This is a genomic window from Mesorhizobium sp. WSM4846 (assembly GCF_055811415.1).
The window spans coordinates 1-115,343 of record NZ_JBVVPZ010000006.1 but is presented as its reverse complement, the minus strand read 5'-3'; the positions used below and the strand labels follow the sequence as shown (position 1 = coordinate 115,343).

The window sequence follows — 115,343 nt, the reverse complement described above, 5'->3', positions numbered from 1 at the left end:
TGAACCGTTGCGGATCAGGGCGCGCGCGATGGCGATCGCCAGGTGCGACTTGCCGGTTCCGGTGCCGCCGATGAGCACGGCATTGCGCTGGTCGGCGACGAAGGTGCCGTTGGCGAGCCCGCAGACGAGGGCCTCGCTGACCGGCGTGTCGGTGAAGTCGACGTCCTCGGTCTCCTTGGCGAGCGGCAGCTTGGCGACGGTCAGCTGGTATTTGATGGGGCGCGCCTGCCGCGTTCCTCCTCGAACACCTCCCAATTCGTGCGGTCCGGCTGATCGACATGGCGGTGGGCCTTAGCCCAGGCGACGCACTTGTCGAGCAGCAAGTCGTTCAGCTCCTCGTAGCTCCTGAAGCGCAGCCGTGGTGTGAAGAAGCGCTCGCGCATCAGCCCGACGTGGTTCTCGACCTGCCCCTTCTCCCAGCCGGAGGCCGGGGTGAGGCGACCGGCTGCACCAGGTAATGGCTGCACATCTGCAGGAAGCGGCGATTGTAATGCCGGTCCTTGCCCAAAAGACCGTCTCCACCGCCGTCTTCATTTTGTCGTAGATGCCGCGCGTGCAGGCCCCGCCGAAGAAAGCGAAGGCCCGGTCGTGGGCATCCAACACCATCTCCTGCGTCTTGCGTGGATAGGCCCGCACGAACATCATACGGCTGTGGCAGAGCCGGACATGTGCCACCTTCACACGTGTTATGTTTTCCGGCGCTTCGTTCGCCTTCGACACGAAGCAACCCGCGTGCCGTGCGCTGCGATCGACTACCATTGCCGGGAGAACCGAAACTGCATTCCCCTGGCGTTAGAACGATGAGAATGCCGTCGCCTTCGACCATACCAGCCAACCCTGACCTCAATAATCAAACTTGAACAAAGTGATGAATCTGAGCTCTGATCTTGGTACGGCGCATCAAGGGAGGAGCAGCAATATGCCGAGCGTTTGATTGCGCTGGGGCACGTCTTGAGGTTCATTCCTATGCTCATCATCGTCGCGCGACTGGTACCGAACTTCCTGGGACCTATCGAAAAGCTCAGCCCCTTGCCTGGCTTTGCCAGCGCAGCTGGATCGCCAAATCAGAAAGAGCACACTTGCGAAATAGCCCAGCTGAAGAAGTAGCGAACAGCCCAGCGTCGTGATGACTGCTAGACGGAACGAATGCGAAGCAATGTAAATCGTCACAGCGTTGCCGCACAGGACCAGCCCGAGGAGCCAACAAAAGTTGATGAAGCGCAATGCCGTTCTCCTGATTTTGTCTCGTCAAATCATGCAACTCATGCTGCGATCTGGTCGGCTGCGACATGGGTCTGGCAGTTCTTTGGGCAGACGCGGCCGCAGGCTCCGCAGCCAATGCAGCGGCCGGCATGGTCGACAACCATGATCATGCGATTGAGCTCACCATCGAAATCGTCGTCACCGCCGTCGCAGGCGCCGAGGATTTCGCCCGCGTCATCGACGCCATGAAGGTGCATGACCTCGCGCGAGCAGACATTGAAGCAGCGGCCGCAGCCGATGCAGGTCGCGCCATCTATAGCGGTCAGATATTCCGGCACCCATATGGAGCCGTCGCGGCTAATGAACGTGCTCCTCATCGTACAGTCTTCATTTTGGCGAGCTCTCTCCTGGCACCATCCAACTCGGCATAAACGGCATGCGTTTTCTCGGCGACTTCCTCTATCTCAATCCATTTGACCGGGAGACCCTCGGCAAGGTCGCGCAAGTTCGTCTTGGCAATTGCCGCGCGCAGTTGAAGCTTTCGGACTTTCTTCGCCATCTCATCCAGGTTTGACATGTTCCTTCCTCGAAAATCGGTTTCTTCACGCCCGCGCCACGTCGGGATAGGCAATAGCTGCAGTCGCATCGCCGACCAGCTTCGCGCCGGTGTCCGCGAATTTCCGGAACGTCTCGAAGCCGAACCGGTGATGCCTTCGACAGACCGGCGAACTGCCCGACCGTGAAAAGCACGCGCCCGAAGCACCGGTCGTCTAAACATGTCGAGCCTCCACAGCGCGTCCGAATCCGGACTGCCAATGATTGGATATTCCGGCGCAGTTCCTTGGTGATGATGAAATCGGCCAGCCGCCCGCTGTCCGATTTCCATTGGCATGAGCCGTGGATGTCCTGAGCACGGATCAGCCGCAGGAGGCATTTGATGAACGGGCGGGCAAGGGCCTCTCCGTCCTTGTTGACGGCCGGGCCAAGCGCTGCGTGAGACATTTCGTTTCCTCAATTTCAGGTCTCGTCCTCCGGGCGCGCCGCAGAAAGTGGGCGAATTGACCAGGTTTCCATTCCACTTGTCATCCCTACACCTTGCCGGGCTGAAAGTTCGTAAGGGTTCGCCACGCAGCCAGTCGTCCACTTTGATCGGAGGAGCCGGGGACTCACTACGCAACATGTTGCTCCCATTCCCACACCTTTCCTGACGTTTATGCGCGAGCTTGTTCTTCTCTCAGAAACGGAACACACCGGTTAGGAGACCCATCAATGTCTTGCGTGTTCTCACGCGATCATCCCTCACTCAGTATTGCCGATCTCAAACAGCAAACGTCGTGCCAGCGCGCTTAGCCCCGCAGTAAATGGCTGATTCGGCCTCGAAACCTCACAAGCCCAAGACGGCCGGTTGTTTTGAACCCGACATGTTTTCTGCCGCTGTCAGCTTTTGGACACGCATCATGCGTCAGACGCTTGAGGGCGAGAACCGCTTGGCTGTCTGCCCTGCGGTAATGTCGGCGTCGGCTCATCTAGCATCATTCGGCGCCGGCCATGCGCGGGCGATCTCCACAACTGACGCCCGTATGCAGCGCCTGGCTGCTGGCTCATGCCTGATCTTTTCTCCTAGAGCCGGGCCGACGAGGCCCAGCGCGTCGAGTGCCGTCGAGTGCTTCCACCAGATCCTGCGTCGCTAGACGCCGGATGCAGCTTGCCGCATGCACCTCCCATATCTTCGTCACAAAGGTTGGGAAGCGTTGCAGGTTCCTGTACACCACCGCAGTGCTCAGGATTTCGCGTCTGCTTCCGCTGCGAGGCGAAGCGGGTAAGCCCGACGATGCCGTTGAAAGGTCGTGGATCTCACCCGGCCCCCTGCGGAACGTGACATCGCGCAGGACACGGGGTCACGACGTAAGTCTTTTCGATTTGGTGGCCTGGATCAAATGTAGCTGAGCTTATCGCTTCTGCCCATGGGGCGCCGCATCACTGCCACCGAGGGCGGTATTCGAGTCACAAATGACCATGCCCCGCGATGAAACCCCGAAACCGGGATCGACAGCTCAACCGGGAACACACCCTGGCATCCGATCATTCCAAAGGCCCCACGCTTGCCCAATCGTCGACCAGTGGCGTGATCTGTCGCCGAGGTCCAGCTGTCTAGAAGCGCGGCCACCGCCCCATGTGATGATTGCTTGGCAGCGTATACTCAATTCACCACCCGATTGGCATGGCGGCGGGCATTGCGTTCGATCCGCGCGGCGTTGAGCGCCGACAACACGCAATGCTGTACCAAAGTACGGTTGTTCTGCGCTGGCTCCCCTTCTCCAGCCAGGGATCGAGCGACACGATCGGCTCACGTTCGAGCGCGACCATACTTATCTGCGCCGCAGATGGCCCGTCGTCCTAGAAGCTCGATTGGCTCGAATCGGCATTCGGCCAGCAAATAGGGGCCGGTCATTCCTATAGACGAGAGGCGTTGTCCCGCCATTGGGCACTATCCAGGGCGCGCTAGGCTGACCCAGCGCCCCGAACCGCATGACCTTCTCGACCGGCTAGCTATAGGTCCTGCGATTCCGAAAAAGTTGGTCAGCGCAGTTGAGCCCGCTCGGCATTGCCGCACGAATGGCAATCGCTCGAAAGCTGTCAACCTAGCGATCCTCCAAGGCGCGGGCCAGCGTCTCGACGATAAGTTGGTTAAGGCCGGCCAGTGTTTGTGTCTATGGTCTGGGGGTGGCCTTCGGCAACCAGTGGTAGCGAGTAAAGCTTCGGCATCATCGGCTTTGTTTGCCGCCCAAATCTGTTCGAAATTACGATAGGCTATTATGCCTCCTCCTCATTGAGAACAGGAGTCTCTGCTCTGGCATAGAAGGCCAGCACGGGTTCGAGATCAAAGGTCATTGCGGGCGCAAGCCTCTGGACCGACCGCGGCCATGTTTCGGTTGAGATGCCGTCGATGCCTCGCGCCAACGTGCTGGCAAATCGGGGCATCAGCGGTGCGAGTGTCTGCGCCAGGATTGCAGTGGCCGTCGTCTGAAGGGCGAGCGAAGTGCGGGTGCGGGCGGGATAGAGACGTCGCGCCGCTTCATAGTCTTGTGCCTGTCGGTAGACTACACAATCGCTCACGAAATCGCAGGCCTGCGCGGCCGCGCGCCGGACCGAGAAGCCATCGTCCGAATAGGCGCGTTCCATCGCCGCGCGATGGATCTCTATCCGAGCAAAGAAGGCGCGGTCGGCCGGAGCCCAGTCGCCTGCGTCGGGCACACGGCCACCAAAGTCTTGCTTGATTTCCTGGTCCAGCCCATCAAGCCAATTCAGCCATATCCGTTGGAATATCTCGTTCTCGGTGCGGCGTAGCGCGTCTCGCATGAAGTTCGTCCGCTCACCTTCCGGGCGTGTCAGGCCCAAATGAAGACGGACGACATCGACTGTCTTTGGGCTAAGAACCTCCTTGCCCCAGACCGCATGACCGCGGCTGGTCGAGAACTTCTGGCCGTCGAGCAGGTAAAACTCGTTCACATGATAGCGGATGCGCGGCGTCCAGTGGGAGAACACCTCGGCATAAAGAGCGGGGTAGAGTAGCGCGTGGTAGAAGGAATTGTCGAAACCGAAGAAATGGACGATCTGCCAGTCATTGCTGGGCCTCGCCGTATTCCAATCGCGACCAAAGGCCGTGTGCATGCCTCGTTTGCCACCGTGAGCTCAATATCGATAAAAAATGCCGTTTGGGGGCTTGAGTCTGTCGAGATCGGCCACTTTGCCCTCGGGCGGATTAAGAGCGCGCTTAAGCACGTTGTATTCAGCGCGTGTCGGTCCACCAGCTGAAGCACGCTGGAACACCAAGTAGAGTGTCCGCCTGGAACGATTGCTTTTGTTCGGTTTTGAGTAATGCGGTGCGTAATCATCGACGATGAAGATGTCGCCCGCCTTCCATACTACCGGTTCCCAGGAAAACATTTTGGCGACTTCAGGATCCATCACCCCGCCGGCATACATGGGAAGTACTCCCTTCTTGTGGTTGCCAGGGCTGAAGAAAAGTCCGCCGTTATCCGGGTCGGAGTCGTCAATGCCGATGGCAACGACCGCATGGACCATCCGGTCGGGCACTCTGTGTGGAATGTGATAAATGTCTTGATGCGGGCGATAGCCGCCGCTGTCGGCATAGTGGAAGATCAGCAATTCCTTGAGCCTGCGCGAGCCTTCGCCGAGCAATTCCTCGACCGCAGACTTTATGCGCTGTTATAGTAGCAAATGACGCAAGGGATCATGGAATTCGAGAAAATTCTCGACCTTAGAGGTGATCTTTCGATTGTCCGTCGTTTTCTCGAACCACATGAGCCATTTATCATCGCTGACATCCCAGCGTGATACATCTTCAACAAAGCTGGAGATGCGTTCCAAGCTGCGGGATCGAAGAATCTTTCGAGCCTGACATATCCGTCTTTCTGCCACTTTCTCTTTGTGCATCAGTCAACATGCGAAAAAGCCTCCTGTTGGAAAGACTGGTTGGTCGAATATTTCGGTTAGGGCAATCGGGCGCTGGTCAGGTTATGGGTCGACGGAAACAGTACTCCACGGCATATGGGCGACGCTAAGTGCGTCTCGCTCTCCAGCCTCCGCTGCAGTGAAGGCGGAATCATTCCTTGGATGCCACCGCCAATGATCCGCAGTCGGCCGGTCATATCCCGCTGCCCATTTCTTCTGCGACGGTGTCGGACCAGCTCTCGACAGAGGTAGGGCTGATGAAGCCGGGATACTCGGGGTTGGCTCGCGGCGCGCGCCCCAGAAGGCTGTCGAGGATGCGACGCGCTCGCCAGGCCAGCAGGCTTAGATTCGGATCAGCCAGCCCACGCTGTCCTAGGCTCGCGTTTTGTACGAAGATGCGTTTGTCACGCGGTCCTTCCCAGCACACCGAAAAATCTTCGCGAATAGCCAATTCGTTGTCGATCTTTTCCAGCCGGTTCGCCATCGGTTCCAAGAAGCCTGGCACCGCGTTCTCGTAACCGGTGGCCAGGAGGACGATGTCGGCCGTGACTTCTTCGACCTCCTCCATGCCGTGCTGCAGGGTGAGTCTGTGGCCCGCGCCGGCGTTGATGCAGTGCGAGACAGTGCAGCCCGGCCGCAGTGTGATATCGCATCGGTTTGGCTCTAGAAACGCGTGGCGGTATAGCGCCTGATAGATCGCGCGCAACATGCTTTCCGAAATGCCGTCCGAAGCAAGCACGAAGCGCCGCAGGAACAGCTTGCGCTGCGGCTCGCTCATTGCCGCGAAACGATCCGAAAAGCAGGGCATGAACAACTCGTTTGTGAACGGGCTGTTGTCGATGGGCAGGTAGTTTTCGCGCTGCGAGACCCAGGTTATCGAGACAGGCCGCCGTTCTTTTGGCAGACCAACAAGGTGCAACAGCACCTCGGCTCCGGACTGTCCCCCGCCGACCACGCAGACATGCTTTTTGTGCACCTCAGGATGAATGTGCAGCAATTCAGATGAGTGGAACAGGTTGCGTCCAGTCCAGCCCTGAAACTGAGGCGGAATATGCGCCTGCTTGCCAATGCCGACCACGACGTTTCTGGCGCCGAGAATCGCCTTATCGGTGCGCACCCGAAACTCGCCGTCAAAGCGGATTTCGCGCACCGTCTCGCCGCCGCGGACAAGTGGGTTCCTGTAGAAGGCCCAGTTCAGGTATTGCTCGAACTCAGCTCTGAGCACGGCTTCAAACTGTGCATTGAGGAAGTGGTACAGACGCCCGTTCTCATGCAGGTAGTTCACGAAAGTGTAGGCTGATCGCGGGTTTACCAGCGTGACCAAATCCTTGAAGTGGCTGACCTGGAGCTCCGAGGAATCGAATGCGCTGCCTGGGTGCCAGCGGAAGTCGACTTGCCGATCCAGGAACAGTGCCCCTTGCCCGATTTGCTCGTGTATCTGACACGCAAGGCTCAAATTAGAAGGCCCAGCACCCACTCCAACGCAAGAGAGTTCCACTTGCCTTGCTCCTATAGGTGTTTCCCAATTAGGTGATCTTCGCGGCGAATACCGGCCATGCCCATTGGGCTTACTGTCCATGCGGGCATTCTCGACCTCGGTGCTGCTGGATTTGCTAGAGTTTGAGTCGCGCTTTCGTATTGTCGGGTATGAAGCCCATGGATCCCGGCCAGTGATGAGATCGACACTCATGTCCACGACTTGTGTGCGTGGACGGGATCGACGTATCTCCGCCCGCTTCGATGATCGCGTCTCGGTCACCGAGATGCTTTCCAATCTTATTCCGTGTTTTAATCGGGCGAAGTCGCCCGCCTCCACCATGATGCGCCGACCTTTGACCGACTTGGCTGTCAGCGAGGGCGCGATCTCGAATGCGGCGACAGCATTTTTCCCTGAGCCTGCTCATAGGAGGGCATCCGCTGATGTGTTCGGAATATCCTCTGCATCAAACGTGCCAGAAGGAAACTTTCATGAAAGCAACGGTTAGCGGTTTGTGATCCTGTCGGGTATCCGACAATGAGGGGGAAAACCTTGCGCCGGTGGCATATTTGCCGCGTCGCCGTCCTCTTGCCAGGAGCCGGTAGCTAATAGGGCAGCTCCGCATCGGAATTTTCTCTTAGGACGGCCAGCAACCCAGGTTCATGGACTGTGGCGCGAAGGCTCTTGCCACTTCTCGCGGCGGGAATCTAAAAAGTCGCCTTCGGAAGCCGGGGGCCCCAGGAGGTCTCTCCCGTCTTGCGGAAGATGGAGGCGAGATCTGGATTTTGAGACGCAGAATCCAGCTAAAGACGGTCACACAGCTATGTCGAGGCCGTGTGCCCCATCCTGCATCACCACGAGCCTGACGGTGCTCGCGACTAGCGAGACGCATTCGGTCCGCAGCTTTGTCGAGGCTGCCTCCAGGCGGGTCGGGAAGGAGATATTCTGGGAAGGCGAAGGTGTTGACGATTTGGGCCGCGAAACGCAGGAATAACTAGGCGCTGATCCAAATAGACAAACGTTGTTTCGGGCCAATCGAGGTTGACTTGCTGATCGGTGATGCCTCCAAGGCGGCCATCAAGCTCGATTGGAAGCCGACGACTCCTTTCGATGAGCTCGCCTCGTAAATGATCGCGGCCGACTCCCGCGCGTACGGGATCACGCTCGCGTGACGCGAAAAACGCAATGATTTCGCCGGGCATTTGAAGTCCAAAGCAGCATTCGCCGGCCCGCCTCTCTCAGGCGGTCGGCCGGCACCCAGTCAGCACCCGGTCGTTTGGATCGGCAAATTCACACATCCTACAGAGCAGAAAACCATCCGCTCCGTTCATGCGATCGACGATTTCGCAAAAAACTGGGCTTTTAAAGAGATCGCCGTATTCGTCGCATAGAAGGTTGCCCAGTACGTGACGCCGCTCAAAATCCATGGAGCAGAGAGTAACCTCGCCGTTTGGAAGGAGAACATTCCGATACTGTCGTTCGTCCACGCATATCAGCGCTCCGATTACTGGCTGCCGTGGTTCTACGATCTTAGGATCTACGCTTCCACCCCTGCTGCTCACCGGTCGCGCGCGAACTAGGGCTTCGGCAGGGATAATGTCGGCGATATCGGGATGGGCCTCGCCCAAAACCACGAATCGAATTGATGGGATGTCGGCGTCGACGAGTTGACCAACCAAATCGCGATACTTGTCTCCGACAAGGCGGCTATTCATGTGGGCGCCATCATCAAAAACATGAACCACGAATACCCCCAACCGCAGCGCCTGCAAGCGTTGTAGATCCCGCCCCTTCATTCCCACAAGCGTCGTGAAAATCCTGATGCCGTGGCCTTTGGCGGAAGCGTGCTCGACCATTTCGGTGCAATCCGGATTGAGCCCTGGCTCAGAATACCTGGCAAAACTAATGTCGACACCGACGGTCAAGACACTCCGAATGAACCAGCCGTCTCCGCCTGGGCAGCAGTCAACAGCCGGCTTCCTCAATCTGCCGAGCGAACTATCAACGAACTTTGGGCGCATCGGCGCGGCAGGGCGGCGCAACCGCAATGTCGCGCGTCAGCCATTGCCAAAGGTGTAGCCGTGACCGTTGAGCGGGCGCGCCGCCGAGATGGCGTAGCAGACCATCAAACGTCTCGCGCGTTCTCATGCGGACAGTCCCCACTCAATATTGCCGCATCTCCAGCAAAGGCCGTGCCAGCGCGCTTAGCCGCAGCAACTGCATAGTAGGCTTCGAGAAACCTCTCGCCCAAGGCGGCCGGTTGTTTTGGACCAGACATGTTTTTTTGTCGCTGTCAGCTTTTGAAAATGCGTCACTCATCGTCAGACGCTTGAGGACAGACTTGGCTGTCTCCCCTGCGGTAATGTTGGCGTCGGCTCATCATCTAGCACTCATTTCGGCGCCGGCTGTGTGCGCGGAAAATCTACACGACCTGACCGCCGCGTGCAGCGATTACCTGCCGGCTCATAGCTGATCTTTTCTCCTGAAGCCGGCGATGAGGCCAGGCCGTCGAGTGCCTGCCGCCGGATGCTGCGTATGCTGTTTCGCTAGACGGCGGATACCGCGTCACCTCCATATTTTCGCGACAGGGGTTTGGTGGCGTCGCAGGCATTCCTGCTACATCACCGCAGTGCTCGGGAATTCGTATCTGATCCGCGTGAGGCGAAGACCTTCTCTCTCGACTGGCTCGCCGAGGCCGTCTGTCCTGCGGGCCTCGAACGAGTTCTCATTTGGCATGGCGCATGCGCGTCGATCCGCAAACCCCGTCATAAGGAGAAATCGGAGCTGGCCGCCACTCCACCTCCTCCTACCACGAGGGCAGACGTTAAGCAGCGCCTTCAAATGAGGAACAAAATCAGTGTCGTGCGTGCGCCAGGACTTGGCCGCAAGCACGGCTTTGCCGGCCTCGCGGCCATCGGCGAAGTCAAGCGCACGCGTGTGATCGACGGCAAACGGCAGGAAGAGCGCTGCCTCTATGTGCTCTCGCGACCGATGTCCGCCAACGACCTCCTCGCCGTCGTGCGCCGTCACCGGGATGTCGAGAATGGCCTGCGCTGGCAGCTCGACATGATCTTCCGCGAGGACGACTACCGGACCAGAAAGGATCACGGCCCCGAAAACCTCGCTCTGCTTCGGCGCTTCTGCCTCAATACCTTTCGAGCCGACAGCAAAAAGGACACCATGCGCGGCAAAATGATGCGTGCAGGCTGGAACGATGCTTATCTCTTCCAACTCATGACTCAAGTGCGATAGCCCTGGCCGCAAGGGGGGAGATTGGCCGTCATCGCTGCTTTCGCCAATCTCCAAGGCTAGAAGTTTGGAGCCGCCAGTGAAGCTGCCATCTCCCCCGGGGGAGATGGCCGGCAGGACAGAGGGGCTGTCCCGCCAGCGTTAGATCACATTCAATTCCCTGAACGCCCGCCCTTCGGCGACACGGCTGTACCCGAACGCCGAGCAGTCCACCGTGCGATAAACGCCATGCACGATCAGCTCGGCCAGCGCCTTGCCGACCGCCGGCGCCTGCTGCAGACCGTGGCCGGAAAAACCGTTGGCGAAGAGGAAATTTTCCACTTGCGGATGCGGGCCGATCACCGCGTTCTGGTCGAGCGTGTTGTAATCGTAATGGCCGGCCCAGGCGCGCGTCGGCTTGATCGCCTCGAAGGCGGGAATGCGGGTCGCCAGCACCGGCCAGATCACCTCTTCGAACAGCGGCCAGTCGGGCTCGAAATCGCTGGGGTCGGCGGGGCCGTCGCCCTCTTCGGGTTCGGCCCCGCCGGTGATGTAGACCGAGCCTTCGGGTCGGACATAGATGCCTGAGGGATCGACCAGCATCGGCATGTCGTCATGTTTCTCGCGCGCCTCGAAGATGAAGACATTGCGCTTGCGCGGTTCCACCGGCAGCACCAGTCCGGCCATTGCCGAGACTTTTCCGGCATTCGGCCCGGCGGCGTTGACGACGATACCGGCGTCGAGCCTTTCGCCATTGTCGAGGCTGACGCCGGTGACACGATCGCCCTGCCGTTCGATGCCGGTCACGTCGGCGGTGATGAAATCGATCTTTTTGTCGCGCAGCGCCTTGCGGAACAGCATCAGCATGGCATGCGCGTCGAACCAGCCCTCGCCGCTGCGGCCATAGGCGCCGGCGGTGATGCCCTCGGCCGACAGCCATGCAAACCGGCGGACGAGCGCCTCCGCATCCTCAAGCACGATGTCGGCGCCCTCGGCCAACTGCGTCTGGTGGTTGGCCTTGAGGATCGGCAACCCGTTCTCGCCGGCAAGGATGAGATAGCCGCCTTCGCGAAAGCCGATATCGGCGTCGGCCCCGAATTCTTCCGTCAGTCGCCGGAACAGTTTCAGCGTGAACTGCGACAGGCGGATGTTTTTGGGAATCGAAAACTGCTGGCGGATCGAAGCGCAGGACAGCGTCGTCGCCGCATGGGCGAATTGCGGGTCGCGCTCGACCAGCGCGATCGAGCCCGAAAAGCCTTCCTCGCGCAGATAATAGGCGATCGAGGAGCCGACGATGGCTCCACCGATGATGACGACGTCGTAGCGCACTTTTTCGCCTCTCCAGTTCCGGAGCATGATCCCGAAAGCCGGTTTTCGGATCAGGTTCCAATTCATGCAGCCGGCAAGATGATCTCGAAGCGCGTGCCGCGCTCGGAGTCAACCAGCCGGATCGTGCCATCATGCGCTTTCAGCAGTGCCAGCACGATGCCGAGGCCCATTCCGGTGCCGCCTGAATCGCGGCGCGTGGTGAAGAATGGCTCGAAGATGCGCGCCCGATTGCTGGGCGAAATGCCGGCTGCCATCGTCGCTCACCAGGACAATGGCCTTGCCGTCCGTGGTCGCGACTGCGAGGAAGGCAAATCCTGTCCTCGTTGGGCTCAAGGTCGGCGACATCGACAGCGGGCGCCAAACCCACGCCAAGGGCGAGAAGGACGCGTGTGATGCTGTCGCGCAGCTTTTCCGGATGTTAGGGCGGCTTCTAGCGGCCGCCTCCACCACAGGATTTGGCTTTTTCAAACTGGCGCGGCTCGTTCCTCGAGGGGCTAGCATGGGATGACATCTCACAAATGCGTTCGAAAACTCCCATGCATGAAGCGTGCCGGAAAAGAAGTCTGCCCAAGCAATGAGTTCTCGAATTCCAGCTCGTCCGGAACCCGACATTGTCGGATAATCGACGATGCGGGCAGATGGATGCTCGCGGCAGTGACCCTTCCACACCGCAGGCCGGGCAGGGTCAGGTCTGGCATCCACGGGTTGGCCCTTCGCGGCAGCATGGTAGGCCAGATAGTTTCACTGCGTCGAAATACAGTCGGCCACGTGTTTGGCATCATGTCAGACGCCCCAGAAGAAGCTGGACCCTCTTTGCGACTGCCAAGGTAAACCCAGGAAATTGAGCCGGGCTCGCTCGAGACGCCACGGTGGTGCCTTGGCCGGCCCTTCTCGTCGAAGGCGTCGACCTTCAGCCAGCTGTAGTCGACAGCAAACCTGTCGCCCAGACGATCGCCGCTATCCCGGCCTCGGCCAGGTCGAGCTCGCGGATCGGATTGGGCCACGCATTCCGGATCCTAGTCGATGCAACGGTCCGCGGGCTCTTCCGAGTGGTCGAGACGGTTGCGAGCTACATAGGCGTCGGCTTCATCCAGCAGCGACATCAAGCTTGCGTCGCCGCGGGCAATGTTGTTCGCCAGATCGGGCGCGAAGCTCATCACGCCGTCCTGGTACTTGCTTGTCATACCGAGGAGCGTAAGCCCCTGCGCGGCCAGACGACCGAAGTCGATCGTCTCGCTGCCGCGCGCGCCGCTCACCGCAACCGTGACGTGTTCGGTGCCGGGTCTCGGGGTCTCGGCGTCCCACTTGCCGAGGGCGCCCAGCCACCATTAGAAGTCGCGCCCGCAATAGGCCCGCGGCGGGCGATCGTGACGGGGATCTGGAAAGGTCCGGTCGCGGCGATGATGCTGTTGGCTTCGATCACGCCGTCCGGCGTCTCGACGCGGAATCCGGGCCGCCCGACATTTCTTTGCCCGAGCTTGACCTCCACGCCGCAGCGGATCGCGCATTGATTTGCTTTGCATAAGCGACAAAATAGTCGGCGACCTCCTCCTTTGCAGGCAAAGTCATCGGGACCGGTCCCCGGAAACTCCATGTCCGGGAACCGGTCATGCCAGGCCCGGCCATCGGCAACGAGGGAGGTCCCACCGCTCCAAGCTCCAAGCTCCAAGCTCCAAGCGCCCAGCGTTCGGCAATCCGGCCGCGTTCAAGAATTAGATGAGGCACCCCGCACTTGCTCAGGTGCTCGCTCATAGCCACTCCCCCTTGGCCGCCGCCAACGACAAGCGTGTCCACCTTAGAGACGTCGACACGGCCGCACAGCAGCTGGCGCACACACGACCGCGAATTGATCCTATCCCCATGCTCACAAATTGCTCTGGGAACGAGATGCTTGCGCGGACAGCGCGTCTGGAACGGGCAGCCGCTCGGCGGATCCATCGCCGAGGAAATGTCGCTTTCGAGCACAATGTGTTTCTAGACGACACAGGTGTGGGCGATCGGGATGGCCGATAAAAGTGCATCGGTATAGGGGTGGTAGGGCGGCGACACTATCTGGTCTGTGGTGTTCTGCTCGACGATGTGGCCGAGATACGTGACCACCCCACGATCGGCGGTTTGGCATCTCGAATGTTCAGATGATTGGCCACCCAGTGGGGCCGCCGCAGTGCCATGCGCACTGCTCGGCGGAAAGGCGAAATGCACGAGGGAACATTCATCGTGCAAATGAGAGCATAATGGGAATCGATTAGAGCGATGACTCGACGAGCGATATATGGAGGCGCTTCGTCGCGTGGTGGGCTGCATCTGTGAGAATTGAAATCAAAAAACTCATCGTACAGCTGAAACGGTTTCTTAGCGGTCAACCAGCTTCCGAAGCCTTCGGCAACGAGCGTCACGATGTTAGCTTAGGTTCTAGTGGCATCGACCGGATCGCCGATTGCGGAGGCGACGACCAATCTTTGACCCGGGAAAGAGATCACGGATCCTGCGGCGAGAAGGCATGGGACGAACTCTCCGGTGACAATGGCCGCGACGAACCGCGCATTTTCGGGAGGGACAATGACAAGCTCTGCGGATCCGGCGCAGATGTTCTCTACGCTGGAAGCAGCAAGGATTATCTGACCGCGGGCGTTGACTCACGGCTCCAGGATCGGATGAACGGCTTCGACCCGAGGTTCGGGTGGAAGCCGCACATCATCGTTCTCGTCGATATCGAACGAGATACCTTCATCTTTCATACGGTGGGGTTCTACAGAGACGGTTTTGGCCCGAACTCCGTTGACAACGCCAGCGTAGTCTCCGGCTATCCGGCGAGCTGGCCACGTAGGGCCTTTGCCTCGGGCGCGCCGGACAGCGGCGCACCACTGCGCACCCCAACCATGCCGGCCGTGGCCGGAGACCAGACGCGTTTGCCCTCCAGCGAGATCATTATCTTTCCCTTTAAACGAGCGTGATTCCGAAGCGTGACAATCGATCTCGACCATTAGACGAGCTCATCAAAAGTCGTCTTTGGCTTCCAACCGTGCTTGGTGGCCGCCTTAGCAGGCCCCGCCAATCGGCAGGTCCACCTCGGCCGGGACCGAAATAGCCGCTTCTATCCGGATCAGCGCCTAGTTACTCCTGTGTTCGCGGCCTACCTCGTCAATGCCTTCCCCTTCCAGACGATCTCCCTCCCGACACGCCTGAAGGCAGCCTCGACAAAGCTGCGGACGGAAAGCGTCTCGCGTTCGCGAGCGCAATCGTCAGGCTCGTGTCCGCAGGATTGCGCCATGAAAGCGAGCGATTAAATTGCGTGGTGTACCCTGGGCATCAGAATTGGGAGGACTCCGTTCCACCTTCCGCCTTGCGCATGACCGGAGAGATTTCCGGCGGGCGTCGCCTCCTGAGCAAAGCTTTTTCATGTTCGTTACTCTCCGTAAACTCGATTGTTTCGATGGAGCGCATCTAAGGTATGAATCCACGCATCACCGTAGAGCTTCGAACAGCATCGATGCGGCTCCGCAACCAGTCAGCGAGCCAAAAACAGCGGCAAAGTCGGCTTCTCAAAGATCCATCTCGTCACGCCGCCAAAGAGCTGCTCACGCAGCCGACGGCTGCCATAAGCGCCCATGACTATCATGTCGGCAGACGTCTCGATTGCGTGCTGCGCAAGCACCGTGGCCGCCGGTTTGCCGGCACTTGGCAACAGGTCAACCGACACCCGAGCACCGTGCCGAGTGAGATAGGCAGCGATGTCGGCTCCAGGCTCCGCGCCGTTCCCGTTATAGTTCGCCTTCGGATCGACCAGGGCAACACGAACTTCCTCAGCAGCGCATAAGACACCCAGCGCTTCCCGAACCGCACGGGACGCCTCGACTCGCGAATCCCAACCGACCAGGACGCGCCGTGGCCACAAGGTCGCCTCAGTGCCCTTCGGCACAACGAGCACCGGCCTTCCCGTATCGAACAAGCAGCCGTTGACAACAGGAGGTCCGAGATTCTCGTCATTGAGGAGACACGGTCCGATGATCGTGAGGTCGGCGCAGAGCGCCCGCTGTCGTGCCACTTCGCCGAGGCTTGCCGGATTGCAATAGTCGGTATCAACGTCATAGGCGAGCGACATAGCTCTCAGCAGTCTCTGGATATCTTTGGAGCGTCTTTCCATTCTGGCCACGTCCTGTGTAAATCGGTCGATTTGTCGAAACCGGTCATTCAATCTGGCAATTGCCTGTCCACGTCCTCCAGGCCACTCGGGGACACCATCTCCGATCGACGGATACGACATAAGGAGCATCGGAGGCGGTATAACCAGTACGGAAAGATGCGCGCCGACTTCGGCACACAAGCCGGCGGCAGTTCTGACGTCCTGATCGGAATTGTCAGCGCCGGTCGCACAGAGTACGCTTTTAAAAGCCATTTGCCTGCTTCTCCTGAGTGTTCGTTCAGGGCGTTTCAGGCCGCAGGACCCGCTCACCGCGCGCGGGAGGGGAGTGGCACCACACCCAGCACTTAATTCAGTCGTCCGGCTTCTCGAGCGAATAGCCAGCCGACCTGACGGTGCGAATGACGCTGCCGGGCGAAGCCGTTTTCAGGGCTTTTCTGATGCGACTGATATGCACATCGACGGTGCGTGCACCGACATGGATGTTGGGCGGCCAGGCCGCGCCGATAAGTTCGTCCCGGCTGAAGACCTTCCCGGGCGCTTCAATCATAAGCCGCAGCACGTTGAACTCGATGGGTCCGAGGTGGATATCGTGGCCGTTACCGCGAACCCGGTGGGCGTCGAGCTTTATCTCGAGGCCGCCACAGGAGAGCCAACCGCCACTTTCAAGACCATTTGCACCCCGCTTGGTCAGCGCCAGCCTCGCGCGTAGACAGTCGAGCAGCTTGGCCGGGGCGATCGGCCGCACAAAGCTCTCGTCAATGCCAGCCTTCAGGAGATCGAGGTGCTGGTTCGCCGCGCCCGGCGCGATCAGGGCAATGATGGGCAGGTCGGCGGTCCGCGGCTCCCCCTTGAGCCGGGCGCAGATTGCAGACCCGGTTATGCTCGCTGGCCCGCAGTCCAGCACCACAGCTTTGAAGTCCCGCTGGTCGGCCAATGCAAATGCATCCTTCACGCAGCCTGCCGGCTCACTGGCGAAGCCGTCCGCCTCCAGAACGTGGCTATACATCAGATAGAACTCCGCATCGTCCGAACAGATCAGCACCAGCGGCTTCATCGGCACTACCCCAAGAGCCCCATCGGCCCGGACCGGGTCGGCGGCGTAAGGTGGCCATCGACGCCTGCTTCCATCACGCGCGTGCTACCTCGGGATAGGTTTCGATGGCTGCGATTGCGTCGCCGACCAGTTTCGTGCCGGTCTCGGCGAGCTTGCGGAGGGTCTCGAAGCCGAACCGATGCACGTCGCGCAGGGTCTTGGACAGAACGACCAGACGCCCGGCGGTGAAAAGCACGCGCCCGAAGCCCTCATAGCTCATTTCGATCATCGGCGATGCCATCAGGCCGGAGCGCTCTTCGATCGCAAGGGCGACGGCAGTGTAAAACTTGTCGAGCCTCCACAGCACGTCCGGATCGGGATCGCCGATTATTGGAATCGTACGGCGCTGTTCCTTGCTGACGATGAAGTCGGCCAGCAACTCGGCGTCCGCTTTGCCGTCCCATGACCCGTGGGAATCTTGAGCACGGATCAACCGCACGAGGCATTTGACGAACGGGCTGGCAAGGGCCGCCTCGTCCTCGTTGACAGCAGGGCTAACCGCGACTTCAAACATTTCGCTCTTCCTCGTTTCAGTCCTCGTCCTCGAAGGACGGTTTCTCTCCGGCGACACCAGCTTCGGCCAGCACCTTGCGCAGCCAGGGCGGAGGACATGTCCTCAGCATCGTCTGCGTGCGCAACAGCACCTCTTGGATGGGTTGTGGCTGCGGCACCTTGATTGGATGGATTTTTGCCGAGACAAGCTTGGCTGCCGAAGGTCCGCCGATCGCGAGACAAAACAGGAGGTGGCAGCCCTTCAGCGCTTCCACCTTCGGTGCGATGCGGTCATCCCCCTCGGTCCGATGTTTCCCCCTTTCGTCGGAGACGTCGTCGAAGGCAAGAGCTTCCAGGAGGTTCCATTCCTCGCGCGTCACATCGTAGATGACAAAGCGCTTGGCGGACCCGAAATGTGCATTGAGCTCCTTCATGTCCTGGGTTGCGATTGCCACGCGCAAAGCGCCTGCTTGTCGTTCACGCATCGGACCTTGAACCTCGTCAGTGACGAGTGAGAGGCGACGAACGGGGCCCACCTGGCGTTTCCCGCTTGCGGAATGGATCAAGTTCCTCAGGCGTCGGCGCATGCCGGTCGGCTTGGAACATGTTGGCAACCTCGAAAACCAGATCACGGGTCCCTTGATAGAGGATTGAGAGCTTGTGCTGGCTGCCGAGCCGGTCGAACACGGGGAAGCCGACGCGCATGAGCGGAATGCCAAGGCGCTGCGACGCCTGGCGTCCATGTGAATGGGTGACCAGAAGATCAGCGCCGCCGGCAAGCGTTTCCAAATCGCCGAGATCGCCGATCTGAATCGACTCCGCCGGTACCTTTTCCAGAATTTCCGACATATCGGTCGTCGTGACCGCCGCCGCGATTTTGGAGCCCATGCCCGTGAAGAAGGTTGCGAATTGATAGAGTTGGTCTGGTTCAGCAGCGATAGCAATTTTCTTGCCTCCGAAATGGAAATGTCCGTCGAGCAACGCATCCTGCAATTGCGCCCGCCCACGGCACACGCCTGCCGGCACAGGCTCGCCAGAAATCGTGGACAGCAGGGAAACGAACTGATCGGCGCGCTCCAGTCCGCTCAGTGACTCGAACAGCACGTAAGGGACGCCGGTCACCTTGTGCAGCACCTCGGCCGGCCGGCGCATATGCTCGCCGATCGCAATGCAGTGCTCGGCCGTGCCGAGCTCGCGGATGTCCTCGACGCTCGTACCGCCATAGGTGGTCGGGACCCAGTGGTCTGGTACAGTACCGTCAAGCGAGCCTGAGAGGTCCGGCAAAATCACCGGGTGCAGCCCAAAGCTTTCAACCATCTCGCGCAAATGCTCGATGTCAGCCACAGTGAGGTTCCAGCCGGGCAGGATTGCGATCTTCTTTGACTGGCGCGCCCGCTCGCCAGGCCGCGTAATGCCTTCGATCATCGCGGTGACAGCCTTGGCCCAGCCCTCTTCGAGGGCGCCGCTGAAATCCGGCGTGTTGGCCAGCACGATCTCCGTACCCGCGAGTTCTTCTTCCCGTTTCAGCCTGATGTCGGCGATGTCGCCTGCAGAATCTTCGCCACGGGTTTCCACCAGGGCCGTCGTGCAGACGCCGATCAGCTTTGGCTTCGTGCGGGTCTTGAGATTGAGGATCGCCTCTTCCAGATTGTCCGACCCGCCTAGGATGGTTGTTACTTCATCCATCGCGGTGGTTTGCAGGGGGATCGTTTCCTTGAAATGCCGCACTAAGAGCACGAGCGCGAAGCTGGTGCAGCCTTGGCTGCCGTGGAGCAGCGGCATTGCGCCCTCGACCCCGAGAAAGGCCAGGGCGGCACCCAGCGGCTGTGATGATTTCAGTGGGTTGACCGAAGCTGATTTGGTCTGGGAAAGGATGCGGGTCATCGGATTTCCTTACCACCAGCCGAAATCGTCGGCGTCGTGCCGGCGAATTCCTGGACAGCGCGCATGGTCGCCGTGTCATTCTTGGTGCTCGGCAATTCGTCCTTCCCATTGGGCTGGCACTCCCACGGGGCCCGCTCGCGCACCTGGCACCAGATCGGGTTGTGAATGGCGAGGTCGATCTGGCGTACGAGTTCCACCATGCCGTCGTAACCGGCGTAAGGGTGTTGGCGCTCCTGGTTGATGTCGAGCCAGGGCGTCTTGGCCTTGAGCGCGACGAATTGCGTGCGCCCGCCCGACAGCATGATATCGGCCTTGCCTTCGGAGAGCATGGCGTAAAGGTCGCGCGCTGCCATCTGCTCGAACATGTGGTTCTCGTCCTTGAGGATCTGTTTGATGCGTTGCTTGTCTTCGACTGTGGATTTCTTGACCGAGGTGCCCACGATTTCCATGCCGATCTCCATCAGCGCATGGACCACGGACCAAGACTTCACACCACCCGTGTTGAGCAGCACGCGCTTGCCTCGCAGCCCCCGCCGGTAGGCCTCGAGCTTCTCCCATGCAATCGCCTCCTGCTCAGCGATCAGCGTCTCTGTGCGGTCGAGGATCTCCGGATCGGCGCCCTTCCTCACCAGCAGCTTAGCAATTTTGCGAAGTGCTTCCGAAGTGTCTGAAATCCCGTAGAAGGAGCCTTCGAAGAAAGGGATGTCCCAGCGCTCGTCCATCTTGCGGGCTAGGTTGATGAGGGCCGTCGAGCACACCACCATAGCCGCCCGGGCGCGGTGCGCAGAGGCAATGTCGAGATAGCGAGCGTCGCCCGGAATGCAGGCGCGAACCCGGATCCCGAGCCGATCGAGGAGCGGCTTTATCAGCCAGAATTCGCCGGAAAGGTTGAATTCACCAAGGATGTTGATGTCGTACGGCCCGGCGTCGTCGGGTTCCACCGTGCCGATGACATGGTCGAGCAACGCCTCGGCGGCGAGCTTGTTGCCGAGGTTCTTGGAGCCGGCCAATCCGGGCGCATTGATCGGGACTACGGCCAAGCCGAATTTTTCGGCGGCGCGTTTGCAGACTGCCCCGATATCGTCGCCGATGAGCGCCGTCACGCAGGTCGAATAGACAAAGACTGCGGGCGGCGCATACGCTTCCTTGATTTCGCGGATCGCCTTGAAGAGCTTCCGCTCGCCTTGCCCCATCACCACCTCGAGTTCGGTAAGGTCGGTGGTGAAGCTTGTGCGCCATAAGCTGGGCCCAGAGGAAGCTGCACCGCGGTTGTCCCAGGAATTGCCCTCGCAGGCGAGCGGCGCATGGACCAGGTGCGCAACGTCAGTGATCGGCTGCAGGACGATCTTGGCCCCGTCAAACGCGCAACCACCCGCTGCCGCTCCTGGCGTCAGCGGGCTTGTGCAGCCCTCCTTGCGCGCCTTGGCACCCTTTCCACGGTTCTTGTCGCAGGCGGGCTCGTCGAAAACGTCCTGGATCTTGGCACTGAGCGAGGTCATCGCGTCAGTCCCCAAAGCCAATTCGGCAACGAACCGCCTGTGCGAAAAGCCGGCCGTGTGTTCTAGCGGGTGAGGTCATAGGAATAGTCCGTCACGCCCGTCTGGCTCGTCTCGCGATCGAGCTTGTCGAAGATCTTGTCGAGGATCGTCGTCAGCACGCGTAACCCGCCCTGGTAGCCCATGAGCGCAAAGCGATGGTGGTGGTGCCGGTCGAAGATCGGAAACGTCAGCCTGATCAGCGGCGTGCCGGTGTCGCGCTCCAGATACTTGCCATAGGAATTGCCGATCAGCAGGTCCACTGGCTCGGTGAAGAGCAGCGACCGCATAGCCCAAAGGTCTTTGCCCGCCCAGACCTGAGCGTCCTTGCCGAAGGGCGAGGATGCAAGCAGTTCCTTCAACTCGGCTTCCCACGCCGAAGTGCCGTTGGTGGCGAGGCAATGTGTCGGCTCGCCGCCCGTTTCCATGACGAAGCGGGCCATTGCGTACACGAAGTCCGGGTCGCCGTAGATCGCGTATTTCTTGCCGTGCAGCCAGGACTGGCTGTCCGCCATGGCATCAATCAGTCGGCCGCGCTCCAGCCGGATTGCCTCGGGGATTTCCTTCCCGGAAAGCGCCGAGATCTTCATCAGGAATTCGTCAGTCGCCTGGACGCCGAGCGGATAATGGAATGAAGCCGTGGCCTGCCCGACTTGCCCGCAGTAGTCGAGGGTTTTTCGGGTGTTGTAGTACTGCAGTGAAACCGTCGCCTCGGCGTCGAGTGCCCCCTTCACCTCTTCGATCTTCGTGCCGCCGTCATACATGCGGTATTCCCCGTCCGATGGTGTGTCGAACTGGTCAGATGCGTCCTGGATGAAGGTGTAGGACACACCCATCACATCGAGCAGGCGTTTGACTTCCCGGTTGTTGCCAACGCAGAAGCCGTCGAAGCCCGGAATGACGTTGATGGTTCCCTTGGCTTCCGTGCGCTCCTGGCCTTTCCAGAAGTGCTCCAGAATGCCCTTCAGCATGCCGTCATAGCCGTCGACATGGCTACCGACGAAGGCGGGCGTGTGGGCAAAGGGCACGTCAAAGTCGCGCGGGACCGAATTTTCGTCTTTGGCGTTCTCGATGAAACTGTGCAAGTCGTCGCCAATGACCTCCGCCATACAGGTCGTCGAAACTGCGATCATCTTCGGGTCGTAAAGCTGGTAGGTGTTGGCGAGCCCGTCGACCAGGTTCTTCAGGCCGCCGAATACTGCCGCGTCCTCGGTCATCGAGGAGGAAACCGCCGAAGCAGGCTCCTTGAAGTGGCGCGACAGGTGCGAGCGGTAATAGGCTACGCAGCCCTGGCTGCCATGGACGAAGGACATGGTCCGCTCGAAGCCCGCAGCCGCGAATACCGCGCCGAGGGGCTGACAGGCCTTGGCGGGATTTATCACAAGCGCTTCTCGGGCGAGGTTCTTCTCGCGGTATTCCCAGGTCTTGGTGAATTCGCCTTGATCGGTAACGATCTGATCCGGGTGCGGACATTCGAAATTCAGCTTCTTCTCGGCGAGCATTTGCCTGTATTCCGGCTCGCGGAACAGGGGAGCGTGGTCGAGAATCTTTTCGGCCGACTGCGGCATTGGTATTCCTCTGTTTAATCTGGCCGCGCCATTCGGCAGCTCAGTACGTCAAGACGTTTCCGGTTTCCCGGGGCTCACAAGCCCGCGGGGTTCGTGGTCTCTCTGGGAGACCAGGCCAGGACAGGGCGTCTATTCGGCAGCTATCGCCCGCCCACTGGGCGGGCTTTCTTTCCAAGGGGCCTGGTAGAGATCCCAGACCGGATTGTTGATGGCAAGATCCACGTCGCGTGCGAAAATGGCAAAGCCGTCATAGCCGTGATAAGGTCCCGAATAGTCCCAGGAGTGCATCTGACGGAACGGAATGCCCATCTTCTGTACCGGGTATTTTTCCTTGATGCCGGAGCCCACGAGGTTGGGGCGAACTCCCTCGATGAACTTCTCCAACTCGTAACCGGTAACGTCGTCATAGATCAGCGTGCCGTTCTTTACGTAGTGGCCCGTGCGCTGATAGTCATCGTTGTGGGCGAACTCGTAGCCGGTGCCGACGATGACCATGCCGAGGTCCTCGTAAGCTGTGATGACGTGGCGGGGGCGCAGGCCACCGACGTATAGCATGACGGTATTGCCTTCGAGACGCGGCCGGTACTTGGAGATGACGGCGTCAACAAGCGGTCTGTACTTGGCGATCACCTTCTCGGTTTTCTCCTCGATTTCCGGCCCGAAATGCTTGGCTATGTTGCGCAGGGAGGTCTCGATCTGGGACGGTCCGAAGAAATTGTACTCCATCCAGGCGACGCCATACTTTTCCTCCATATGCCGGCAGATGTAGTTCATCGAGCGATAGCAGTGGATGAGATTGAGCTTGGCCTTTGGCGCGCGTTCAATCTCGGCGAGTGTTGCGTCGCCCGACCAGTTGCCGACCACGCGCAATCCTATCTCCTCAAGCAAGATGCGCGAGGCCCAGGCGTCGCCGCCAATATTGTAGTCGCCGATCACGTTGACGTCGTAAGCACCGACCTCGAACTCGACGTCCTTCTTGTCGAAGACCCAGTCGCGGATCGCGTCATTGGCGATGTGGTGGCCGAGTGATTGCGAGACGCCGCGAAAGCCCTCGCAGCGCACCGGCACGATGGTCTTTTCGTACTCCTTGGCCTTCTTGCGAGAAACTGCCTCGGTGTCATCGCCAATGAGACCGATCGGGCATTCGGACTGCACGGTGATGCCGTTGTTCAGCGGAAACAGTCGCTCGATCTCGTCGATGATCTGTTCCAGTTTCTTGTCACCCCCGAAGACAATGTCTTTCTCCTGGAAATCGGAGGTGAACTGCATTGTCCCGAACGTGTCGATGCCCGTTGTGCCCACATAGTAATTGCGTCGCTGTGACCAGGAATATTGGCCGCAACCGACGGGGCCGTGCGAGATATGGACCATATCCTTGACTGGGCCCCAGACCACGCCCTTTGAGCCGGCATAGGCGCAGCCGCGGATTGTCATCACCCCGGGGATGGACTTGATGTTCGATTTGACGTCGCATTCGGAAAGGATGTCACTTTCCCCGCCAGCCTCATCCCCGCTCTTTGCGATGCTCAGGTGTTTTTTGCGGCGCTTCGCCGCCTTGTCGGGATATTGCGATAGCACCTCCTCGATAAGCTTCGCATGGAGAGCACCATCATTCTCGTATTCCAGGCTCATGGGACCCCTTTCAAGGTGTCTGATGACGCCTCACCGATGAGGCGCCGTTCTTTGCAAGGCGCCCCAACTCGAGAGGCGACCAATATCGGTCGTTACTGGGCGGCCGCCTTGGCCGCTTCCTTGGCCTGAAGCTCGGCAAGCATCTGCTCGTCGGTTTTCATGATGCCGAAGTCGAGCAGCATGTCCTCGAGCTCCTCCATGGTGATCGGCGTCGGGATGGTACCCTGGCCAGAATTGGCATGGATCTTCTCGGCCAGCGCGCGGTACTCTCCGGCCTGCTTGGAATCCGGCGCATACTGGATAACTGACATCTTCCTGAGCTCGGCGTGCTGGACGATGTTGTCGCGCGGCACGAAATGGATGAGCTTGGAATTGAGCCTGGAAGCCAGGGCTTCAGCGAGGTCGAGCTCACGGTCGGTTTGACGTTCGTTGCAGATCAGGCCTCCGAGCCGCACGCCGCCCGAATGGGCATATTTCAGGATGCCCTTGGCGATGTTGTTGGCGGCATAGAGCGCCATCATTTCCCCGGACATAACGATGTAGATTTCCTGCGCCTTCCCCTCGCGAATTGGCATCGCGAAACCGCCGCAAACCACGTCGCCGAGCACGTCGTAGGAGACATAGTCGACATCGTCGTAGGCGCCGTTCTCTTCGAGGAAGTTAATTGATGTGATGACGCCTCGGCCGGCGCAGCCAACACCCGGCTCCGGGCCGCCGGATTCCACGCATTTGATGCCTCTGTAACCAATCTTGAGCACGTCCTGCAGCTCGAGATCTTCCACCGAACCTTCCTGTGCCGCCAGATGCAGGACAGTATCCTGAGCCTTCGAGTTCAGGATCAGGCGGGTGGAGTCGGCTTTGGGATCGCAGCCAACGATGAGGATTCTCTGCCCGAGGTCGACCAGGGCGGCGAGCGTGTTTTGGGAGGTGGTGGACTTGCCGATGCCGCCCTTTCCGTAAAAGGCGATCTGACGCAGACCTGACATTATAGATTTCCTTCCTTCGTTCCATCCGTCGCGGCTGGCCGCAATATGAATGCCGATGGGCAGCTTTTGCCGCCTCACACCGAAAGGGTCTCAAGACTCGTGCCAAGTAGACTGGCTTATAACCAACAGGGATTTTTCGTTTATATCCTGCGAATTAGCCTGAGCTCCCACAAGTGTTTGCTGCCAAACAAGTGATTGTCGGGACAAGCCCTGTAGCGGACCCGACAAAGCCCGACAAAAGGCGTCAGCTTCGAGACCGCTAGGGAGGAAGCTGGGCCTTCGAGCCAGAGCCGCCTTTGGCCGCATACAGGCGCGGCAAAGCGACCGGCTGCGTTTCCCGCTGCGGGACATCAGCCGTCCGTGCTCGGTAGCTGGTTGCGCATGGCTGGTTCGAGACTGGCCCGCGAAGTCGGCATGGAACATGACTGATGCGACGCCTGCCGACGATCACATCCTCGTCCGGCTGGGACAAACCGGCACTGATGTTGCACGCGGCGCTGTCAAAACATGTCGGGCAGCGATGAACATTCCCTTCGTGCGACGCCGCCGGCAACGGCGTGCTCCTGGCATGAATGCGGGTCAATGCAGCCAACCCATGTTGTAGTTGCACCCAAGGTGGCGAGCTTATTCATGACCCAATCCGCGACAGGCTTCATGGAGACTTTTCTGCACGGCCCAGAAAAGCCGGATCGACGGTCTCGTCCCGCATGGGGCGCGGTCATATCGCTTGGCCTGGGGACCTTCGGGCTTGTGGCGGCAGAGCTTTTGCCTGCCAGCGTGCTGACGCCGCTCGCCCATGATCTGCATATCACAGAGGGTGCGGCTGGACAGACGATGACAGCGACTGCCATTGCCGCGGCGATTTCGGCGCCGACGATCGCCTTCATAACAAAGCGCCTCGACCGCAGAGTCGTCCTGTGGGCGATGATGCTGCTTCAGATCCTGTCCAACCTTCTGGCGGGTGTCGCCTGGTCGCTGCCGGTTTTCCTGGCGGCACGCGTCGTGCTCGGCGTTGCACTTGGGGGCTTCTGGTCGATTTCGGCATCGCTGGCGGTGCGGCTGGTTCCAAATCACCTCGTGCCGCGCGCCCTGTCAATCATCCTCACCGGCGTTTCGGTCGCTATCGTTTGCGCACCTCCAATCGGCGCCTATGTCGGCGACATCTGGGGATGGCGAGCCACCTTCATGATCGCCGCTGCCGTCAATGCCGTTACATTGCTGGTGCAACTCGTAACCCTTCCGACGTTACCGCCGGTTGAAATGGCTGGATTCCGCGGTCTGCTGAATGTGGTCAAGAAGCCAACCATCAAGGTCGCACTTTTGGTGGTGCTGCTGGTCGCTTCTGGGCACTTCGCCAGCTTCACCTATGTCCGGGCTTATCTCGAGAAGATTCCAGCGCTCCATATCGAGACGATCTCGCTGCTGTTGCTCGTTTCGGGAGTATGCGGATTCTTCGGCAATTTTGCCGGCGCATTCCTGGCCAAACACAGCCTCAAGGCAGTCGCGGCGCTGCCGCCCCTGCTCATGGCGATAGCCGCTGTCTCGTTGCTGATGCCTGGAGCATCGGCCTTCGCCTCGGCCATTGCGGTTGCTGTATGGAGCTTTGGCTTCGGTGCGGTGCCGGTGGGGGTACAGACTTGGATGGTGCTGCGCGCCGTTCCCGAGCAGGCCGAAAGCGCCGGTGTGCTGATGACCTCAACGTTCCAAATTGCCATCGCAGCCGGCGCGATCTTCGGCGGAGTGCTTGTGAATAATGCCGGCGTCGCCAGTGTGTTCGCCTACAGCGCGGTTGCCACGTTGCTTGCCGCCCTCACAGTGTTCCTGTTCGGCCCGAAACGCGCAACCTAACCTCTGACGGGCGAGACCTTCAGCTCAGCGCCTGCGATGCAGCCGTACCAGCCGCGTGGCGCGATCCTTCCCACGACCACTTTGTCGGTCAGGCCTGGTCTCGCCTAAGCCGCATGGATCGCGGCTACTGCCGACAGGGCCTTGACCAGTGCCGGGCGCCGGCCTTAACCGTTCGCGACTCCGGGAAGTGCATCAGCGTTCGCCCGGGCGCAGTTGGTCAGGTTACGCAGCCCGGGCGAGCGCGGTCGCGCTTGGCAGCGGTGCGAGCGCGGTCGCGCTTGGCAGCGGGGCGACCGGGCACCGTTCTTGAGGCGCCGACCGTCCCGGTCTCGATTTGGAACTCCGCGCGAAACGCCGGGCCGGCCCGTAGGTCGACTTGTGCGCGCCACCTCATCGTGCGCAACAGTCGCTGAGAGGACGGCATTCCCGGCAGCACGCCTGCATGATCCGAATGTCAATTCCAACCCACGATAGGCTGCGCGAGTGCCGGCCAAAGAGAAGGCGCACGCAGAATGTCGCTCGCCAAACGAACTTACGAAGCGTCAAACTCACTGTCAGCTCGTTAATCCTCTCTTTGAGAGCGACCTGACCAGCTTGCTGTCTACGGCAAGCGAATGCGATGTACGGTCATCGGTGGTCCAATCAGCAAGCTCTACCAAGCCAGCGACACGGTATGGTCAACCGACAGCGACAGCTTTGGCAAGCACTTGCGCGCATGGCGCCGCCTGATCGCAATGCGAGTTCGCTCCAGCGCCGGAACGGGCCTATTCGCTGGAGCAACCTCCGTGGAAATCGACAGGGGTCCTTCGGTCCGAAATTAGGGACTTTGCGGAGATGCATCAAACACATCGCGCACAAGCGCCAGCATACTCGAATTTCGTTTCGTCAAAACCGCGCGCGGGGCAATGGTTGCAAGGCTTGGCGATTGCCCCCATGATGGTACCGAGCAGCCGCGATATTCTGTTATCAGCTATGTCGGCCCATCGGTCAGGTTCGCTTTCTTTGGCGAGTGTCACTGTCGATCCGAAAGTCGGGGCGACGTGGTGCTCAGCGGACGTCGCGTCGCTCGATCTGCGATCCAACCCATAAGCGCTTCCATCGGTCCTCGCTGGAATAAGCGCAGCCAAAGCACCGCGAAAGCGCTTACAGCCACGATGAAGCCAAACAGCGCGGACAGCGAGTGAGGTCTTCCGAGCATATATATTCCCAGAATATGCAGAAGATAGGCCGTCAAAGGCATCGAGCCGACCGCGATTATTGGCGAGACCAGCTTTCGCACGAACGGGAGCGCATCGATGGCAAGCGAGCAAGCCGCCACGACGATCATTGCGCAACCGGCGCTGCCAAAAATCCAGAACGTCGTCTCGCTATGAGGCGAGGCAATCCATAGCCAACTCGTTGTGAGATCGTCCAAGTCCAGCCACCACCAGGGCTGAGGAGTCAGCTCAAGTTCTTGCAAATTGGCCAGCTCTGCGCTTACCCCAGGCATCAAATGCAGCGCGAGCCAGGATCCTCCAAAGCCCAACACGGCCAGCGCGACGCCGGCTACACCAAGGCGCAAATGCATTGCGCGCGTGCGATGGTCAAAGCGCGCAATGGCCATGCCTGCGATCAGCAAAGGGACCCAGGTCAAGGCGGGATAGGTGCCGCTGACCAGGAGGGTGAACATCTCAGGGTCTGAGCTCCCGGAGCCAAACATTTTGAGAAGGAGGAAACGCACCTGCGGGAGAACCAATGCTGTCACCGCCGCGAGCAACCCGAGCCGCTGTGCGCTGAGCCGACATAGCGGCAGGACCAACAGGAAGCAGACGCCGTAGTATGCCAGAATGACCGAGACGGGCGCGTGGACATAGGTGAGGATTTCGCCAAGGGCGAGCAGGATAAGGCCGCGAATTGCAACCTTGGCAATGGCCTGTCTACCGGCTAGCGCCGATTTCGGCGGGTTGCGGCCGGCAATCAGGATGAGCGAAAAACCCGTTAATACGGCAAACAGGACGGACGAGCGCCCAAAGGGCAATTCCATCATACGCCCGGCCAGTCCGTCGCCCCTGCCGGGACCGACATGGACGGCATACATGCCGAAGACGGCCAAGCCGCGAGCAAGGTCGATGCCGATCAGCCGAGCCGCAGGCCACCCATCTCGTGACCCGCTCTCCAAGATGCGGTGCGGCAGTGCCATGGTGGGTTCCTTCGTTGGTTGTGTCCATCGCGGGACCCGCGATATGAGTGCCTGTCGGCTGCTGCCGTCCTCTCGCCCCGGGCGCAAAGCTCGTGCCAATGGCGGATCGAGCCTATAGCCTGCCCGGAATCACGGACCTGGGTCGCCTAGCCTGTGGCGCGGACTCGACAACCGGCCCAAGTGTCACGAAGCCGACGTTTTGCACGGATGAGCGGTCCGAGAGATCACTGAACACGGACTATCCGACCAGCACGCTGCGGGGGCCTCAGTGATCGCGGCCAGCTTCAGCCGTTTTATGAACGGCTGGCCCTAGCCACCGTCCTTCAAGATTCGCCGAACTGCAGCGGATCGGGTTTCGGCGCCTCCTGGACCTGAAGAGCCGGGGAAGCGCTTGCGCCTCGGTGCGACCGAGGCAAGCACACCTGGCCGCAATTGAGGCCATCGGCTCACCGGGGCCGGTCCCACCTGAGACGGTATGGGCTACGCCGAGATGGAAGCGTGGTGCTCAAGGGGAATCCCCAAGGTGACTTGGCGGGGGACGCCTGAAAGGGCCGCACCTATATCGACGTCCTGATATTGCAAGATGTCAGCGCAACGGCTTCACCGTCGCAATTACCATGGCCGACAGCTTCATGAACTCGCCCCACGGGAGGCGTCGACGAGCTGTGGAGATAGGGCGTAATCTGCTCTTCAATGACCGTTTGAAAGTCAGGAGGCGTACGTGCAGCACACTTCGGCGCGAGCCAGCGAGACCCGCCAATCATCGGCAAATGCCGAGCCACAGGCGCAGCCGAGGCTCTCGCTCGAGGTCCCACCGACAAGATCCTCGCAATTTGCGTGCCCGGTTGGCGCTCCGTTTGCGTTCCGCCCCTTCCCGCTAACCAGCGGCGGCTTGGCGACCTTTCGGTCGGCCTTGCGACAATTCTAGTCCGGTTTCCGACACAGAAGGTTTGAGGGCCGCGCCCGGCGACACCGTTGGGACGCCGAGCATGTCATCATCGTTGCCGAGCCGAATTCGATTTTCATCGACTCTGACCCGATTGCCGAACAGTGGCCGCCATGGATTGCTGCCACAGGCGTGTGTCCGCGTCAGTCATGCCTCTGCGCACACAAAAACACCCTGGGGCGCACTTTGCCCTCGCTGCGGTGCCCTCGGCATGGGCTTGCGCTGTGTTGTGCGTCGTTTGCAGGCCGGCGCGTAAATATCCGGGCTACACACGTGACGGCTATGGCACGCATCCGGCTTGGCGAAAGACGTCGTCCCGAGAGCGAAGCGTTGGTGCAGAGCAGCTTCAATTGCAATGGCATGCCTCTTGCTTCTCATGCTCAGAGTCCATCGAACACGATGAAAACGGATACCGAACCATGGCTGGCACGCGAAGCTCAAACCGATCGGCAAGGGCGGCATTGGTTGTCCTCGCTGAAGACTGCGCATCGCCCGGTTTGGAGATCCAAGCATCTGGAGCCGGGCCGTTTCCCATACGCCCGACGGGGGAAAGAGTGGGAAGCCGCGTAGGCATCGTCTCGCGCCCCGGCAGCACCCCAGCGCGGCAATCCGATAGCCTCAGTAAAATCCAGTGCGCCAGTTTCTTCAAAAGGAGCAAGTTGATGACCGGTCGAAAGAAGGTCCCATTCGTCACGTTTCTCACGCGTGTTCGCGATGATTCAGTCCAGGGGCCAAATCCGTACCGTTGGGAAGAAAAAACATCCGACGACTACTTTGCCGGCAAGCGTGTCATCCTGTTCTCGCTGCCTGGCGCTTTCACCCCGACATGCTCGACCTACCAACTGCCCAATTTCGAAGATCTCTACGAGGATTTCAAGAAACAAGGAGTCGACGCGGTCTACTGCCTCTCGGTGAACGATGCCTTTGTCATGAATGCATGGGGAAAGTCCTTGGGGCTGCAGAAGGTCGAACTGATTCCGGATGGGTCTGGCGAGTTCACGCGCAAAATGGGCATGCTGGTTGCCAAGGACAATCTGGGCTTCGGAATGCGCTCCTGGCGCTACGCGGCTCTGCTCAACAATGGCGTGGTGGAGCAGTGGTTCGAGGAGGAAGGTTTCTCCGATAACTGCGAGACCGACCCCTATGGCGTCTCATCCCCGCAGAACGTCCTCCAATCGTTGAAAGACGCTGCGTGACCTGGTGCAGATCGCCCATGCAACTGCGTTTTAGACGACACTGTGCGACGCAAAGGGCGAAGCTCTGAAGCCCGCGGGCCTTGAGGTCGTTCAAACGTGACGCGGCTTTGCAGCGTCGACCTGTGAGAGATCCAATTAGCCACGGCCAAGAGCTTCTTTGACAGGAATACCGAACCGACCATGAAATCGTCCTTCAGCCTTCTTCAGAAACAGTCTCTTGCAGCATCGCCTCAACTCATCGAGTCGATTCGCCTGCTGCAACTGACGCATGCCGAACTGCATCAGTTCGTGGACCAGGAGCTCGAGAAAAATCCGCTTCTGGAGCATGCTCCAAAAGACGAAGGGCTGTCCGGCGAGGTTGAAGGACCGACCTGGGCAGGGTCCCCGGACCTGCCCAAGCAAGGGAAATCCCAGCCGAACGCGACAAACGCCACGCCGGGCGAACGTCCTGCATACGAGGAGTTTGTCGCCCTAGCCGAAACGTTGCACGACCATGTCGCTCGTCAGATCTCCCTAACCGCCTTCACACCGCACGAGCGGCTGATAGCTCATCAGCTCGCCGGTCATCTGGATGACACTGGCTATCTTCGGGTGAGTCCTTCGGATCTGGCTGAGACCCTGAACGTCGGGCTGGCTCAAGTGGAACGGGTGCTGGGCATCTTGCAGCGCCTCGATCCTCCGGGAATCTTCGCACGATCGCTCAGCGAATGTCTCGAGATACAGTTGCGCGAGAAAAACCGCTTCGACCCGGCGATGGCGGTTTTGGTTGCCAACCTTGAGCTGCTTGCGCGACGCGATTTTCAGACATTGAAGCAGCGCTGCGGCGTCGATGAAGAAGATCTTCTCGACATGCTGCAGGAAATCCGCGCGCTTGATCCCAAGCCTGGAAACACATTCCAGTCTGGAACGCCGGAGTGCGTCATACCGGACGTATGGGTCCTGCGCTCGCCCGGAGGTGGATGGCAGATCGAACTTGATCCGAACACGCTGCCCAAGGTGCTGATCAACCAAAGCTATGTAGCGGAGGTTTCCTGCCGAGCCGCCAAGAAATCGAAGGACATGACATTTCTCAATGAATGCTTGCAAAACGCGAACTGGTTGATCCGCAGCCTCGATCAGCGCGCCAAGACGATCCTTAAGGTCGCCACGGAAATCGTGCGCCAGCAGGATGCCTTTCTGGAATATGGCGTCGCCCACCTGCGGCCGCTCAATCTCAGGACGGTCGCTGAGGCGATCAACATGCACGAGTCGACAGTCAGCCGGGTGACGTCGAACAAGTACATGGTTACCCCACGCGGTGTGTTCGAGCTCAAATATTTCTTCACTGTCGCGATCGCCTCCTGCGAAGGAGGTGACGCGCACTCGGCTGAAGCTGTCCGCCATCGGATCAGAGCGATGGTCGCCGAAGAATCGCTTGATAACATGCTCTCTGACGACGACATCGCTGACCGGCTCAAGGAATGCGGCATAGATCTCGCTCGCCGCACGGTCGCCAAATATCGCGAGGCGATGAACATCCCCTCCTCCATACAGCGGCGTCGGGAAAAGCGCTTGTGGCGCGACGGCGATCAAGGCCTCAAGGCCTCGTGACCAAGAGTGGCCCCTAAATCGAATGTGATGCGTTCTTCGCGTTCGTCCTCCTCCGGGCCGAAGCAACTGTCGAAATCGCTGCATTCCCGGCAATTGGGCGCAGTACATAGCGAAAACCCTTCGGCCTCACAGAGTTTGCGGTAAAAGTACTTCTTCCATTTCATGTTTCGGGTGTTGCCGGCCGCGAGCATCGGAAAATGCGTGGCAAGCAGGCGGTTGAGCTCGGCCCGATTGAGAAGACCAAGATCCTGCCACAGATGGTCATCGCGCATGGCACGCCGGGCGACGATCTTGGCGAAGCGCGCGCTCGCCGGGTCGCTCGGCCGGGCATGCGCCAGCAGCAGGCCGCGCAGAAGTTCTTCCTCCATGCCTGGCTCAGGATCGCTGACGTCTTCCAAGGCTAATGCTGCCAGTGCGGTTGCGGACAAACCCCGGGGCAGGACCTGGCGCAGCTCGGCGAAGGAAAGGCCTGTCGACTCCGTCGCAGTCGCTTCGCCAGCCTCGACCTCCTTGAGCGCACACGAGAGAACGCAGGCAAGAACATGCTCGTCGAACCCCCTCTCCGGCTCGATGGTGGGGCATTGGCCGGCGCCGACACATGCGTCTTTCTGGGCGGACATGGTCCCGTTCTCCTGGTTTGTTTTCGCGATGCCGCGGCCCTGCCGAGAGCACATGGTCCGACTACGGGCATGCGCCGGCGCGGGGCCGCGGGTCGACCGCATGACCGGGCCTCGAGCTGGCCCTTCGAAGTCACCGCGCTAGATCATGACCCATAGCGTTGTTGATGGGGGATAATCCGGTCTCCCCCAGTTCGGTCTGGCAGCATTGTCCCTGGTCGAAATCTCTCAACTGGGTCCGTAACGCGATTGGACCGGTTCAGGATCGATGGGCTCTGCCAAGCTCCAGCAAATCGATACCACCGGCGTCTTCGGTGCGCTCACGGTTTCAGACCAGAGCGTTGCCGCTCTCACGCCGGGGTTCCTGCCGGCCCATCTTTGCCTTGCAGGTGTCGCGGTGGCGTTGGAAGTTTCACAGTCCGTAGTCATACTGATGCGGTTCCGAGGTTGTGAAGGCATTGTCATGGGAAGCAATGCGACACTTCCCGAGCGCATAGACCGGATCGTCCGGATACGGTGCTCCAATCGGCTGTCGCGTGCCGAAGCGTTCTGCCTCCAGGACCAAGGATGGGATCTGCTCCTCCAGCCAGTCATAGACAACGGTCCGTTCGGCAATCCGCCACTCCCCTTCCCGCTTTTGAAACAGATCGCAGTAGCGCCCGCATAGAAAGATCTGACGCACTTCTCCGTCTTTGTCGGGTCCGCGTTGCAGCGCGGTGAAATAGCTCTCGACCGTGGCCTCCGCCGCGTTGATGAATTCGATCAGGATGTTCGTGATCTGATGGATGTTGCGCGGTCCGGTCTTGAAGACATCGAGCGCATACCGAATGAAGCCCTCGGCCGAGCCGCGATACGCCCCGTGGCTGTCATGCGCGTCGGGCCAGTACGCGCTGCGCAGCACCGCCTCATCGGCGCGGTCTGTCCCGCGGCAATACCGATAGATGCAGTCGCGGATCGCCTCGCGGTCGAGCAGTTCGACAATTTTTGCTTGGCCCGTCTGGTCTGTCGCAAATTCGGCGGTTCTGACGTGTTCCGGGACCTCTGTCTTCGGTTTGAGGGTGGCCTCCGAAACGATTCGCGCAGCGGGTGGATCGTCGATTTCCAGCGCAAGTTCGGGGCAGGATCGCACCCCATCCGACGCAAGCACTTGCTCCCCGTCCGCAACCTCGATGTTACCGGGGAGGATGTAACCCGCCTCATCCAACTTGAAGACTGCCGGCGCTCGCGCCGCGCATTGCGCATGACCCTGACATCTGGCTTGGTGAACGATGATGCGCAAGGCGACCTCCAACGTCTGTGCCCCGGCTTCAGGCCGGGCTAGGTTTAGCCCCACTCCAGGATCAGATTTTCAATCCCGAACAGTTGGCCGCCATGGGTGATAGGTGCTGTTCCCTCCTTGATCCGAAAGGGCGGCAGGCGCGCCAGCCACTCCTCCAGGCCAATGACAATTTCCCGCCGGGCGAGATGTGAGCCAAGGCAACGGTGGGGACCATAGCCAAAGGAGGCGTGGCGGATGCCTTCTCGAGTCAGATCGACCGTGTTGGGAGATTCGAATTCCGCCGGGTCACGATTTGCAATCATGGTGGCACAGGAAACAAAGTCCCCCTTGCGGATCGGCGCGCCTTCGAAGTCGATATCTTTCCGTGCGACGCGAATCAAATGGACGGTCGGAAAGGCGCGCAGCAGTTCTTCGGCTGCGCGCACGATCCGGTCCGGTTCTTTTCGGAGCGACTCCTGATCTTCCAAGTTTCGCGCTAGATAGGCCAAGTCAAAGCCTATGGCTGTAGCGACCGTGTCGAGCCCCGCCACCAAAACGAGCACGCCAATGCCACGGACCTCCTGGTCTGTCAGCCCGCGGCCCTCGACCTGCGCCTGCACAATGAAGCTCATGAAATCGTCGACAGGCTTTTTGCGGCGCATCGCCGCCAGCTCGTCTATGAACGCTACAATCGTCCGAGCCGCCGCCGGCCGTCTGACATCATCGCCGTGGAGCAGATCTTTCGCCCAGGCAACAAACGTCTCAAGACGGTGCTCCGGCAGTCCGATGAAGCGAAGGAAGATGCTGACCGCGAAAGGAAAGGCGAAATCCTTCATCACATCGCAGCTTGTTCCCGACGAGGCGATCCTCGTGATAAGCGCTATCGCTCGCTCGCGGATGGCGGGCTCCAGTTCCGTTACACGCTTCGGCGAAAAGAGCGGATTGAGCAATGAGCGAAAGACTGCATGGGAAGGGGGATCGAGTTCGAGCGGGATCGTCGGCCAGTCTTCGCCCAGCGCGGATGCGAAGACGTTGCGATGACTGGAAAAGTTTTCGGTCTCCTGCAGCACCCGGCGCTGATCTGCGGCGCGAGTGATGACCCAAGCACCCTGCCCCGTACGCGTGTTCCAGGGGGAATAAAAGATTCGCGGTCCGGCATGCACGCAAGCGACTGCTGCGTGCGGGTCGCCGTTGGGCGCCGGAGACATACCTGGTGACGAAAAGAGGCTGAAGTCGCCCACCATTTCCGGCGGGACATGATCTGGAACCGGGTTGGTCGCCATTTGGTTCTCCTGCGTTCAGGCGTTTACGCGCTCGGCTGAGATCGCAAGGCTGTTCGTCACCGCTGGGCTCCGCGACGCACCGCCGACACGCCTCCGATGATAAAATCGAGCAAGTTGCGTGCCGAGCAAGCGCACCACTGGCGCCCCGCTCATTCTGCGTTGCGGCGGTCCGTATGAGGCTACCATTTGGCAGGCCTCAGACATTCTTGTCCGTTCCAGACACGACAGGATGGCGCACGAAGATCGAACGGGGAGCCTAGTGGATCGAGGCCAAGTATCGATCGAGGTCAACTTCCACCCCAGAGCAGCTCCGCGGCAGAAAAGCCGCTCGCCGCGCGCCCTCCACAAGCGCCGTAGCGAGCGAGCGGCTTTGCGTCGTCATCGACACTTGCTCGATACGTCGGATTGCTGAGACCAATCCGAGGGAGGCTCGAGGACCGACGACATCGTGAACCTGCGCGCACATGGAAGAAGCCTCCCTATCCCGATCACTGGCGCGAGACGATTGCTTCGCCGTCGAGCGGCTGGCGAGCCGGATATCAGGGCCGCGATCGGCCGTGCCGCGAAGACAACCCATTTTGTAGCCTGTGCAGTAGCAGTGTGGCACGAACTGCGATGTGCGAGCTTTTGCCAGGCACCGAATTGCAGGGACTTGGTTGGCCGGAAGCAGCCGTTCGAACAACGAAGGCGCACGTGCAAGCTGACCTTGGACGTGCAGGCGATGTCGGCGGCCAGGCTCCGCGAACTGGCCCAGAGGGTCGCTGACTCTGCCGGCGACTTGTCAGGGCCGTGGACGTGCGAGGGCGCGGCGATACGGCCCTTGCGACCGGGAGATATCGCCTTGCTTGCTCCAAATGGCTCGGAACTCTGGCGCTACGAGCAGGCGTTGGAGGACTAGCGGCTTCCCGTGGCATCGCAGGCAGGCAAGGTCCTAATGCGCCGTCAGGAGACACAGGATCTCCTAGCGCTGCTCCACGCTTTGGCCGATCCGGCCGACACCTGGCGTTCGGAGCGTTCCTGCGCGGCCCGATGGTCCGCCTCACCGATGAGCGACCTCTTCCGTCACCGCAGCCCTGCCTGTCGCTAAAGACGACTGTCAGCAAGCCTTCACGCTCAGGACGGACCTATCGTCAGTGGTTCAGATGCGGCAGTCGTCTAACCAGTTCGTTCATCCTCAGAAGGATAACACGCTGCATTGGGTGCTGGGTGGCCTTACCCCGCCTCAGCTGAAGCGGCGCAGGCAGAGGAGGCTGAGAGCGCGGCGCGGGAGGGCCAGATCGCCAGATCGACGGTCTGAAGGCCATTTCAGATGAACTTCATATCGAAACTGTGTCGGCGGTGAGCAAAGCGCCGCCCTGACTACGAAAACGTCATCGCCATCCTGCAGCCAGGGGATATGTTGGTGGTGTGGGATCTGGACCGGGCTTACCGCTCGGCGAAGGACGCGAGTAACGCGCTAGACCTATTGCGCGATCGGGGCGCTCATTTTCACATCGCCATCCGCATCTCGACACACCCACACCTCACGGGACGCTGATCTACATTATCATGAGCGGGCTCGCCCAGTTCGACGTGACACGCTATCGAAGCGAACGCGCGAGGGGATTGCGGCTGCCAGAGCACGGGGAAAACGAATCGGCCGTCCCCCGCTGATGTCGGAGGCCGACCTGGTGCGGGCACGCGAGATGCTGGCGAGACCGGGTTCAGCCTCGCGAGGGCGATCGGCGTTCCGCGCTGGACGCTCGTGCGATCCTTGCAGCGATGCGGGGTGATTGTGAGTGACCGGCCTGGTATTGATTAGGTACGCAGTTTGAGCGCGCGAAGTAGGGCGTCAACCTGACCAAATGCGTCCTGCTGCCATTGGTCTGCGGTTCGATCGCCGAGCAGAGCGGTCTCTTCAACGAATTGGCGCACGCTGGTCGGACCGAAGCTATCTGCGTTCTCGAATTTCCCAGCTATGTAGCCGAAGCCTGTCGCCCCTTCCTTTTCCTCCAAGAGAGAAGCGCAGTCTTTGGCCAAGGCGTCGATGCCTCCGGGGTAATTTCGAACGCAGTAGTATATGTCATAGGCATCTTTGCGCTTGAGTCGGTTCTGAATCACAAAACCTTTCATCGCCAGCAGGGCCGGAATCGATGCAACAGCAATATTGACCTGGTTTGTGCCGCCCGCCGGCATGTCGCCATCGATTGCGACGTACTCATAGAATCGAAGAGCAAGCTCTGCGCCGTCGGCGCGCTGCACAGCGAATTTCTCGATGATCGGCGGCCTGTTTTTCACAATCTTGGCGTCGATCGGTCGCAGGAAATCTACCACCACGTTGATGGCTTCGCCGCCATCCTTGGCAGGTACGCTGCGAACGAGTTGAAAGGCACGAAGGTCCTCGCTTTGCTTGTAACCGTTCTCGATGAGGGACTCGACCAGTTTGGCGTACTCGCCGTCGCCCAGCGCCTCGGCATCGAGCCCCAGATCGACGTCGAGCGTACCCACGTGGGGCATCTCCTCGTTCTCGAGCAAAAGCCACGGTACCGCGCCACCGATGACGGCGAACTTGCCTTTGAAGCTTCCCAGAATCTGGCCAATTTCGAGCAACACGGATTTGACCGCCTGCGTAGTGCGGTTATCATATTGTGCGGCTGACTGGGCCTCTGGAGCGGCTATTCGTGCCATCTGAGTTTTTCTTTTCGTAGATGTTCGGCAGCTTCCCTGCCACGCTCTCCCGCGACCCAGAGGTCGAGATACGTTTGTACGGGGCTGGTGGTGTAAATGCCAGGCAAAGGTTCGATCGCATCGACTAGAAGGCCGGGATCCTTGAGAACCGTCACAAAGACGTTCTCACCGCGCGCGGCAGAGGTGAGATTCAATCTAGTCTGAAGGTGGTTTGCGCCAGCCGGGCTGGCATAGAAAAAATGGGAGCTGATACGGACATATGGCGCCATCCACTGCGCAGCCGAGAATGACGCGAGCGCGATCTGGCCCTGCGGTGAATCGAATTCCAGCCTGCTTTGGACTGCTTCATCGAAGGCTTTGCCATGCAGTGTCGTATAAAATCCCAGGCGCCGTCCCCCCGGTGGTTCATAAGCGTCTCGCCAGGCATCGAGCAAAGCATCCGGATCGGCCAAGGACACACCGTCCTCGCTGATGTGTGCCCATTCCCGCGCGATCAGCGCAGCCCGTACATTGCTTACATGGCCAAGACTGACCTGAGCGCTTTCCGCAAGGTCCGCTACGCGCCAAAAACGCCGGGGATCGCGTAACATTGTTCGTAGCACCTGGGCCGACTTGGGCTTGAAGATCGATTTGACTTCACGCCGTTCCGTAGCGGGCTTTGTTGGCACGATGCGTTCGACAAAGATCCCGTCAAAAGCCAGGCGGCAATTTCCCTCAAAATCCAGAAAATTAATGCCGGCTTCGGTGCAGATGTCCCGCGTCTGCGGCGTTAGGAATGGGGCGATAAAAATCAGAACGGCTTGCTTTTCGTTAAGCCGCGCGGCTGAACGCTGTAGCTGGAAAATAGCGTCGCGAGCCTGACGGGGCTGCCCTATTGATTTGACCTCAGCCAGCAATGTGCGTCTCAGGCCGAACGCCTGAATGTGTGCAATAATATCGATCCCAAGATCTCGGCCGGAAGGCGAAGCTTCATGCCGGTCGACCTTGATCGGGGGAACAGACCCGAGCAACTTCGTCAAGGCCCGCTCGGCCTGCTCTTCTACCTCGTTCATCGAATATCGCGGTTTCAGCATACGTTGGATGTAGCATATTTGGTGAAAGGCCGTCTACAGAATTTCATTAGGATGCCTGTTTTCAGCATTTGCTGAAAATAGGTACACCAGTGAAAATACTACGCGGAAGGGCGCAGTTTCGATGAGGAACTGCCTTGCCGCCGAACGTTGTCTATCCGGCTACGTATCAGCGAATTTTAACAAGCTTCCCCTCACTGCGCACATAGGAGCGATGATCTCTATCGCGAACGCGTCAGGCGTCATGCCCGGCCCTGGTTGGCCTCCGCGGACAGAGCGATGGTCACAAAGTCCAAAGTAACGGCCCGCACACCGCGCGAGAACGGAAATCAATATGCATCGGCGTTGCCTCAAGCAGCGGTTGAACGGGGAATGCGCGGCAGGTTCTCGGCCAGTGACCGCCAGTCGTCGCGCTCGGATTCGCCTTCCTCCCGCATCCCGAAGAACTGGATGATCATCTTGCCGTCGGCGCCATAAGCTTCAAGTGATGTGAGGTGGCCGTCCCTGGTCGGCTTGCGGACAGCCCAAACCTCGCGGATGTGGTGGGTTCTGAGATGCAGGCGGAAGGTCTTGTCGAGCACATTGATCCAAGGCCCGATCTGCTTGACCGTCTTGATTGGGCCGGAATGGATCTGGATGCAGCCACGATTGCCGACGAAGCACATGATGGGCATCTCGTCTTCGGCCGCATAACGAAACATGGAGCCAAGCGCAGCATGGTCGAGCAGCCAGGCGTAGTCCTCCCCGACCATGCGCACCGCCTGGCGGCGGCTGAGGTTGAGCGCCTTCAGCATGCCGAAGAACTGGTGCACGTCGGTCAGCTGACTCCAGTGCTCGCGTAGGTCATCGACCGTAGCGGCTTGGTCCGGAATCTTCGCGTCGTTTTCGGCCGACCTCGTTTCAAGCGACATGATCGGCTCCTGGTTGGAGGATTGGAGCTCGTCTATCAGTTTTCGATATGCATGGAGGTTTGAGGACGGTCTCAGATGCACCTTGTGCACTGCCTCGCCTGCCGCGTCGAAGAACAGCAGCCCGCGGCGAATTTCCTCGGCTTCGCGTGTCTCCACGGCAAAGCCATGCGTCCACACCTTCGGGAAGATGCGCAAATCAATGTCATTGCCGAGCACCATGGCGCGATGGTTGCCGGTGAACACCTTGTCGTAGATGCCTATCTTTTCATGCATGGCACTGTTATTGCGGGTCAGCGCCATCACCTCGCCGACGGCCTCGAGGCCGGTAAGCACATCATTGACGCGCGGCTCGATGCGCAGCGCGCCAAAACCGCAATGTGCCGCGTAGAGTTCCGCTTCCGAAATGCCCAGTTTGCCGGCGAGATCGCGGCCGCGGATGGTGGGACAGTCTTCGCGTGCTCGCCGGACTGTCTCTGGCGAAGGTTTCTCGTGCTGGTGCATGTCTCATACCCCTGCTTTGCGCACATTGTCGGTCGGGAGCCTTAGCCCTCGCCAAGAGGAGTCTCAAAAGGCGTACCAATTCCTGGAAGCATCCCGGAAACCTCGCCTGCATGCAGTTCGAGGAGGAACTAGGGCCCATCCAAGTGTGGCGGAACCGACAAATCCGACAATACGCGTCGATGCTCGACGCTTACGCGGCAATTCCGAAGGCGGAGCCGTGGGCGTGTTGGGGATGTCACGCTGTTCGAAAACGGCTTTTCCCATTGGCACGGTCCATGCACGGTAATCCGCAATTCGTCCGCATCGAGGAGAAGCGAGCCATGATCACGCTCACCGACAAGGCCGTTGCCGCAGTCAAGACCGCTCTGTCCACCGCTAGCGAGCCCGCAGACGGCTTTCGCATCATGGTTGAGGCCGGCGGCTGCTCCGGCTTCAAATACTCATTGGGCCTGGAGAGCGTCCCGCGCGAGGGCGACGCCATTGTCGAGACAGATGGGATCAAAGTGTTTGTGGACGCCGACTCGCAACCGCATGTCGCCGGCATGGCCGTCGACTTCGTCACGGAGCTCGAATCCTCCGGCTTTGTTTTCGACAATCCTAACGCGCGAGAAAAGTGCTCCTGCGGCAAGTCATTCGGCTGATAGTCGAAGAAAGAGAGAGGGCGCCTTTGGTGAGCTTGGCGGTGGCCCTGGTCCCGGGCCTGCGTCAACCTGTGGAGGACTTGCGCTGACTCTGGATCGTCGCACTCTCAACGGCGCAGGCTCGATGAGACCAGGTCGCGCTTAACGTCATTCCGCTCGATTGGAGACCACCCATGACAGTTGTCTATCTCGACAACAACGCAACGACCCGGGTCGATTCCGCGGTCGTTGAAGCGATGTTGCCGTTCCTTACCGATCAATTCGGCAACCCTTCGTCGGCGCACCGTTTTGGCGCCTTTGCCGGCGCTGCATTGGCAAAGGCGCGGCGTCAGTTGCAGGCGCTGATCGGCACGGCCTTCGACGATGAGATAACCTTCACCTCCGGTGGAACGGAAAGTGACAATGCGGCCATTCTTTCGGCGCTCAAGGTGATGCCTGACCGAACTGAGATCGTGACGTCCGCTGTGGAACATCCGGCTGTGCTGAGCCTGTGCGCTCATCTTGAGGAGACGCGCCGCGCTAAGGTGCACAGGATCCCGGTGGACCGCCATGGCCGGCTGAACGTCGACGCTTACCGGGCTGCGCTTACCCCAAACGTGGCGGTCGTCTCAATTATGTGGGCCAACAATGAGACTGGTACGATCTTCCCCGTCGCTAAGCTCGCCGAATTGGCCAAGGAAGTCGGCGCCCTTTTCCACACCGATGCCGTGCAGGCCGTTGGCAAGCTGCCGATCGACCTGAAATCAACCGCTATCGACATGCTGTCGCTCTCCAGCCATAAATTTCATGGGCCAAAAGGGGCCGGCGCACTTTTCGTCAAGCGCGGCGTGCCGTTCCTTTCCCTGATCAAGGGGGGTCACCAAGAAAGCGATCGCCGCGCGGGCACCGAAAACACGCCCGGCATAGTCGGGCTCGGCATGGCCGCCGAACTTGCCTTGAAATTCATGGATGACGAGACCACCCGGATAAGATGGCTCCGCGACCGGCTCGAGAACGGGCTCCTCCAACGTGTCCCAAACAGCTTCGTCAATGGCGATCCCCTGGAGCGTTTGCCGAACACCGCAAACATCGCCTTCGAGCATATTGAGGGCGGCCATGGAATCCTGCATCTCCTAGACCGCGAGGGTGTCGTCTGTTCCTCGGGGTCCGCCTGCACATCGGGCCGTTCGGAGCCAAGCCATGTGCTGAGGGCAATGAAAATGCCACATGGGGCGGTCCGCTTCTCTTTCGCGCGTGACAACGGACAAGAAGACGTGGACCGGGTGCTCGAGGTCTTGCCTTCGATCGTGGAGACGCTGCGCCACGCCCACAGTTCCGGGTCGAATGGACGCAGCGCCGAGCATCTCCAATGCGTTCCAAATTATTTGTGAGCAGCCAGGTCTTCTCAAGGATGCCACCCTGCGCGAGCGCGAGCAGGCACCCGGCATTGCCTCGACGGTGGCGCAAAACTTGCGACCGCCTGCTTGCGGCAGCCGGCTTGCCTGGGATCGAGATCGGGCACGCGGTCATGGTAACTGATGAGATCGACGCAATTTGGGCCGTGGTCGTACGGAGTTTCCCGGTGCGGCTCACGGCATGGTGCTGGATGACCTCACAGGATCTCAATGCGTCGGTCGAGAGCGGCGTCTGCGGCTCTCAAGGCGCGCAATCCGGCTCCTCTTGTCACTGGTGCTCGCGCCAGACCTCGGTCGGGCCGAGCGCCAGGCAACGAGGCCAGTTGTGTCGACGAGGCGATTGCCGCGCTGGCTGAGCCGCATTCGTTCATCAACCGCGGCTTTCGGGGCTGCATGTCGAATGTGCGAGGAACGCACCAAACCACCGTTTCCGACAAGGAGAATGCAATGAATTGTTCCGCTGACAGCAGTCCCATTGACGTCACCAACATCCTCACGCGCCTGAAAGGCCTCTCATCCGCCGAGGAGTTCTTCGCTGTCCTTGGGGTCACGTATGATCCGAAGGTGCTCAATGTCTCACGGCTGCATATCCTCAAGCGTGTGGGCCAATACCTTGTCGAGGAAGATTTCTCCGGTCTGCCCGACCAGGTGATTGCCGCGCGCGTGCGCGCCATGCTGCAACGCGCCTACGAGGAGTTCGCGATTTCCTCGCCGCTCATGCACCGGGTTTTCAAGGTGCTCAAAGACCACGATCCGGACAAACCTCACACACCAGGCCGCACATTCGTTCCGTTCGACTCGGTCCTGAAGCGGTTCGGCGAATAGCGCTGCATGGTTGCGAAACCGACAATGTCGACAAGCCGACAATTTGGACGTCAAAACCGGCGGGCTTCAGAAATGACGAATGGAATTTACAAGGCACCGACGCCCGCCAAACACTTGGCACGAATGATGCAAACAAGAACTCGCACCGCCAGCCCGCATCCGGATAACAGCGCAGAGAACGCCAATGCATATCGTCGTCAGCATCAAGCAGGTGCCGGACTCGGCACAGATACGCGTCCATCCGGTGACGAACACCATTATGCGCCAGGGTGTGCCGACCATCATCAACCCTTACGACTTGTTCGCCCTCGAAGAAGCACTCAGGCTACGCGACGCTTATGGCGGGGAGGTCACCGTGCTCACTATGGGTCCGCCTATGGCAGAGGACTCCCTGCGCAAGGCGCTTGGCTACGGCGCCGATCGCGCGGTGCTTTTGACCGACCGCTATTTTGCCGGTTCTGACACACTGGCCACCTCCTTTGCTCTTTCCCAGGCGATCGCGAAGATCGGCGAGACGTTCGGCACACCGGACGTGGTCTTCACGGGCAAACAGACGATCGACGGCGACACCGCCCAAGTCGGGCCCGGCATCGCCAAGCGTCTCGATCTCCTTCAACTCACCTATGTCGCGAAAATCGCCTCCATTGATCTTGCTGCAGGCGAGATCACGGTCGAGCGCCGTTGCGAGGGCGGCACCCAGAAGCTGAAGAGCAGGCTGCCTTGTCTCATCACCATGCTGGAAGGCACAAACGAGATGCGCCGGGGCTCGATCGAAGACGCGCTTTGCGCCGCGCGCAGCCAGATTGTGAAATGGAGTGCGGCCGATGCCGGCATTGAAGATCTCACCAAATGCGGCTTGCGTGGCTCGCCGACGGTCGTCAAACGCGTTTTTGCCCCTAGCGCCCGTTCGGAAAAGGCGGAGCAAATTGAGACCGCCGAAAAGACGCTGCGCGATACCGCAGACGACCTGATTGGTGCAATCTTCACCCGCCAGCCGGCGCTGGAACCGGAACTCGCCTTCGAGGGCGCGTGACGGCAAGGAGCAGACCATATGTCGAGCACGAACTCAGACACCCCTCGCCAGCCTCCCGGCCGTGCCGGCATGAAGAAGGAGCTTCCTGAGCGTTTCAGGGACTATAGGCACGTCTGGGTTTTCATCGAGCTCGAACGTGGCCAGGTCCACCCGGTATCTTTCGAACTGCTTGGCGAGGGCCGCAAGCTGGCGGACAAACTTGGCGTCCAGCTCGCGGGCGCTGTGCTCGGACCCCCGGGAGAAACCACCCAGAACGCAGTCGCCGAGGCCTTCGCCTATGGCGCCGACCTCGTCTACTTCGTTGAGGCGCCGGTGCTCGCCGACTATCGGAATGAGCCTTTCACCAAGGCGATGACAGATCTGGTTGCTACTTACAAACCGGAGATCCTGCTTCTCGGTGCAACCACGCTCGGCAGGGATCTCGCCGGTTCCGTCGCAACCACCTTGCTGACAGGGCTAACGGCCGACTGCACCGAACTTGACGTGGATGCTGACGGCTCGCTCGCCGCGACTCGCCCGACTTTTGGCGGTTCGTTGCTATGCACGATCTACACGCTCAATTACAGGCCGCAGATGGCGACGGTGCGACCGAGGGTCATGCCGATGCCCCAGCGGGCCGACAGAGCGATCGGGCGTGTCATTCCGCACAAGCTGTCGCTAGCCGAGGATGAAATCGTCACGAAAGTGCTTGGGTTCCTTCCGGACAGCCAGTCGGGCATTGCCAATCTCGCCTATGCGGATGTGGTGGTTGCGGGAGGGCTCGGTCTCGGCGGAGCGGAGAACCTGCAGCTTGTGAAGAGTCTCGCGCGAGTGATAGGCGCCGAATTCGGCTGTTCGCGGCCGCTGGTCCAAAAGGGCTGGATGTCGGCCGATCGGCAGATCGGCCAAACAGGCAAGACAATCCGGCCGAAGCTTTACATAGCGGCCGGTATTTCCGGCGCCATCCAGCACCGCGTTGGAGTTGAGGGAGCCGATCTCATCGTGGCCATCAACACCGACCCCAACGCGCCGATTTTCGATTTCGCTCACCTCGGGATCGTCACCGATGCGGTCCGTTTCCTGCCAGCGCTGACCGAGGCCTTCACCCGGCGGCTGTCACCGCACAGTCGCGACAAGCTTGCGAGCTAAGGGAGATGGAAATGATCAACGAAGAGTTCGACGCCATTGTCATCGGGGCCGGCATGTCCGGGAACGCAGCTGCTTACACCATGGCAAGCGACGGCTTGAAGGTACTCCAGTTGGAGCGAGGTGAATATCCGGGCTCCAAGAACGTCCAGGGCGCCATCATGTACGCGAACATGCTGGAGAAGATCGTCCCGGATTTCCGCGATGATGCACCGCTCGAGCGGCATCTGGTTGAACAGCGGCTCTGGGTGATGGACGACACCTCCCACACCGGGATTCACTATCGGTCGGACGACTTCAACGAGGTGAAGCCAAACCGCTATACGATCATTCGTGCCCAGTTCGATAAATGGTTTTCGCGCAGGGTGCGCGAGGCCGGCGCGACGGTTCTGTGCGAGACGACGGTGACGGAACTCGTCCGTGACGCCAAGGGCAAGGTGATCGGCGTCCGCACGGATCGGGCCGGCGGAGCGATCTACGCGGACGTAGTTGTTCTTGCAGAAGGTGTCTGCGGGCTGCTTGGCACGCGGGGCGGTCTTCGCAAGATGCTGAAGCCGGAAGCGGTGGCGCTCGCAGTAAAGGAGATGCATTTCCTGCCCGAAGAGGTCATTGAGCAGCGGTTCGGCGTCAAAGGGAGTGAAGGCTGCGTGATCGAGGCAGTCGGCACGATATCCCACGGCATGGCCGGGCTCGGGTTCCTCTACACCAACAAGGAATCGATCTCACTGGGCATCGGCTGCCTCGTCTCGGATTTCGCCGCGAAGATGGAGAGCCCTTACGCCCTTCTCGATGCGCTGAAAAACCATCCTTCGATCCGGCCGCTGATCGCCGGTTCGGAGGTGAAAGAATACGCGGCGCATCTCATTCCCGAAGGTGGCTACAAGGCTATTCCGCAGCTCTTTGGCGACGGTTGGGTCGTTGTCGGCGATGCCGCGCAATTAAACAACGCCGTTCACCGCGAGGGTTCGAACCTCGCCATGACCTCCGGTCGCATTGCGGCTGAGGCTATCATACAGGTGAAGAGACGCAACGATCCAATGACCAAACGGAACCTCGCCCTTTATCAGACGATGCTGGATAAATCCTTCGTAGTCAAAGACCTGCGGAAATACAAAGACATGCCAACTTTACTCCACACTAACGCCTGCAATTTCTTCACGACCTACCCGCGGTTGATGTCGCAAGCCGCGCAAAACTTCATGCGTGTCGACGGCACGCCAAAGATCGAAAAGGAAAAGGCGACCACGGCAGCCTTCATCAAGGCGCGCTCGCGGTTGGGGCTGGTCAGCGACGCGATCCGCCTGGCATTAGCGTGGCGGTGAGGCACTGATGACATGACGAACCCAGGGACAGAATTACGTGTCGAAGACAAGCTTTACCAGAACCGCTATCTGGTGGACTCCGGCCGTCCGCATATAAAGGTGCGACCGCACAAGCAGCCAAGCGCGAATCTGCTCGCGCTGACCCGCGTCTGTCCAGCGAAATGCTATGAGTTGAACGACAAAGGTCAAGTTGAAATCACCGCCGATGGCTGCATGGAGTGCGGCACCTGCCGCGTTTTGTGCGAGGCCAGCGGCGAGATCGAATGGAATTATCCGCGTGGTGGCTTCGGCGTCCTCTTCAAGTTCGGATGATCGGCTTTGGCACCGTTTCGGCGGGTGTGCACCTGTGTACTCCCGAACTCGCGACAAAGCGCAATCTTGCCGGCACCATCTCGCCAAATTGCGGAGCGAGTGAACTTCCTGAACTGATGAAAAGGCGCTTGGGAGGAGCACCCTGGACCACAACCGCTGAGGTGTTTCCATGGCTCACATACAGCCGGATGATCGGGTCAACGGAGTAGGACCTCGAGACACCTTCCGCAAACCCGCCAGTGATGGGATGTTCGAAGCAGATGACTGGCTCAAGGGAATCTACGAGGTGTCGAAGGCGCTGACGGCTCCCGACCGGCTGGAGGTTACGCTGGCCAATGTCGCGAACACTCTCCCGTCGTTTGTGCAAATGCGTCATGGAGCAATCTTTGTCCTGGACTCTGAAGGTGAGCCGGAGATCGCCGCGAGTGCCGGCAGCGGCCCATCAGGCACTCACCCCATCATACCAAAGGCCGCAATAAATCAAATCGTCGCTACGGGCACGCGGCTCGTCATCGCGGACCTCAGCACGTCCGAGTTGTTTCAGGCCGACCTTCAAACACGTCCTGGTGTCAGTTCCCTCCCGATGGCCTTTATCGGCATCCCGGTTAAGGCTGAGGATAGGATTCTTGGGACGTTGTCGATCGTAAGAGACAGCGCAAACGGGTCCCGCTACGATGAGGACATCTGCTTCCTGACGATGGTGGCCAACCTCGTCGGCCGCACTATTCGCCTGCATCGCGGCTTGACTAGGGATCGTGAGCGGCGCGTCGATGAGCGCTGGACAGCGGAGAATTCGTCCGATGAGGACCGGACCGACCCCGTCCCGCATGCGCCCGTCAAGATGGATGGGATCATCGGGGAGAGCCCCGCACTCAAGCAGGTGCTCGAAACCGTCTCCATTGTAGCAAGGACGAATTCCACCGTGCTCCTGAGGGGCGAGAGCGGCACCGGCAAGGAGTTTTTCGCGCAAGCCATACATAGGCTCTCGCGCCGGCGGAGGAAGTCTTTCGTCAAGTTGAACTGCGCCGCACTGTCGGAAAGCGTTCTGGAGTCGGAGCTGTTCGGACATGAGAAAGGCGCCTTCACAGGGGCAATTTCCCAGCGCGCCGGCCGTTTTGAATTGGCAAACGGAGGAACGCTGCTACTCGATGAAATCGGCGAGATTTCACCTGCATTCCAAGCCAAGCTGTTACGTGTCTTGCAGGAAGGCGAACTGGAGCGTGTTGGCGGTACCAAGACGCTGCAGGTCGACGTGCGACTTATATGCGCCACCAACAGGGATCTCGAGTCGGCTGTCGTAAGCGGGGAGTTCAGGGCTGACCTTTATTATCGCATCAATGTGGTGCCAATCATCCTGCCTCCGCTCCGAGAGCGACCGGGGGATATCCCTCGCCTTGCGAACGCCTTCCTCGAACGATTCAACAAGGAGAACCATCTCGAACTCGCCTTTGCGCCGTCGGCGCTTGAGTTTATCTCGCAATGCTACTTCCCTGGTAATGTCCGCGAATTGGAGAACTGCGTGCAAAGGACGGCCACGCTAGCGCGTTCAAGGACAATCGCTCCATCAGATTTTGCCTGCAACAATAACCAATGCCTATCTTGGCTCCTCTGGAAAAGAGCTGATCATTCGCACAGCGGCAATACCGGCAACCAGCGCTTTCGAAGCAATATAATGCCCGCCGGATTGCCGATGCCGGCCGGGCGCTTCGGCGCCCCGCAGGATAACATGCGACCCCATACTGCCGACCCTGCAAACGATCCCGCTCTCCCTGCAATAGGCCCGCGCCTGACGGAACGCGACCGGCTGATCGGCGCGATGGAGAAGGTCGGCTGGGTTCAGGCCAAGGCCGCCCGTGTCCTCGGCGTTACGCCGCGACAGGTCGGATATGCTTTGCGCCGACACGGGATCGAGGTGAAGAAATTCTAGCGTTCTCATGAGGTGGAGAACGAGAACACTGCGCCAGCTACGCGAAATGTGTCGGAGCCCGGGCCAAAGCTGCGCGAGTGTGTGATGCTGTCACACCCCTTCATCACCCGCCCTTGCCGACGTCTTGCCGACCGCAGAAAGGAGTCACCCCACTCTCCTGAATCGGAACTATGCAGACCCAAGTGAGCAGTGGCAACTTCACCGCGAACGAGCTCGCCGTCGCCGAGACCGACATCCTCGTCGGAAGACCGGTCGGGAGTTGTGCCGAGGGCGATCACGGCCGAGCGGTCGACGCGGGATTTCTATCTCGAACTGATGTCCGGCCGGGTCGTCTTCCTCACCTTCTAACATAGTCCTGTTCGAAGTCCGACAAAGCGATGTCGGAGCAACTCCATGATATCCGACGCGCAAATCCAATTCGTGAACTAGCGCCACCTTTTCAGTTGGCATTGCTCTTGCGCTTCGAACCGCGACGTTAACCCGTAACGGAGCCGTTCAATGGCCGCACCGGTGATTTCAGTTGAGAGCCTGACCGGCACGAGGTTCTCCGACCAGTTGCTGGTGAGCGCGCAGTCGGGTGGCTGCGCATCTTCGTCCTGCGGGTCGTCGACAAGGCCGGACGATGTGGATCCGGCCATCTGGGACAAGATCAAGGATCACCCGTGCTTTTCAGAAGAGGCGCACCACTATTTCGCGCGCATGCACGTCGCCGTCGCGCCGGCCTGCAATGTCCAGTGCAACTACTGCAATCGCAAATATGATTGCGCCAACGAAAGCCGGCCCGGGGTTGTCTCGGAAAAGCTGACGCCCGATCAGGCAGTACGCAAGGTGATCGCGGTCGCCAATGAAGTGCCGCAGCTTTCCGTGCTTGGCATCGCCGGACCGGGCGATGCCTGCTACGACTGGGAGAAGACGAAGGCGACGTTCGAACGCGTCGTCAGGGAAATCCCCGACGTCAAGCTCTGCGTCTCTACGAACGGGCTCGCGCTGCCGGACCACGTCGACGAGCTTGCCGACATGAATGTCGATCACGTGACGATCACGATCAACATGGTCGATCCGGAAGTCGGCGCAAAGATCTATCCCTGGATCTTTTACGACCATCGTCGCTACGTCGGCATCCAAGCCGCCAGAATTCTGCACGAGCGGCAGATGCTGGGGTTAGAGATGCTGAGCGCGCGCGGCATCCTCACCAAAATCAATTCGGTGATGATCCCTGGAGTGAACGACCAGCACCTGATTGAGGTGAATAAGTGGGTCAAGCAGCGCGGCGCGTTCCTGCACAACGTCATGCCTCTGATTTCCGACCCGGCGCACGGCACGCACTACGGGTTGATCGGGCAGCGCGGTCCAAATGCAATGGAGATGAAGGCTCTTCAGGATCGTCTTGAAGGCGGCGCCAAGTTGATGCGCCACTGCCGACAGTGCCGGGCAGATGCCGTCGGCCTGCTGGGTGAGGATCGTGGCCAGGAATTCACACTGGACCAGATTCCCGGCGAGCTCACCTACGATGCCGGCAAGCGCGAAGCCTATCGGGAGCTGGTCACGCACGAGCGCCGTGATCGCCTGGCAGCCAGGAGCGAAGCGATCGGAATGGTCAAGACAACGAGCTCCGGCAAGTCCCTCCTCGTTGCGGTGGCGACTAAGGGCGGCGGCCGCGTCAACGAACACTTCGGCCATGCCAAGGAATTTCAGGTGTATGAAGCGTCGCCGGTAGGGATCAACTTTATCGGGCACCGCAGGGTTGAGCAGTATTGCCTCGGGGGTTGGGGCGAGAAGGCCACTCTCGACGGGGTCATCGCTGCGCTTGAAGGCGTAGACATAGTGCTTTGCGTCAAAATTGGAGATTGCCCCAAGGATCAGCTCGCGGCCGCCGGTATCCGAGCAACCGACGCTTACGGCCATGACTACATCGAAACGGCAATCAGCTCGATTTACGCCGCCGAGTCCGGCGTCCAGGCACTCGCCGCGACGGCCTGAACCTATCTCATTTACTCGAATCAGGAATCAAAATGGCTTTCAAGATCATCGCATCCCAATGCACACAATGCGGCGCCTGCGAATTCGAATGCCCGTCGGGTGCGATCAAGTTCAAAGGCGAGAGCTACGTGGTCGAGCTGCAGAAGTGCACCGAATGCGAGGGAGCTTTCGACACGCAGCAATGTGCTTCGGTGTGTCCTGTGCCGAAGACCTGCGTTCCTGCCTGAGTCCACTGGGTACCCACACAACTGGCTGCCCCGGGGAATGCCTGCGCGCCTCATCAATGACACTAGCCTCAGAGAACCAAGGAACCGCCATGCGGCTCGCACGCGAACAGGAGGTGGAAATCCGCAGACCTCCCCAATTTCAGCCGGGAGAGCGGGTCCGTGCCACTCGCCACATTAAGAATGACGGCACCTATCCTGGCAGGGAGATCGGCGAAAATCTCGTGCGCAAGGGCGAAGAGGGTTATGTGCGCGACATTGGCACGTTTCTACAGCAGTTCTTCATCTACGCGGTCGAATGGATCGACCGTGGGACGGTCGTCGGCATGCGAGCGCGTGAATTGACGAGCCTCGACAACGCCGACGCTCCCTGCCGTGCCGAAGAAAACGCCAATAAAGGAACGGCCGCATGAAAGTAATGATCCGCAGGACCGAGGCCGGGTTGTCGGCGTATGTCCCCAAAAAGGATCTCGAGGAGCCGATTATCAAGTTCGAGAACCAGGACCTGTGGGGCGGGGTCGTAACGCTCAGGAACGGCTGGCGGCTCCTCCTTCCCGATCTTCCGCCGCATACGCGTCTGCCGATCACCGTCGAGGCAAGGAAGCTTTCCGACGGGGACTGATGCCGCCCGTCAATGAGAGGCGTCAAGAGGAAACGAGCATGAACACGATCCCGACCTCGGGCCACCTAGTCGTCGTCCGGGACAGTTTTGCCCGAAAGCTGCTTGAGCTGGCCAGACGAGCGTTAGTCTCCGATCAGGTGATCCCGTATCTCGGTCCGGGTCTCCTCCGGCTCAGCTCTGCTGAGCCGCCTGTACCGTGTACCCCCGAAGCCGTTGCCGAGGCACTCAACACGCGGGCGCCAGCCCCCTCGAAGATCCGCACCAATATGTGGTCGGTCGCGCAGTTCATCGAACAGCGCCGGCATCGCCGCACACTTCAAGCTTGGATGACTGATATATTTGCCGGGCCGGCGGCGCCGGCCATCCTCCACGCCTGGCTCGCAAAACTCCCGCTCTCCCTCATCATCGACAGCTGGTACGAAGGCGCCATGCGCGCGGCGCTGGCAGAGGCCGGCCGAACCGACGTCGTCGAGATACAAGGCGTTACGCGGGCGAACGAAGCTGGCGACATTTGGACCAGAACTTACGACTTGTCGGGAAGGGAACTCCAGGCTGGAGCAGCGACAAAGACGGTTCTCTATGCGCCACATGGCAGTATTAGGCCGGCAGCAAACTTCCTCATCGCCGATTCCGACTATGTCGAAGCCCTGACTGAAATCGATATCCAGACGCCTATCCCTGACGTGGTCAAGGAGCGACGCGTCGACCGGGGCTTTTTTTTCGTCGGCTGCCGCTTCAATGATCAGATGCTGCGCACTTACGCCAGGCAGATCATGAAGCGCTCAGAAGGCCCCCGTTACGCGATAATGGACGGGCAAACGCTGACCAGAAACGAAGCCCGTTTCCTTGCGGCAAGCGGAATCACGGTGATCGACATGCCAGCGAGCGAAGCCGTGGCGCAACTCGTCGGATCAGCATCTTGAGCCGATGGTGGCCAGAATCAACTTGGAGGGACGTCTTTGATGTGAGTCGACCGGCTCGCTTCCGAAGGCGGAAAATTCAGTCGGGGGCACTCGGTGGGCAGTGATGCTGTTGGCACGACCTCTCTCAAATCGTCCGCGCATGTAAAAGCGGCCGGGTGGGGCCGGGGCTTGAGCACGCTACTGCGCATTACGCGCATGAATTTGAGGCACCCGTGGCAGGTCGCGTTAGCTATCGGTTCGACGATGGTAGCCGTGATCCTGCAGTTGCTCATTCCCCAGCTTCTCGGCCGGGCTGTCGACCAGACCCAAGTAGCCATCGGGGGCGGTGTCACGGTGACGGCTGCAGAACAAGCCCTCTGGACTCCTGCTCTCCTGCTGCTCGGTGCGAGTACGCTACGCGGCCTCTTTACGATGGCGCAAAACTACTTTGCCGAAGCCGTCGGGCACCACGTCGCGTACGAACTGCGGCTTGCTTGTTACGACAAGGTCCAGCGCCTGAGCTTTTCCTTTCACGACCGGGTGCATTCAGGCGACCTGATCACCCTCGGCATCCTCGATCTCGACGGCGTGCGGATGTATTTTTCCACCGCCCTGGTTAGGTTCTTTCTGCTCACCATGCTGATCGGGATAGGCGCCTGCATGATGATCTCAACCGATCCGGTGCTCGGTTTGATCGCGCTGAGCTTCGTGCCTTTCGTAGCCTGGCGATCGTCGGTCACCCAGCTTAAGCTACGCGCCATCTGGCTCGACCTGCAGGAGCGGCTTTCCGTCCTGGGCCGCGTGATGGAAGAAAATCTCGCGGGCATCCGCGTTGTCCGGGCGTTTTCGGCACAGGCTCATGAGATGGCGAAGTTCGACATCGCCTCGACAAACGCGCTCGAACTCGCGCACGAGCAGGTTGACGTGTACGTGCCCAACACGTCGGCAATGACCCTCGCCTTCTTTGTCGCCATGGGGTTGGTCCTCTGGGTCGGTTGCGACAAACTCATCGCCGGCCAGATCAGCGTTGGAACGCTCACGACGTTCCTGACGTTCATGACGATCCTGCAAATGCCCGTCCGCCAGATCGGACTGATGGTCAACGGCTTTGCCCGCGCTTACACTTGCGGTTCGCGCCTCTTCAGTCTGCTCGACCAGGACATCACGATCGGGGATGCTTCCGGTGCAAGACCGCTCGAGATCGGTGAAGGAACTCTGCGCTTCGACAATGTCTCGTTTGCATATCCCGGCACCGGAAACCGCGTCATTCTAAAGAATATTACCTTCTGCGCCCGTAGGGGCGAGACGATCGCGATCGTGGGTCCGCCGGGTTCTGGCAAGTCGACAATTGCTCACCTGATCCCCCGCTTTTACGACGTCACTGGTGGCACCATCATGCTTGACGGGCAGGACATCCGCGGGGTCACCCTCGCATCGCTTCGCAAGGCGGTCGCGGTCGTACAGCAGGATGCATTCCTGTTCACAACCACGATCGAGAACAACATCGCTTATGGCGACCCCTGGGCGAAGGAACAGCCGATCGAGCGCGCTAGCGAATCCGCCCAGTTGCACAATTACATTCTCGGTCTCCCCGCTGGCTACAAGACAGTCGTCGGCGAACGTGGCGCCTCTCTCTCGGGCGGCCAGCGTCAGCGTCTCACCATAGCTCGCACGATGATGTTGCGCCCATCAATCGTCGTTTTCGACGACTCAACGGCCGCGATCGACGCCGCCACAGAGCAGCGCATCCGCGCGGCGATACGGCGTTTCGCCAAGGATAGGGTGACGATCATCATCGCCCACCGGCTGAGTTCACTCAAGCACGCCGACCGGATTCTGTTTGTCGACAACGGCGAGATCGTGGAACGCGGCACCCATCAAGAGCTTTTGGCCAAGCGAGGACGCTATAAGGCCCTTTATGATCTTCAGTTGCGCCCGGGAGATGACATTGCGACCACGTTTGGAGGCGCGCCCTGATGGCCAAGCGGCACGCCAACGAACTCGAAATCGAACCGAATGATAGCGGTAGACGCCCTCCGCGCGCGGTCGTCGGGTCCCATCGCATCGAGGAGGAGATCTTTGGCCGGGCTTTCGACAAGAACATCATTCGCCGCATATGGGCCTTCGTTCGTCCCTACCGAGCCATGGCGGTCGTCTCGCTTGCCGCATTGCTGATTTTCACTGGCACGCAGCTTCTCATCCCGCTGATCATCCGCTACGCGATCGACCACGCCATAACTCCGGTAGGCGCTGATGCCTCCGCCCTGCTTGAGGCCGCCATCGCGTTTGCGCTTGCCATTTTGGTTAATTTCGGCGCCGCCTACGCGCAAGAAACCGTGGTGGGGAAAATGGCCGAGAACGTCCTCTTCGACATCCGCCGCGCCATGTTTGCCCATCTGCAGAAGGTATCGCTCTCCTTCATGGACAAGACCGAGGTAGGACGCCTGATGTCTCGCCTTCAGGGTGACGTCAACTCTATCCACGAATTTCTCGAAAACTCGATCTACTCCGTAGGCGACATTGCGCTTCTCTTCGGCATCATCTTCGTAATGCTGTCGGTCAACTTCAACCTCGGCTTTCTGACGCTCTCGGTCTTGCCGGCCCTGTTGATTATCCGCATCCTGTGGCTGCCGCGTGCCCGCGAGGCCTTCATGGCTGCACAAGAGACCAATTCAGTCGTCAACGGCGCATTGGCCGAAGCGATTCAAGGCGTCCGAACAGTCCAGTCCATGGACCGCCAGTACGTCAACTTCGTATTGTATGACGACAAGGCACATGCCGACCTCACGACCCATCTGACCGCTGCCAAATATGCACAGGTCATGGTCCCGATCGTCGATGGCCTCACCGGCCTCGCCATGGCTGTCGTCATTGTGGTCGGCGGCTCCATGATCATGAATGGCCGCGTCGATGTGGGCGTATTGGTTGCCTACATATTCTATATCCAACGCTTCTTTGACCCAATTCGCTCACTTACTCTGCAATATTCCGTCATGCAGCGCGCAATGGCCTCCGGCAAGCGCCTGACCGATGTGCTCGACGTCAGGATCGAGGTCCAGGACAAACCGGATGCCAGGATCCTTGCGCCCGAAATGGACGGCTCGGTCGAGTTCAGGAGCGTCACGTTCGGGTACGATCCCAAACAGCCGGTGCTGAAAAACGTCTCTTTCCGGGTCAATCCCGGCGAGACGGTCGCCTTGGTCGGGCCGACCGGCTCTGGTAAATCGAGCGCGATGGCCCTCGTCCACCGCTTCTATGATGTTCAGCAAGGCCAAGTGCTGGTTGGCGGACATGATGTGCGCGATCTCACCCAGGAATCGCTCGGCAACCAGATCGCCATGGTGCTGCAGGAGCCGTTTCTGTTCACCGGGACGGTTTTCGAGAACATCCGCTACCGCAAGACGGAAGCCACGCGCGAGATGGTGATCGAGGCCGCCAAGGTGGTCGGAGCCCACGACTTCATCATGAGCCTTCCCGACAGGTATGAAACTCAACTCGGCGAACGCGGCGGCAACCTTTCTCTGGGCCAGCGCCAGCTTGTCAGTTTCGCCCGCGCTCTCGTCGCCGACGCCAAGATCCTTGTTCTTGACGAGGCCACCGCCAGCATCGACAGCTACACGGAAATGCTCATCCAGAAAGCTCTCAGAAAACTCCTGGAAGGCCGCACCGGGCTAGTCATCGCCCACCGTCTCGCCACAATCCGTGGTGCCGATCGCATCATCGTGCTTCAGAACGGCCAGGTTATTGAGACCGGCAACCATGACAAACTGATGGCTATGGGCGGGCTCTATTCCAAACTCTACAATCTGAACTACTCGTCATTCGACGACATTCCCGAAGAGGAAGCCGATCCGACCGGACAAGCCGCCTCTCGTACCTGATGCTTCTTGCTAGCAGTATCTGACCGTCCAGGGGTACCGGCGAAAGCGCTGACAGCGATTGCGCTAAATCCCGGACGGCCATGGGAACCTGATCATCACCGGCCAGACCGGAACCGGAAGTCGTGGCTGGCCGGCGCCTTCGGCCGCAAGCAGCAGGGCTCGATCGTTTCGGTGCTATATGTGCACGTGCCACCCTGTTCGAGGATTGCGCTCGCCCATCTCAATGGACGCTTCCCACACCTCATCGACAAGCTCACCCGCGCGCAACTGCTCGTCCTCAATGGCCCACTCCCCTACTGGAAAACAGCGCTCGCATCTGTTCGAAATCGTCGAAAAACGATATCGCCGCACCGGCCGTGTCCGGTGGCCAGATGGCATTACCTCATCGCACCCACCGTCGCCGACCCCATTCTCGAACGGATCGTGCATAACGCACACCGCACACCGCATGGTGCTCCAGGGCGACAGAATGCGGAGAGCAAAAAGGCCGCGCCCCTAAACCGGCCTCAAACCGGCGAAAGCAACCATCCGGGAAGCAAAGAAATGCGCATCGATGCCCAATCGGCATTCACCAGGCAACATGGAGCTCCCAGGTTTAGCGTCGAACCGCCTGCTTTGTCCTCACCAAGTCATCTTACCCGAGCCGGACTTCCCATGACCTTCGCCCCTGCGGCAACATCTCGAGTGACCACGCTGCCAGCGCCGACGGCCGCATCATCGCCGTGACGCCCGGCAGAATGATTGCTCCATCACCGATCCAGGCACGACTGCCCATCCGAACAGGACGCCCGAACTGCATCCCAGATTGTCTCTGCTCGGGATCATGTTGATGATCGGCTGTATAGATCTGCACGGCAGGGCCAATTGCCGTTCCTTTGCCAATTCTCACCTTTGCCACGTCAAGGATGACGCAGTTGAAGTTGAGGCAGACGTCGGCCGATGGAATTGAAACCTTAATCGCAGAAAAAGGCGGACGGATGACCGCTCCGGGTCCAATCTCTCCGAGCCGCTCGGACGCTCAGCCCGATCTTCCTACTAGATCTGAGGCGTTCCGCCGGCTGGTAGAGGCTGGTCTAGCATCACATGCCGCCGCTGCCGACCCGTCTGATGGCGGGGCTCGCCGTCCTCAAGCACACCTTCAACCTGTCAGACGAGGCGCTGTGCGCACGCTGGATCGAGAACCCGTATTTCCAGTATCTGTGCGGCGAGGAGTTCTTCCGCCACGACCTGCCGTTCGACCGCTCCTCGATGACGCGCTGGCGCAGCCGCATGGGCGAGGAGCGGATCATGGTGCTGCTGCAGGAAAGCCTCAGCATTGCGGTCAAGACTGGGGCGATGAAGCCGCAGGATACGCGCCGGGTCATTGTCGACACGACGGCTCAACCCAAGAACGTGATGTTCCCGACCGACGCCAAGCTCATCCATCGCGCCCGCGAGCGGCTGGTGCGGCTGGCGCGCGGCTCGACCTGCGTCAGTCCTATGTCCGGGTCGGCAAACAGGCGCTGATCATGTATCAGCGCTACGCCCACGCCAAGCAATTCAAGCGGGCCAACAAGGCGCTGCGCAGGCTCAGGACGTATCTGGGGCGCACCGTCCGCGACATCTCCCGTCAGATCGCCGGCGACGCGGAGCTGGACGCGCTTTTCAAATGGTCGCTCTACCAGGCCTCCACCGTTCTCGAACAGCGTCAGCGCCAGCGCGGCCGCAAGATCTACAGCCTGCATGCGCACGAGGTGGAATGCATCGGCAAGGGCAAGGCGCACGCGCCCTACGAGTTCGGGGTGAAGGTGTCCGTGGCGACGACGCTGAAGCGTTCAAAGGGCGGCCAGTTCGCCCTGCACGCCATGGCGCTCCCCGGCAACCCCTATGACGGCCATACCCTGGCAACGATCATCCCGGACATGCAACGGATCATCGGATCCGAAACGCAGCGCATCCTCGCCGATGCCGGCTACCGCGGCCACAATGCGCCGCAAAGTCATAAGTTCAGGGTCTTCACCGCTGGTCAAAAGCGCCGCGTGACACCGGCCATCAAGCGCCAGATGCGGCGGCGATCGGCCGTCGAGCCGGTGATCGGTCACATCAAGAACGAACACAGAATGGGCCGCAATTACCTCGCTCACACCCAAGGCGATGCGATCAACGCCATCCTGGCCGCAGCCGGTTACAACTTGTATGGGGCGATGATTGTCAAGCTTGGTTCGTGGTTCGTTTCCTCATCTCCTGGTTCGGCCAACTGGCGACCCATCTCCTCGTCCCGACCTGCTTCGAACGGGCCGCCGCGCGCAGGGACGGTCAAGGGTGGGGCCGCAGGCCCATCGCGCAGCGACTTGTCCTTGACGGTCACGAGCACCGGCGGCAGGCTTTGTCGGGGTCGGGTGAGCCCCTTTCTTGCAGGGGGCCAAAAAGCCGACGATGGATTCCGAGGCGAGCTCGCCGAGCCAGGCGCGGAGGTCGCGCGGCAGACTTGTATGCGGTAGATCCCCCCCGTGGATCTGAACCATGATGCAGCATGCGCATCGGTGGCGAAGCTCCGGGGCGGCGGGCCCATTCTTCAGCACGGCCTGTAAAACACCATGTTGTAGCGCGGGTCACCGCCACCTCGGATCGTCATCGGCAGACCTTGCTAGATGCCCGCCAATAGGATTGTGCCTTGTTCTCCTCTTCCCATGTGGCTGTCACGCCGCGCGCAAACTGACGCCTTGCGGCACCTCGCCCGCGGTGACGAGACACCACAGCGCGATCAGCAGCTTGCGGGCCAGTGCTACGATCATCGTCTTGCGCGTGGTCTTGCGGCCGTCGTTCGTGCGCGCCTGGAACCATTGGGCCAGGGCACTGTCTTTTTGGAAGCGCAGAAACCGCCAGGCCAACTGGATCATGCCGCGCCGCACGCGGGCATTGCCGGCGCGTGCCAGCCCTTTCTCGCGGCGGCGTTTGCCGCTCTCGTCCGGCGACCCCGTCAGCCCGGCATAGCGCGCCACGGCGCGGCGATCGCGCAAGCCGCGCGACAGGATCTCGTGGACCAGCATGTCCGCCGTCTCGACGCCGATGCCGATAATCCGCGCGATGAGGCGAACCATCGCATGCGGGCCGTTTTCCGCCGCCGGGACGGCCGAGAGCTTGCGCTCCCTTTCCTGTTCGATCGCGCGGATCTGCTGGCGCACCAGGTTGAGCCGCTCGAGGAAGCGGTGGACCTCGGCGCGGGTGTTGTGCGGCAGCGCCGTCCCCTCAGCCGTGCGGATATTCTCGAGCCTATCCGCCGCGCAGCGCAGGCTCAGCCGGAAGCTGTGGATGCCGAAGCGGGCGAGCACCGCCTTGATGCGGTTGATAAGCCGCGTCTGCTCGCCAACCAGGCTCTCCCGCTCGCGGCTCGGCCGTCGCGCGTCCTCCTCTTCGATGGTCGGGATCGCAGCCATGGAGCAATGACGTTTCTCGCCGCGCAGCCAGCCAAGAAAGGCACGCATCAACAGCTCGGTGTCGAGGCGATCGGTCTTGGCGCGGCGGTGCTCGCGCGACACCGCAACGCTGGCGGGATGGATGGCGTAGGCCTCGATGCCGTGCGCCCGCAAAAAGCGCGCCAACCAGAAGCCGTCGCCGGCCGCCTCATAGGCGACGGCGATCCGCTTGATCGCGTGCCCGGCCTGGCCGGCTTCGTCGCGCCAGCGCTGCAGCAGCTTCAACAGTGCTGGCGCGTCGGCATCGAGCTTCTTGAGCGGCTGGCGCTTGAGGCCCGGAACAAGCGCGGCAACCAGCCACTTCGCCTTGCTCATTTCGATGATGGTGATGATCGTGTTATTCTGCTCAAGAGCGGTAAGGGACCGGCTCGCGTCAAAAGATTGCGACATGGGGACGCTCCTTCTGCTGGATGTTCTTGGAGCGCCGAAGGATGCCACACCCTCGCCGCTCGCCCCATATCATCTTCTCCCTCCTGCTCAGGTGGCTGAAGGCGTTTTTGTGGCTCTTGATCGCCGCGTTCCTGAACCGGCCGAAGCAGCTTGCCGCTTAGCGATCAAGATTGTTCACAGCCGACGAGATAGTTTGCCAGTGAGGTTGGTACGGCCTGACAGTCGCTGGGAATAGAGGCCTATCGAACTCTGTGTGCAGTCGATGTTATGACGGATCGAACCGAAAACGCGTGGCCCCGGCGCCAACCGCCTTAAAGAACCGGCGGCCACGCTCGCTCATCGGATTGGGGAGCTCCATTACCCGCCAGCGGGTCGGGTCGAAAACGAAGGGTACGTAAAGAATCCTGTATCTGCGACTGCCGTCCGCAACGCATTCAGCGGCGCTTCGCATTTCGTTTTGCGTAAACTCGAACTCGAAAGAGTCATCCAGGTTCGACTTCACCTCGTACCGCCACTCGGTCTCGACGGTCTGTACCATGAAATCGAAACCGAGCCTGTCATCACCTTCCCAGTCGGTCTCGAGCTGGCCTCGGTTTTCCGATACCCAGCAGTTGTCGTTATAGCGGTCCTTGTGCTTTTCGCGTAGAAAACGGCTGACCAAATACTCGCTGGCGAAACCCATAGCTGACTTCACGTCCTCCGACACGCGCTCGGCTCGACGCCGCTTGCCACCTTTGCCCCCGGTGCCGCCGCCACGCCCGTCTGACTGCACCTGCTCAGCCAAATTGAACCGCTTGCGAGACCGTGTAAGCCATGCCCCGTCGGCCATCCGGGCATCCGCGAGAGCGATCAGGCTCTGCGCGAACTCCTTTGATCGCGTGTCGAGCGGCCTGTCAGCGAAAGTAATTGTGCGCTTGGTTATCTCGGCTTGCTCATTGCGCTCTTTTTCGCGCTTCTTCTCTCCGAGTAGATCCTCTGGATCGAGACCAAGCTCCACGGGGTCGACGGTGTGAGGCATGGTGTCGGGCCAAGCGCCCGCGCGGACGAGGGTCGCGATCTCCTGACCGACCTCGACCGGCGCAAAGTCGAAGAGCCCAAGCTGATCGACCGCCCTGAGCACCGCGAGTGCGCCGTCAGCCCACGGATTCAGCCGATCGTTCCGAAAACACCAGGCGCCGATCGCAGAGGTCCCTTCGTCAACAAAGCGCTGCAGCGTGCGCTTGGAGCGGTTGCGGAGCGTGGTGAGTGGCTCGAGCTCGCGCTCCACGTCGTCGCCGACGAGTTCATCCAGCCGCGCTGTCAGCAGAGTCTCGACGTCATCCCGCGACAGTTCCTCCCGCTCCACTACCCAACTTTCCTGAAATTCGAGGAAGTCGAGCGTGCGGAGGTTGACGTAGCGATCAAGCGGAGAGCCTGCGTCGTAGAGCGGTAAGAAGTGGCGCCGGAGCCGATTGACGGCTGCAGGCGAGAGCTCGCCTTTCCACATGTCAAAGAGACGTCGCAACTCACCTTCGTTGGAGAGGATCGGCTGGCCCAGGGCGGACAGCATCTGGTTCAGCCTGCCATAGTCGAGGCCGAGCGTCCGGCGGATCTCGGCGAGGTCCGGCCGAGCGAGTTCATCGAGCAGTTCCTCTGGCGGAAGAGGGAGACGGTCCGCGATCCGCGCGAGTGCATCCAGGACCTTCGACCGCAGCGCGCTGTCGCCAAGTTGCTCGCCGAGCGCCTGCGCCGTCTCCAAGTTGGTCACGCATGCGACCACCGGCAACAGCTTCCGCATCAGCATGTCGCCGTCGGTCCGGAGCGCGAGCGCGTGCTCGCGAACCAACTCGACCTTGCACCCTAGCGCACGCGCGAGCTCGTCGTCCGTGGGACGCTGTCTCGGGTCCTGTGTGACGCTTCGGTGTGCGAGCCGTAGCATAAGCGTCTCGAGCGAGCGCATTCGCCTGTCGAGCAAGGTAGCAAGGTATGGTGCGGCATCGGCGAGAACGGACCAAGTCAGCTCCTGACCCTCCCCGACGACCAAGGTTGGCAGGTCGTCATCGGGAAGCGCGAAAAACGGCAGCGCCTCGTTCACTTGGGTTCCCGCGACCGCCAGGCTGATGGTTCTGCATTGTCGCAGGCGGATGCGCCGGAGGCGTTGATCGACGGCGGTGCTTGAGATCTGCCGCTCAAGCTCCCGGCCGAGCACCTCGTTCGCCAGCACCGCGGCCTCGGGAAGCCATTCCAGCCCGTTGCTCACAAGCAGCGAATCCGCCAGGCTGGGCACCATGGTCTCGCCGTCGACAAGTACGTCGACTTGATTCCGGTCGATTCCAAGAGCCTCGAAGCCGCCGCTCGCCCGCAGCCGCTCGAGAGCGGGTTCAACCAGATCCTCTTCGCCCAGCTCAAGGATCGGCTGGCCGGCGGCAGCGACCGCCTTCGTCTCTGCTCGCAGCGGGTCGCCCGTCACGAAGATGCGCGGTGGGTCGGACGCGTTCCCAATGACTACCGAAATGCCGAGCGAAGTGAGGGTCGCGATCGGCAAGTCCGCTGGCAGCGCTACCTCGGTCTCGCACGCTTCCGCCCACGTCCGCTGGTAGACTTTGCGGAAGTTAACCCGCTCCCGCGGCTCCATTCCGCTCGATCCCCCGGCAATGTCGCCGAGCTTGCGGACCACTTCGTCCGCGGCAGACCAATCGCGCAGGACCACCGGGTCGCTGAACATGACAGTAACGAGGCGCTTCTCGTCCTCGATCATGTCCACGAGCCTCTCGCGAGGGCGGTCGACATAACGCGGTGGACGCTGTTTGCGGTCCTTTGATGCCCAAAGGGCTCCCGGTCGCTCGAATCGCTCGGAATCGCCCTCTACGGGCATCCAGCGGGCTGTCGCGATGAACACAGCGGCAGGGGTAGCAAACTTGCGCTCGTTCTGGTCATCTCCCCACCGCTCATAGCGCCCGAGGCTCCATTTGAGCCACTTATGATCATCGTTCGCGAGCTGTACGAGGATTAGCTCTGCGAAGCGTTGACGTGCTTCGGGCGGCAGGGCCGCGTGCTCCACTTGCCCCGGAAACCGCCAGAGGCCACCCCTGCGGCTGTAGATCGTTTGCGGATTAGGGAGCCGGACAGCGGAGTTTGCCGCGACCCACGCGACCGACCGTCCCAAAGCTGGAGCGGCAGTCCTCCGAAACGTGTCCCAAGTGTCGTATGGCGTGCCCGTGTCTGGCGCGTCCTCGTCGTCGAGCAGTGGGAGGCCGTCGCGAACCCCAGCCGCGCGCAGGAACTCCATCCATAGCCGACGGCCGCTGCTGTCTGGCTTAGGCGCCCAGCTTGGTTCGGCCAAAAGGAGCAGTTCCGCTGCCTGCGCGCAATCGGGCGAGTGCAGCGCAGCCTCGGCGAGATATGTCGAGAGCCGTCTTCCGTCGGTGGTCCAACCCTCGGAGAAGCGCGCCGTGCTCGCTGGGCGCCAGCCGCTTCTCGTCTCGACGTGCAGGTCAACATCACGGAGAATCTTTTCCGACCTCGCTCCCTCGACGCGCCAGACATCGAACGCCCACTTCAGGGTCGCCTCGCGCCGCTTGGGCGCGGGCTTCTCGCCGAAGAGCGATTGCACGTTCTGCAGCACTTGCAGCGCGTCGTAGCGACGCAGCAAGCCCGCTTTAATGAACTCGGTCACCGCTTCCGGCACCATCGGGATGCCGTCGTTGAGGATGGCGAACTTGCTTGCCACGATCGAGGGCGGAAGCGGAGCGCGATCACGCTCGCGCGTGCCCGTCTCACGGACGAATACCGGCGCTGCCCCCGTCACGTCGGCGGGCAGAATGCTGCCGTCCCGGGTCTTGAGCATCGTCTTGCCGTCGAGCTGTCTCAAGGCGTTCATAGACGAGAGCGCCTTCCGCGCTTCGTCGTAGAGGCTGCCCCAGGTGCGAAGGCCCGAGCCGTCCTGATCGAGTGAGAGCGCAACTGACTGTATCCAGTCGGCGAGTACACGGTCGTCCGGCGTCGGGCGCAAGTTTACAGCCTCCATGAGACGGTTGAGGCGGTCGAGCCGCTGGCTCTCTAGTTGGGGATCGGCAAGATTCAGGATGCCTGCCTTCACGAGCCTGCGGACACGAAGCAGCTTGTATCCCTGCTCGTGCCATATGCGCGCATTCCTGAAGGTGGCCCAGCTATCGTTGCCGCCGGCCGCCGGCACGACCGAGCAGTCGCGCCAGTCCAGCCCGATTTGCTGTGAGGCGCGCGCGAGTCGCGGCACGTCGTCGGGTTCCCACGCGGCAAGGTCGAAGATCGTGTTGCGGCCGATTTCGTCCGCGAGCGTCTTCAACTCCGTCGCGGCGCGCAGCGCGGTCTTGGCGAACTCGTCAAGGAGAAAGGCGTTCAGTGGCAGATCGAAGTTGGCACGACGCCGGTCGATCGAAGCGTAGAAGGGGGCATCCACGTGGCCCCGCAGTTTGGACGGCACCTCGGCTGCCATTGGCAAGAAATTGTATGTGCGACCGCGCTCCGCGTCGGTTGCCGAGAGCGAAACAGCCACCGCGACGCTCGGCTCGCCCTTCCACTCGCGCCAGCGCGCGAGCTGGGGCTCCTTTGCGATGCTCGCTTCGATTGCCGCGGACAAGCGGTCGCGGTCGACGGGCTTGCGTGCAACTAGATAGCGGCGACTACCGATAGCAACGATTTCATAGCTCAGCACAGCATCAGGACTCGGTGACGGCCGGCTCTGGACATTCCGAGAGAGGGTGCGGCGCCGGATCGAACCCACGTCGTCAATCTCGATCGTCACGCGCGCCAGCCGGTCCAGAAAGAGGAGGAGCGGCACGTCGAGGTCGGCAAGGGCAGACACCTGTTCGCGGGCGACCTTGATGGCGCCAGGTCCTGAAAGCGGGAGGTGCACGACCGTCGCGTACCCATCCTTGGCGAACTCCCTGATCTCCTCGGGCTGGCCATAGAGCGGCACCGCGGCCAGGTACCGTGGCAAGATCGTCGCCACACGATCCGCGGTGGGGCGGTCCGCTATCTTGAGGGTCTCCGCCCTTATCTCGTCAGGGCCTGCGAACCGGAAGCAGAAGCCGGTGAACTCCTCGGCTGCCAACGATTTCGGCTGGGAGTAAATCCTCGGGTCGTCGGACAGAGTTTCTACGCTTCGGAAGCCGAGCCCCTTGTTGCCAATGCCCTCGCCGACTGACTTGCTAGACACGCCCACGTTGCGGATGGCGTTCACATTCTTCCAACTGAACCCCACGCCTTTGTTGGCTACGAAGAGGTCCCCGCTATCCGAGCCCCTGATCACGAGCTTGAGGAGGATCGAACCCTCCTCGCCGTCCTCATGCGCGTCGTGTGCGTTCTGCACGAGTTCGAAGATAACACGGTCACCATACTCGCCGCCGATCACCTCGCTGACATTGCGCAGACTTTCGTAGGTAAGCAGGTCCGAGTGGACGGCGTCGACGGCATTGCGGAGTTGCGCCCTGAGCGTAGAAGTTAGCTGCTCTGCAGGTGACTGGTTCGAGCCATGCAAAACCGATACCTGCGCGTTTTCAATGAGCGTCAAGTCGATCACAGTTGAATTGTCTATAGTTACCATTGCCGCCCCCCTGGGTGCCAAGATGCCATCTGGACGCCGACCCCGCCAGTCCGATTTATCCGGAATGCTTAGTCCGGCGCATCCCTTTCGGAATGCGGTGGTATCGTGCCAGCCGAGCATGAGCCGTGCGCCTGCTCGCCAGGACGACGAAGACCACAGTGCAAATGTGCGCCCTTTTATCCTGCCATCTTAATGGGTTGTGTTTGGCGATACTTCGTGCCGATCGTCATTTCTCCTTCCGTATGCGAAATATACGAATCTATTCTCTGCGCTACGATTCCGCTTTTGGGCGTCGAGTTCCGATGCGCCGTGCGATCTTCCGCGCTCTGCAAGGGGATCAATCGACTGCGCTTTTTGCAGCGCTCGAACCGTGGTGGCGTCACTTTCTATCGGATGGACAGATCATCATCACAAGCAATCGAGCGCGGTCCGGCTGTCTGTCGATCGGGCGGCCACAGACAGGATTAATGGGCGTTACGTTGTTTCCTGGTTTGCATCGCTCCTCATCCGCCGGAGCGGATCTCCTTATGTCAATCAGCGTCTGTGAACGTGCAGACGCCATGCGCCCCAGTCGCCGTCGCATCGCTCATCGACAGGCACCCATAGCGTGCGATCCTTGCCACGCGCCCGCCGCGCCGCGCCGCGCCGGCTTGGTATTAGGCCGTATACCGCACTTGCAATTGAGACTGCTGTCAGTCGAGCCTGGCGCACGAACAACCCTACCGGTAGGGAGGAAGAATGGTCCAGTTTTGGTATTCTTGAGCCGTCAGCTGATCCTTGATCTTGGCGATCAGGCGTTGCTCGGGATCAAAGTCCGTGACGAAATCAATTCCGAATATACGCATGCCAACGGCCAGATAGCGGGTATCCCCTCCGCCATATGGTGGCTCAAAATGGTGATCATGACGGCCCGAGCCTCCGATAAGCACCGCGCTGAATTCACCTCGGCCCTTGCGCACGAATTTCTTCACCGCAGTCATCTCCATCCTGCCCGCGATCATAGGCCCGTGCCAATAGACAGCGACCCCGAAAGCGACTTTGTAGAGCGCCCTGACGAATTTTGGATCGTCCCCGAATCGCTGGGAAAACTTGACGGTCGCCATGCCGCCCGACGCCTCAAAGGACAGGTTTTCAAGATCCTTCGTCGATCGAACTGGTTTGAGGGTCTTGCCGAGCGCTTCGGAAGACCGCGGACCGCCGTTGATGTGCAGTTCAGGTCCGGCTTCAGTTTTGCGACCGACGATCGAACTCCAGCTGTCGAGCGATGGTGCTTTTCCCCGCTTTCGCGGCACGCTTCCGAGAAAGGTTATCAACTCGAATTGACGCAGCAGGGCCCGATCTAAGTGACCAAAACCGTTGTTGCATTTACGGCAAACGTCGCTGGCAAGCACGAAACCGGGAGGGGATCCCAACGCCTCCGGCAAGATATGCTCCAGAGATGGCTCGAATGTAGCTGCCCCGCACCATATACACGGTGCAGGATCAAAAGAGCGACGCTGCAAATGAGTGGTCATAACATTGGCGGCGTCCACCGGACTCTCCATGAGTTCAGACTCCGTGCAAGAGTGGACCGAGCTGGAATGCGGGGGCTATTCCCATCGGGTGGTGAACTTATGGCCTTAGCTAACGGCATCTTTGGAGTGAACATGAACGTCGAGATCGGTATGAAGTTGGAAGGTGATGCTCCTGCCAAGCGCCAGAACACCAAGTTGGAAGCGGAGGGCGCTGAGTTTTTAGCGCTCGGGATGTTGCTCATCGAGGGGATCCAATGCTTCAAGGCGTACACAAATTTCGCCGGCTATGATCTAGTGGCTGTAGACTCCTCTGGCGAGCGCTCCGCGCGAATCCAAGTCAAAAGCCGGTGGGCCACCGACTATGATCGGTCGTTTCCGATCAAGAATTTCAACTGCGATTTTGTCGTGTTGGCGGCGCTTAACCGAGGCTATCGGTTTCGCCAAAAGGCGGATCTCACCGCTCATGAGGGTCGCACTGCCCCGCGCTTTTATTGTTTCCCCGTCGAATTGGTTCGAAAAGCGCAAAACGCGATCGATAAGTGGGGAAAGGTCTCGCTCTCTCGCATTCCCGATCACACCCAATATGAAGATGCGTGGCATTTGATCCGCGCACATCTCGCAGCGGATCCGCCAGGCAACGGCACACGGTTCCGCAGAAATAACTTTCCATGTTCGTGAGAGACCGAGTAACGCGAGCGGACGAAGCGACAGTCGGAATGTTAGATGACGCGAGCCGACAAGCGCCGGTGCTCGGCATCGATGTGATGAAACAGAGCGTACTCGGCGTCGGTCAGCAAGAGTCGGTCAGGTTCTTCATATTGCGACCGGTTGGCCCGACTGACGAGGTCTAGAAGCTCTGGCTGGGCGTAACGGGTGTTCTTACGAACAAGATCGATGATGCTGTCGAGCGGGAATCGGGCACCGTATTCAACCTCTGCGCAAGACGATTGCTGCTTGTCGAACAACGCTCGCCATCCTCGCTTCATCCGCCGGAAGCGCCGTCCGGGAGAGCTGAGATTGTTCCAGGCATTCTCGATTCGATGTCGCAAGCGCGGTGCAGCTGCCCCGGTGCAGACGGTAATATGCACGGTGAGAAAGAGCGCTTCCAACGGTCGATAGAGTTTCAACAGACGATCCTTGTCTCGCTCGATGGAGAGCCGGCGTCTCTCGCGTGCCTGCACAATGGCGACGCTTGAAACGTTGCAAAACGTTAGCGCAAAGAGGGCCAGCAACGCTGCAGGCAAGATCGAACGAAGCTGCTCCGGCAGGTCCATGAACAGAGAGGGCCAAAACCATATGGCTGCAAAAGAGATGGTCAGCCCGACGAGCAGCCAAGTCGGCAAAGACTTGAGCGTGTCGAGTGCCTTGGTCGCCGTGGCTGCAGTGACATCCATCCTTTTCTCCTCCCGTTAGCGTCGGGTTATTTAGGTACGACCTAGGCAAGATGTAAGCAGAATTCTTCGGGCGCCTAAGCGGCCGGTTGTATGTCCTGGAAAATGCCCCTACAGCCTGAGAGAACCACACTCGCGTTTGCGGTCGAGGCATGAATCCGATGTGATGTCAGGTGCCGGGTGGCCGAGCCACAATAAGTCCGCTATAGATGGAAAACGAGCCTTTGCCAAAACTCAAAATATGTTGCAGGAGTGCTTTGTTGCGTATTCTATCTCCTGACTGCAGCGCTACGCGATGATCGTGCCGTTGTTTCCACCGCTCGATGGTGAAGCTGCCGAGCGGTTTCATGCTTTTGCGACCGACCTAGCCGAATTGCAGCGCGCGGGCGGCAAACACGAAATGGCAGAGGTACTGGCTCGTGAAGTGACTTGGTGCCGCTCAGCCTCTCACCTCGGTAAAAAAGCACTAGCCTACGAAGCGTGTGTTCGAATTCTGACGGACCTTGCTCGCCTGCGTTGGCGCATAATCGCGCTGGGACATGGGTTTGCTCTCGAGAACCCCAAGGAGTTGACCAGTGGGCGCCCACCGGAAGAGGTCGTCGCGAGCAAGGAGACGCTGCGTAGCGAGCTTCGTCCCGTGGTCGAAGAGCAGCGCCGCAACCCAGCGGTCATCGACTTCGTCAGCAAGATGGAGGGGGAGGACCGGCTCGGACGGCGAAGCGTCAAGCTGCTGATGGCCAAGGGTGATGAGCTTGCGCAGCGCCTCGGTCCCGCGCGTTCAAGAACTGGCTCAGATCGGTTGGTGGCATTGCGTGAGGCAATTAAACCCTATCTTCAGGAGGCTGACGAGAAGTTGGATCCGACGACAGGGCGCCGGCTGCGAGAGATTTGGCGATACTTTCGCTACAGCTGGTCCATCCCGCAGGTGCCTACACCAGGGCGCCAACTCCTCTACCTGATCCGTGATGCTGGTCACGAGGCGCACCCGGTGATCGGAATAGCGTCGCTCAACAACACGCCATTGGAAATGGGAGAGAAGCGCGAGTCGTTCATTGGCTGGCATCTTACGGCTCTGGTCGAACGGTTCAGATTGGCAGTTGCTCATGGCTCTGTGGGTCTTGAAGCTGAGGTTGCATGGCTCGAAGCTCAAGTCGAAAGGTCTTTGGCGGAAATAGATTGGACCAATCTCGTGACTCCCGAAGAGGCGGCTTCGCCTGACGAAGGCTTGGTCAAACGCCTAGCGAAACAGGGGCAGGACTTTGCCAAGAAGCGCGAGGCGTTACTGCGCGAAGTAGCAGGCGCGGAGCCAGACCTGTTTGAGATCGAAGGCTGGATTGATCCCAATGCGCCTCCCGTAGACGACGCGGTACTCCATCTCGAACCCAAGGCGTCGGTTGATGCGCGCATGCACAACGCCCGCAAGCAACTCGTAGCAAAGAAGCGTGCCACTGCCCTTTCTCGCCTATTGTCGGCTCGCATCACGATTGCGCGTCATAGAGCCGATCTCGTCGATCCCGTAACGGTAGAAGAGGCACTCGGCAGAGATCAGGTGCGAAGCGCAATCCACATCATTCTTGAGGCTCTCAAGGGACGCCGAGCCGGCGCTAACCTGCTCGAGATAACCACCTGTGGCGCCGTTGCCCCTTACAATCGTGTGCTCGGCGGGAAATTAGTTGCGTTGCTGATGCTTAGTCCCCGTATTGCAGCCGACTACCGTCGTCGATACTCCAATCCTTCGATCATTTCCTCGCAGATGCGAAATCAACCAGTAACTCGGGACAATGCGCTCGTATATCTGGGAACGACCAGTCTCTACGTGCACGGTTCCAGTCAGTACAACCGACTGCGACTACCTCCTGGCACAATCGGCGACGATCAAGAAGAGATTGTGTTCCACGCCATAGGCCAGACCTCCGGCTTTGGCACGGTTCAGTTTTCTCCGGAAACCAGCCGAGTGGTTGATGCCTTCTTGTCTGCGGAGAATGACTTCAGGGAAGTCAATAGCGTGTTCGGCGAGGGGACCAGCCCCAAACTGCGCAAGCTCAAAATGGGATTGCGGAAACTTGGATACGATCCGGACAAGCTGCTCCAGCATCGTCAGCATCGCCTTATCTATGCGGCTCCGCTGTTTCCACAGGCCCGGGACTGGTTAGTGGAACGGACTTCGGACTTGCCGGAGTTTCTTTCTGCTCCTGAGAAGTTTGAAGACGCGACGGATGGGATTGCCGAGTTCTGGCGCGCACGCTGGCTCGCAGGGAGACTGGATCATGTTGCGTCAATGGAAGCATTGCCGCTAGATGAATTCAAATCCTTAGGCAATTCTGCGACGCAAAATATTGGGGAGGAGTAGGAATGAGCGCTAGTAGGGGCGAAGCGCAACATCCCGCAACGGCAGCTGACGATATTTTGCTCTGGCGCACGCTGGCAGCGGCAGGCCCAAAGGCCACTGCCGAGGCTCTGAGCGACCAGGATTTCGACAGACTGCATATAGCCAGCGGCGTTGAATCTTTCTTGGCGGCAAGGGTACAAGCCGGACAGAGCATCGTCCTCACCGGCAACGCTGGTGATGGCAAGACCCATCTCCTGCGGCGGATGAAACCCGAACTGGAAGCTGCCGGAGCCGTTGTGGTCGAGGACGCCACTGCACTCATGCGCGCCGGCAGAGTCGAACCAATCCTGGATCGATGGCGGCAGGCAATAGAAGCGCAACGGCCCTTCTGCATGGCCGCGAACGAATATCCGCTGTACCAGCTTCGCATCGCGGACAAAGAAAGTGCACACATGGCGGAAGTCTCGCGCCAGTGTCGCCATCGGCTCGCCTATGGTCGTCCCACGAACGATGAGAACGCCAATGGCCTCCTTGTCGTGGATCTGAGCTTACGGAATCCGCTGAGCGCAAGCCTTATCGACGCGATGATTGACAAGCTGCTGTGCGACGCGGCGTTAAGGAAAGCAGTGGTCGGATCAAGCGAGCCGATCGCCCGCCGCAATTTTGAGTTGCTGTTGTTGCCCCGCGTGCGCGAGCGGCTGCGCGCGCTCGCTGATCGACTTATCGCGCTCGGATATCGTGCCACTGTGCGTGAGCTTTGGATTCTCATTGCTCGGATGGTTTTTGGACGACTTGGTCGCGGTGATTTCGAGAGGTCGGACTGGTACTCTGAGGCATTGTTCGCGCATGACGACCGCTTTGACGCCACCAGTGCGTTGCGCGCAGTTGATCCCGCTGGCAGCAGCCATCCCTTCTGGGATGGAGAGCTGGAGTTACGGTCGGAACCATTCCGTCAAGGATGGGCCCTTAGGCAACCTCTGGCATCGCCGCACCCAAGCCTCGCGTGGGCGGATTTTGCTGCGCTAAAACGTCGTTTCTACTTCGAGCATGAACGAGGTCATGAGGTTTTCGAGCTGGCCGATCCTGACGCGAACGAATTTCAGGCTCTGCTGCAGGGACAACGCAATTCGGGGCCAGGGCTTGTTGCCAAGCTGATTGAGGCGATAAATGCGGCCTATTGCCCAGTTCGGTTCGACTCGCGCGATCAGCACCTCTATCTGTGGAATGGACATCGGTTTCACGAACAGCCGTCGCGCTCGTTCGTTGCAGGCGACCGCATCGCAAGTGATCAATTCACTTTGGAAGTGCCTCGATTGCCAACGCGGCTCGATGGCGCCTTCGAGTACCATCCCGATCATGTCGTCCTCACTGCGCTGGGGCCGCACGGCAAGCCGCGTCTCAGGATCGACTTCCCGCTCTGGCAGACGTTACGGCGGCTCGATCGTGGCTTGCCTCGCAAGCTAGTTCCCGAGCGTGACATCCATCGCTTGGACGCGTTCTTGGAAAAGCTCGGCGCCGAGCTGAACGGTGAGAGGCACACGATCTGGTCCGCCCATCTGGAGAACCTGGATCTGATCCAGGTGAACCTAAGTGTAGATGGTCGCCGTTTTGAGGGTGTGCGGACCTATGCCTAAGACCCCCAGATCGCAAGCCGAACGCCGCGCGGACACGGCAGCTGAGCGGCGGGTGCATGGCGCCATACTCGGCTACCAGCCTTTGCGGATGAAGCCTGTTCATTTTGCGACCAGCTTTTTGCTGGCCCTTACGGGGCGCTTTTATCGGCTTGAATATTTGAATAAAGCGTCCGTTCTGAAGGTCGCGCCCAAAGACACCCAACGTGTGCGCGATGAATATCCTTCCGAGCGCCTACATCCGCTGTTCATTGAGCAGGGCCGCCTTAATCCCGCAGTGGATCTTGAGGCCTTTAGAACGCTTCGTGCTCATCTTGGTGCCGCTTACAACAACGACGGCGCCGCTCTCGCAGCGGCGTTCGAGCCCTATTCGACGTTCGGGGCAGACTACAGCGCGCCCTCGACACGCTACATCTCCAACAAATCGAAGAACCACGGTCACTCGGGCAGCTTGGTGATGAGTATTTTCGAGGCCAGTCCAGAAGGGCAAGAGACCCTCAAGGAAATTCGCGAGCTCCTGGAGTTACCGCCGCCCCCCTTAGCCGCCCTTGGAACCCCACTGCTGGACGAGGATGATGAGCCTTGGGTTGATGAGCACGACGAGCTATTCGGCGCGATCGATGCCGCACGTGCAGGCGCGATCGCCACGCGTATGAGCGACGTAACTGCAGCAGTGCGCAGGCTCGTTAGAAACCTAAGAAGGCAGCGATCAAACTATGCGTTGCGCTATCTGATGTTGGGATTATGCTGCTGGTTGTTCACCTACATCCTGCGCCAGGCAAGTGCGAATCCCCTTCTACTCATCGATGCGCTACAAGGTGGAAATCCACGAATACGGGCGCAGAGTCGTTCCACTTACGCCCGGCTTCTTGACCTGTTTTCATCGAGCTACGATCGAGCATTTGAAACGCGATCAGCCGGCGGTTTGAGCGAGATGGACTGGAACGTATTCGCTTCATCGGCGGACGCCCGTCAGGTGCTCGATGAACACTTTCGCGACCTCGGCGTCCGGATTGGCATCGTCCAGCCTCGATCGGCTGTGGCAAAGCACAAGCACGTGGAACTCCAAGCAGACACGTTGCGCGTGCTCGCCCTGAGCTTGCTTGACGAGGGTCAGGTTCTGACTATGCCGGAGTTCGCGACACATTTGCATGCCACGTGGTCGCTTGCGGTTGGTGCCGGTGTGCAAGATGGCGAATTGCTCAGGAGCAGTCGCTTTGGCCCCCTGGATCGGGATGACGACCTTAGACCTAACGCTGCGGCATTCGAGGCGCTGATGATCCGTCTCGGCCTGGCGATCGAACCCTCCGACGGGCTCACGCTCGTGGCAATAAATGCGGAAGAACTAATCTGAGATGGCACAGTCGGCTGCATCTTTCGTGGGCGAAGCACTTGCGGCCTGGATTCTGGCCCGCCTTGGAAACGGCAACGATTTTGCCCGCGAGGGTTTGCCGCACGCCGACCCCGACGTGCTCATTGCGTCGCTCGCGAAAGGAGGACTGCCTGCGAGCGACTTCTCCATGGCGCTGGTTGGTTTCGAAGCGGATGAGGCGGACATTCGGGCGAGCGCTTCGAAGCATGGCCTCGACGGCTTGGCCGGCATCACCACCGACCTTCACGTTGCTACTCACTGGCGCAATGAGCGCGACAAACATCCGAGGATCATTGCGCTCGCCCGCGGCTACAATCCAAGTGTCCACGGTCTGAGGTTCTTTTCGCGCGCCTCGTCGAGCGAGCTGGCAGGCTACCTATTGGCTTGGGCGGCAACCCAGCGGGAGTTCACAGGCACGCCACAGCATCGAAGTCTGCTGGGTACGCTCCAGTCCGATTCCGCGCTCGCGCCGCTACGATCACTAGAAGGCATTTCTAACTACCTCGCTAGCTGGAGCGCCGCGAAGGTCGGCTCGATCGAGGCGCCGCGGGACGCTCTCCCAGCCTTGGGACTGCTGAGCGATCCTCAGCTGTTCGAGGCGGACGATGTGGCGAAGCGACTCGAGAAGAATCTTGCTCTTGGGGAGAGGATCACCATCCTGACGCCGAGTGAGATTCGACAACGTCGCCAACGTGCTGCTCGGTACCGAAACCAAGAAACCCGCGATGCCATCGATCAGGCGCTGCATCGCCTCGAAGCCCACCGCTTGGGTAGTTCGCCGGATCGTCTCACCTTCGATGATGCACAGCGCCTCGTGACGTTGCCGCCTGACACGACACCTGTTGACGCTGCATCGTCCGATGACGAAACGCCAGGCAGAGACGGTATCGATGACGCCGCCGGGAACGGCGCACGCGAGGAGCCGGATTTTCGTGAGATGGCGGTCGACGCTCTGCTCGAAGGACGGGAGGAAGATCTCGCCGCGATCGGGAAAGCCCTTGAGGAGGCCTGGGCGGAATTCGATCAAAACGGGGATCATCTCGCATCGACGGAGGAGACGACTAAAGGTGCTGTCAATCTGGATGAGACGGTGGACCCCAAGATCATTGAGTGGGTCACTGGCTTTTGTGGTGTCGGGCTTTTCGGTGGTCTGATCGAGACCGACGTACCGGATCTCTCGCAAGCCCTGGCACGCTTCGCTGAATTCAATCCGATCTTGGTGAATACTGACGCGATCTGGCGCCATAACGGCATATCCTACTCCGTTGAGGCACTTCTGAAAGCTTGGGATGAAGTCGAGGCAGTCACGGAGGCGGTGCCGCGTCCGATAGCTGAGATGTGGCGCGATTTCGTCGCGAAACGCGCATCACTAGCGGGTGATGTCAGGCAACTGCTTATCCATCCACGTGAATGGCTTGACACCCATTACGACGCCAAGGAGCGCTGTCGACAATACTTGTCCGTCGCCGGTGAACTGTACAACGCAGTGCAGCAGAACTATCGATCGGTGTGGGATCAATCCCGCGAATGGGCGCAAGCGACCCTCGACGCGATCTTGTCGCTGGATCTTGCACAGGTGCGCATTCTGAAGGGCGAGGGCGGAGTCAGCGCCAAAGCAGTGATGCTTCCGCTTCATCCATTGCATTTGTGGCGCTATCTGCGGCTTGGAGAGATTTTGCGTGACCTGTCGCTCGCCGGTCCGCTGTCGGACAGCGATCGTAAGGTGATCATAGAGGAGTTACGGAGGCCCGAGCAGTTCCTGGGTGTCATCCGCACCGGCGCCACACCTGAGGCACGCGGGCTCAACCAGCTCCTCCCCGTCGCAAACGCGATCTGCGGGCTCGCAACATTTGAGAATTTGCACAATGCGGTCAGCAGCGCCGACGGTATTGAGACACTGGTCCTTGCCCTCACTCACTATGTCCTGCTGTATCCTAACCACCCCAGACCGCTTCGCCTTACACTCGTCAACCCTCCCGAGCCGGCAAAGCTGCTTGAGCGCCTGACCAAGTTCCTCAACGAGTCACGTGACAGCATCGAGCGTATCCCGGCGCTTGACGTGTCAATCAGTGCCACTGCGCAGCACAATGACCGGCTGATCGCAGCTTCGACACTCGAAGGTAAGGCGCAAGACCTGATCTATGAAAAGGTTGCAGCCGGTCGGCTCGAGCTCAGAGTGGAGCGCCAGCCATTCGAGAATCTCGATCGGTTGGTACGAGACGCGCTGCTTAGCCGGCCACAACATCTCGTAGCCATCTTCGATGAATCGTCGATTTCAGTGCGCCGCCGCAGGGTGGAGCGGCTATTGCCAATGAGCCCATTCTGCGTTCGCCATGAGATCGTCGTCGATCGAATGCTCGGCGACATTTCGCTGAGCGCACATCCAGGTGAACCACCGTTTTCTGATTTCGTGCTCATGATCCATGAGTTCGAACAGGAACAGCGCGACAGTACCATGATAGCTTCGGCCGATGCCGATCGTCTCCGGGCGACCATCGATGGTCTTGTGCTTGGAGATCGTCCGCCCGCCCAATGGGTGCTTCTGGCTGACAGGGCACTACCGGCAGAGAGCGGGATGAAGGCAATTCGCCTGCTGCAACGCAAAGAAGGTCAGCGCCAGGTGTTGCTGAGCGCTGCTAACTACGGCCGACTATCAACGTTGATGTACGCCGCATTCGCCAGCTGCAACCTCACGATCACCGATGTCGGCATCGGTCATGTTCTGCGGCAGGGCGTGAACTTGGTCGGCGCCGGTCTACTCGACATGATAAAGAAGCAGTCAGGGCAGCCCGACGACGCCAAGGTACTTGGCTTCGTCGGAATGCTCCTCGCTGCTCGTGATATTCGCAGGCAGTTTCCAGACGCGCTAGTGGCCTCAGTGGATGGACGAATTGCGCGGCTGTGGCTCAAACTTGGCCCCGTTGCCGGCGGTGAGCGGTGCGACCTAATTGCTGTGCGCCGGGAGCCGGATGGTTCCTTCCGCCTAACTTGCATAGAAGTCAAAACGACCCGGGAAGCCACCTTGCAGGACGAGCAGGCCCTGGTAGCCGGGGCGGCCGACCAGATTGAAAGGACGGCGGCGGTTTTGCTCAATGCGGTGAGTGGCAGCGGTCCATTTGCCGCACCGCGGTCGGAGATGCTGAAGGAGGTTCTCGTCCGCGCGGCTTCGAACCGGTGGGGAGACGATGCCGACGACGTTGCGCTACGGAAGGTCTGGGGACCATGGCTCAAGGAGCTGTTTGCGGGAAGCGAGCAGCCTCCGATCGTCAAAGTTGACGGCGAGGTTGTCGTCGTAAAGTTGCGTTCCACTGAATCACCACGGTCCTCGGCGGTCGGGGGGCGCTCGATCCCCATTACTGTGCGCTCGATCACGGAACCGCTTGCCGAGGAGCTGTTCGGCAAGGACTTCGTATCAAAGGCCACGCCCGGTGACGGTACACCTGATTCGGGAGGTGGCGGTGGCGGGGCGAGCGGCACCAATCCGCCTCCGACTGCCCTCCCGTTTCCATCGACGGCCTCTGAACATCGGCAAGTCGCAGAACGCGGCGAGGAAGGAGCGGTCGAGCGTTCCAATGAGGAAGTTCCAGCGGTTCCAGAAAGTCGGACGGATCAGCGCAGAGTGGAAGAGGCGTTCAAGGCTCCCCTCGCGGAACCGGTCGGATCAGCGCCTGCCGGCTGGCCGCCGGCGGTCAATGCGTTGGGCATGATCGGCCTGGATGAGATTGCGCGGGAACTCGACAATCAGGCACGCAAGGCTAGAGGTTGGGGCGAGCGTTTTCTCGACAAGCTCTTCGTAGGTCCGGCGGGCGTCGGCAAGACGACGCTGGCGCGGCGGATCGCCGAACAACTCCTTCAGCTCAGACCGATCCTGTTCAATGGGGCCGACCTGCGACGTCCCGAAATGATCATCGAACGCCTTGTCGAGATGGACAAAGTTCCGGCGGACGCCACGGGCACGGTTCGAGTCGAGCCTTGCCTGATTTTCATCGATGAGGTGCACGCAGTTTCGAATGCGGTCGCTACGGTGCTGCTCAGCGCCCTAGACGAACGGCGCAACACCACCGTCGGCAATGTGCTCTACGATTTCACAGATGTCGTCTTCCTGCTGGCAACCACTGATCCGGGCAAACTATCGGAAGCCTTCCAAAGTCGGCCTGACAAGACAATTTTGAGGTCGTACACGCTCGAGGAGATGGCAGGCATCGTATGGCTGCATTCCACCGGGAAGCTCGGGCGGCCGGGGCTGTCGCGGGAAACCTGCATTGAGATCGCGGCACGCATGCAATGCAGCCCTCGGCCAAGCGTCAATATCCTGGAACCGCTGATCGCCAGCTTTTATGGTTCGGCTGAGCGGGAGCTCGGACATACGCCGAGCAAGGCTGACGTAGCCCAGCGAATGACGGGAGACGCCGTTGCCGCTTGGTTCGAAGACACGCTCGGCATTGACCGAAACGGGCTTGGCCCGGATCATCTCAGCTATCTGAAGCTGCTTCGCACGCGTGGCGCTGCAGCGGAGGAAGAGATTCGACGCGCGCTGGGAATATCCAATCGTGCAGACTTCGTCATCCTTACGGAGTACCTGGCGCGGCTCGACCTTGTTAAGGTCGGGCCCGGCGGTCGAAGCCTTACGTCTGATGGGCGTCGCTACCTTTCGGCGCCGACTACTCCAGAAATGAGAGAGCGCATCTCACGCCGGAGCCTGTAGTTTGGGTTTCCTTGCGCTCCGACATAGGCGCAGCCGCAGGGTCCGGCGCTCAATGTTCGGGTGAGAGCACCGTGCCGCCTTTGATGTGAGGTCGCGTCAAGCCTTTGATCCCATAATGCTGACGTGGCGTTTTAGTCTTGGTGCTGGTGGGGGTTTTTGGCTCTCGAGTTCGCACAAGGACACTTCCGAATGACAGGAGAATGCAGTGGGACCGCGCGGAGCCATAGATGCAACCTAGATTCGAATGTAACATGCCATCGATCACCTTTTGGGCGGGCGTAAATGGCCGTTGACGTTGAAGCGCGAGCAGCCGAAATCGAAGCTGCCTACCGGCTGGTCGATGGGTGCTACCTTCTCGGAAGCCTTGAGCGGGGTGTCACCGTCTACAATCAGCAGGTTCGCGCCCATAACCTTGCCTGGGCACTGTGGGAGCGCCGAAAGAGCCACCCGATCAAGAATGTCGCTGTTGTCGGCGGTGGCATTGGTGGTCTCACAATGGCGGCCTGTCTGCTTTCGCTGTTTGAGGCCTCTACAAAGGTGACAGTCTTTGAACGGTTGTGGGATCTGTGTCCAATTCAGCAAGGCGCAGACGGGCGCTGGTTACACCCGAGAATATACGACTGGCCATACTTCGGGAGCCGCGCGCCTGGCGCATCTCTACCCGTGCTCAATTGGTCCGAGGGACGAGCATCGGACGTCGCAAGGACTATTTTGCGCGAGTTTGGAAAGTTTTGTGAGAAGTTCGCCGCAGACAGCGATCGGATCTCAGTTTATTTAGGACTCCGTAATTTTAGCATCAACGTCGGCGACAAAACTATCGACTACGTCGGCACGCGATCAAAGCGGATCGGATCGTTTTTCGATCTGGACCGGCCTGAAGGCGGCACAGCGAAATTCGATTGTATTGTCTTGGCTAGCGGCTTCGGCCTGGAAAGTGGCGCCGAAGGATTTCCCGTGATCTCATATTGGCGAAACGAGCAATTGGCCCAGCCGACCCTTGACGGAACCCACCATCACTACCTGATTTCGGGATTTGGCGACGGCGCTTTGGTTGACCTTTGCAGGTTGACTGTGGAGCGTTATCGACAGGATACCATCCTGTATGAGGTATTCGGAGACGACCTAGAAACTGTGGAGGAGGTTTTCAAGGAGAACCTCTCTAAGATTGGTGACGACGCGAACATATATGAGCTTTTGACCGGGTACGATCAAAACCGGCTCTTGCGCGCGAAACAGGAGATATCCAACAGGCTTCGAAAAGACACGTCTGTCGTCCTGCACATAGCGGGGAAAGATGGAAAAATAACTCGGTTTTCAGAGATATTTGGTCGGGGGAGTTCTGTTCTGAATCGGGTAATGACGTTCCTTCTGTATCGATGCGGCGCGTTCTCGTTGAGTTTCGAAGAGCCAAGCAAATTTGCTCCGAAGAACCGCATTGAGCCGGGCCACGTGCTCTGTCGCTATGGAGCGGATACCCTGCGACATCTCCGTGATATGATTGCGGATCACACTGATTTGGAGACTCGCCTTGCAGAAATGAAGGATAGCCGGAAACAGGCGGCTAAGCGCCTCTGGCAGCCGGGTGTGTTTCCTAACCCCGATTCCAGAATCGATTAGAAAGGATCTCATCATGGTGGAAATTCTCTACAAGCATCCCGAGCCGGTGCCGCCAGCCTCTCAGTTGGCCGTCCTACCCTTCCTGGCAGCCGTGGACGGCTATCTCCGCGAAGACGGCAATGTTCCTGGACTTCGGATCACGATGCATCGAGCGGTGAGCCGTGAGGGAGACGGGTATCTCCAGCAGGTTTGCCCATATCTTCAGGAATCCGGGGGCAACGCTCTTGGCACCGTCGGCAGGTTTTTTCCAGTCAATGATCGTATCATGGGCGCCGCCTATGGCTCAGGAAAGATTTGGCGTACGCACCACTACGGCAGCGTAGAGGCGCTTCATGCGGATCTTCGCAAAACTGAAAAAGGTGATCTCAGCAAGACCCCGGTGTCCTATTTGGCCATTCCCTTCTTGGGCCCCCAGGATCAAGTAGTGTTGATCCTCTATGCAGACTGCAACCAACTGAACTTTTTTGCGAACGACGAGCGCGTGGCGCAGCTTGTTGCTATGAGTAAGGGTCTCTGTAGGTTGTTTGACTGGCTTCAAAAGGAGCCATTCCCCGCACTGCGAAACTTCCCGCTTCAGAAAGGCGAACCCATAACCGGGAAAACCGGCCTCTATGACATACATGAACCACTGTCGAGGCCGACGGCGCCAAAGTTCGCCGAGGTTTTCTCATTCAACTATGAGGCTGCAGTCGCGTAGGAATGGCTTGGCGGCTTGTTAGGCGATTGACTGTAGTGCCCTGGGATTGTGTTCCATATCCCACGGCCAATCGTCTGCAGACTGAGGCTATTGCATTCCGTCCTTGGCGGAAATCGCGTCAGTGAGAATCGCTGTACGCGTGCATAGTCGATTCCTCAGCGTTGAGACGACCTGCCAGGTTGGCTCTCAGAGTGCTGACGCCATCCGTATTGATTTTGTCTCCGGATCACCTCGGCGCATTGACGTGCATCGACCGACCGCCGAGCTAGTTCCGTATAGAGGGCGTCACGGAAGCGTTCGTCCACGAGTCGAGGCATATGATCTGCAAAGGGCAGAGGTACTCACCGCACTCGGATTTTTGCTAAGCGCCTGCTGTGAGGTTGTGCATGATGCGTTTGCAAGCGCCAAAACTACCGCAGCCGAAACTGCGGCACGTCGACAGGCCGTCCCCATTATCCCACCGCTAAATTGCCCAAGATTATGCCGGCCGTTTGGTGCTTCGTAGCCCGCTTAATTAGCTCGCTAGCACAGCGTTTCGCATGCAACTCCGTCGCCATCGCGATCCAGCTTACCGCCCCACCGGCAATTGCTGAGATACCACTGCGCTTCATCGCATAAGCTGATTCGCGAGCAAGTCCGCCGCGGCTGGCACGAGTAGCTTTGCACTACCTGTCGGCTGATGATGCCGAGAGGCTGGCTGACGGCCGGTCGGGCATGGTCCGCTTGCTCAGCGCGCCAATCCCATGGCGCCTCGAACTCGCCAGCCCAAAGACCGACCTTCGCCGCCTTGGCCTTCGCCTGCTGCCCTGCATAGCCGCCTCGGCTGTAACGGGGCCAGTCGAGCGCCTGGCCGTTCTCCACCAGCCACGAGGCAACGCTTTTCCCGTCGGCCCGCGAGCAGTCGGCAACAAAGCGGCCGTAGCGATCCCAAGCGACAAAAGTGCACCGGACCGGCCTCGAGGCTGCCAGGAAGGTGTCAAGGGCGGCGGCGGACTTCGCACCGCACTGGTAGCGGAAGCCCTTGGCGTCATCGCACTGTTGCGCGGCCTCCGGGGCGTCGATTCCACTGAAACGAATATGCTGTCCGCGGATTTCGATCGTATCGCCGTCGATTACGGAAGCAACACCCGCTATCGGAGCGGGCGCCGGGCCGATCCATTTCACTGCTTCTTGGAAACCGTCGGTGTGCTGCAGGAAGTACTGTGTCGCGAATGCGGCCACTGCCGCGATGGTCACATACACCAGCCGCATCGGCACGCCCGAGAATAGTCGCGCACGATACCGCCTTAAGCCAGCGCGCTTCCTCCACTGGCCAGACCAATTATTATATCGAGATTTGTCCAAGTCCCCGCTCCCTCGGGAACAATGCGTTACTGGCTCCGGAGAGTCCAGTGGCCCTTCACGGTCGCGCGGACAGGTCCGTGGCAAGAGCGTTCGGCTTCGTGGGCATGAAGCCATTGACCTCGTGGTCGCCGGGACCACCTTCCTGGGCCTTGCGCCCCCCCAACAAGGAACGCGACGGCCCACCCGATCGTTGACGTCTTTTGGTCGAGCCGCCGTCATGCCATCCCTGGATACGCAAAACGGCATACGATCCGGACAGCAGAATCCTTTCCGTGTGGCTCGTCGCCGGCGGCAAACGATAAGTTTGAGGACATCCCACCGGAGACCTTTGCCGCGTCCAAGGCCGCGTTTGCCAAGGGCCGCTTCTTCAATGACCACATCCGCAATCACTTCCGCTACCGTCTGGTTGGCCCCGCGATCGGCTGAGCAGCATCAGCGGACGATCTCTCTTTTGGCAGTGAGGCGGCTCATTCATCGCGGCTCCCCGGCCCAACCCTTTCGAGGCAAGGTCGGACATCGGAACGAAAGGCGGATTCGCGAATTTCTACTGCTAGATAATCGGAATCGTCGCCCATGAGGCTCGCGACCCTCCACCTTGAAAATACGGCGATCTATATCGCGCGGAAAGGCTCGCGCGGTTGAGGCAGCAATGATCCGGCACATCAAGCGCACTGACGCCTCGGCTCAAAAAGTCGAGCAGTTTGGCCGAAGCAAACGCACCCATGGACCGGCTCGCGCGGCATCAGTAGGGCCGCGCCTATGTGCGCTCACGCCCGACGACGTAAGGAACGAGGCTGCTGCCAAGGAAGAGGGGCTGCTACGCTCCTCTACCTAGCGCTCGATACTCTTCCAACTGCCGGTTGTTAGACGCGTCCTGACGGCGTGCATAGGTTTTCGGTTCACCGGGCACACTACCCCCGCCCACACCCCTGTGCCTGGTGAACGACTGAGAAGTCTCGCCCGCGGTGCCGAAAGGTGCGGCGGGCTTTTTTTGTTGTCCGAGATGTCCTGAATCGTATTAGTTGCGCAGAATTTGGCGGGAGGGGGTGGTATGCCGATTAATCGAAAGGCTAAAGAATTTGGCGTCTTCAGTGCATCCGAAGTAGCTACGCTGGGCCGCGTGTTCGACCGGCTCAAGAGGGAGGGCGACTCCGAACACCTCCGTGAGGCTCTCGCGTCCCGGATCCTGGCAAATTATACGGCCGGTATCACTGACGAGGACGAACTTGTCTCAGCGTCAAAGCTGCCGTTGGGTCGGTAGGCGCACGCAAATAGGTCCTGCTTTCACCGCCTTTTTCGGCGGAGGCCATCGATCCCGCGCGAATGGGAACGCTGGCCGGCATTTTTTTGGTTCCGCAGCCCTGCGGAATCACGTTCCGTTCACTCTGGCTAATATAAGCCTGGTGCCTAGAATCGAATAAGTGCGTAAAATTGTAAGTACCGGCGTTGGCCGGCTTGAGTTCATTCCGCCAATGATGCCTACCTTGGTGGCAAAGCCGCCCCAAGGCGATGACTGGATGCATGAAGCCAAATTCGACGGCTACCGCTCCCAGATCATCATCGACGCTGGCGGTGCGCGGATTTTCACCCGCCGCGGGCTCGACTGGACCTCCAAATACCGCGATCTGGTCGAGGCAGCCAAAGGTCTCAACTTACAGAACGCCATCATTGACGGCGAAGTCGTCGTGTTGAATGAGACTGGCCTTTCGGATTTTGCCGCGCTGCGCAAGGCAATCACCAGGCGCCAGCAAGACCTCTATTTCGTCGCGTTCGATATGCTGCATCTCAATGGCCACGACTTGCGCGACATGGCGCTTGAGGATCGGCGGGAAATCCTCGCCGGCCTCATAGGGTCCGACGGTCGCATCCAGTTCAGCGAGACGATGCCGGGCGAAGCCAACGCGATCTATCATCTGATCGACGCGGCCGGTCTGGAAGGGATGGTATCGAAGCGTCGAGACAGCAAATATCGCAGCGGGCCGACCACCAATTGGCTGAAGACAAAATCCTTCACCGAAAGCGAGTTCGAGCTTCTTGGCGTCGAACGCGAGCGGGGTAAGCCGGCCTTTGCTCTGATGGCCGAGCCGGAGACCCGCAAGTATGTCGGCAGCGCGTTTGTCAGTGTAAATCGCGAGATGCGGGAGCGGCTTTGGAAACGCGTCCAGGAACATGCCGGGCCACCGCCAAAGGACATGCCAAAGCGGCCGGCAACGCAGTGGGTCAAACCGGGCATCAAAGCCCGCGTGAAGCACCTCAGAGGCGAGGAAGATCTTCGGCACGCATCGCTGCAGGATTTTTGGGATGAAGGAATTTAATGCGCTCCGTCCGAGCGCCTAGCGCGAGGCAAGGGACGGGCGCTAGAAGGGAGGCCCTATGAAACGCAAGCCCAGTAAATCCGGATTCAACAAACTTCTCGACGTCGACACCACACTCCTATCAGCCGAGCCTTTGATCGGACTCCTCGAACTGGAGACCGACACCGGCACGATCGAGCTGGCTATGAATAGGACCTTGGCCGAGCAACTTCTATTTGCCATCGTTGAATTTCTCCAGGCAGGCAAGGGAGATGATGCCCCAACATTTGCGGTCGAGCGTTCGCAATAGGGTCGCTGAACCGATGGCCGGCAACAACTGGCAAGAAGATATCGCGGCCCGCTGCGCCAGCGCAGTTGATGAGCGAGATCAGTCGTCTTCCATTTCAAGAGTCCGATACTCGCCGCTTTCGTTGTCGTAGACCTCGACTTCAACTGTCGATCCGTGTCGCCGGATACTTTCGACGGTTACGTCTCGATATTCGCCAGCACCACTATCAAATATTTCGATGTCCCTGCCCGTCCTGACAAGATTACCCTTGCCAATCTCAACAGACTCGCCAGTCGTCGTATCCGTCCCATCCCAAGCATATGCATCGGACGCGCCCAAAACGAGTCCGATTGCGAGCGCAAAACATTTGATCATAGTAAGCCGCCCTAATGGCAGTGATATTGGCCAGTTTTATGATTCGTATGGCAGCCGTTTGAGTCTGTTCCGCCGCCATGGCTGAACGCCGGGGCAACGCTATAGGCGCCAAAAAGAACACTAAGAAAAATCAGATATTTCATTCCGCCCTCCCAAGTAGATGGCTATTCGGCGCTCAATCTTGGCGAGAGTCAAGAGAACACGGAAAGGCGGTCTGTGTGGCGGGCTCGTCGACGATCATAGACGAGTTGCGCTCGATCGGTGCCGTAGGACTTCTGCGCTTGCTCGTGATCCATGCTTGCGACCTGGGAGCGTTCATTCGATCAAATGGGTTCAAGTTCCACCAGGAATTCCGGCATGGCTTCGGCTATTCGATTGTACGCAAGTTTCGAACAAGCCGAACGAGCCAAGCAGCGCAATGGCGATCATGTCGACGGTGCTCTTTGTATCCCTCAATCCGCGTCCGAAATCTGTCAAATACCGTGCAGGGTCGGGCTTAGAATATAGTCCGGCGACGCCGGACCAATTCGGATGTGCGATTTCACTCAGGCTCTCGTAGCTGGCAAGCACCCCGGGTACGGCTTTGTCCATGCGGTCGATACAGCTCAGGATTTGCATGGCCTGTGGCCCATCCGGCCATTTACGTGAGTCCACGAGCAGCCGTATCAGCAGATCGTTCAGGTCTTGCGGTGAATGGGTATGCCGCGCATCGAGAATTTCCCAGAGTTTCCACACCAGGGCAGCATTCTCGGTGAGCGCTCGGGTCAAAAGGGCGGCAACGCTCAGGTCCTCGCGTCCAAGAGCATCGCATGCATTGCGCGCCAGCTTCGCTCCGCCAGACCAGCGCTTCGCGTGCGCACAGCAATTGGAATGGCGCTTTGGACCAAACCCCTAAAGCGGCAGCGTCGATACGAGCCGGCAGATTTTCGCGCAGCCTGTTGGCAAACTTGCGCGCTTCGACAAGCTCTGCAGAGACCATGTTTGGAGCGCACTTCATTCTTCCTGCCCCATCTTATCTGAGTCCCGCCGATCGGCGAACTCCGGCCAAAGATCGGCCAAGTATCTCGCAATCTGAGAGCCGAGTTCCTCGACTTAGAGAACGCCATCCGGCACTCGCTGAAGTCGTTCGTCACCCGCTTGGGCAAGGTCGGACGCGGGGCGTTCGAGCGGGCGGTGCGCCAAGCGGTGGCGGACGATCCGCTGCCGAGCGAACTGTTGGACGCGATGCTGGCGGTGCGCGACGCGGTAGAAACAGTATTGCCGGCTGCACGATCTCGTCGTGAAAATTGTCGGGCGTAGTGAGCCGTGCGGGCGCTTCATGGCTATCCCAGGTGTCGGTCCGGTGACGGCGCTTTCGCTCATGACTGCGATCGATGATCCGACGCGCTTCCGCCGCTCGCGTGACGTCGCGGCCTACTTCGCTGACGTCGCGGCGCTGGCAGTCGGGGATGGCCATGAAGCGCCGGCACGGCTCGCTGCGAGATGCAGCAAGAGACCTACCCCCATCAGCACGCCGGCTAGCACCAGCCGGGCAGTCAGCGGCTCACCCAAAAGGGCAATCGCCAGAAATGCCCCGATAAACGGCGCGGGCGAATAATAAGCGCCGCTTCGATGCGAATGGTTGTTGCTCATCGAGCCGTCCCAAACGACATAGAAGGCGGCAATCTACACCCCACCTTTCCAGCGCAACAGCCGCATGGCGTTGGCTGTCACCAGCACCGTCGCGCCTGTGTCGGCGAGAATGGCGGGCCACAGGCCGGTGATGCCGACTACGGTCGTCACCAGGAACACCGCCTTCAGCCCCAACGCCATGGTGATGTTCTGCTTGATGTTGGCCATGGTCGCCTGAGACAGTTTTATCATCGCCGCGACATCGCCGACGCGGCCATGCAGCACCGCCGCATCTGCCGTCTCCAGGGCGACATCGGTGCCGCCGCCCATGGCAATGCCGATGTCGGCCGCGGCGAGCGCCGGCGCATCGTTGATGCCGTCGCCGACCTTAGCGACCGTCAGCCCCTGCCCTTTCAACTCGCCGACAATGCGCTGCTTGTCTTCGGGCAGCAGTTCCGAGCGCACCTCGATATCGAGGTGCTTGCCGATTGCTGCCGCCGTGCGCTGGTTGTCGCCAGTCAGCATGACAGTCCTGATGCCAACATCGGTCAGCGCCTTGAGGCCGGCCTGCGCGTCCGGCCGAGGCTCGTCGCGCATGGCGATGAAACCGGCCAGCACATCGTTGATCAGCAGCACCGACACCGACTTGCCCTGGTCGTTGAGGTCGGCGATGCGGGCCACCTGCTCGGCCGGGAGCGCGACCTTCTCGCCTCCAGCGATCGGCGAGCCCAGGAAGACGTTCTTACCGCCAATGCGACCGACGACGCCCTTGCCGCCGAGCGCCTTGGCCTCTGCCGCCGGCGGCACCGGCACGTGTTGGGCCTTGGCCTTTCGCAGGATCGCCAGAGCCAGCGGATGGCTCGATCCGGTTTCGAGTGCAGCGGCCAACGATAGCACCTCTTTTTCGCTGATCCCGATGGCCACGACATCCGTCACCACGGGCTTGCCTTGAGTCAGCGTCCCGGTCTTGTCCAAAGCCACGGCGGTGATCTTGCCCAAGCCTTCCAGCACCGCGCCGCCTTTCATTAAAAGACCACGCCTGGCGCCGGCCGAGAGCGAGGCGGCGATTGCCGCCGGCACCGATATGACGAGGGCGCAGGGGCAGCCGATGAGCAGCAGCGCCAAGCCTTTGTAGATCCATTCGTTCCAGTCGTCGCCGAAGGCCAGCGGCGGGACGACGGCCACCAGAGCCCCCAGGGCGACGACGGCGGGCGTATACCAGCGTGAGAAACGGTCGATGAAGCGTTCCGTCGGCGCCTTGCTTTCCTGGGCCTCCTCGACCAGCTTGACGATACGGGCGATGGTGTTGTCGGACGCCGCAGCCGTGACGGTTATGCGCAACACGCCGTCGCCATTGATGGTGCCGGCGAGTACGTCCGCGTCGACGCCCTTGCGCACCGGCACGCTTTCCCCCGACACCGGCGATTCATCGATGGCGCTTTCGCCCTCGATGATCTTGCCGTCGGCTGGAATGCGATCGCCCGGCCGCACCAGAATGACGGCGCCAACCCCAAGCGCTTCGGCCGGAACTTCGCGCGTGGCGCCATTCTCCTCCAGGAATGCCGTCTTGGGCACCAGCGTGGTCAGCGCCTGGATGCTGGAGCGCGCCTTGCCGGCGGCCACGCCTTCCAGCAACTCGCCGACGAGGAACAGGAAGACCACGGTGGCGGCTTCCTCGCCGGCACCGATGATGACGGCGCCGATCGCGGCGATGGTCATCAGCATTTCGATGGTGAAGGGAATGCCGGCAAGCGCGGCCATAACAGCTCGCCGTGCAATCGGCACCAGTCCGATCAGCATGGCGGCAATGAAAAGCCAGACGCCGGTGGCCGGCCAGACATAGTGAATCGCAAAAGCTGCGGCCAATGCGGCGCCGCTGGCGATGCTCAGCCGGCCTTTGGCGCTGTTCCACCACGGCCCCGTGGCCGGCGTGTGGTCGTGGCCATGCAAGCCCTCCACGTCGTCGTGGTCATCTTTGGCTGTGCCGGCATGGTCGCGGCCAGCATGGTCGTGGCCAGCGTGGTCATGGCCGCCTTTGGTGCCGTGCCCGACCGGCTTGGCAATCTGTCCGGCTTCGCTCGTGAGCTGAGCCACAGAATAGCCGAGGCCCGTCACCTTCTTTTCGATCGCGGCGAGGTCGCTTTCGGCAGTGTGCCTGACGGTCATGGTGGCGGCAGTGACCGAGACGTTCACATCCCGGACTCCATGCATGCGGCGCACCGCGCTATCGATTTTCGTCGCGCAGCCGGCACAATCCATGCCTTCAACGCGATAACGAGTTTGTGCGGCGGTTGCAGCCATCGTCTCACTCCTTGAACCATTCCAGCGGCACGCTACATTCTCTAGCGACTAGAGGAGCAAGCGAAAAATCATGTGCAGTGTCCCGATTGGCGAAGCGGCACGACAGAGCGGCGTGAAAGTGCCGACCATCCGCTACTATGAGCATATCGGCCTGCTGCCCTCGCCGAACCGCAGCGAGGGAAATCGACGGCACTATGAAACCAGCGATTTGCGCCGGCTGGCGTTTATTCGCCATTCACGCGAGTTGGGATTCGGCATCGAAGCCATCCGCACCCTGCTGACGTTGCAGGATAATCCCAGCCAGCCCTGCGCCACGGCCGACACCATAGCCCAGGCGCGGCTGGCCGACGTCGTTCAGCGGATACGCAGCCTCACGGCATTGAAGGCCGAACTTGAACTCATGGTCGAAGGCTGCCGGCACGGGAAGGTCGGCGAATGCCGGGTGATTGAGGTGCTGGCCGATCACAGCCAATGCGAACACGCCCGGCACTGACTGGACCCGATCTCGAACGATCTAATCATTCGTGAGCCGGCCTTTCCGCCACCCTCCAGGTCATGAGGCGCGACCGCACGGCGAGGCGATGGTTTTGACCACGGCTAAGCCACCGAGCTGAAGTCCGGCTTGCACTCCGGCAATTGGTAGCAGCCGCCCTCTATTCCTTTGCATCGGCGCGTCGCAAGAACGTGATTTGCTTTGGTCATGTAACAAACCAGATGGGCCAGACCGAAGGTGATTTTGAGAAAAGGCGAAGCCGACGGCACCGCCGATGCGTTGGCCGTTATTGCTTCGGTCGCCCGAAGTGCCATGAAGATTGCCGAACTTGAAGATGAAAAAGCGTTGGCACCACATCCGTTGCCCTGGAATTCTCAGCGAAATGCAGATGGACCCGTTTAAGTCGGACTTGGTGCCCAGGCTTCGCCCAGCGCGATCCTGAATTCATAGACCTTTTTGCTCAAAACTTCGCACGTGTCGCTGCGCGAGTAAGGTGGCAATAAATCCGTGCTGCGGTTTACCTGCGGTCATCCAGAATGTTCAGGGCGTAACGCGTGTGTCGCCGTTCGCCAGTTCTAATCAACGCGCCCTTGGAAACGAGGTCTTGCAGATCTCTTGTCGCCGTCGCGCGCGATGCTTGAGTGATGGCGATATAATTCTCGGCGCTGAGCCCTCCTTTGAACCCGTCGATGCCTTCGCGGAACATTCGGGCGATGACCTTTTCCTGCCGCTCGTTGAACTGGTTTCGGTAGCGTTCGTAAAACTTGGCTTTAGCTACGGAGAATTCGACGCGGACCAGCGTTACGCGTTGCGCTTCAAGGATCGTGTTGGCAAAGTAGAGCAGCCAATTTGTTACCGCGTTGCTCTTATTGCTGGCCTGCAGGTTGTCGTAGTAGGCCTTGCGGTGGCGTTCGATCGTGCATGCCAAAGCGATGAGACTTGGTTCACCCAGGCTTTGAGCAAGCGCACTTTCGCAGAGGGCACGGCCTATGCGGCCGTTGCCACCCTCAAATGGGTGGATGCTCTCGAAATAAAGGTGCGCGATACCGGCTCGCGTCAACGCCGGGAGCGGCGTCTTACCTTTAGGCGCGGTATCGTTGAACCAAGCGGTGAAAGCATCCATTTCGGCTTTGACCCGCGCTGAGGGAGGTGCCTCGAAATGCATTTTGGGCTTATCCAGCCGATTGGAAACGATCTGCATGACGTCGGCATGCTGGCGGTAATTGCCAATGGTCTCAATACGCCGTTCCCCCGACATCACCATCTTGTGCCAAGCGTAGAGAGTGCGATGCGAGAGGGCATGGCCAAAATGTAAATACACGTCGGCCATCATTTCCGCGATGCCGCGCTCGGCAGGCGGAATGCGCCTGTTCTCGCTGCCCAGCCCAAGTTGCTGGCGCAGGGCTGATTGCAGACTCTCGCGGTTGAGGTATTCCCCCTCAATCGCGGATGTCTTCAAGGCCTCTTCACTGATAAGATCGATGCGTATCTGGTCGCGTTCGTCAGAACCGACGTGTCGAAAGACACCCAGGAACTCACCCGATCGGAGCAGGAACTCGCTTTCCAGCGGTTCCAATTCTTCCTTATCGTAGGTAAAATGCGGCCAGTCAGCCTGCTCCCAATTCCATACCATGAGTTATAGCGTACCTTTCTATAACTCATAGCGCCTTAAATAATGAGCTATAGCAATCCCCTCTATGCCTCAGAAACCGGGGTTTTGCCCTGGTACGCACAAGTTCGCCCTCTCGCGAAACGAAATCGGGGCGATTTCTTAATCGGCAGGCCGGTCGCTCCAAGTATCTAGGGCCTCCACAAGCGTGCGCGCCCTCCGCCCACACACCAAGCACTATATCGGCATCATGCGCGGGACCGGGAAGGTGATGGTGCGCCGGAGAAATTCAACTCCGAAGGCGGAGCGCGCATTCCACGTCAGGTAACTCGAGCCATGATTTCAGATTGGATCGTCCTTGCGGTGTATAGCGAAGCGTCTAAGGACAGATTCCCAAATGCAAGTTGGCAAAGTAGATAATTAGCACCGGCCTCTTCGAGCTGATCAAGAAGAGCTTGTCGCGCGGAAGATGCCGTTCCCACAACGCACAATTCGCTTTCGATTGCTGCATCCAAGCTCAGCGGCAGATTTGGGGGCGTCTGGAGCGCATTGAGGTCGTAGAGGAACCTGAAGCTCTTGAGCCATCGTTCGTAAGCGGGTGCCGCGAGCGCATATGCATCTGTTTCCGATCGCGCGATCACGACCATGCGGAGCATTCCAAGAAATGGCCCTCGCTCGTCCGCGTCGTCGGCACTGCGCTCCCGGCAGGCTCGGAATGCATCTGTGATTCTGCGAACAGAAGAGGCAGGTCCCAGGCACGCGATATTGGCGCCACTTGAAGCGGCCCAGCTGGCCGACTCGGGTCTATTGGTGGCGATCCATGTCGGTGGATGGGGGCGCTGATAAGATCTCAGCGTCAAAGGGACGTCATTCAGCTCAAAATGGCGGCCGCGATAGGACAGCGTGTCGCCCTTCATCGCCTTGATGAGGATTTCGCTGGCTTCCGCGTAGTGACCTGGCGCCGCCTCCGCAGCAATCCCGAAGTAACCCAGTTCGACTGGGAGAGAGCCGCGCCCTATACCCAGTTCGACCCTGCCACCACTCAATTGGTCCAGCATGCAGATCTCCTCGAACGCACGCAGCGGATGATAAAGGGCAAGGAGCATTACCATCGGGCCGACGCGAAGGTGCCGGGTGCGCTGGACGACGCTAGATAAGAACAGATTCGGCGATGGGCCCCTCCCGTGCGGAGTGCAGTGGTGCTCTGCCAGATGATATGCGTAGAAACCAAGGTGATCGCAGGCCTCTGCCAAACTCAGGCGATTGGCGTATTGCCGGGCAATCTCGCAGCCGTCCTCGTCCAGGTGGTCGAATATGCCGAAGGTCAGGCCCTGTGGGAAGGCATTCTTCACGCGATTTTCTCCAACTCTTTGCAACAGTTCGTGGCTCGCAATGATGCAAGCAAATTCAAATTATCGGTGCGCTTAATGGCCGGGGAACTATCGACTGGTTAAGGCAGCAGCCGCTGACCGCCGGCACAGCGGGATCGTTTCCTCCGCCCTTCCTGCTATCTCTCTGGCGGCGTCAAGGAATTCATCCATCTCGGTTTTTGTACCGATGCTGATGCGGATGTAATTTTCCAGCCCTGCATCCGGAAAGAAGGCGACGAGTATCTTTTGCCTTTCCAAGGCTGCTTGCCACCATGAGCCTTCCTGCCCCGGTGGAACACGCGCTAGCAGGAAATTTGCGTGAGAAGGTATTACGGAAAATCCGATTTTCGACAGTGCCACCGTCACCCGCTGTCTTTCATGCTTGATGTGCTTGTGGTTCTCGGCATAGGCGGCGCGGTGCCCAAGCACACTGATGCCAACCGCCTGACCGATCACATTCATGTTGAAGACGTTCTGGAGATCCCGCAGCCTGCCAATGACTTCGGGGTGGCCAAGTCCAAAACCGACGCGAATGCCGGCGGTGGCATAGCTTTTCGAGAATGTTCTCAAGATCAGGAGGTTTGGATAGCGATCGAGGAGATGCAGACCATTGTCCGGTGCAAAATCGACATAGGCCTCATCCAAGACAATCAGACGGTCTGATTGTGATACCAGGCGTTCAACATCGGCCACAGGAACAAACGTTCCGGTCGGATTGTTTGGGTTGGCCAGCAGAATGAACTTGGCATCTTTTGCCGGTCCCAAAAGCAAGTCTTCGACGGGCAAGGAATGGTCTGCGCACCATCCGATTTCGAGAAATTGAGCACCCTGCAAACGGGCAAGTTTGCGGTTGAACGAAAACCCCGGCGACATCATCGCCATTCTGTCTCCTGGAACCAGGAAAGCTCTGTAGATAAGCCCGAGCAGTTCAGACGATCCGTTTCCGGCGATCACCTGATCCTTCGAGACGCCGTAGGCTTCCGACGCTGCTTGCCTCAAGCTGACGTTGTCGTCTTCTGGATATAGATATTGCCGTTCGAGAGCCGCCATCGCACTTTGCATTATGGCTTTCGGCAACGGAAACGGGTTCTCGTTCGTGTTTAGCTTGACGCAACAAGGATCCGGCGCCGGTTTGTCGGACAGCAGAACATCTAACTGTCCCGCTACTTGCGAAAGGGAAGAAAGCACAGTTTGCAGTTTTGCATCAGACATCAATTTTTCTCCGTTTCGGTCTCAGTGCGTCCGGTACGAGCTGGTGATCAAGACATGGCCTGGACCACCGACGATGGCGCTGCCGCCAGACCCGGGTGCACGGTGGGGCGACGACCGCGGGGGCAGCGCGGCCTGTGCGATCGGATCGGAATTGCAGGAGCCCCGCATCACTCGTCTCAAGGCGCCAAGGCACGAATGCTTGATCGTCCCAGCTACTCGGCTCGGTGATTTATTCAAAGACGCTTGATCTCGATGCCGTATTTCCTCAACACGTAGCCGATCTGGCGCGGCGTCAGTCCGAGCAGGCGTGCCGCCTTTGCCTGGACCCAGCCACATCTCTCCATCGCCTGGATGACACGTTCGGCATCGGCCATTCTCGCAGAGTGGATTACCCCGACTGGGTCCAGCGGCGGCTGCCCTTCGGTCGCTGACGGCGGTGGGACGGCGGCAGAACTAACCCCAGCAGCCGGCGGTATGGCCCGAACCACTGGTAGCGGCCCGATCGGCGAAGGTTGCAGCGCAACTTTGCCAACTCTGCAATTATGCAGCGCCTCGGCGAAGCATTTGCCCTGGCAGCATGCAAAGTCATCTTTCCCGATTGATGGCCCCGCCGCCAGAACCGCGGTCCGATACACGCAGTTTTCCAATTCGCGAATGTTGCCGGGAAAGTCACAGTTTATCAGTACTTCGATCGCGCTCGGATCGAAGGTCAACATAAGGCCATTCTCATCGTTGAAATTCCTGAGAAACTCAGCTGCGAGGAGCGGAATATCGCTGCGCCTTTCGCGAAGCGCCGGCACCAGCAAGGGAACAACACTGATGCGGTAGTAGAGGTCGGCACGGAACTCGTTTCTGGCAACTGCCTCTTCCAGGTTCTTGTTCGTGGCGGCAATGATGCGGACGTCGACTTTAATGGTCTGGTTGCCCCCGACCCGCTCAAACTCCTGCTCCTGCAGCACGCGCAAGAGCTTTGCCTGGAACGAGGCCGAAATCTCGCCGATCTCGTCTAGGAACAATGTCCCCTTGTCGGCGAGCTCAAAGCGCCCCTTGCGCGAGTTGAACGCGCTTGTGAATGCACCCTTCTCATGGCCGAACAATTCGGATTCCAGCACAGTCTCGGGTAGCGCCGCGCAATTGAGTTTGATGAAGGGCCGCTTGGCGCGCGGGGACAACTCGTGGATAGCCTTGGCGACCAGCTCCTTCCCGGTACCGGATTCGCCTCGCAACAGAACCGCAATCTTGGCCTTGGCTACGAGCGCGACCTTCTCAAGCAGACCGCGCAACGCCAAACTGTCGCCAATCATCCCCTCCACGTGAGTGTTACGCTGCGGGGCCAGGCGCTTCTGCTTTGGCAGGGAGTCCTGCTTTGCCATCGGTTGCTCGCGGTCGCCCTCAAAAGAGCGATGCGACTTCACTGCCTGCCCTACTAGGTTGGCGATTAGCGGGAGCAGACAGAGGCTGTAATCGAGCCAAACTCTTGAGCCATGGCGCAGTACGTGGTCGATGGTCAGCGTGCCCACGACATTTGCATCGACGCGAATGGGAACGCCGATGAAGGACACTGGTATGTCGTCGGAAGCCCCGAGCACGTCCATGTCGGCGGCGGTGAAAGCCGGATGAACCGCGATGTTCTCGGTGGCCAGGGGCTTGTCCGTCGCCAAAACCTGGTCGATTGCATTTCGTGGCAGGTACGTCCGGCAGCGCTCACTGCAGCTCTCGGTCCGGCCGGCGCCTGCGATGATCTCCAGTTCGCCATCACCGTCGAAAAGAGAGATGATGCCGTGCCTCATCTGCAGAAACGATCGCAGCAGGTCTACAACCTTGGCCAGCCTGACCTCGAGCCCGGAGGGGGCGGTGAGCGCTTTCGAAATTTCGTAGATGCCGGCAAGCGCGCTCGCGCGCGACGGCAGAATGGCGGGTTCCGAGTCATCCCTTTTGGTGTCGTGCAATGATGTGCAGCTTGACGAAGTCTGCTCAGCACTGTCTTCAGATTGGCGACCATTGTCCTGATCTGACATGTCATCCTCGATCTTGGGCCGCGACAGCAACGCCGCGCCATCTGGATCTGCGATGTCCCCCCGCGTAGACGCATCATCAGATGGCATCAGGGCCCGAGCCACCGATGGCCGGCACCAACAAGAATGTCTTCGCACCGCGAGCCGCAGCATGATTGGCGCACTTGCTTGCGGGTGGGAGCCGCTTACCGGAACGCTTGAGACGTTGATGCGGGTAGTCGTGACGTGTCGGCGGGAGGACGCCAGAGTTCCGCAGGCGACATACTGCCTTGCATAAGATCAAGTGTGGGTCACGGTTTTGGGCGTCGGTCAGGCCCTGAGGAGGGGCAAGCCCGAAAGACGCCGGAGGCAAGGCTTGATGCATGGCTTGGCTATCCTTACTGAACTGAGGCGCGGTTCAGGCTTCCGGAGCGCAACCACACGTTGCCCTACAGAGCGGGAATGAGGATGGCTAGTCAACCGAGCTTTCCTCGCATTTCTGAAAGGAAAGCAGGAGGACATGATAGAATTCCATCAACTGAGATTTGCCGACACATCGATCTCGAACGGCAGAGTTACCCCGGCGTGTTCACGGATGCCCGGCGCGGTGAGCCTACGGAGGTGACGCCTCCGGGATGCTGTCGGCGTTAGGGCGGCCGCGTCGGACACTACGGCCCGAAGTGTCGTCGAGCGGCCAAAGTGTTCGCGCTATGAAGCATCTTCTGAGTCGCACCGATGCGCGCCAGGTCCGGTGAATCATTCGGTCTTATCGACGACCCGTCGGGACGCCACGGCTGCAGCGGGAGCGCGGTAAGAGCCAGCTCGTGTAGGGAATCCTCCACTTCCGTGCCCGGCCGGGTCGCAAATGCGACAAAGAAGCGAGCGGGCACAGCGGATGCCAGAGTTACCGACTGGTGGCTGTCAGGCTAAAGCAATGGGTGCAAAGCTGGGCGTTAGTGCGGGATTTCGCCAGAGATGACGGCAACAGTGCGGAAACCCGCACAGCCCACCCTACTGAGTCTGCCTCACCGAGCGGAGGAATACGCGTATTTGGGCGCGGGTCTCCACTTGGCACGCCCCTTGCTGTTCGACATGCCAGCAGCGCGTGACCGGAGCGCCGCGATGGGAGAAGCGCGGGAAGGGAGGAGGCCCCACCCCGATCCGGTCAGGGAGAGAAAAGCTGTTGGCTCCACCAATCCGAAGCGCGGGGCCTGCGCCCCGCAAGGCCTTCTACGCCCAGCTCTACATTCAGGTGCTTACCGCCATCGCCCTCGGTGTCGCAGTTGGCTATTTCTACCCGGAGGTCGGCGAGAGCCTGAAGCCGCTCGGCGATGCCTTCATCAAGCTCGTTAAGATGATTATCGCGCCGGTGATCTTCCTAACCGTGACGACCGGCATTGCCGGCATGAATGACCTCAAGAAGGTCGGCCGGGTCGCCGGCAAGGCAATGATCTATTTCCTCACCTTCTCGAGCCTCGCATTGATTGTCGGTCTCATTGTCGCAAATGTCGTTCAGCCGGGTGCCGGCCTGAACATCGATCCGGCGTCGCTCGATGACCAGGCCGTGAAGGGCTATGCCGCCAAGGTCCACGAGCAGTCGGTGACCGGCTTCCTGATGAACATCATTCCCTCGACGATCGTTAGTGCCTTCGCCGAAGGCGACATCATGCAGGTCCTGTTCTTCTCGGTGCTGTTCGGCATCGCTCTCGCGATGGTCGGCGACACGGGAAAGCCTGTGCTTTCTTTGCTTCAGGCGCTCCTTGCGCCGGTGTTCAAGCTGGTCGGCATTCTGATGAGGGCCGCGCCCGTCGGCGCTTTCGGCGCCATGGCCTTTACCATCGGCAAATATGGCATCGGTTCGGTGGCCAACCTCGCCATGCTGGTCGCGACGTTCTATTTCACCGCCTTCCTCTTCGTATTCGGGATTCTAGGCGCGGTCTGCCGATACAACGGCTTCTCGATCTTTTCTCTCGTGCGCTACATCAAGGAAGAGCTGCTGCTGGTCTTGGCAACGTCCTCCTCGGAGGCCGCGCTGCCCTCGCTCATCGCGAAGATGGAGAACGCCGGCGCGAAGCGTTCCGTCGTGGGTCTCGTCATCCCGACTGGATATTCCTTCAATCTGGACGGCACCAATATCTACATGACGCTCGCCGCCCTCTTCATCGCCCAGGCGACGAACACGCACTTGTCGATGCCCGATCAGATCTTCCTATTGCTTGTCGCGATGCTTTCCTCGAAAGGTGCCGCAGGTATAACAGGGGCCGGCTTTATCACCTTGGCTGCTACGCTCTCCGTAATACCAAGCGTTCCCGTTGCTGGGATGGCTCTCATCCTTGGCGTGGACCGCTTCATGTCCGAATGCCGAGCGCTGACGAACGTAATCGGCAATGCGGTGGCCTCGCTGGTTGTCGCCCGCTGGGAAGGCGAACTGGACGAAACGCGCATGAAAGCTGCCTTCTACGGGAGCTTGCCGAGAGATTAAACCGGCCACCCGCCCCAGCAAGATTGCTGCAGCGCGACCAGCCAAGTCGCCGGCTCATCAGCCACCAAACAATCGGCTCGCTGGGTCTAAACAGCGCTTCGCGGGCCACAGATCAGAAGCATCAAATGCGGTGAGGACAAGAAACATGCACGCCCTATGGAAACGGACCGCAGACCGAGACGCGCCCGGGTGCGCCTGGAGCGCTGATCAATGTATAGGCCGTCGATCGGGGAGGATGCCGAAACCACTTTGCCGCCCCAATCCGTCGCCGGCATGCACCGGATGACGGAGCGCCAGCCGATCAAAATCGGAGCGACGGCAAAGCGCCCTACAATTGCCGATCTCGCCCGCGAAGCGGGGGTGAGCGTGGCAACGGTCGATCGGGTGCTGAACGCTCGCCTTCCGGTGCGGGAGGAGACCGCGCGTCGCGTCCACCACGCGGCCCACGCGATCGGCTATCATGCTGCGGGACTTATCAAACAGCGCATGGGAAAGGACCTGCCCCGCTACCGGCTGGGCTTCATCTTGAGGAAACCGGCCCAGCATTTCTACCAGGAGTTCGCGCGCGAGGTCGAGGCGTCGGTCAGTTCGGCCCACTGCTTCCACGGCATTCCGCTCATCGAATTCGCGCCGTCACATTTGCCTGGGGATCTGACGGCACTGCTCAAGGATCTTGGTAGCCGATGCCACGCGATCGCCATGGTGGCGCCAGATCACCCGAAGATCACGGCAACAGTCGAGGAGCTCAAGGCGAAAGGCATCCCGGTCTTTTCGCTACTTTCTGACTTCGCCGCCGGCGTGCGCGAGGGCTACATAGGTCTCAACAACCGCAGCGTCGGTCGGACGGCAGCTTGGATGTTCTCCAAGGTCGCTAAACGGTCTGGCAAGGTTGCCGTGTTTGTCGGCAGTCACCGTTTCCAGGGTCATGAGCTGCGGGAAAGCGGGTTTCGTTCCTATTTCCGTGAGAACGAGCCAGCATTCGAGGTGCTGGATACGCTCGTCAATCTTGAGAAGCGACAGATCACCTACGAGGCGCTGCTGGATCTTATGCAGCGGGAACCTGAGCTCGTCGGCTTCTACATGGCCGGCGGTGGCATGGAGGGGGCTATCTCCGCCCTCCGGGAAGAGGGCAAAGGCCAGGACCTCGTCGCGATCGTGAATGAAATCACGCCGGAGTCGCGGGGGGCCCTCGCGGACGACATCATCACGATGGCGGTGGCGACGCCACTGCGCCGACTTTGCCAGGAGCTGATGTTGCTGATGGATCGCGCCATCAAGACCGGCACCGCGGAGACGCCGGGGCAGACATTTCTCCCGTTTGACATCTATCTGCCGGAAAACATCTGAAATGATGTGATCTATCGCCATGGCCGACATTCCTTCCATAAATGCCTCGCAGTCCACTCCACTCGGGACGGCGTGCGCATTTCAAATGAAGTGTACGCTCTGCTCATTCAGATCGAGAGCGAAGCCGTGCTGGGGGGATCTCCTCAATTCAATAACGTTAGATGAAGCTAAGCGTGAAGCTCTTACAAAGGAGCTTCGTCAGTTGTGGGAGCAACGCTGCATTCGGCTGCATCCCTCACAAGCTGCTCGCGTCCGTCAAGGCGCCGATCGTTTGCTGGACGAAGCATAACGGGCTCACCAAAATGGCTCTTTCTTCATGCGGTGTTCCGAACAGGAGCGGTGTGTTGCCCAGAGTCGGCCCGCTCACTAATGGTCGGGCGACCCCGAGGCCGGTCGGGGGCAGTTTTGGCGCCGTTTTGCAGCAATGCTTGCTGATGGCTCAGCGAAGCCCCCCGTGATCGCCCGGCTGCCGGAGGGGCAACCAGGCGTGCGCCCTTCAGCATTCCCAAACCTGACCGTCGTCGGCCTTGAGAACGCGCCATCGATCGAACGCGAAAAGCGGGTTGGCCGGCCTTCAGGAGGAGGCGAACACAAGTGAAGCGGCTTAAAGCTCGGCGTGAAAGGGGAAACAACTTTTCCGGACATATCGTGAGCGTGGCAAACTCGCTCCCAAGAAGTATAGCGGCCCGGTAAAGGCTCGGGGAATTTATGCACTCCGCGGGCCACGAAAACGTCCTGCCCAGGGCAAGCCTATATGGCTTTCCCGATTGCGCATGACGCCGCTGCGTGGCTCCGCAAAATCCACTCGGTCAGTACCGGGACGACGTTCCGACCAGGCGGCCGCCGCGGTACTCGTGGAAAAAGGGTCGCCCCAGCGACGACTGCGACGACGAGTAGCTTCGGTCAGGCTCCGTTCTTGTCGAAGGAGCCTGTCATGCTCTGCCGCTGCCGGACGACGCTCGATGCGAGTTCGACTCGGCTCGTGCCCTCCACTCTCCCAGCGCGCCAATTCTGCGCAGCTGTCCGTTCTTCTGCGCCAACTGATGTCGGTAATCAGCGGGCTAGCGTCGGTAGCACCGGCCTTCGGAGGTATGCCGTCCTGCACTGCCAGCGCAGATTGGATCGCAGCTCTTGAGCAGCTCCTTTCAGTTCGGATGCCAGCCGTCGCTCTACCGTCGAAAACACGGGAGATAGCTTTTGCATGCTGCAGGAATCCACCACCTCCTCGGTCCCGAGATGGCATTGCTACTTGCTCTTAGGTGCTCATAGGAACCGGTCTGTTCCGGGGTGTGCGTCGCCAGCGGGGCTTGCTCGGGCGGTCGGATGCATATAGCTCGGCTACAGAAGAAGCGGCCAGACCTTCATTCGTCGTCTGCCGCGACTTCCTGCATAATTCGTGTTCACAAGGAACGACCTATGAGGCGGCAGCCCCGAGCATTCACGGTGGAGATCAGACAGAAGCGCAGTTCTCAAAAACGGAGTCGTTCGATCTGGAGCGATGTCGATCTTACCGCAGCAATGGCCGAGACAACAAGGGAACTCGAGGAGATGGAGTTGCCAAATGGTCGCCCTGTTGACTCAAGTGTTGTAGCGCTTGATGCTGAACACTTTCACAAACCGCGAGCGGAGTATCTCATGGCAAATCCCCTGGACGCAGAACCAGAAATAACTGCAACGCAACCGGCAGCCAAGGTAGAGGGGCCTCAAAAGAAGAAAGCCAAACGGTCGCCGAGAGCAAAGGCTGAGGCTAGGCCGCCTGCTAGGAAAGCGCCCAATGCGGCGTCTCAGGCGGAGGAAGCACCAGCAGCGACCGTGCGGACCGGACGTAGGATCTACTCTGAAAAGGAGCGCGCCCAGATGCTCGCCCTGATACAGAAGTCTATCAGTGGCGGCGCCACCCTCAAGAGCGCCGTAAAGGAGGCCGGCATTTCGGAACAGACCTACTATCAATGGAAGAAAGCTGCGTTGCCCGCATCGGTTGGTGACGATCTGAAGGACCTCGTCGCGCTTGAGGAAGAAAACAAACGACTGAAGAGCCTGCTCGCGGAACGCCTGCGCAAGGAGAACGCGGAACTGAAGAGGAAGCTGGGGGTTTAATAACGCTGAATCGCAGATCGGAGCGCCAGAATTCTTGTCCGACGCACTATCGAGAGCTCATAGCTACGGGGTCTGGTATCGGCAGTTCTGGTCGGAGGAAGCGGTCGTCGGTGATCCCGGAGAGGCCGCCGAGGTGAAACAGCAGCTGCGCGACCGCGGTCCTAAAAAAAGATCACCTCAGGACCACCTGCGGTTGGCTCGCGCACTCGCCCTGCCCGCCACCAGTTACTCTTCGTCCGAAAATTCCGATAGTCCGCCGCCCTCAGCATCAGATCCAACCTTCGCCTTGCGGGCCCATCGAACTGCCGCGGCCGCCCAAGGCAGTCCAATGGCCAGTCTTGACAATGGTGATCCGGCAAGCATCCGCATGAGCGGGATACAGGAGCGATCTCGAAAAGACTTCTCCGCTCAATTTGTCTACGCGCCTTAGACCGGCACTCGCGCCAGTAGCCCGTGTCGGATGAGATCGATGCTGGCGGCAAATGCGCCTGCAGTGTCATTCAATGCGTGGACTTCCTCGACGAGCTCAAGAGAAAAGGGACCCGTATAGCCGCCATCAAGTAGCGCCCGGATCTGGCTGCAATTGTCGGAACCTCCCAAGAGGCGATCCGGGTGAACCCACAAGGCTGGATCGTTTATGCCTGAAATGTGCACGAGACCGGTCAGATCGCATAAGAAGGACGTCTCGCCGGCGAGTGTGTGGTGGAATGTATCGTGCACAAGCCGGAAGACGGACTGGCCATCAACCCCGGCAATAGCGTTAGCCGCTTCGTTCTTCGACCGAAGCGAGGAGGTCTGGAAGCCAAGCGGTTCGATGAGCCCAATCAGACCCCGCGACTGAAGTATCGGCTTGAGCGCCTTCAAGGCGACGCGGAGATTGCCATTGCGCTCGCCATTGGCGGACCACGAACCGTCGTTCACCGGCACCAGCATGAGCGCCTGGGCGCCACAGGCGGCCGCATAATCGGCGAGCTTGCTGGCCTCGGTCTTGCGGGCGGGAGTCCATTCGTTGAACCGCTGTAGAGCGTTGACTGAGATGATCGTGACGCCCGCTTCGGCAGCGGCAGACCGAACATCCGCCGACGGCTTGCCGCGCACAACAGCCTTACTGCAGGGATTATTCCGGATTTGCACGTCGGTCAGACCGAGATCGCGGGCGAGCGCGAAGAACGTCCTGACGTCAAGCCCGGGCGTCGCCATGTAGTCGAGTGCAAACCGAAGTGGCGCCTGGCGCACGGAGTGGCTTTCCTTCTTGAAGGCGGCCGCCATTCTCGGCTGACTGGCTTCTGCCGTTTGTTGATTTACGAGGCCGAAATGATCGGCATAGGGAGGCGAGTCGATCAAACTGACCCGCTCTTCATTCACACGATTGTGCTTCATTGTGAGCCGACTTTCAGGCAACGCATACTACCGCGCCTCTTGAGAACATTGATCTCCTAGGCGAAATGACCGAAGATCGATCGAGGCTATCCAGCTGCTTCCGCAGAGTAGGCGCCAACCCGGAAAGATGCTGAACCGATCCGGAGCCAAACTGATGTGGCTAGCTGCGAAATCGATATCATCATCTCGGAAGGCTGGAGGGGGTGTACATCGGGGGAACTCCTGTGTGCGTTGCAGGTCAGATACTTGCAATCTGGCCCTCTGGAAACAGCCAGTTCGTTGCAATTGAAGCCGTCCAGTTGGTGAAGTGGCATGGCGGGGATCATCGGGCTAACAATTTGGCGGTCCAACAATGAGGCCTCCGGCTTCTGCGCCCCCGACGTCTCTTGGCTTCGCCCAACCGTCCGTGGCTCCGCCGTCGCCGGCGTACCGCTACCGATCGAGTTGCCGGGCGATAAAGATAGAATCAGGGGCAGCCTTTCTGGCGGCCCTGATAGGGTGCTGTTGAAGACACCTACCCGGAGATGGCGCATCTCGTGCGGCTCGTTCAAGGGAGGAGGAGCGGCCAGTGCATTATGGCCCACGGTCACAACGAGCGCATGCTGCTGCCGATCGAGCGTGGCACGGCGCACGGTGCCGTGATGCCATGCTGTCGGCCGGCCGGCTTAGCCGACTGCGCTACGCATGTAGGTCGGGCGGCAGCAGGGCGTCGCTGCGGTGGCTGGCTGTTCCCGGGGAGAGCACGCGATTACCCGACGCTGCAGATCCATCGGATTGTCGCCGAGACTGCAAAAGCGCCAACCCCGTAAAGGGGCCCGGCCGGCACACGCTGCGTCACAGCTTCGCCACGCCTGGAGGCCGGGAGCGTCTGACGTCGAGATTGATCAAAGCAGCAACCCGAAGAGGTGCGCAATCTTTGGAACGTGGCTACGCTGGGCACGCCCTGGTGTCAGCTCTCTCAGACCGCTCACGAGCATCTTAGCCGCCTGCTCGAGCGCCTCTTCCGGCATCGCTGCCAAGCTTTCCAAAATAAACCACATGGCGGCCGCCCACCGCCTCCAACCGGGTGCGCGTGCCCCGCCGCCAATTCCAGCGGCGACATGTAGCTCCCAAATCGTCGCGCCAGATGACCTCCCCCTTGGAAGTGCTTCCGACGACCGCTTCCCCATTCAAAACAGTGTGGAAGGACTCCGTTCCTACGGCAATCGTCAGCCGCGGTTTGCCGACATATGCATCGAAATTTTCGCCGCCGATGGGTATTGAGGAACGCAGGCTCACTGCATTGTAGAGGTCAACGACAGGATTTATTGGTGGGATGCGGCCATCCTTCTCCACCCGTTTTTCAATGCCTGCGCCGAGCACGCCGTCCGGTATGGTTTCGCGCCGAACCGGACGTATGCCTCCGCCCAATTGGCCAAGTGCGCTTCTCCCCAGGCGGGTCCCCCCGCTCGGGCGAAATCGCAAGCCTCTCCCAACACGTCCCGAGCCATGACGCCTCGCGCACTGTCCTCTGCATCAACAAGAATGCTGATTGCGCGAAAGTCAGGTGCCGATCTCTGCTATTTCTTCGTCGATCAGCGGAAAATCCAACAACGCTTCCTCCTTTAAGCCGGCCGCGACGGCGCCTTGCTTCCACCGGATTTGAGAGTCTCCTCAAGAATTCCTTTCCCCAGGTCCCAGGGTCAGAGTCCTGCCCGGGACCCGGACTGGCCGACAGAGCCAGTCCCGGCAGGTCTTGCTGATTCAGTCTGCGATCAATGCCGGCGCAACTCTGGGGTCACGAGCCAGGCCCGCTCGCTGTCAGAGCGGGTGTTGAGCATCTTGCCGAATCTTCGGCAAAGCTTCTTACCCGTTGGATAGCTCCAGTAAGGAGCCGAACGCCATTCTCGATCTGCCGAATGGTCAGGGCGGAATAGCCCATCACCAGTCCAATCCGGTCAGCGCGGCCCTCATCTCGGATGTACAGCGATGAAATCGGATGGATGCCAACCCCGACCCGCCGCGCCTCTTCAACCAGGACGTCCTCCAGCGACCGAGAAAGATCCTTGAACCAGACGACGACATGCAGCCCTGCATCGGCCCCCTCGATGGCAATGCTGTCTGCGAACGCGCGTCGAAGGACGGCAAGCAGTGCCTCTCGCCGCTCGCCGTTAAGACGGCGGACGCGGCGCACATGGCTCTCATAACCACCGCTCTCGATGAGTGAGGCCAGGGCCTCCTGTTCCGCGACCGGAGAATGCCTGTCGAGAAGCTGCTTGGCCATCGCAAAGACGTCTTGCAACTCGGCCGGAACCACCAGGTAGCCGATGCGCAGCATCGGCGACAGTGTCTTGGAGATCGTGCCAACATAGATTACGGAACTGCGGTCTTCCAGCTTATGCAGCGGGGGCACCGGTCGAATGTCGTACCGGTACTCGCCATCGTAATCGTCCTCGATAATATAGGCGTCATTGCGCCGAGCCCATTCGAGGAGCTGATACCGCCGCGAAATCGACAAGACGGCGCCGAGCGGGAACTGGTGCGACGGGGTGACATAGGCCAGCCGCGCTGGGATCTCCTGCAGCAGCTCGGTCTTCATGCCCTCGCTATCGACGGCGACAGCGACGGGCGTGGCTCCTGTGCTGGCAAAGACTTGGCGCGCCATTCTATAGCAGGGATCCTCGATCACGAAGCTGTCAGAAGGATCGAGCAGCAGGCGCGCGCACATATCGAGGCACTGCTGTGATCCGCTGACGACGAGGATCTGCTCGACCTGGCAGCTAAGTGCTCGGGCACGCCACAAATATCCCTGCAGCGCCTGGCGCAAGCGATGCGAGCCGCGTGGATCGTGATAGGCCAGCCTTCCGGGGCTTTGTGACATCGCCGCGTTCATCGCACGCTTCCACGTCAGCGCCGGGAAATCAGATGGGGCGAGGTCGCCATAACGGAAATCGACCTTGAGGCGGTTGGGGAGGTAATCGCGCCGTGGCGGACTGGCGCGCAGTCGCTCGCCGTAACAGGAAAGGTGGATCGGGCCAGTCCGTTTCGGCACCGCGCTGGTCTCTTTACTTCGGACTAGCGAAGATGCAACGCGAGGTCTTGCGCCTGGAATGACCTCGATGAAACCTTCGGCGACCAGCTGATCATACGCCACGGTGACCGTGGTTCGCGACACACCGAGTTCATTTGCGAGGCCGCGTGACGACGGCAGCTGGCTGCCCGTTTCATAGATCCCAGCTAGGATCTGCTCGCGAAGAGCTTCGCAGATCTGGCGCGCGCCGAGACCTTGCGAGCGAGCTGTCGACGCTTCAGGAGAAGGCTGGACCATTTCTTTCATCGCCAACTGGACGTTCCATCTGAGTTAGTGTGACGGCATTGTCCCCGAAATCAAGAGGGCTAAAGCCGATGACCAGCGCCGAAGATCAGCTTGAAGCCGAGGCAACATCAACGCCGTCCCGGAACGACGTCGGTCTCGCATTCGCCACCCGGGCCATCCATCATGGCTACGATCCGGCCGGCTTTTCCAATTCCGTTCAGACGCCGGTGTTTCTTACATCGACCTATGGATTTGAAAGCGTGGCAGCAAACGAAGCCGTCGCAGCGCTTGGCGGAAGGCTCTACGCACGCGAATACAACCCGACCACCGAGATCCTCGAAAAGCGGCTCGCCAATCTCGAAGGAGCCGAAGCTGGGCTGGTACTCGCCTCGGGGATCGCCGCCTTCGGCACGCTGATCCTTTCGCTGCTTTCGCAAGGTGACGAACTCATTGTCCACAAGACACTCTATTCGAATACGCTCGCCATGGTCGAACAGGGGCTGCCGCAGTTTGGCATCAAGGTCGTTGCCGTCGACCTGTCGAATCCGAGCAATCTCAATGGCGCCATCACTGACAGGACCCGGCTCGTGTTCTTCGAGACGCCAATCAACCCGCTGAGCCGTATCCTCGACATCGCTGCCATTGCCGAACACGCCCATTCTCGCGGCGTGAAGGTCGCCGTCGACAGCACCTTCGCCTCGCCCGCCCTCCAGCGTCCGCTGGAACTCGGAGCCGACATCGTGATCCATTCGCTGACCAAGTACATCAATGGCCATGGCGATGCTCTGGGCGGTGTGATACTGGGCGATGCGAAAACACTGCACCTGCTGCGCGAAACTGGCCTGCGCTATCTCACCGGGGCAGCGCTCTCGCCCATGTCGGCGTTCCTGATTTTGCGCGGGTTGAAGACACTCACGTTGCGTATGGAGCGTCACAGTGTCTCTGGGCTTGCGGTCGCTCAGGCGCTCGAGGCGCACCCGGCTGTGGCTTGGGTTAGCTATCCATTTCTCGGCTCTCATCCCGACCATGAGATCGCGCGCAGACAGATGTCGCAAGGCTCGGGCATGTTGGCTCTCGGCCTCCAAACGGGGTTCGAGGGCGCGCGCCGTATGATGGACCGGCTCAAGCTGATCATCAGGGCGGTCAGCCTCGGCGACGCTGACAGTCTCATCTATCATCCGGCAAGCCTGACCCGCTCGCGCAAGTCAATCCGCAAGGACGCGCATTTGCCTGACGGAGTCGGCGACGACCTCATGCGTCTGTCGGTAGGGCTCGAAGACGCCGCCGATTTGATCGCGGATCTAGAGCAGGCGCTGGACGGGGTCTGACGCCCAACGCTTCACCCAATGTAACAACGGGAGCTTCAGCATGGCTTTCCTGAGCGGCCTTTCGGCCTTCCCAATAACGCCAAGCGACAGTGACGGCGGCGTCGATGTCCTGGCGCTTCGAAAGCTGACAGCGCGGCTTTGCGCAGCAAAGGTGGATTCCATCGGCCTGCTCGGTAGCACCGGCACCTACATGTATCTGTCGCGCGCGGAACGCCGCCGGGCGATTTGCGAGGCGCTGGACGAGACGCGTGGACGAGTCCCGCTCGTGGTGGGCGTGGGCGCTTTGCGCACCGATGAAGCGGTACACTATGCAAGTGATGCGAAGGCCCTTGGCGCAGCCGCGGGGTTGCTCGCGGCTGTTTCCTACACCCCGCTTACTGACGACGAAGTTTTCGAGCATTTTTCTACAGTGGCGCGCGAAAGCGGCCTGCCGATCGTGATCTACGACAATCCTGCAAACACGCATTTTCGCTTCACGCCAGCGCTCATCGAGCGTCTGGGACAGCTGCCTGAGATCCTCGCTATTAAAAACTCAGCCGACCGGGGCGATGCTATCAAAGGCCAACTTGCGCACCAGAAAAAAATTGTGCCGAAAGGATTCTCGATCGGCTACAGCGGCGACTGGAACGCCACCGAGGCCCTGATCGCCGGCGCCGATACATGGTACAGCGTCCTCGGTGGCATCTTGCCCGACCCCTGCCTGAGGATGGTCAGAGCCGCTCAGCAGGGCGACCACGCAGAAGCACACCGGATCGACACCACCCTGGCCCCGGTGTGGGAGCTTTTTAAGACGTTCTCGAGCCTTCGCGTCGTCTACGCAATCGCCGAGCTCCTCGAAATCTGTTCCGCCGAGCCCCCACGGCCAATCAAGCCGCTTTCCGCTGCCGCGAAGGGCCAGCTCGCCGGCGTCCTGGACCGTCTAGGATCAGGTGTCGGATCGTAAGCCGCGCGACTTCATATTGCCGAGGGAAAAATTTACGCACCGACGCTTTCGATGACTAGCCGAGATGTTCTCCATAATCTGATCGGGAACAATGCGCGCGGCGTGCTGATCACGACGCCAACACGTCCTCGTCAATGTGTTCGATTGGCAGAACGTCTTATCGGCGAGGGAGGTAGGCTTTCCGAGGCCGCCAACGCCTACATTTCTCCGGAAGAGTGTGCAGGCCAGACGACTTCCACTCGAAGCATCAAAGCCTTGAGCTAACAGCATTCAATCGCTGCGCAGGATCTTTGCTTAAAGCGCGGTTGCCACAAAAGCCCTTCGAGCAGCTGGTGGATGGGCCTCACCACGCAATACCTGCAGACAAGCGTCATCGCTACCCTCCGTTTCTCGGTCCGATGATGAAGGTCACGGATAAGGATAGCGGCCGCCTGGTTGACATCGAATACGATACGCTCAGAACTGTGGCGGCCAACCTGAACAACGACCTCCCTCTCAAATCTGTGCAAGCCGGTCATCTCTCCGCCCCCCAAGGCGATCATCCGTCAATAGGGCCGAGCTCGTCTTCTTTGCCGAGCCGACACTGCATCTGTGAGCCGAGACAATGCCCTGTGACCGACCCCGCGCTAGCCTCACACGCGCTTAGCCGCTCTGTTCCGCTGCCGATCTGCAGGCGGGATCCACCGGTTGTCGGAGGTTGTTCCTCCAACATGACGGCGCGATTCAAAAAGCCGAATAGGCCCTTTGGGCGCTGCCCTCGCCATCGAAACTCTTGTCGATTGAGACCTAAAGAGTAGCTTGATCAGGGAAGGCTCTCTTCTAGCGCGACCACCTTCGTGCTCAGCACGCGCGCTCGGTGCCGAGGGAGCGCGGCACCTCCCGGGACGCTGGTGACGTGTGACCATGGACATCCTTGCCCAACGGCTTGCGCCGGGCAGCCCTTCTCACCGTGCCGCACAGCGCTGCCTCGCAATTCTGGTGATTTTTGCGTGTCAGCCATTTTGTTCTAGATCACGCGGCAGACCTTATCATTCATCGCGCGGATGCCTCACATCCAAACAATCTAATTTACCGGTTTCTTATGATCCTGCATAGCGCGACATCAAAACCCACGACCATGTTTTCCAGTCGTTTTCTGCGGTTGCTCTACGGTCACCTCGACAAGGATCTACTATGCGTATTTGCGGTATCAAACTGACGCACGACGGGGGAATCGCCGTCGTGGAAGACGGCAGATTAGTCTTTTGCATCGAGCAGGAGAAGCTCGACAATAACCCACGATACCAACATATCGAACGGCTTGAGACGGTCGCCGCCGTTTTGGCGGAAAACGGGCTTGCTCCGCGCGATATCGACCGGTTCGTTATTGACGGATGGGACGGTGAAATCCAGTCAGAATTCCAGGTTCTGAGTAACGGCTCCCCTATCACTCTCAACGGCGCGCCATATGTGGAGCGGTACGCCGAAAATCCTCTGACAGCCTATCAAGGTTCCGGTCTCATGCTCGACAATGGGGTATGTTCTTATGAAAGCTACCCGCATGTTGTTGGGCACGTAGCTTCCGCATACTGCACCAGCTCATTCGCCAAAGCAGAGGAACCGGCATTTTGTCTGGTATGGGACGGCTGCATCTTTCCGCGGCTTTACTACGTCGAGCCAAGTGGAGTCCGATTTGTTGGGTGCCTGTTTCCGATGATAGGCCATGCCTATGCGGCCGCGGGCCAACATTTCGGTCCTTACAGGCAAGAACTGCGGACTGGCTGGAATCTCGGTATCGCCGGCAAGTTGATGGCCTATATTGCGCTCGGAGTGGTCCATGAACACATCGTGAATGTGTTTCAGGAGCTTTACGACGACCATTTTGCCTGGGATACGGACCTTGCTTTTGGCTACGGGAACAACAGCCACAGCGAAGACGCGTTACTCACGGCTGTGCACGACTTCTTCGATGCAAGCGCGTCGCGGTTAATCCCCGAAACGCCCGAGGACATACTTGCTTCGTTCCATGCCTTCGTGGAGCGTCTTCTCGTCCAGGGGATGACAAGGGCGCTGCGTGGGTACTCAGTCCCCAAAACCCGAAACCTGTGCATAGCCGGCGGATGCGGGCTGAACATCAAATGGAACAGCGCTCTTCGGGCGAGCGGTTTGTTCGACGCAGTCTGGGTGCCTCCGTTTCCAAACGACAGCGGATCGGCGATCGGTGCCGCTTGCTGCGCGCTGGCCGCCGACAAAGGTTTCGTGCATCTCGACTGGTCAGTTTACAGCGGGCCAAATGTGAGCCATGGCAAGGTTCCGCCTGGTTGGCAATCTGCTGCTTGCAGCCTGAAAGAACTTGCCAGCGTGCTCGCCGACAACAAGCCTGTGGTGTTCCTTGCAGGTCGCGCAGAGCTTGGTCCACGTGCTTTGGGAGCCAGAAGCATCCTGGCGGCCGCAACTTCGCCGGAAATGAAGGACCATCTCAACAAAATCAAAGTTCGAGAGCACTTCCGACCGGTAGCGCCAATATGCTTGGAGGATCGTGCACCTGACATGTTTGACCCCGGCACGCCGGATCCTTACATGCTGTTCGATCACCGAACCCGTTCGGAGTGGAAAGAAAAAATCCCGGCGGTCGTCCATCTCGACGGGACTGCGCGACTTCAGACAGTTTCGAGAACTTCTGAACACCCAATTGCAGAACTTCTGATAGAATATGAGAAACTCACGGGTATTTCGCTGCTCTGCAACACGAGTGCAAATCTCAATGGACGTGGTTTTTTTCCGGATGCGGCTGCCGCCTGTGAGTGGGGATGCGTAGACCACGTTTGGTGCGATGGATTGCTGTTGACCAAGACAGGTGCAAGTCAATTCGAGGGCTGAGCGGCGGGCTGTAACGAACTTGAGTTACCGCGCTCTAGCGCTGCAATCGCCGGCAGCATCGCTGAGGGAGCCGGATACTGCGGGTGCGTGCGGTTACGGCCCTTGAAGCTGCCCTGATCTGACGAACGAATCTGATCGTCATGGCCGATAAAGCGCCGAGACTGTGCTGTTGAGCTGGCAAGCACGCGAATGCTTTTGCTTAGCGATGTGACTGGAGGGTTCGAACACCAGGGCCTGCACGGCCCTGCCGACCGGCACGCCATTCGTGTGCTGCGGTGGTGACAAGCTTGAGCGAATTAGCTGTTTGAGCTCCTTCTGCCAACGGAATCCCGCATGCCTGCGCCAGCCGCGTTAATCTCTGGAGCGTCCGCCTTGCCGTCCGCGACTTTGCTCAGCACCGAGCCACTCGCCATAGCGCCGGGCACGTGGCCAACCACGTTGACCCCGACACCCTCCGTCAGTGTCAGCAAGTCGGAGTAGAGGTCCACATCCTTGAGCATGCTCCATTCAGGACCCATACGTGCGAGATCGGTTGCAGCAACCCTGTGCCGAAGAGCACAATTGCCAGCGCACGATCCTGGTGCCGTCGCGGGGTCGCTGCCGGTTCTTCTGACCGCCCGCGCGCCATGTCGATCATCCTCACCGGCGTACCGTCGCTGCCGTTTGCGCGGTCCAATCGGCGCCTATGTCGGCGACATCTGGGATGGCGAAGCGCCTTCATGATCGCTGCGGTCTTCCGCGCCGTTACACTGGTAGTGCAACTCATGACTTTTCCGAGGCTGCCTCCGATTGGAGCGGCCAGCTTCCGCAGTCTGCTGGACATGGCCAAGAATCCGATGATCAAAAGTCGCGATTTTGGTCGTCCTGCTGGTCGCTTCCGGGCATTTCTCCGGCTTCATCTATATCCGCGCCTTCCTCGAGAATGTTCCCGCGCTCAACATCGAGACGATCTCGCTCGTGTTGCTCGCCTTTGGCATCGGCGGCTTCTTCGGCAATTTGGCCGGCGGATTCTTGGCCGAGCACAGCCTCAAGGCAGTCGCGGCCCTGCCCCCCTGCTCATAGCGATGGCCGCTGTCTCGCTGCTGACGTTGAGAGCATCGGCCTGGGCCTCGGCGATTGCGGTACCGTATGGGGCTTGCCTTCGGCGCGGTGCCGGTGGGACTGCAGAAATGCATGGTGCTGCGCGCCACTCCCGAGCAGGCCGAAAACGCCGGTGGGCTGATGGCCGCAACGTTCCAAGTGACCATCGCCGCCGGCGCGATTTTCAGCGGACTGCTGGTGGACGATGCCGGCGTTGCCAGTGCCTTTGCCTACAGCGCCGTTGCCTCGTTCCTCGCTGCCCTGACAGTGTTCTTGCTCGGACCGAAGCGCGAACCTAGACCGCCTGACACAGGCCAGTGCAGCACGGGGAAAGATGCAATCGCATCAGCCGCGCGGTGCGATCCTGCTCACGATTTTTTGGCGATTGCAGCCATAGTCTCCGCGCGGTCGCAGGTTGTTGTCCGGTCGATTTCGACCAGCGGCGGCGTTTTGAATGATAGTGCCGACGAGAGAAGCTAAGAGTGCCGGACCGAAGCGGACCGCCTCGCGTCGACCGCTCGCCTCGTACGGCTATTAATACAAGGGCGAACCCGTGTTTGATCCGTGTGAGGCGGCTTTTCCATGCCTCCGGGCCGAAGCAGCTTTTGAAATCATTGCATTCCCGGCAATTGGGCGCGGTCCAAGGGGTAGACCTTCAGACTCGCACAGCCTGCGGTAAAAGTACTTCTTCCCCTTCATGTTTTTGGTGTTGCCGGCTACGAGCATCGGAAATCAGCAGCACACTGTTATGCAAAAATCATCGAATTGGAGTCAGACCCAATTTTTGCGTGCCGTTCGCCAGGAGCGCCCGCGGCTTCACATGCGGGATGCCTCCTGCAACATTATCTGCCGCATCCAGGTGCTTGCCGGATCACTGTTGTGAAGGGTGGGCCATTGGACGGCCTCAGTGAACGTGGGTAGTGGCAGGGGAAGTTCGACGATCCGTAGAGGGAAAGTCTTTTTGAAATGCTGAACCAGCCGGAAGGGCATGGTCGCTATACGATCTGTGCCTGAGACCATCGGCGGGATAATGCTAAAGGCCTGCACGATAATCTCGACACGTCTCTTGAGACCATGTTCAAGCAAAAACCGTTCCTCGATGGATGGCATTTGCGCACGGCCGACTCTGAACGCAATGTGCTTCATCGACACGTACCTCTCGAATGTAAGCTGCTGTGGCAGCTGCTTGTTCGTGGGGCAGCCTACGCACACGAATGTCTCGTCGAACAGCGCCGCTCTTGGATGCGCGCTCGACATGAACAATTCCGGAAGAATCAGAAAATCGACGTCACCGCGCCGGAGAAGCTCATCGAGATCGTCGTCGAGCGGCAGCAATTCGAAGCTGACGGCGGGTGCTTCGCGCGCAACACGCTCCACGACCTTTTCAAAAAACACGAGTGTGGCGAAATCGGAAACTATGATCCGGAAGCGGCGATCGGATTGAGCCGGATTAAACGGATCCCAAGAAATAATCGAGCACTGGATGTGCAAGAGTGCGCCGCGAACAGCGGGGGCGAGTGTTTCCGCACGTGGGGTTAGAACACGTTCGCGGCCGCTCATCGTAAACAGTTCATCGTTGAAATAATCGCGCAGCCGGGCGACGGCCGCGCTCATGGCCGGCTGACTTAGGTTGATGCTGCTTGCCGCCGCCGACAGGTTGCGCTGGGTCAGCAGT

General features: G+C 59.8%; 82 protein-coding genes and 12 pseudogenes (1 of these 94 running past the window's edge). 44 read left to right on the top strand and 50 right to left on the bottom strand.

Translation table 11 applies throughout. The annotated features are described in order from the left end of the window. The 8 genes and pseudogenes from AC0L15_RS08005 to AC0L15_RS07970 all read right to left on the bottom strand — a co-directional run. Window positions 1-231 (bottom strand): annotated as a pseudogene (locus AC0L15_RS08005) (ATP-binding protein); its annotated part reaches 240 nt to the left of the window's first position; the annotation flags it as partial. Beyond that, window positions 216-687, bottom strand: a pseudogene (gene istA / locus AC0L15_RS08000) (IS21 family transposase); the annotation flags it as partial. The pseudogenes AC0L15_RS08005 and istA, both read right to left, overlap by 16 nt. Window positions 688-900: 213 nt before the next feature. Continuing rightward, a complete protein-coding gene (locus AC0L15_RS07995) occupies window positions 901-1,170 on the bottom strand; it encodes an exopolysaccharide production repressor protein (RefSeq protein WP_473496218.1) in 270 nt (89 codons plus the stop codon). A gap of 92 nt (window positions 1,171-1,262) precedes the next feature. Then, entirely contained in the window at window positions 1,263-1,580 is a 318-nt protein-coding gene (fdxB, locus tag AC0L15_RS07990; protein WP_473496141.1) for a ferredoxin III, nif-specific, read from the bottom strand. Next, window positions 1,577-1,780 carry a CCE_0567 family metalloprotein gene (locus tag AC0L15_RS07985; protein ID WP_473496217.1) on the bottom strand — a complete coding sequence of 68 codons (204 nt, stop codon included), beginning with the start codon at window positions 1,778-1,780 and terminating at the stop codon, window positions 1,577-1,579. The genes fdxB and AC0L15_RS07985 overlap by 4 nt, the downstream gene beginning before the upstream one ends. A gap of 2,237 nt (window positions 1,781-4,017) precedes the next feature. Next, complete coding sequence (locus AC0L15_RS07980; RefSeq protein ID WP_473496140.1) at window positions 4,018-4,875, bottom strand: class I tRNA ligase family protein; 858 nt, start codon at window positions 4,873-4,875, stop codon at window positions 4,018-4,020. A gap of 21 nt (window positions 4,876-4,896) precedes the next feature. Beyond that, window positions 4,897-5,406, bottom strand: a complete 510-nt coding sequence (locus AC0L15_RS07975; RefSeq protein ID WP_473496139.1) for a phytanoyl-CoA dioxygenase family protein — start codon at window positions 5,404-5,406, stop codon at window positions 4,897-4,899. A gap of 466 nt (window positions 5,407-5,872) precedes the next feature. Continuing rightward, a complete protein-coding gene (locus AC0L15_RS07970) occupies window positions 5,873-7,156 on the bottom strand; it encodes a lysine N(6)-hydroxylase/L-ornithine N(5)-oxygenase family protein (RefSeq protein ID WP_473496216.1) in 1,284 nt (427 codons plus the stop codon). Window positions 7,157-7,256: 100 nt separating this feature from the next. Between AC0L15_RS07970 and AC0L15_RS07965 the strand changes: the two genes are divergently transcribed. Further along, window positions 7,257-7,664, top strand: a complete 408-nt coding sequence (locus AC0L15_RS07965) for a hypothetical protein (RefSeq protein WP_473496138.1) — start codon at window positions 7,257-7,259, stop codon at window positions 7,662-7,664. A gap of 538 nt (window positions 7,665-8,202) precedes the next feature. After that, window positions 8,203-8,283 carry a hypothetical protein gene (locus AC0L15_RS07960; RefSeq protein WP_473496215.1) on the top strand — a complete coding sequence of 27 codons (81 nt, stop codon included), beginning with the start codon at window positions 8,203-8,205 and terminating at the stop codon, window positions 8,281-8,283. 111 nt (window positions 8,284-8,394) lie between these two features. Here AC0L15_RS07960 and AC0L15_RS07955 read toward each other — a convergent pair whose 3' ends face one another. Then, the gene (locus AC0L15_RS07955; protein WP_473496137.1) at window positions 8,395-9,081 is read right to left on the bottom strand and encodes a radical SAM/SPASM domain-containing protein; all 687 of its coding nucleotides are present in this window, start codon (window positions 9,079-9,081) and stop codon (window positions 8,395-8,397) included. Between the two features lie 670 nt (window positions 9,082-9,751). On the opposite strand from AC0L15_RS07955, the gene AC0L15_RS07950 reads away from it, so the two are divergent. After that, window positions 9,752-10,408 carry an ISAs1 family transposase gene (locus AC0L15_RS07950; protein ID WP_473496136.1) on the top strand — a complete coding sequence of 219 codons (657 nt, stop codon included), beginning with the start codon at window positions 9,752-9,754 and terminating at the stop codon, window positions 10,406-10,408. Between the two features lie 138 nt (window positions 10,409-10,546). On the opposite strand, the gene AC0L15_RS07945 is transcribed toward AC0L15_RS07950, so the two are convergent. From AC0L15_RS07945 to AC0L15_RS07930, 4 genes and pseudogenes are all read right to left on the bottom strand, one after another. Beyond that, entirely contained in the window at window positions 10,547-11,713 is a 1,167-nt protein-coding gene (locus AC0L15_RS07945; protein WP_473496135.1) for an NAD(P)/FAD-dependent oxidoreductase, read from the bottom strand. 62 nt (window positions 11,714-11,775) lie between these two features. Continuing rightward, window positions 11,776-12,001, bottom strand: a pseudogene (locus AC0L15_RS07940) (ATP-binding protein); the annotation flags it as partial. A gap of 728 nt (window positions 12,002-12,729) precedes the next feature. After that, complete coding sequence (locus AC0L15_RS07935) at window positions 12,730-12,969, bottom strand: hypothetical protein (RefSeq protein WP_473496134.1); 240 nt, start codon at window positions 12,967-12,969, stop codon at window positions 12,730-12,732. Between the two features lie 607 nt (window positions 12,970-13,576). Next, window positions 13,577-13,825: pseudogene (locus AC0L15_RS07930) on the bottom strand (oligopeptide/dipeptide ABC transporter ATP-binding protein); the annotation flags it as partial. Window positions 13,826-14,019: 194 nt separating this feature from the next. Here AC0L15_RS07930 and AC0L15_RS07925 point away from each other — a divergent pair. Further along, a complete protein-coding gene (locus AC0L15_RS07925; RefSeq protein WP_473496133.1) occupies window positions 14,020-14,667 on the top strand; it encodes a hypothetical protein in 648 nt (215 codons plus the stop codon). Between the two features lie 554 nt (window positions 14,668-15,221). Here the strand turns inward: AC0L15_RS07925 and AC0L15_RS07920 are convergent. The 9 genes from AC0L15_RS07920 to nifH form a co-directional block, all read right to left on the bottom strand. Further along, on the bottom strand, window positions 15,222-16,109 hold the full coding sequence (locus AC0L15_RS07920; protein ID WP_473496131.1) for a universal stress protein: 888 nt from the start codon (window positions 16,107-16,109) through the stop codon (window positions 15,222-15,224). Between the two features lie 97 nt (window positions 16,110-16,206). Further along, window positions 16,207-16,911, bottom strand: coding sequence for a response regulator transcription factor (locus AC0L15_RS07915; protein ID WP_473496130.1), 705 nt, complete (start codon window positions 16,909-16,911; stop codon window positions 16,207-16,209). Between the two features lie 73 nt (window positions 16,912-16,984). Beyond that, window positions 16,985-17,464, bottom strand: coding sequence for a NifX-associated nitrogen fixation protein (locus tag AC0L15_RS07910; RefSeq protein ID WP_473496129.1), 480 nt, complete (start codon window positions 17,462-17,464; stop codon window positions 16,985-16,987). Between the two features lie 16 nt (window positions 17,465-17,480). Continuing rightward, entirely contained in the window at window positions 17,481-17,978 is a 498-nt protein-coding gene (gene nifX, locus AC0L15_RS07905; RefSeq protein WP_163603092.1) for a nitrogen fixation protein NifX, read from the bottom strand. Then, on the bottom strand, window positions 17,944-19,326 hold the full coding sequence (gene nifN / locus AC0L15_RS07900; RefSeq protein WP_473496128.1) for a nitrogenase iron-molybdenum cofactor biosynthesis protein NifN: 1,383 nt from the start codon (window positions 19,324-19,326) through the stop codon (window positions 17,944-17,946). Before nifN ends, nifX begins: the two co-directional genes overlap by 35 nt. Then, entirely contained in the window at window positions 19,323-20,825 is a 1,503-nt protein-coding gene (gene nifE, locus AC0L15_RS07895) for a nitrogenase iron-molybdenum cofactor biosynthesis protein NifE (protein WP_473496127.1), read from the bottom strand. Before nifE ends, nifN begins: the two co-directional genes overlap by 4 nt. Window positions 20,826-20,887: 62 nt before the next feature. Beyond that, window positions 20,888-22,429 (bottom strand): nitrogenase molybdenum-iron protein subunit beta, encoded by a 1,542-nt coding sequence (gene nifK / locus AC0L15_RS07890; protein WP_473496126.1) that lies wholly within the window; start codon window positions 22,427-22,429, stop codon window positions 20,888-20,890. A 129-nt stretch (window positions 22,430-22,558) separates the two neighbouring features. Beyond that, window positions 22,559-24,061 carry a nitrogenase molybdenum-iron protein alpha chain gene (nifD, locus tag AC0L15_RS07885; protein ID WP_473496125.1) on the bottom strand — a complete coding sequence of 501 codons (1,503 nt, stop codon included), beginning with the start codon at window positions 24,059-24,061 and terminating at the stop codon, window positions 22,559-22,561. Between the two features lie 92 nt (window positions 24,062-24,153). Next, window positions 24,154-25,047: a nitrogenase iron protein gene (gene nifH / locus AC0L15_RS07880; protein WP_065010720.1), complete on the bottom strand. Its 894-nt coding sequence runs from the start codon at window positions 25,045-25,047 to the stop codon at window positions 24,154-24,156. Window positions 25,048-25,677: 630 nt separating this feature from the next. Between nifH and AC0L15_RS07875 the strand changes: the two genes are divergently transcribed. Further along, window positions 25,678-26,895, top strand: a complete 1,218-nt coding sequence (locus AC0L15_RS07875) for an MFS transporter (RefSeq protein ID WP_473496124.1) — start codon at window positions 25,678-25,680, stop codon at window positions 26,893-26,895. 1,012 nt (window positions 26,896-27,907) lie between these two features. On the opposite strand, the gene AC0L15_RS07870 is transcribed toward AC0L15_RS07875, so the two are convergent. Next, window positions 27,908-29,074 (bottom strand): DUF418 domain-containing protein, encoded by a 1,167-nt coding sequence (locus AC0L15_RS07870; protein WP_473496123.1) that lies wholly within the window; start codon window positions 29,072-29,074, stop codon window positions 27,908-27,910. A 1,608-nt stretch (window positions 29,075-30,682) separates the two neighbouring features. Here AC0L15_RS07870 and AC0L15_RS07865 point away from each other — a divergent pair. Both AC0L15_RS07865 and rpoN read left to right on the top strand, forming a co-directional pair. Further along, window positions 30,683-31,216, top strand: coding sequence for a redoxin family protein (locus AC0L15_RS07865; protein ID WP_473496122.1), 534 nt, complete (start codon window positions 30,683-30,685; stop codon window positions 31,214-31,216). Between the two features lie 180 nt (window positions 31,217-31,396). Beyond that, window positions 31,397-32,806 carry an RNA polymerase factor sigma-54 gene (gene rpoN / locus AC0L15_RS07860; protein WP_473496121.1) on the top strand — a complete coding sequence of 470 codons (1,410 nt, stop codon included), beginning with the start codon at window positions 31,397-31,399 and terminating at the stop codon, window positions 32,804-32,806. Here the strand turns inward: rpoN and AC0L15_RS07855 are convergent. The 4 genes and pseudogenes from AC0L15_RS07855 to AC0L15_RS07840 all read right to left on the bottom strand — a co-directional run bounded on the left by AC0L15_RS07855 (window position 32,785) and on the right by AC0L15_RS07840 (window position 35,964). Further along, window positions 32,785-33,426 carry a nitrogen fixation protein NifQ gene (locus AC0L15_RS07855; RefSeq protein WP_473496120.1) on the bottom strand — a complete coding sequence of 214 codons (642 nt, stop codon included), beginning with the start codon at window positions 33,424-33,426 and terminating at the stop codon, window positions 32,785-32,787. The genes rpoN and AC0L15_RS07855 overlap by 22 nt on opposite strands. Before the next feature lie 409 nt (window positions 33,427-33,835). Continuing rightward, window positions 33,836-34,405 carry a nuclear transport factor 2 family protein gene (locus AC0L15_RS07850; protein ID WP_473496214.1) on the bottom strand — a complete coding sequence of 190 codons (570 nt, stop codon included), beginning with the start codon at window positions 34,403-34,405 and terminating at the stop codon, window positions 33,836-33,838. 126 nt (window positions 34,406-34,531) lie between these two features. Continuing rightward, window positions 34,532-34,756 (bottom strand): annotated as a pseudogene (locus AC0L15_RS07845) (ferredoxin); the annotation flags it as partial. After that, window positions 34,747-35,964 (bottom strand): cytochrome P450, encoded by a 1,218-nt coding sequence (locus AC0L15_RS07840; protein ID WP_473496119.1) that lies wholly within the window; start codon window positions 35,962-35,964, stop codon window positions 34,747-34,749. The pseudogene AC0L15_RS07845 and the gene AC0L15_RS07840, both read right to left, overlap by 10 nt. Window positions 35,965-37,321: 1,357 nt before the next feature. On the opposite strand from AC0L15_RS07840, the pseudogene AC0L15_RS07835 reads away from it, so the two are divergent. Beyond that, window positions 37,322-37,501, top strand: a pseudogene (locus AC0L15_RS07835) (recombinase family protein); the annotation flags it as partial. Between the two features lie 260 nt (window positions 37,502-37,761). Here AC0L15_RS07835 and AC0L15_RS07830 read toward each other — a convergent pair. The 3 genes from AC0L15_RS07830 to AC0L15_RS07820 all read right to left on the bottom strand — a co-directional run bounded on the left by AC0L15_RS07830 (window position 37,762) and on the right by AC0L15_RS07820 (window position 41,113). Next, window positions 37,762-38,631 (bottom strand): nucleotidyl transferase AbiEii/AbiGii toxin family protein, encoded by an 870-nt coding sequence (locus tag AC0L15_RS07830; RefSeq protein WP_473496118.1) that lies wholly within the window; start codon window positions 38,629-38,631, stop codon window positions 37,762-37,764. Further along, complete coding sequence (locus AC0L15_RS07825; RefSeq protein WP_473496117.1) at window positions 38,619-39,683, bottom strand: type IV toxin-antitoxin system AbiEi family antitoxin; 1,065 nt, start codon at window positions 39,681-39,683, stop codon at window positions 38,619-38,621. The genes AC0L15_RS07830 and AC0L15_RS07825 overlap by 13 nt, the downstream gene beginning before the upstream one ends. 368 nt (window positions 39,684-40,051) lie before the next feature. Beyond that, complete coding sequence (locus tag AC0L15_RS07820) at window positions 40,052-41,113, bottom strand: hemin-degrading factor (RefSeq protein ID WP_473496116.1); 1,062 nt, start codon at window positions 41,111-41,113, stop codon at window positions 40,052-40,054. Between the two features lie 320 nt (window positions 41,114-41,433). Here AC0L15_RS07820 and AC0L15_RS07815 point away from each other — a divergent pair, with 320 nt between their 5' ends. From AC0L15_RS07815 to AC0L15_RS07745, 15 genes are all read left to right on the top strand, one after another. Then, window positions 41,434-41,754 (top strand): iron-sulfur cluster assembly accessory protein, encoded by a 321-nt coding sequence (locus AC0L15_RS07815; protein ID WP_473496115.1) that lies wholly within the window; start codon window positions 41,434-41,436, stop codon window positions 41,752-41,754. 173 nt (window positions 41,755-41,927) lie between these two features. After that, a complete protein-coding gene (gene nifS, locus AC0L15_RS07810; RefSeq protein WP_473496114.1) occupies window positions 41,928-43,124 on the top strand; it encodes a cysteine desulfurase NifS in 1,197 nt (398 codons plus the stop codon). A 471-nt stretch (window positions 43,125-43,595) separates the two neighbouring features. Next, a complete protein-coding gene (gene nifW / locus AC0L15_RS07805; RefSeq protein ID WP_473496213.1) occupies window positions 43,596-43,973 on the top strand; it encodes a nitrogenase stabilizing/protective protein NifW in 378 nt (125 codons plus the stop codon). Between the two features lie 184 nt (window positions 43,974-44,157). Continuing rightward, entirely contained in the window at window positions 44,158-45,006 is an 849-nt protein-coding gene (locus AC0L15_RS07800; protein WP_473496113.1) for an electron transfer flavoprotein subunit beta/FixA family protein, read from the top strand. An 18-nt stretch (window positions 45,007-45,024) separates the two neighbouring features. Continuing rightward, window positions 45,025-46,134: an electron transfer flavoprotein subunit alpha/FixB family protein gene (locus tag AC0L15_RS07795; protein ID WP_473496112.1), complete on the top strand. Its 1,110-nt coding sequence runs from the start codon at window positions 45,025-45,027 to the stop codon at window positions 46,132-46,134. 11 nt (window positions 46,135-46,145) lie between these two features. Next, the gene (locus AC0L15_RS07790; protein WP_473496111.1) at window positions 46,146-47,453 is read left to right on the top strand and encodes an FAD-binding protein; all 1,308 of its coding nucleotides are present in this window, start codon (window positions 46,146-46,148) and stop codon (window positions 47,451-47,453) included. 12 nt (window positions 47,454-47,465) lie between these two features. Continuing rightward, window positions 47,466-47,765, top strand: a complete 300-nt coding sequence (locus AC0L15_RS07785) for a ferredoxin family protein (protein WP_473457739.1) — start codon at window positions 47,466-47,468, stop codon at window positions 47,763-47,765. 169 nt (window positions 47,766-47,934) lie between these two features. Then, window positions 47,935-49,692: a nif-specific transcriptional activator NifA gene (gene nifA, locus AC0L15_RS07780; protein ID WP_473496110.1), complete on the top strand. Its 1,758-nt coding sequence runs from the start codon at window positions 47,935-47,937 to the stop codon at window positions 49,690-49,692. A gap of 498 nt (window positions 49,693-50,190) precedes the next feature. Next, window positions 50,191-51,672 (top strand): nitrogenase cofactor biosynthesis protein NifB, encoded by a 1,482-nt coding sequence (nifB, locus tag AC0L15_RS07775; protein ID WP_473496109.1) that lies wholly within the window; start codon window positions 50,191-50,193, stop codon window positions 51,670-51,672. A 32-nt stretch (window positions 51,673-51,704) separates the two neighbouring features. Next, the gene (locus tag AC0L15_RS07770) at window positions 51,705-51,899 is read left to right on the top strand and encodes a 4Fe-4S dicluster domain-containing protein (protein ID WP_008878193.1); all 195 of its coding nucleotides are present in this window, start codon (window positions 51,705-51,707) and stop codon (window positions 51,897-51,899) included. A gap of 89 nt (window positions 51,900-51,988) precedes the next feature. Then, on the top strand, window positions 51,989-52,309 hold the full coding sequence (locus AC0L15_RS07765) for a nitrogen fixation protein NifZ (RefSeq protein WP_473496108.1): 321 nt from the start codon (window positions 51,989-51,991) through the stop codon (window positions 52,307-52,309). Then, complete coding sequence (gene nifT, locus AC0L15_RS07760; protein WP_040594248.1) at window positions 52,306-52,518, top strand: putative nitrogen fixation protein NifT; 213 nt, start codon at window positions 52,306-52,308, stop codon at window positions 52,516-52,518. The genes AC0L15_RS07765 and nifT overlap by 4 nt, the downstream gene beginning before the upstream one ends. A 38-nt stretch (window positions 52,519-52,556) precedes the next feature. After that, the gene (locus AC0L15_RS07755; protein WP_473496107.1) at window positions 52,557-53,441 is read left to right on the top strand and encodes an SIR2 family NAD-dependent protein deacylase; all 885 of its coding nucleotides are present in this window, start codon (window positions 52,557-52,559) and stop codon (window positions 53,439-53,441) included. Between the two features lie 93 nt (window positions 53,442-53,534). Beyond that, window positions 53,535-55,397: an ABC transporter ATP-binding protein gene (locus tag AC0L15_RS07750; protein WP_473496106.1), complete on the top strand. Its 1,863-nt coding sequence runs from the start codon at window positions 53,535-53,537 to the stop codon at window positions 55,395-55,397. Beyond that, on the top strand, window positions 55,397-57,301 hold the full coding sequence (locus AC0L15_RS07745; RefSeq protein ID WP_473496105.1) for an ABC transporter ATP-binding protein: 1,905 nt from the start codon (window positions 55,397-55,399) through the stop codon (window positions 57,299-57,301). The genes AC0L15_RS07750 and AC0L15_RS07745 overlap by 1 nt, the downstream gene beginning before the upstream one ends. 629 nt (window positions 57,302-57,930) lie before the next feature. On the opposite strand, the pseudogene AC0L15_RS07740 reads toward AC0L15_RS07745, so the two are convergent. Next, window positions 57,931-58,313 (bottom strand): annotated as a pseudogene (locus AC0L15_RS07740) (LbetaH domain-containing protein); the annotation flags it as partial. 71 nt (window positions 58,314-58,384) lie between these two features. Here AC0L15_RS07740 and AC0L15_RS07735 point away from each other — a divergent pair. Beyond that, a pseudogene (locus AC0L15_RS07735) lies at window positions 58,385-59,472 on the top strand (IS5 family transposase); the annotation flags it as partial. Between the two features lie 507 nt (window positions 59,473-59,979). On the opposite strand, the gene AC0L15_RS07730 reads toward AC0L15_RS07735, so the two are convergent. The 3 genes from AC0L15_RS07730 to AC0L15_RS07720 form a co-directional block, all read right to left on the bottom strand. Then, window positions 59,980-61,146 (bottom strand): IS110 family RNA-guided transposase, encoded by a 1,167-nt coding sequence (locus AC0L15_RS07730; protein WP_473496104.1) that lies wholly within the window; start codon window positions 61,144-61,146, stop codon window positions 59,980-59,982. A gap of 265 nt (window positions 61,147-61,411) precedes the next feature. Then, window positions 61,412-66,676, bottom strand: a complete 5,265-nt coding sequence (locus tag AC0L15_RS07725) for a sacsin N-terminal ATP-binding-like domain-containing protein (RefSeq protein ID WP_473496103.1) — start codon at window positions 66,674-66,676, stop codon at window positions 61,412-61,414. A gap of 752 nt (window positions 66,677-67,428) precedes the next feature. Further along, window positions 67,429-68,241, bottom strand: coding sequence for an HNH endonuclease (locus AC0L15_RS07720; protein WP_473496102.1), 813 nt, complete (start codon window positions 68,239-68,241; stop codon window positions 67,429-67,431). A gap of 114 nt (window positions 68,242-68,355) precedes the next feature. Here AC0L15_RS07720 and AC0L15_RS07715 point away from each other — a divergent pair, with 114 nt between their 5' ends. Further along, window positions 68,356-68,901, top strand: coding sequence for a group I intron-associated PD-(D/E)XK endonuclease (locus AC0L15_RS07715; protein WP_473496101.1), 546 nt, complete (start codon window positions 68,356-68,358; stop codon window positions 68,899-68,901). A 41-nt stretch (window positions 68,902-68,942) separates the two neighbouring features. Here AC0L15_RS07715 and AC0L15_RS07710 read toward each other — a convergent pair whose 3' ends face one another. Then, the gene (locus AC0L15_RS07710) at window positions 68,943-69,617 is read right to left on the bottom strand and encodes a hypothetical protein (protein ID WP_473496100.1); all 675 of its coding nucleotides are present in this window, start codon (window positions 69,615-69,617) and stop codon (window positions 68,943-68,945) included. A 292-nt stretch (window positions 69,618-69,909) separates the two neighbouring features. Here AC0L15_RS07710 and AC0L15_RS07705 point away from each other — a divergent pair, with 292 nt between their 5' ends. The 6 genes from AC0L15_RS07705 to AC0L15_RS07680 all read left to right on the top strand — a co-directional run bounded on the left by AC0L15_RS07705 (window position 69,910) and on the right by AC0L15_RS07680 (window position 81,965). After that, window positions 69,910-71,964, top strand: coding sequence for a Druantia anti-phage system protein DruA (locus AC0L15_RS07705; RefSeq protein ID WP_473496099.1), 2,055 nt, complete (start codon window positions 69,910-69,912; stop codon window positions 71,962-71,964). Window positions 71,965-71,966: 2 nt separating this feature from the next. After that, window positions 71,967-73,577 carry a hypothetical protein gene (locus tag AC0L15_RS07700; protein WP_473496098.1) on the top strand — a complete coding sequence of 537 codons (1,611 nt, stop codon included), beginning with the start codon at window positions 71,967-71,969 and terminating at the stop codon, window positions 73,575-73,577. Beyond that, window positions 73,570-74,928, top strand: a complete 1,359-nt coding sequence (locus tag AC0L15_RS07695) for a hypothetical protein (RefSeq protein WP_473496097.1) — start codon at window positions 73,570-73,572, stop codon at window positions 74,926-74,928. Before AC0L15_RS07700 ends, AC0L15_RS07695 begins: the two co-directional genes overlap by 8 nt. 25 nt (window positions 74,929-74,953) lie before the next feature. After that, window positions 74,954-79,651 carry an AAA family ATPase gene (locus tag AC0L15_RS07690; protein ID WP_473496096.1) on the top strand — a complete coding sequence of 1,566 codons (4,698 nt, stop codon included), beginning with the start codon at window positions 74,954-74,956 and terminating at the stop codon, window positions 79,649-79,651. 282 nt (window positions 79,652-79,933) lie between these two features. Further along, entirely contained in the window at window positions 79,934-81,268 is a 1,335-nt protein-coding gene (locus tag AC0L15_RS07685) for a hypothetical protein (RefSeq protein ID WP_473496095.1), read from the top strand. 13 nt (window positions 81,269-81,281) lie between these two features. Then, on the top strand, window positions 81,282-81,965 hold the full coding sequence (locus AC0L15_RS07680; RefSeq protein ID WP_473496094.1) for a hypothetical protein: 684 nt from the start codon (window positions 81,282-81,284) through the stop codon (window positions 81,963-81,965). Between the two features lie 522 nt (window positions 81,966-82,487). On the opposite strand, the gene AC0L15_RS07675 is transcribed toward AC0L15_RS07680, so the two are convergent. Then, window positions 82,488-83,216 (bottom strand): thermonuclease family protein, encoded by a 729-nt coding sequence (locus AC0L15_RS07675; protein WP_473496093.1) that lies wholly within the window; start codon window positions 83,214-83,216, stop codon window positions 82,488-82,490. A gap of 1,565 nt (window positions 83,217-84,781) precedes the next feature. On the opposite strand from AC0L15_RS07675, the gene AC0L15_RS07670 reads away from it, so the two are divergent. Next, on the top strand, window positions 84,782-85,624 hold the full coding sequence (locus AC0L15_RS07670) for an ATP-dependent DNA ligase (protein WP_473496092.1): 843 nt from the start codon (window positions 84,782-84,784) through the stop codon (window positions 85,622-85,624). A gap of 58 nt (window positions 85,625-85,682) precedes the next feature. Continuing rightward, window positions 85,683-85,913, top strand: a complete 231-nt coding sequence (locus AC0L15_RS07665) for a hypothetical protein (RefSeq protein ID WP_473496091.1) — start codon at window positions 85,683-85,685, stop codon at window positions 85,911-85,913. Window positions 85,914-85,991: 78 nt separating this feature from the next. On the opposite strand, the gene AC0L15_RS07660 is transcribed toward AC0L15_RS07665, so the two are convergent. From AC0L15_RS07660 to AC0L15_RS07650, 3 genes are all read right to left on the bottom strand, one after another. Further along, complete coding sequence (locus tag AC0L15_RS07660) at window positions 85,992-86,267, bottom strand: DUF5334 family protein (protein WP_254022756.1); 276 nt, start codon at window positions 86,265-86,267, stop codon at window positions 85,992-85,994. Window positions 86,268-86,278: 11 nt separating this feature from the next. Next, entirely contained in the window at window positions 86,279-86,410 is a 132-nt protein-coding gene (locus AC0L15_RS07655) for a YHYH domain-containing protein (protein WP_367185466.1), read from the bottom strand. A gap of 190 nt (window positions 86,411-86,600) precedes the next feature. Then, window positions 86,601-87,002: a hypothetical protein gene (locus AC0L15_RS07650; protein ID WP_473496090.1), complete on the bottom strand. Its 402-nt coding sequence runs from the start codon at window positions 87,000-87,002 to the stop codon at window positions 86,601-86,603. A gap of 336 nt (window positions 87,003-87,338) precedes the next feature. Here AC0L15_RS07650 and AC0L15_RS07645 point away from each other — a divergent pair. Then, window positions 87,339-87,724 (top strand): annotated as a pseudogene (locus tag AC0L15_RS07645) (transposase); the annotation flags it as partial. Window positions 87,725-87,743: 19 nt separating this feature from the next. Here AC0L15_RS07645 and AC0L15_RS07640 read toward each other — a convergent pair. Both AC0L15_RS07640 and AC0L15_RS07635 read right to left on the bottom strand, forming a co-directional pair. Beyond that, window positions 87,744-87,878 (bottom strand): annotated as a pseudogene (locus AC0L15_RS07640) (EamA family transporter); the annotation flags it as partial. Window positions 87,879-87,932: 54 nt separating this feature from the next. After that, on the bottom strand, window positions 87,933-90,179 hold the full coding sequence (locus AC0L15_RS07635) for a heavy metal translocating P-type ATPase (RefSeq protein ID WP_473496089.1): 2,247 nt from the start codon (window positions 90,177-90,179) through the stop codon (window positions 87,933-87,935). A 70-nt stretch (window positions 90,180-90,249) separates the two neighbouring features. Here AC0L15_RS07635 and AC0L15_RS07630 point away from each other — a divergent pair, with 70 nt between their 5' ends. Then, complete coding sequence (locus AC0L15_RS07630) at window positions 90,250-90,672, top strand: MerR family transcriptional regulator (protein ID WP_473496088.1); 423 nt, start codon at window positions 90,250-90,252, stop codon at window positions 90,670-90,672. A gap of 243 nt (window positions 90,673-90,915) precedes the next feature. Continuing rightward, window positions 90,916-91,074 carry a hypothetical protein gene (locus tag AC0L15_RS07625; protein WP_473496086.1) on the top strand — a complete coding sequence of 53 codons (159 nt, stop codon included), beginning with the start codon at window positions 90,916-90,918 and terminating at the stop codon, window positions 91,072-91,074. Between the two features lie 115 nt (window positions 91,075-91,189). Here AC0L15_RS07625 and AC0L15_RS07620 read toward each other — a convergent pair whose 3' ends face one another. From AC0L15_RS07620 to nifA (AC0L15_RS07605), 4 genes are all read right to left on the bottom strand, one after another. Continuing rightward, window positions 91,190-92,305 (bottom strand): Fic family protein, encoded by a 1,116-nt coding sequence (locus tag AC0L15_RS07620; RefSeq protein WP_473496085.1) that lies wholly within the window; start codon window positions 92,303-92,305, stop codon window positions 91,190-91,192. A gap of 296 nt (window positions 92,306-92,601) precedes the next feature. Then, window positions 92,602-93,633, bottom strand: coding sequence for an LLM class flavin-dependent oxidoreductase (locus AC0L15_RS07615; protein WP_473496084.1), 1,032 nt, complete (start codon window positions 93,631-93,633; stop codon window positions 92,602-92,604). An 87-nt stretch (window positions 93,634-93,720) separates the two neighbouring features. Continuing rightward, window positions 93,721-94,863, bottom strand: coding sequence for a histidinol-phosphate transaminase (hisC, locus tag AC0L15_RS07610; protein WP_473496083.1), 1,143 nt, complete (start codon window positions 94,861-94,863; stop codon window positions 93,721-93,723). Between the two features lie 233 nt (window positions 94,864-95,096). Then, a complete protein-coding gene (gene nifA / locus AC0L15_RS07605; protein WP_473496212.1) occupies window positions 95,097-96,881 on the bottom strand; it encodes a nif-specific transcriptional activator NifA in 1,785 nt (594 codons plus the stop codon). Window positions 96,882-98,040: 1,159 nt separating this feature from the next. Here nifA (AC0L15_RS07605) and AC0L15_RS07600 point away from each other — a divergent pair. From AC0L15_RS07600 to AC0L15_RS07590, 3 genes are all read left to right on the top strand, one after another. Continuing rightward, window positions 98,041-99,339, top strand: coding sequence for a dicarboxylate/amino acid:cation symporter (locus tag AC0L15_RS07600; protein ID WP_473496082.1), 1,299 nt, complete (start codon window positions 98,041-98,043; stop codon window positions 99,337-99,339). Window positions 99,340-99,621: 282 nt separating this feature from the next. Further along, window positions 99,622-100,686, top strand: coding sequence for a LacI family DNA-binding transcriptional regulator (locus AC0L15_RS07595; RefSeq protein ID WP_473496211.1), 1,065 nt, complete (start codon window positions 99,622-99,624; stop codon window positions 100,684-100,686). A 1,518-nt stretch (window positions 100,687-102,204) separates the two neighbouring features. Next, window positions 102,205-102,783 (top strand): transposase, encoded by a 579-nt coding sequence (locus AC0L15_RS07590; protein ID WP_473494353.1) that lies wholly within the window; start codon window positions 102,205-102,207, stop codon window positions 102,781-102,783. 426 nt (window positions 102,784-103,209) lie between these two features. Here AC0L15_RS07590 and AC0L15_RS07585 read toward each other — a convergent pair whose 3' ends face one another. The 3 genes and pseudogenes from AC0L15_RS07585 to pdxR all read right to left on the bottom strand — a co-directional run bounded on the left by AC0L15_RS07585 (window position 103,210) and on the right by pdxR (window position 107,479). Beyond that, window positions 103,210-104,052, bottom strand: a complete 843-nt coding sequence (locus AC0L15_RS07585; RefSeq protein WP_473496210.1) for a TIM barrel protein — start codon at window positions 104,050-104,052, stop codon at window positions 103,210-103,212. A gap of 995 nt (window positions 104,053-105,047) precedes the next feature. Continuing rightward, window positions 105,048-105,756: pseudogene (locus AC0L15_RS07580) on the bottom strand (B3/B4 domain-containing protein). Between the two features lie 184 nt (window positions 105,757-105,940). After that, entirely contained in the window at window positions 105,941-107,479 is a 1,539-nt protein-coding gene (pdxR, locus tag AC0L15_RS07575; RefSeq protein ID WP_473496209.1) for a MocR-like pyridoxine biosynthesis transcription factor PdxR, read from the bottom strand. 68 nt (window positions 107,480-107,547) lie between these two features. On the opposite strand from pdxR, the gene AC0L15_RS07570 reads away from it, so the two are divergent. The 5 genes from AC0L15_RS07570 (at window position 107,548) to AC0L15_RS07550 (ending at window position 114,148) form a co-directional block, all read left to right on the top strand. After that, on the top strand, window positions 107,548-108,786 hold the full coding sequence (locus tag AC0L15_RS07570; protein ID WP_473496081.1) for a trans-sulfuration enzyme family protein: 1,239 nt from the start codon (window positions 107,548-107,550) through the stop codon (window positions 108,784-108,786). A gap of 40 nt (window positions 108,787-108,826) precedes the next feature. Further along, window positions 108,827-109,729, top strand: a complete 903-nt coding sequence (locus tag AC0L15_RS07565; RefSeq protein ID WP_473496080.1) for a dihydrodipicolinate synthase family protein — start codon at window positions 108,827-108,829, stop codon at window positions 109,727-109,729. Window positions 109,730-110,902: 1,173 nt separating this feature from the next. Continuing rightward, a complete protein-coding gene (gene nodU / locus AC0L15_RS07560; RefSeq protein WP_473480653.1) occupies window positions 110,903-112,588 on the top strand; it encodes a nodulation protein NodU in 1,686 nt (561 codons plus the stop codon). An 855-nt stretch (window positions 112,589-113,443) separates the two neighbouring features. Continuing rightward, window positions 113,444-113,650 (top strand): hypothetical protein, encoded by a 207-nt coding sequence (locus AC0L15_RS07555; protein ID WP_473496079.1) that lies wholly within the window; start codon window positions 113,444-113,446, stop codon window positions 113,648-113,650. 66 nt (window positions 113,651-113,716) lie between these two features. Next, on the top strand, window positions 113,717-114,148 hold the full coding sequence (locus AC0L15_RS07550) for an MFS transporter (RefSeq protein WP_473496078.1): 432 nt from the start codon (window positions 113,717-113,719) through the stop codon (window positions 114,146-114,148). Window positions 114,149-114,248: 100 nt separating this feature from the next. Here the strand turns inward: AC0L15_RS07550 and AC0L15_RS07545 are convergent. Both AC0L15_RS07545 and AC0L15_RS07540 read right to left on the bottom strand, forming a co-directional pair. Beyond that, window positions 114,249-114,400: pseudogene (locus AC0L15_RS07545) on the bottom strand (nitrogen fixation protein NifQ); the annotation flags it as partial. Between the two features lie 84 nt (window positions 114,401-114,484). Then, entirely contained in the window at window positions 114,485-115,342 is an 858-nt protein-coding gene (locus AC0L15_RS07540; protein ID WP_473496077.1) for a LysR family transcriptional regulator, read from the bottom strand. Between the last annotated feature and the right edge of the window lies 1 nt (window position 115,343).

What these genes read in the sequence shown, in the direction of transcription:
- AC0L15_RS07685 (WP_473496095.1), top strand. Translation starts at nt 79,934, where the DNA reads ATGGCCGTTGACGTTGAAGCGCGAGCAGCCGAAATCGAAGCTGCCTAC.
- AC0L15_RS07630 (WP_473496088.1), top strand. Translation starts at nt 90,250, where the DNA reads ATGTGCAGTGTCCCGATTGGCGAAGCGGCACGACAGAGCGGCGTGAAA.
- AC0L15_RS07865 (WP_473496122.1), top strand. Translation starts at nt 30,683, where the DNA reads ATGACCGGTCGAAAGAAGGTCCCATTCGTCACGTTTCTCACGCGTGTT.
- AC0L15_RS07675 (WP_473496093.1), bottom strand. Translation starts at nt 83,216, where the DNA reads ATGCGGCTGGTGTATGTGACCATCGCGGCAGTGGCCGCATTCGCGACA.
- nifH (WP_065010720.1), bottom strand. Translation starts at nt 25,047, where the DNA reads ATGTCAGGTCTGCGTCAGATCGCCTTTTACGGAAAGGGCGGCATCGGC.
- nifB (WP_473496109.1), top strand. Translation starts at nt 50,191, where the DNA reads ATGGCCGCACCGGTGATTTCAGTTGAGAGCCTGACCGGCACGAGGTTC.
- nifS (WP_473496114.1), top strand. Translation starts at nt 41,928, where the DNA reads ATGACAGTTGTCTATCTCGACAACAACGCAACGACCCGGGTCGATTCC.
- AC0L15_RS07655 (WP_367185466.1), bottom strand. Translation starts at nt 86,410, where the DNA reads ATGAAATATCTGATTTTTCTTAGTGTTCTTTTTGGCGCCTATAGCGTT.
- AC0L15_RS07585 (WP_473496210.1), bottom strand. Translation starts at nt 104,052, where the DNA reads ATGGCGGCCGCCTTCAAGAAGGAAAGCCACTCCGTGCGCCAGGCGCCA.
- nodU (WP_473480653.1), top strand. Translation starts at nt 110,903, where the DNA reads ATGCGTATTTGCGGTATCAAACTGACGCACGACGGGGGAATCGCCGTC.
- AC0L15_RS07870 (WP_473496123.1), bottom strand. Translation starts at nt 29,074, where the DNA reads ATGGCACTGCCGCACCGCATCTTGGAGAGCGGGTCACGAGATGGGTGG.
- pdxR (WP_473496209.1), bottom strand. Translation starts at nt 107,479, where the DNA reads ATGAAAGAAATGGTCCAGCCTTCTCCTGAAGCGTCGACAGCTCGCTCG.
- AC0L15_RS07550 (WP_473496078.1), top strand. Translation starts at nt 113,717, where the DNA reads ATGGGGCTTGCCTTCGGCGCGGTGCCGGTGGGACTGCAGAAATGCATG.
- AC0L15_RS07700 (WP_473496098.1), top strand. Translation starts at nt 71,967, where the DNA reads ATGAGCGCTAGTAGGGGCGAAGCGCAACATCCCGCAACGGCAGCTGAC.
- fdxB (WP_473496141.1), bottom strand. Translation starts at nt 1,580, where the DNA reads ATGAGGAGCACGTTCATTAGCCGCGACGGCTCCATATGGGTGCCGGAA.
- nifD (WP_473496125.1), bottom strand. Translation starts at nt 24,061, where the DNA reads ATGAGCCTGGAATACGAGAATGATGGTGCTCTCCATGCGAAGCTTATC.
- nifT (WP_040594248.1), top strand. Translation starts at nt 52,306, where the DNA reads ATGAAAGTAATGATCCGCAGGACCGAGGCCGGGTTGTCGGCGTATGTC.
- AC0L15_RS07620 (WP_473496085.1), bottom strand. Translation starts at nt 92,305, where the DNA reads ATGGTATGGAATTGGGAGCAGGCTGACTGGCCGCATTTTACCTACGAT.
- AC0L15_RS07755 (WP_473496107.1), top strand. Translation starts at nt 52,557, where the DNA reads ATGAACACGATCCCGACCTCGGGCCACCTAGTCGTCGTCCGGGACAGT.
- AC0L15_RS07965 (WP_473496138.1), top strand. Translation starts at nt 7,257, where the DNA reads ATGCGGGCATTCTCGACCTCGGTGCTGCTGGATTTGCTAGAGTTTGAG.
- AC0L15_RS07875 (WP_473496124.1), top strand. Translation starts at nt 25,678, where the DNA reads ATGACCCAATCCGCGACAGGCTTCATGGAGACTTTTCTGCACGGCCCA.
- AC0L15_RS07815 (WP_473496115.1), top strand. Translation starts at nt 41,434, where the DNA reads ATGATCACGCTCACCGACAAGGCCGTTGCCGCAGTCAAGACCGCTCTG.
- AC0L15_RS07985 (WP_473496217.1), bottom strand. Translation starts at nt 1,780, where the DNA reads ATGTCAAACCTGGATGAGATGGCGAAGAAAGTCCGAAAGCTTCAACTG.
- nifK (WP_473496126.1), bottom strand. Translation starts at nt 22,429, where the DNA reads ATGCCGCAGTCGGCCGAAAAGATTCTCGACCACGCTCCCCTGTTCCGC.
- AC0L15_RS07665 (WP_473496091.1), top strand. Translation starts at nt 85,683, where the DNA reads ATGAAACGCAAGCCCAGTAAATCCGGATTCAACAAACTTCTCGACGTC.
- AC0L15_RS07820 (WP_473496116.1), bottom strand. Translation starts at nt 41,113, where the DNA reads ATGCACCAGCACGAGAAACCTTCGCCAGAGACAGTCCGGCGAGCACGC.
- AC0L15_RS07800 (WP_473496113.1), top strand. Translation starts at nt 44,158, where the DNA reads ATGCATATCGTCGTCAGCATCAAGCAGGTGCCGGACTCGGCACAGATA.
- hisC (WP_473496083.1), bottom strand. Translation starts at nt 94,863, where the DNA reads ATGTCTGATGCAAAACTGCAAACTGTGCTTTCTTCCCTTTCGCAAGTA.
- nifW (WP_473496213.1), top strand. Translation starts at nt 43,596, where the DNA reads ATGAATTGTTCCGCTGACAGCAGTCCCATTGACGTCACCAACATCCTC.
- AC0L15_RS07565 (WP_473496080.1), top strand. Translation starts at nt 108,827, where the DNA reads ATGGCTTTCCTGAGCGGCCTTTCGGCCTTCCCAATAACGCCAAGCGAC.
- nifE (WP_473496127.1), bottom strand. Translation starts at nt 20,825, where the DNA reads ATGACCTCGCTCAGTGCCAAGATCCAGGACGTTTTCGACGAGCCCGCC.
- AC0L15_RS07695 (WP_473496097.1), top strand. Translation starts at nt 73,570, where the DNA reads ATGCCTAAGACCCCCAGATCGCAAGCCGAACGCCGCGCGGACACGGCA.
- AC0L15_RS07705 (WP_473496099.1), top strand. Translation starts at nt 69,910, where the DNA reads ATGATCGTGCCGTTGTTTCCACCGCTCGATGGTGAAGCTGCCGAGCGG.
- AC0L15_RS07670 (WP_473496092.1), top strand. Translation starts at nt 84,782, where the DNA reads ATGATGCCTACCTTGGTGGCAAAGCCGCCCCAAGGCGATGACTGGATG.
- rpoN (WP_473496121.1), top strand. Translation starts at nt 31,397, where the DNA reads ATGAAATCGTCCTTCAGCCTTCTTCAGAAACAGTCTCTTGCAGCATCG.
- AC0L15_RS07590 (WP_473494353.1), top strand. Translation starts at nt 102,205, where the DNA reads ATGGCCGAGACAACAAGGGAACTCGAGGAGATGGAGTTGCCAAATGGT.
- AC0L15_RS07710 (WP_473496100.1), bottom strand. Translation starts at nt 69,617, where the DNA reads ATGGATGTCACTGCAGCCACGGCGACCAAGGCACTCGACACGCTCAAG.
- AC0L15_RS07920 (WP_473496131.1), bottom strand. Translation starts at nt 16,109, where the DNA reads ATGGCTTTTAAAAGCGTACTCTGTGCGACCGGCGCTGACAATTCCGAT.
- AC0L15_RS07570 (WP_473496081.1), top strand. Translation starts at nt 107,548, where the DNA reads ATGACCAGCGCCGAAGATCAGCTTGAAGCCGAGGCAACATCAACGCCG.
- AC0L15_RS07790 (WP_473496111.1), top strand. Translation starts at nt 46,146, where the DNA reads ATGATCAACGAAGAGTTCGACGCCATTGTCATCGGGGCCGGCATGTCC.
- nifN (WP_473496128.1), bottom strand. Translation starts at nt 19,326, where the DNA reads ATGACCCGCATCCTTTCCCAGACCAAATCAGCTTCGGTCAACCCACTG.
- AC0L15_RS07745 (WP_473496105.1), top strand. Translation starts at nt 55,397, where the DNA reads ATGGCCAAGCGGCACGCCAACGAACTCGAAATCGAACCGAATGATAGC.
- AC0L15_RS07915 (WP_473496130.1), bottom strand. Translation starts at nt 16,911, where the DNA reads ATGAAGCCGCTGGTGCTGATCTGTTCGGACGATGCGGAGTTCTATCTG.
- AC0L15_RS07830 (WP_473496118.1), bottom strand. Translation starts at nt 38,631, where the DNA reads ATGGCACGAATAGCCGCTCCAGAGGCCCAGTCAGCCGCACAATATGAT.
- nifA (WP_473496212.1), bottom strand. Translation starts at nt 96,881, where the DNA reads ATGTCAGATCAGGACAATGGTCGCCAATCTGAAGACAGTGCTGAGCAG.
- AC0L15_RS07715 (WP_473496101.1), top strand. Translation starts at nt 68,356, where the DNA reads ATGAACGTCGAGATCGGTATGAAGTTGGAAGGTGATGCTCCTGCCAAG.
- AC0L15_RS07730 (WP_473496104.1), bottom strand. Translation starts at nt 61,146, where the DNA reads ATGTCGCAATCTTTTGACGCGAGCCGGTCCCTTACCGCTCTTGAGCAG.
- AC0L15_RS07825 (WP_473496117.1), bottom strand. Translation starts at nt 39,683, where the DNA reads ATGAACGAGGTAGAAGAGCAGGCCGAGCGGGCCTTGACGAAGTTGCTC.
- AC0L15_RS07855 (WP_473496120.1), bottom strand. Translation starts at nt 33,426, where the DNA reads ATGTCCGCCCAGAAAGACGCATGTGTCGGCGCCGGCCAATGCCCCACC.
- nifA (WP_473496110.1), top strand. Translation starts at nt 47,935, where the DNA reads ATGGCTCACATACAGCCGGATGATCGGGTCAACGGAGTAGGACCTCGA.
- AC0L15_RS07595 (WP_473496211.1), top strand. Translation starts at nt 99,622, where the DNA reads ATGACGGAGCGCCAGCCGATCAAAATCGGAGCGACGGCAAAGCGCCCT.
- AC0L15_RS07910 (WP_473496129.1), bottom strand. Translation starts at nt 17,464, where the DNA reads ATGTTTGAAGTCGCGGTTAGCCCTGCTGTCAACGAGGACGAGGCGGCC.
- AC0L15_RS07660 (WP_254022756.1), bottom strand. Translation starts at nt 86,267, where the DNA reads ATGATCAAATGTTTTGCGCTCGCAATCGGACTCGTTTTGGGCGCGTCC.
- AC0L15_RS07770 (WP_008878193.1), top strand. Translation starts at nt 51,705, where the DNA reads ATGGCTTTCAAGATCATCGCATCCCAATGCACACAATGCGGCGCCTGC.
- AC0L15_RS07680 (WP_473496094.1), top strand. Translation starts at nt 81,282, where the DNA reads ATGGTGGAAATTCTCTACAAGCATCCCGAGCCGGTGCCGCCAGCCTCT.
- AC0L15_RS07635 (WP_473496089.1), bottom strand. Translation starts at nt 90,179, where the DNA reads ATGGCTGCAACCGCCGCACAAACTCGTTATCGCGTTGAAGGCATGGAT.
- AC0L15_RS07795 (WP_473496112.1), top strand. Translation starts at nt 45,025, where the DNA reads ATGTCGAGCACGAACTCAGACACCCCTCGCCAGCCTCCCGGCCGTGCC.
- AC0L15_RS07765 (WP_473496108.1), top strand. Translation starts at nt 51,989, where the DNA reads ATGCGGCTCGCACGCGAACAGGAGGTGGAAATCCGCAGACCTCCCCAA.
- AC0L15_RS07785 (WP_473457739.1), top strand. Translation starts at nt 47,466, where the DNA reads ATGACGAACCCAGGGACAGAATTACGTGTCGAAGACAAGCTTTACCAG.
- AC0L15_RS07980 (WP_473496140.1), bottom strand. Translation starts at nt 4,875, where the DNA reads ATGCACACGGCCTTTGGTCGCGATTGGAATACGGCGAGGCCCAGCAAT.
- AC0L15_RS07840 (WP_473496119.1), bottom strand. Translation starts at nt 35,964, where the DNA reads ATGGCGACCAACCCGGTTCCAGATCATGTCCCGCCGGAAATGGTGGGC.